Origin of the sequence: Paractinoplanes bogorensis (genome assembly GCF_018829635.1) — a bacterium.
Lineage (GTDB): Bacteria > Actinomycetota > Actinomycetes > Mycobacteriales > Micromonosporaceae > Actinoplanes > Actinoplanes bogorensis.
Map to the genome: position 1 here is coordinate 288,358 of NZ_JAHKKG010000011.1, position 114,219 is coordinate 402,576.

The 114,219-nt window shown below is 71.0% G+C and carries 98 protein-coding genes, 1 tRNA gene and 1 pseudogene (2 of these 100 cut by a window edge); 54 read left to right on the forward strand and 46 right to left on the reverse strand.

The genetic code is table 11. From position 1 onward, the window contains the following. The 3 genes in view from KOI35_RS33275 to KOI35_RS33285 are tightly spaced (at most 3 nt apart) and all read right to left on the reverse strand, a layout consistent with a single transcriptional unit that may run on beyond the window. Positions 1–162, reverse strand: the beginning of a protein-coding gene (locus KOI35_RS33275; RefSeq protein ID WP_215792657.1) for a carbohydrate ABC transporter permease. It extends 726 nt beyond the left edge of the window; only the first 162 of its 888 coding nucleotides appear in the window; it begins with the start codon at positions 160–162; its stop codon lies off the left edge, out of view. A gap of 3 nt (positions 163–165) precedes the next feature. Continuing rightward, on the reverse strand, positions 166–1,062 hold the full coding sequence (locus KOI35_RS33280) for a carbohydrate ABC transporter permease (RefSeq protein WP_215792658.1): 897 nt from the start codon (positions 1,060–1,062) through the stop codon (positions 166–168). Next, a complete protein-coding gene (locus KOI35_RS33285; protein WP_215792659.1) occupies positions 1,059–2,360 on the reverse strand; it encodes an ABC transporter substrate-binding protein in 1,302 nt (433 codons plus the stop codon). Before KOI35_RS33285 ends, KOI35_RS33280 begins: the two co-directional genes overlap by 4 nt. A 169-nt stretch (positions 2,361–2,529) precedes the next feature. Between KOI35_RS33285 and galT the strand changes: the two genes are divergently transcribed. Beyond that, complete coding sequence (gene galT, locus KOI35_RS49105; RefSeq protein ID WP_308121254.1) at positions 2,530–6,045, forward strand: galactose-1-phosphate uridylyltransferase; 3,516 nt, start codon at positions 2,530–2,532, stop codon at positions 6,043–6,045. Here galT and KOI35_RS49110 read toward each other — a convergent pair. The 3 genes from KOI35_RS49110 to KOI35_RS33305 form a co-directional block, all read right to left on the reverse strand. Further along, the gene (locus tag KOI35_RS49110; RefSeq protein ID WP_215792660.1) at positions 5,968–7,764 is read right to left on the reverse strand and encodes an NAD-binding protein; all 1,797 of its coding nucleotides are present in this window, start codon (positions 7,762–7,764) and stop codon (positions 5,968–5,970) included. The genes galT and KOI35_RS49110 overlap by 78 nt on opposite strands. Positions 7,765–7,880: 116 nt before the next feature. Continuing rightward, the gene (locus KOI35_RS33300) at positions 7,881–8,555 is read right to left on the reverse strand and encodes a GGDEF domain-containing protein (protein WP_215792661.1); all 675 of its coding nucleotides are present in this window, start codon (positions 8,553–8,555) and stop codon (positions 7,881–7,883) included. Next, the gene (locus KOI35_RS33305; protein WP_215792662.1) at positions 8,531–9,346 is read right to left on the reverse strand and encodes a hypothetical protein; all 816 of its coding nucleotides are present in this window, start codon (positions 9,344–9,346) and stop codon (positions 8,531–8,533) included. The genes KOI35_RS33300 and KOI35_RS33305 overlap by 25 nt, the downstream gene beginning before the upstream one ends. 49 nt (positions 9,347–9,395) lie before the next feature. Between KOI35_RS33305 and KOI35_RS33310 the strand changes: the two genes are divergently transcribed. Further along, on the forward strand, positions 9,396–9,845 hold the full coding sequence (locus tag KOI35_RS33310) for a nitroreductase/quinone reductase family protein (RefSeq protein WP_215792663.1): 450 nt from the start codon (positions 9,396–9,398) through the stop codon (positions 9,843–9,845). A 3-nt stretch (positions 9,846–9,848) separates the two neighbouring features. Here KOI35_RS33310 and KOI35_RS33315 read toward each other — a convergent pair whose 3' ends face one another. Further along, on the reverse strand, positions 9,849–11,192 hold the full coding sequence (locus tag KOI35_RS33315; RefSeq protein WP_215792664.1) for an FAD-dependent oxidoreductase: 1,344 nt from the start codon (positions 11,190–11,192) through the stop codon (positions 9,849–9,851). Between the two features lie 169 nt (positions 11,193–11,361). Further along, the gene (locus KOI35_RS33320; protein WP_215792665.1) at positions 11,362–11,961 is read right to left on the reverse strand and encodes an RNA polymerase sigma factor; all 600 of its coding nucleotides are present in this window, start codon (positions 11,959–11,961) and stop codon (positions 11,362–11,364) included. A 34-nt stretch (positions 11,962–11,995) separates the two neighbouring features. Between KOI35_RS33320 and KOI35_RS48560 the strand changes: the two genes are divergently transcribed. Together KOI35_RS48560 and KOI35_RS33330 are read left to right on the forward strand one after the other, a co-directional pair. Further along, a complete protein-coding gene (locus KOI35_RS48560) occupies positions 11,996–13,879 on the forward strand; it encodes a protein kinase domain-containing protein (RefSeq protein WP_215792666.1) in 1,884 nt (627 codons plus the stop codon). Between the two features lie 84 nt (positions 13,880–13,963). After that, complete coding sequence (locus KOI35_RS33330; RefSeq protein ID WP_215792667.1) at positions 13,964–14,371, forward strand: hypothetical protein; 408 nt, start codon at positions 13,964–13,966, stop codon at positions 14,369–14,371. A 45-nt stretch (positions 14,372–14,416) separates the two neighbouring features. Here KOI35_RS33330 and KOI35_RS33335 read toward each other — a convergent pair whose 3' ends face one another. The 4 genes from KOI35_RS33335 to KOI35_RS33350 form a co-directional block, all read right to left on the reverse strand. Then, positions 14,417–16,351, reverse strand: coding sequence for a Xaa-Pro dipeptidyl-peptidase (locus tag KOI35_RS33335; RefSeq protein ID WP_215792668.1), 1,935 nt, complete (start codon positions 16,349–16,351; stop codon positions 14,417–14,419). Between the two features lie 40 nt (positions 16,352–16,391). Next, positions 16,392–18,374, reverse strand: coding sequence for a HEAT repeat domain-containing protein (locus tag KOI35_RS33340; RefSeq protein WP_215792669.1), 1,983 nt, complete (start codon positions 18,372–18,374; stop codon positions 16,392–16,394). Further along, positions 18,371–19,837, reverse strand: a complete 1,467-nt coding sequence (locus KOI35_RS33345; RefSeq protein ID WP_215792670.1) for a hypothetical protein — start codon at positions 19,835–19,837, stop codon at positions 18,371–18,373. The genes KOI35_RS33340 and KOI35_RS33345 overlap by 4 nt, the downstream gene beginning before the upstream one ends. Before the next feature lie 75 nt (positions 19,838–19,912). Further along, the gene (locus tag KOI35_RS33350) at positions 19,913–20,131 is read right to left on the reverse strand and encodes a hypothetical protein (protein WP_215792671.1); all 219 of its coding nucleotides are present in this window, start codon (positions 20,129–20,131) and stop codon (positions 19,913–19,915) included. A gap of 60 nt (positions 20,132–20,191) precedes the next feature. On the opposite strand from KOI35_RS33350, the gene fdh reads away from it, so the two are divergent. The 3 genes from fdh to nrfD are packed head-to-tail and all read left to right on the forward strand — an operon-like array spanning position 20,192 to position 25,729. After that, entirely contained in the window at positions 20,192–23,467 is a 3,276-nt protein-coding gene (gene fdh, locus KOI35_RS33360; protein ID WP_308121255.1) for a formate dehydrogenase, read from the forward strand. Beyond that, positions 23,454–24,629, forward strand: a complete 1,176-nt coding sequence (locus tag KOI35_RS33365) for a 4Fe-4S dicluster domain-containing protein (protein ID WP_246614206.1) — start codon at positions 23,454–23,456, stop codon at positions 24,627–24,629. Before fdh ends, KOI35_RS33365 begins: the two co-directional genes overlap by 14 nt. Next, positions 24,626–25,729 (forward strand): NrfD/PsrC family molybdoenzyme membrane anchor subunit, encoded by a 1,104-nt coding sequence (nrfD, locus tag KOI35_RS33370; protein WP_438870642.1) that lies wholly within the window; start codon positions 24,626–24,628, stop codon positions 25,727–25,729. Before KOI35_RS33365 ends, nrfD begins: the two co-directional genes overlap by 4 nt. Here the strand turns inward: nrfD and KOI35_RS33375 are convergent. Together KOI35_RS33375 and selD are read right to left on the reverse strand one after the other, a co-directional pair. Then, the gene (locus KOI35_RS33375; protein ID WP_308121256.1) at positions 25,668–26,057 is read right to left on the reverse strand and encodes a MerR family transcriptional regulator; all 390 of its coding nucleotides are present in this window, start codon (positions 26,055–26,057) and stop codon (positions 25,668–25,670) included. The genes nrfD and KOI35_RS33375 overlap by 62 nt on opposite strands. Positions 26,058–26,090: 33 nt before the next feature. After that, entirely contained in the window at positions 26,091–27,116 is a 1,026-nt protein-coding gene (gene selD, locus KOI35_RS33380) for a selenide, water dikinase SelD (RefSeq protein WP_215792675.1), read from the reverse strand. 32 nt (positions 27,117–27,148) lie between these two features. On the opposite strand from selD, the gene KOI35_RS33385 reads away from it, so the two are divergent. Next, a tRNA-Sec gene (locus tag KOI35_RS33385) sits at positions 27,149–27,242 on the forward strand. Positions 27,243–27,252: 10 nt separating this feature from the next. Here KOI35_RS33385 and KOI35_RS33390 read toward each other — a convergent pair. Beyond that, complete coding sequence (locus KOI35_RS33390) at positions 27,253–28,155, reverse strand: LysR family transcriptional regulator (RefSeq protein ID WP_215792676.1); 903 nt, start codon at positions 28,153–28,155, stop codon at positions 27,253–27,255. A gap of 71 nt (positions 28,156–28,226) precedes the next feature. On the opposite strand from KOI35_RS33390, the gene KOI35_RS33395 reads away from it, so the two are divergent. Genes KOI35_RS33395 through KOI35_RS33405 form a run of 3 tightly spaced genes read left to right on the forward strand, consistent with a single transcriptional unit; the run spans position 28,227 to position 30,056 of the window. Continuing rightward, positions 28,227–28,625, forward strand: coding sequence for a RidA family protein (locus tag KOI35_RS33395; protein WP_246614156.1), 399 nt, complete (start codon positions 28,227–28,229; stop codon positions 28,623–28,625). Between the two features lie 30 nt (positions 28,626–28,655). Further along, positions 28,656–29,519, forward strand: coding sequence for an alpha/beta fold hydrolase (locus KOI35_RS33400; protein WP_215792678.1), 864 nt, complete (start codon positions 28,656–28,658; stop codon positions 29,517–29,519). Positions 29,520–29,534: 15 nt separating this feature from the next. Next, complete coding sequence (locus tag KOI35_RS33405; protein ID WP_215792679.1) at positions 29,535–30,056, forward strand: monooxygenase family protein; 522 nt, start codon at positions 29,535–29,537, stop codon at positions 30,054–30,056. Positions 30,057–30,059: 3 nt separating this feature from the next. On the opposite strand, the gene selB is transcribed toward KOI35_RS33405, so the two are convergent. Both selB and selA read right to left on the reverse strand, forming a co-directional pair. Further along, positions 30,060–31,796 (reverse strand): selenocysteine-specific translation elongation factor, encoded by a 1,737-nt coding sequence (gene selB, locus KOI35_RS33410; RefSeq protein ID WP_215792680.1) that lies wholly within the window; start codon positions 31,794–31,796, stop codon positions 30,060–30,062. A gap of 4 nt (positions 31,797–31,800) precedes the next feature. Then, positions 31,801–33,099 (reverse strand): L-seryl-tRNA(Sec) selenium transferase, encoded by a 1,299-nt coding sequence (selA, locus tag KOI35_RS33415; protein WP_215792681.1) that lies wholly within the window; start codon positions 33,097–33,099, stop codon positions 31,801–31,803. Between the two features lie 60 nt (positions 33,100–33,159). Here selA and KOI35_RS33420 point away from each other — a divergent pair, with 60 nt between their 5' ends. The 3 genes from KOI35_RS33420 to KOI35_RS33430 all read left to right on the forward strand — a co-directional run bounded on the left by KOI35_RS33420 (position 33,160) and on the right by KOI35_RS33430 (position 36,344). Further along, positions 33,160–34,356: an MFS transporter gene (locus KOI35_RS33420; protein ID WP_215792682.1), complete on the forward strand. Its 1,197-nt coding sequence runs from the start codon at positions 33,160–33,162 to the stop codon at positions 34,354–34,356. Positions 34,357–34,422: 66 nt separating this feature from the next. Continuing rightward, entirely contained in the window at positions 34,423–35,844 is a 1,422-nt protein-coding gene (locus KOI35_RS33425; RefSeq protein ID WP_215792683.1) for a 5'-methylthioadenosine/S-adenosylhomocysteine nucleosidase family protein, read from the forward strand. 38 nt (positions 35,845–35,882) lie between these two features. Next, positions 35,883–36,344, forward strand: coding sequence for a hypothetical protein (locus tag KOI35_RS33430; RefSeq protein WP_215792684.1), 462 nt, complete (start codon positions 35,883–35,885; stop codon positions 36,342–36,344). Here the strand turns inward: KOI35_RS33430 and KOI35_RS33435 are convergent. After that, complete coding sequence (locus KOI35_RS33435) at positions 36,341–37,474, reverse strand: D-alanyl-D-alanine carboxypeptidase family protein (protein ID WP_308121258.1); 1,134 nt, start codon at positions 37,472–37,474, stop codon at positions 36,341–36,343. The two genes, KOI35_RS33430 and KOI35_RS33435, sit on opposite strands and share 4 nt — an antisense overlap. A gap of 1,142 nt (positions 37,475–38,616) precedes the next feature. On the opposite strand from KOI35_RS33435, the gene KOI35_RS33440 reads away from it, so the two are divergent. Beyond that, positions 38,617–38,847, forward strand: a complete 231-nt coding sequence (locus KOI35_RS33440) for a hypothetical protein (protein ID WP_215792686.1) — start codon at positions 38,617–38,619, stop codon at positions 38,845–38,847. A gap of 1,474 nt (positions 38,848–40,321) precedes the next feature. After that, positions 40,322–41,665 carry a ferredoxin reductase family protein gene (locus KOI35_RS33445; protein ID WP_215792687.1) on the forward strand — a complete coding sequence of 448 codons (1,344 nt, stop codon included), beginning with the start codon at positions 40,322–40,324 and terminating at the stop codon, positions 41,663–41,665. 7 nt (positions 41,666–41,672) lie between these two features. Here the strand turns inward: KOI35_RS33445 and KOI35_RS33450 are convergent, their stop codons facing one another. Beyond that, a complete protein-coding gene (locus KOI35_RS33450; protein ID WP_215792688.1) occupies positions 41,673–42,515 on the reverse strand; it encodes an HAD family acid phosphatase in 843 nt (280 codons plus the stop codon). A 204-nt stretch (positions 42,516–42,719) separates the two neighbouring features. Here KOI35_RS33450 and KOI35_RS33455 point away from each other — a divergent pair, with 204 nt between their 5' ends. The 3 genes from KOI35_RS33455 to KOI35_RS33465 are packed head-to-tail and all read left to right on the forward strand — an operon-like array spanning position 42,720 to position 45,196. Continuing rightward, positions 42,720–44,174 (forward strand): glycosyltransferase family 39 protein, encoded by a 1,455-nt coding sequence (locus KOI35_RS33455; RefSeq protein ID WP_215792689.1) that lies wholly within the window; start codon positions 42,720–42,722, stop codon positions 44,172–44,174. Positions 44,175–44,192: 18 nt separating this feature from the next. Beyond that, on the forward strand, positions 44,193–44,597 hold the full coding sequence (locus KOI35_RS33460) for an SRPBCC family protein (protein WP_215792690.1): 405 nt from the start codon (positions 44,193–44,195) through the stop codon (positions 44,595–44,597). 26 nt (positions 44,598–44,623) lie between these two features. After that, positions 44,624–45,196, forward strand: a complete 573-nt coding sequence (locus KOI35_RS33465; RefSeq protein ID WP_215792691.1) for a hypothetical protein — start codon at positions 44,624–44,626, stop codon at positions 45,194–45,196. 144 nt (positions 45,197–45,340) lie between these two features. On the opposite strand, the gene KOI35_RS33470 is transcribed toward KOI35_RS33465, so the two are convergent. The 4 genes from KOI35_RS33470 to KOI35_RS48570 form a co-directional block, all read right to left on the reverse strand. Then, complete coding sequence (locus KOI35_RS33470; protein ID WP_215792692.1) at positions 45,341–46,081, reverse strand: alpha/beta fold hydrolase; 741 nt, start codon at positions 46,079–46,081, stop codon at positions 45,341–45,343. A 9-nt stretch (positions 46,082–46,090) separates the two neighbouring features. Continuing rightward, positions 46,091–46,273 carry a hypothetical protein gene (locus KOI35_RS33475; protein ID WP_215792693.1) on the reverse strand — a complete coding sequence of 61 codons (183 nt, stop codon included), beginning with the start codon at positions 46,271–46,273 and terminating at the stop codon, positions 46,091–46,093. Positions 46,274–46,486: 213 nt separating this feature from the next. Further along, complete coding sequence (locus KOI35_RS48565; protein ID WP_215792694.1) at positions 46,487–46,849, reverse strand: hypothetical protein; 363 nt, start codon at positions 46,847–46,849, stop codon at positions 46,487–46,489. Next, entirely contained in the window at positions 46,810–47,175 is a 366-nt protein-coding gene (locus KOI35_RS48570; RefSeq protein ID WP_215792695.1) for a hypothetical protein, read from the reverse strand. Before KOI35_RS48570 ends, KOI35_RS48565 begins: the two co-directional genes overlap by 40 nt. Positions 47,176–47,306: 131 nt before the next feature. On the opposite strand from KOI35_RS48570, the gene KOI35_RS33490 reads away from it, so the two are divergent. Beyond that, entirely contained in the window at positions 47,307–48,356 is a 1,050-nt protein-coding gene (locus KOI35_RS33490; RefSeq protein ID WP_215792696.1) for an aldo/keto reductase, read from the forward strand. Between the two features lie 44 nt (positions 48,357–48,400). On the opposite strand, the gene ald is transcribed toward KOI35_RS33490, so the two are convergent. Beyond that, on the reverse strand, positions 48,401–49,513 hold the full coding sequence (ald, locus tag KOI35_RS33495) for an alanine dehydrogenase (protein WP_215792697.1): 1,113 nt from the start codon (positions 49,511–49,513) through the stop codon (positions 48,401–48,403). 120 nt (positions 49,514–49,633) lie between these two features. On the opposite strand from ald, the gene KOI35_RS33500 reads away from it, so the two are divergent. The 4 genes from KOI35_RS33500 to KOI35_RS33515 all read left to right on the forward strand — a co-directional run bounded on the left by KOI35_RS33500 (position 49,634) and on the right by KOI35_RS33515 (position 53,116). Next, the gene (locus KOI35_RS33500) at positions 49,634–50,104 is read left to right on the forward strand and encodes an Lrp/AsnC family transcriptional regulator (RefSeq protein ID WP_215792698.1); all 471 of its coding nucleotides are present in this window, start codon (positions 49,634–49,636) and stop codon (positions 50,102–50,104) included. Between the two features lie 108 nt (positions 50,105–50,212). Continuing rightward, entirely contained in the window at positions 50,213–51,427 is a 1,215-nt protein-coding gene (locus tag KOI35_RS33505; protein ID WP_215792699.1) for a GAF domain-containing sensor histidine kinase, read from the forward strand. A gap of 19 nt (positions 51,428–51,446) precedes the next feature. Continuing rightward, complete coding sequence (locus KOI35_RS33510; protein WP_308121259.1) at positions 51,447–51,911, forward strand: MarR family transcriptional regulator; 465 nt, start codon at positions 51,447–51,449, stop codon at positions 51,909–51,911. After that, complete coding sequence (locus KOI35_RS33515; RefSeq protein WP_215792700.1) at positions 51,899–53,116, forward strand: MFS transporter; 1,218 nt, start codon at positions 51,899–51,901, stop codon at positions 53,114–53,116. The genes KOI35_RS33510 and KOI35_RS33515 overlap by 13 nt, the downstream gene beginning before the upstream one ends. Here the strand turns inward: KOI35_RS33515 and KOI35_RS33520 are convergent. Next, entirely contained in the window at positions 53,113–53,376 is a 264-nt protein-coding gene (locus KOI35_RS33520) for a hypothetical protein (protein WP_215792701.1), read from the reverse strand. The genes KOI35_RS33515 and KOI35_RS33520 overlap by 4 nt on opposite strands. A gap of 114 nt (positions 53,377–53,490) precedes the next feature. Here KOI35_RS33520 and KOI35_RS33525 point away from each other — a divergent pair, with 114 nt between their 5' ends. Further along, entirely contained in the window at positions 53,491–54,501 is a 1,011-nt protein-coding gene (locus KOI35_RS33525) for a LacI family DNA-binding transcriptional regulator (RefSeq protein WP_215792702.1), read from the forward strand. Positions 54,502–54,685: 184 nt separating this feature from the next. Here KOI35_RS33525 and KOI35_RS33530 read toward each other — a convergent pair whose 3' ends face one another. Both KOI35_RS33530 and KOI35_RS33535 read right to left on the reverse strand, forming a co-directional pair. Continuing rightward, positions 54,686–56,197 (reverse strand): serine/threonine-protein kinase, encoded by a 1,512-nt coding sequence (locus KOI35_RS33530; protein WP_215792703.1) that lies wholly within the window; start codon positions 56,195–56,197, stop codon positions 54,686–54,688. 52 nt (positions 56,198–56,249) lie between these two features. Next, positions 56,250–56,960 (reverse strand): laminin G domain-containing protein, encoded by a 711-nt coding sequence (locus tag KOI35_RS33535; protein WP_215792704.1) that lies wholly within the window; start codon positions 56,958–56,960, stop codon positions 56,250–56,252. Between the two features lie 130 nt (positions 56,961–57,090). Between KOI35_RS33535 and KOI35_RS33540 the strand changes: the two genes are divergently transcribed. Together KOI35_RS33540 and KOI35_RS33545 are read left to right on the forward strand one after the other, a co-directional pair. Beyond that, on the forward strand, positions 57,091–57,423 hold the full coding sequence (locus tag KOI35_RS33540; RefSeq protein ID WP_215792705.1) for an STAS domain-containing protein: 333 nt from the start codon (positions 57,091–57,093) through the stop codon (positions 57,421–57,423). 38 nt (positions 57,424–57,461) lie between these two features. After that, positions 57,462–57,851, forward strand: coding sequence for an ATP-binding protein (locus KOI35_RS33545; protein ID WP_215792706.1), 390 nt, complete (start codon positions 57,462–57,464; stop codon positions 57,849–57,851). On the opposite strand, the gene KOI35_RS33550 is transcribed toward KOI35_RS33545, so the two are convergent. Further along, positions 57,834–59,300: a PP2C family protein-serine/threonine phosphatase gene (locus KOI35_RS33550; protein ID WP_215792707.1), complete on the reverse strand. Its 1,467-nt coding sequence runs from the start codon at positions 59,298–59,300 to the stop codon at positions 57,834–57,836. The genes KOI35_RS33545 and KOI35_RS33550 overlap by 18 nt on opposite strands. A 128-nt stretch (positions 59,301–59,428) precedes the next feature. Here KOI35_RS33550 and KOI35_RS33555 point away from each other — a divergent pair, with 128 nt between their 5' ends. Together KOI35_RS33555 and KOI35_RS33560 are read left to right on the forward strand one after the other, a co-directional pair. Further along, complete coding sequence (locus KOI35_RS33555; protein ID WP_308121260.1) at positions 59,429–60,256, forward strand: hypothetical protein; 828 nt, start codon at positions 59,429–59,431, stop codon at positions 60,254–60,256. Between the two features lie 105 nt (positions 60,257–60,361). After that, the gene (locus KOI35_RS33560) at positions 60,362–61,594 is read left to right on the forward strand and encodes an ATP-binding protein (protein WP_215792708.1); all 1,233 of its coding nucleotides are present in this window, start codon (positions 60,362–60,364) and stop codon (positions 61,592–61,594) included. Here KOI35_RS33560 and KOI35_RS33565 read toward each other — a convergent pair. Further along, positions 61,585–63,516 (reverse strand): hybrid sensor histidine kinase/response regulator, encoded by a 1,932-nt coding sequence (locus KOI35_RS33565; protein ID WP_215792709.1) that lies wholly within the window; start codon positions 63,514–63,516, stop codon positions 61,585–61,587. The two genes, KOI35_RS33560 and KOI35_RS33565, sit on opposite strands and share 10 nt — an antisense overlap. A 60-nt stretch (positions 63,517–63,576) precedes the next feature. Between KOI35_RS33565 and KOI35_RS33570 the strand changes: the two genes are divergently transcribed. The 4 genes from KOI35_RS33570 (at position 63,577) to KOI35_RS33585 (ending at position 68,214) form a co-directional block, all read left to right on the forward strand. Further along, the gene (locus KOI35_RS33570; RefSeq protein WP_215792710.1) at positions 63,577–64,392 is read left to right on the forward strand and encodes an SAM-dependent methyltransferase; all 816 of its coding nucleotides are present in this window, start codon (positions 63,577–63,579) and stop codon (positions 64,390–64,392) included. Positions 64,393–64,465: 73 nt separating this feature from the next. Next, positions 64,466–64,888 (forward strand): response regulator, encoded by a 423-nt coding sequence (locus tag KOI35_RS33575; RefSeq protein ID WP_215792711.1) that lies wholly within the window; start codon positions 64,466–64,468, stop codon positions 64,886–64,888. A 91-nt stretch (positions 64,889–64,979) separates the two neighbouring features. Then, complete coding sequence (locus KOI35_RS33580; protein ID WP_215792712.1) at positions 64,980–66,980, forward strand: sensor histidine kinase; 2,001 nt, start codon at positions 64,980–64,982, stop codon at positions 66,978–66,980. A gap of 70 nt (positions 66,981–67,050) precedes the next feature. Then, positions 67,051–68,214 carry a response regulator gene (locus tag KOI35_RS33585; RefSeq protein WP_246614158.1) on the forward strand — a complete coding sequence of 388 codons (1,164 nt, stop codon included), beginning with the start codon at positions 67,051–67,053 and terminating at the stop codon, positions 68,212–68,214. Here the strand turns inward: KOI35_RS33585 and KOI35_RS33590 are convergent. Then, the gene (locus KOI35_RS33590; RefSeq protein ID WP_215792713.1) at positions 68,211–68,582 is read right to left on the reverse strand and encodes an Hpt domain-containing protein; all 372 of its coding nucleotides are present in this window, start codon (positions 68,580–68,582) and stop codon (positions 68,211–68,213) included. The two genes, KOI35_RS33585 and KOI35_RS33590, sit on opposite strands and share 4 nt — an antisense overlap. Before the next feature lie 129 nt (positions 68,583–68,711). Between KOI35_RS33590 and KOI35_RS33595 the strand changes: the two genes are divergently transcribed. From KOI35_RS33595 to KOI35_RS33610, 4 genes are read left to right on the forward strand one after another with little or no spacing between them, the layout of a single operon-like run. Beyond that, positions 68,712–70,994 (forward strand): putative bifunctional diguanylate cyclase/phosphodiesterase, encoded by a 2,283-nt coding sequence (locus KOI35_RS33595; protein WP_308121262.1) that lies wholly within the window; start codon positions 68,712–68,714, stop codon positions 70,992–70,994. A 9-nt stretch (positions 70,995–71,003) separates the two neighbouring features. Continuing rightward, positions 71,004–71,504, forward strand: coding sequence for a hypothetical protein (locus tag KOI35_RS33600; protein ID WP_215792715.1), 501 nt, complete (start codon positions 71,004–71,006; stop codon positions 71,502–71,504). A gap of 13 nt (positions 71,505–71,517) precedes the next feature. Continuing rightward, positions 71,518–72,378, forward strand: coding sequence for an SCO6745 family protein (locus KOI35_RS33605; RefSeq protein WP_215792716.1), 861 nt, complete (start codon positions 71,518–71,520; stop codon positions 72,376–72,378). Then, complete coding sequence (locus KOI35_RS33610) at positions 72,378–73,178, forward strand: hypothetical protein (protein ID WP_215792717.1); 801 nt, start codon at positions 72,378–72,380, stop codon at positions 73,176–73,178. Before KOI35_RS33605 ends, KOI35_RS33610 begins: the two co-directional genes overlap by 1 nt. Before the next feature lie 19 nt (positions 73,179–73,197). Here KOI35_RS33610 and KOI35_RS33615 read toward each other — a convergent pair whose 3' ends face one another. The 7 genes from KOI35_RS33615 to KOI35_RS33645 all read right to left on the reverse strand — a co-directional run bounded on the left by KOI35_RS33615 (position 73,198) and on the right by KOI35_RS33645 (position 80,163). Beyond that, positions 73,198–74,340, reverse strand: coding sequence for an ABC transporter substrate-binding protein (locus tag KOI35_RS33615; RefSeq protein ID WP_215792718.1), 1,143 nt, complete (start codon positions 74,338–74,340; stop codon positions 73,198–73,200). A 159-nt stretch (positions 74,341–74,499) separates the two neighbouring features. Next, positions 74,500–75,264, reverse strand: a complete 765-nt coding sequence (locus KOI35_RS33620) for an ABC transporter permease (RefSeq protein ID WP_308121264.1) — start codon at positions 75,262–75,264, stop codon at positions 74,500–74,502. Further along, positions 75,261–76,040, reverse strand: coding sequence for an ABC transporter ATP-binding protein (locus tag KOI35_RS33625; protein WP_215792719.1), 780 nt, complete (start codon positions 76,038–76,040; stop codon positions 75,261–75,263). Before KOI35_RS33625 ends, KOI35_RS33620 begins: the two co-directional genes overlap by 4 nt. Next, positions 76,037–76,879, reverse strand: coding sequence for an ABC transporter permease (locus tag KOI35_RS33630; protein WP_215792720.1), 843 nt, complete (start codon positions 76,877–76,879; stop codon positions 76,037–76,039). The genes KOI35_RS33625 and KOI35_RS33630 overlap by 4 nt, the downstream gene beginning before the upstream one ends. Continuing rightward, complete coding sequence (locus KOI35_RS33635; RefSeq protein WP_215792721.1) at positions 76,876–77,871, reverse strand: TIGR03842 family LLM class F420-dependent oxidoreductase; 996 nt, start codon at positions 77,869–77,871, stop codon at positions 76,876–76,878. Before KOI35_RS33635 ends, KOI35_RS33630 begins: the two co-directional genes overlap by 4 nt. Before the next feature lie 52 nt (positions 77,872–77,923). Then, positions 77,924–79,327 (reverse strand): dihydropyrimidinase, encoded by a 1,404-nt coding sequence (hydA, locus tag KOI35_RS33640; RefSeq protein ID WP_215792722.1) that lies wholly within the window; start codon positions 79,325–79,327, stop codon positions 77,924–77,926. Further along, complete coding sequence (locus tag KOI35_RS33645) at positions 79,324–80,163, reverse strand: nitrilase-related carbon-nitrogen hydrolase (RefSeq protein ID WP_215792723.1); 840 nt, start codon at positions 80,161–80,163, stop codon at positions 79,324–79,326. The genes hydA and KOI35_RS33645 overlap by 4 nt, the downstream gene beginning before the upstream one ends. 176 nt (positions 80,164–80,339) lie before the next feature. Between KOI35_RS33645 and KOI35_RS33650 the strand changes: the two genes are divergently transcribed. The 7 genes from KOI35_RS33650 (at position 80,340) to KOI35_RS33680 (ending at position 88,590) form a co-directional block, all read left to right on the forward strand. After that, a complete protein-coding gene (locus tag KOI35_RS33650; RefSeq protein WP_215792724.1) occupies positions 80,340–81,716 on the forward strand; it encodes an aminotransferase-like domain-containing protein in 1,377 nt (458 codons plus the stop codon). A 159-nt stretch (positions 81,717–81,875) separates the two neighbouring features. Then, on the forward strand, positions 81,876–83,174 hold the full coding sequence (locus tag KOI35_RS33655; protein WP_215792725.1) for an aspartate aminotransferase family protein: 1,299 nt from the start codon (positions 81,876–81,878) through the stop codon (positions 83,172–83,174). 339 nt (positions 83,175–83,513) lie between these two features. Next, complete coding sequence (locus tag KOI35_RS33660) at positions 83,514–84,422, forward strand: sugar phosphate isomerase/epimerase family protein (RefSeq protein WP_215792726.1); 909 nt, start codon at positions 83,514–83,516, stop codon at positions 84,420–84,422. Beyond that, complete coding sequence (locus KOI35_RS33665; RefSeq protein ID WP_246614159.1) at positions 84,422–86,506, forward strand: PQQ-dependent sugar dehydrogenase; 2,085 nt, start codon at positions 84,422–84,424, stop codon at positions 86,504–86,506. The genes KOI35_RS33660 and KOI35_RS33665 overlap by 1 nt, the downstream gene beginning before the upstream one ends. A 225-nt stretch (positions 86,507–86,731) precedes the next feature. Further along, positions 86,732–87,961 (forward strand): inorganic phosphate transporter, encoded by a 1,230-nt coding sequence (locus tag KOI35_RS33670; RefSeq protein ID WP_308121265.1) that lies wholly within the window; start codon positions 86,732–86,734, stop codon positions 87,959–87,961. Next, positions 87,958–88,257, forward strand: coding sequence for a hypothetical protein (locus tag KOI35_RS33675; RefSeq protein ID WP_215792728.1), 300 nt, complete (start codon positions 87,958–87,960; stop codon positions 88,255–88,257). The genes KOI35_RS33670 and KOI35_RS33675 overlap by 4 nt, the downstream gene beginning before the upstream one ends. Positions 88,258–88,272: 15 nt before the next feature. Then, positions 88,273–88,590, forward strand: a complete 318-nt coding sequence (locus KOI35_RS33680; protein WP_215792729.1) for a DUF3349 domain-containing protein — start codon at positions 88,273–88,275, stop codon at positions 88,588–88,590. A 9-nt stretch (positions 88,591–88,599) separates the two neighbouring features. On the opposite strand, the gene KOI35_RS33685 is transcribed toward KOI35_RS33680, so the two are convergent. After that, positions 88,600–89,454, reverse strand: coding sequence for an oxidoreductase (locus KOI35_RS33685; protein ID WP_246614160.1), 855 nt, complete (start codon positions 89,452–89,454; stop codon positions 88,600–88,602). Between the two features lie 61 nt (positions 89,455–89,515). On the opposite strand from KOI35_RS33685, the gene KOI35_RS33690 reads away from it, so the two are divergent. Beyond that, on the forward strand, positions 89,516–90,109 hold the full coding sequence (locus KOI35_RS33690) for a TetR family transcriptional regulator (protein ID WP_215792731.1): 594 nt from the start codon (positions 89,516–89,518) through the stop codon (positions 90,107–90,109). On the opposite strand, the gene KOI35_RS33695 is transcribed toward KOI35_RS33690, so the two are convergent. The 3 genes from KOI35_RS33695 to KOI35_RS33705 form a co-directional block, all read right to left on the reverse strand. Next, a complete protein-coding gene (locus KOI35_RS33695) occupies positions 90,083–93,466 on the reverse strand; it encodes a hypothetical protein (protein ID WP_215792732.1) in 3,384 nt (1,127 codons plus the stop codon). The genes KOI35_RS33690 and KOI35_RS33695 overlap by 27 nt on opposite strands. Before the next feature lie 260 nt (positions 93,467–93,726). Beyond that, complete coding sequence (locus KOI35_RS33700; protein ID WP_215792733.1) at positions 93,727–94,425, reverse strand: hypothetical protein; 699 nt, start codon at positions 94,423–94,425, stop codon at positions 93,727–93,729. A gap of 42 nt (positions 94,426–94,467) precedes the next feature. Next, positions 94,468–95,556: a glycerophosphodiester phosphodiesterase gene (locus KOI35_RS33705; RefSeq protein ID WP_215792734.1), complete on the reverse strand. Its 1,089-nt coding sequence runs from the start codon at positions 95,554–95,556 to the stop codon at positions 94,468–94,470. Between the two features lie 193 nt (positions 95,557–95,749). Here KOI35_RS33705 and KOI35_RS33710 point away from each other — a divergent pair, with 193 nt between their 5' ends. Further along, positions 95,750–96,178 (forward strand): DUF6392 family protein, encoded by a 429-nt coding sequence (locus KOI35_RS33710; protein WP_215792735.1) that lies wholly within the window; start codon positions 95,750–95,752, stop codon positions 96,176–96,178. A gap of 186 nt (positions 96,179–96,364) precedes the next feature. Continuing rightward, a pseudogene (locus tag KOI35_RS33715) lies at positions 96,365–96,820 on the forward strand (DUF2306 domain-containing protein); the annotation flags it as partial. Between the two features lie 32 nt (positions 96,821–96,852). Here the strand turns inward: KOI35_RS33715 and KOI35_RS33720 are convergent. After that, a complete protein-coding gene (locus tag KOI35_RS33720; RefSeq protein ID WP_215792736.1) occupies positions 96,853–99,792 on the reverse strand; it encodes a glycine--tRNA ligase in 2,940 nt (979 codons plus the stop codon). Between the two features lie 44 nt (positions 99,793–99,836). Between KOI35_RS33720 and KOI35_RS33725 the strand changes: the two genes are divergently transcribed. Together KOI35_RS33725 and KOI35_RS33730 are read left to right on the forward strand one after the other, a co-directional pair. Further along, complete coding sequence (locus KOI35_RS33725) at positions 99,837–100,979, forward strand: acyl-CoA dehydrogenase family protein (protein ID WP_215792737.1); 1,143 nt, start codon at positions 99,837–99,839, stop codon at positions 100,977–100,979. 11 nt (positions 100,980–100,990) lie between these two features. Next, positions 100,991–103,273, forward strand: coding sequence for an FUSC family protein (locus tag KOI35_RS33730; protein ID WP_215792738.1), 2,283 nt, complete (start codon positions 100,991–100,993; stop codon positions 103,271–103,273). Between the two features lie 48 nt (positions 103,274–103,321). Here the strand turns inward: KOI35_RS33730 and KOI35_RS33735 are convergent, their stop codons facing one another. Further along, on the reverse strand, positions 103,322–104,332 hold the full coding sequence (locus tag KOI35_RS33735) for a sugar phosphate isomerase/epimerase family protein (protein WP_215792739.1): 1,011 nt from the start codon (positions 104,330–104,332) through the stop codon (positions 103,322–103,324). 143 nt (positions 104,333–104,475) lie between these two features. Here KOI35_RS33735 and KOI35_RS33740 point away from each other — a divergent pair, with 143 nt between their 5' ends. Both KOI35_RS33740 and KOI35_RS33745 read left to right on the forward strand, forming a co-directional pair. After that, complete coding sequence (locus tag KOI35_RS33740; RefSeq protein WP_215792740.1) at positions 104,476–105,663, forward strand: ROK family transcriptional regulator; 1,188 nt, start codon at positions 104,476–104,478, stop codon at positions 105,661–105,663. A 38-nt stretch (positions 105,664–105,701) separates the two neighbouring features. Beyond that, positions 105,702–106,277, forward strand: coding sequence for a hypothetical protein (locus KOI35_RS33745; protein WP_215792741.1), 576 nt, complete (start codon positions 105,702–105,704; stop codon positions 106,275–106,277). On the opposite strand, the gene KOI35_RS33750 is transcribed toward KOI35_RS33745, so the two are convergent. Beyond that, the gene (locus KOI35_RS33750) at positions 106,272–107,759 is read right to left on the reverse strand and encodes a sensor domain-containing diguanylate cyclase (RefSeq protein WP_246614161.1); all 1,488 of its coding nucleotides are present in this window, start codon (positions 107,757–107,759) and stop codon (positions 106,272–106,274) included. The genes KOI35_RS33745 and KOI35_RS33750 overlap by 6 nt on opposite strands. Positions 107,760–107,951: 192 nt before the next feature. On the opposite strand from KOI35_RS33750, the gene KOI35_RS33755 reads away from it, so the two are divergent. Then, the gene (locus KOI35_RS33755; protein ID WP_215792742.1) at positions 107,952–110,393 is read left to right on the forward strand and encodes a LamG-like jellyroll fold domain-containing protein; all 2,442 of its coding nucleotides are present in this window, start codon (positions 107,952–107,954) and stop codon (positions 110,391–110,393) included. A 45-nt stretch (positions 110,394–110,438) separates the two neighbouring features. Here KOI35_RS33755 and KOI35_RS33760 read toward each other — a convergent pair whose 3' ends face one another. Then, entirely contained in the window at positions 110,439–111,071 is a 633-nt protein-coding gene (locus KOI35_RS33760; protein ID WP_246614162.1) for a hypothetical protein, read from the reverse strand. A gap of 184 nt (positions 111,072–111,255) precedes the next feature. Between KOI35_RS33760 and KOI35_RS33765 the strand changes: the two genes are divergently transcribed. Both KOI35_RS33765 and KOI35_RS33770 read left to right on the forward strand, forming a co-directional pair. Continuing rightward, the gene (locus tag KOI35_RS33765) at positions 111,256–113,016 is read left to right on the forward strand and encodes a glycoside hydrolase family 6 protein (RefSeq protein WP_215792743.1); all 1,761 of its coding nucleotides are present in this window, start codon (positions 111,256–111,258) and stop codon (positions 113,014–113,016) included. 74 nt (positions 113,017–113,090) lie between these two features. Next, a complete protein-coding gene (locus KOI35_RS33770) occupies positions 113,091–113,837 on the forward strand; it encodes a PP2C family protein-serine/threonine phosphatase (RefSeq protein ID WP_215792744.1) in 747 nt (248 codons plus the stop codon). A gap of 225 nt (positions 113,838–114,062) precedes the next feature. On the opposite strand, the gene KOI35_RS33775 is transcribed toward KOI35_RS33770, so the two are convergent. Beyond that, positions 114,063–114,219: the 3' portion of an RAD23 family protein gene (locus tag KOI35_RS33775; RefSeq protein WP_215792745.1), read on the reverse strand. The gene runs 611 nt beyond the window's last position; 157 of the gene's 768 nt are visible here — the last part of the coding sequence; the start codon falls outside the window, past its right edge — the gene reads right to left on this strand; it ends in the stop codon at positions 114,063–114,065.

The following is a 114,219-nucleotide window of genomic DNA, read 5'->3' on the forward strand; positions in this document are numbered from 1 at the left end:
GCTCGCACTCTTGGTCGACGCGATCACCACCCAGAGGACCGGGAGCAGGCAGTACGCGGCCCCGAGCAGCAGGAGCACGGTGGCGGTGGGGCTGGTGCGCCGCGGTGACCGGATGACAGCCGGCGCCGGTTTCACCGTGTCGGGAAGGACAGCAACAGCCATGACTCACCTCTCCTGACTGAACGCTCGCGAGCCGACGAGCTTGAGGAATCCGTACGAGATAAGGAATGTCGCCGCCGCGATGACCACCGATGTCGCCGCCGCGGAGTAGATGTCGTTGCGGACGAAAGCGTCGCGGTAGACTTTCATGAGCGGGGTCCACGTGGTCGAGATGGTGTTGCTGAGCGGCCGCAACGTCATCGGCTCGGCGAAGACCTGCAGGGTGGCGACGAGCGAGAACAGGAACGTCATCACCAGCGACGGCCCGATGATCGGGACCTTGATGCGCAGCGCGATCTGGATGTCCGAGGCGCCGTCGATGCGGGCCGCCTCGAACAGGTCGGTCGGGATGGCCCGCAGCGCCGTGTAGAGCACGATCATGTTGAAGCCGGTGCCGCCCCAGATCGCGATGTTGGCCACCGCGTAGAGCACCCAGCTCGAGCTGAGCGCGTCGGGAGCGGTGATCCCGACGGCGCCCAGCACGTCGACGATCGGGCTCACCCGGGGCAGGTAGAGGAAGCCCCACAGGAGTGAGGCGATCACGGCCGGGACGGCGTACGGGAGGAAGATCGAGGTCCGGGCGAAGGTGCCGACCCGGGTCCGTCCGGCGTCGAGCAGCAACGCCATGACCAGGGCCAGGCCGAGCATGACCGGGACCACGATCAGCCCGTACGCCCCCACGCGCACCACACTCGGCACGAACTCCGGATCGGTCAGCGAGCGGGCGTAGTTGCCGAGCCCGGCCCACACCTCGGTCCGGGCGCCCGCGCCGAGGCCGAGACCGCTGACCTTGACCCGGCGCAGGCTCAGGTAGCCGGCGTAGACGATGGGCGCGGCCAGGAACGCCGCGAACAACACCAATGCCGGGGCCAGGAAGGCGTATGGTGCGCGTCCGGTTCTCATCCGGCGACGGTGAATCCGGCGTTCTTCAGGTCACTGACGGTGGCCTGCTGGATGGTGTCGAGCGCGGCCCCGAAATCGGCCGCCTTCCTGCCCTCGGCGGCCTTGCCGAACGCGTCGTTGTACGAGCTGTACGCGACGTTGACGTTGGGCCCGTACGTGAACGGCTTGGTGATCTTCCCGGCCTCGGCGGCGATCGTGTAGAAGTCGGGCTGGTTGCTGAAGAACGCCGGCGGGGCGGTCAGCGCGACGCTGGTGGCGTCATTGGCGGCCGGGTAGACGTTGGCCGTACCGGCCAGGGCCTTGAGCGCGGCCGGGTCGGTGTTGAGCCACTTCACGAACTCGGCGGCCTGGGCCTTGTGCTTGGTCTGCGAGGTGACGCTGGTGGCCGAGCCACCCCAGTTGCCGTTGGCGGGCGCGTCCCAGTTGGGGAGCAGCGCGGCCTTCCACTTGCCCTTGGTCGAGGCGGCGTTTCCTTCGAGCACGCCCGGGCCCCACACCGCGCCGAGCCAGCCGACCTGGGTGCCGTCGTTGAGGGCGGCGTTCCACTCGGGCGTGTACATCGGCTTGTTGTCGATGACGCCCTCCTGGACGAGCCCGCCCCAGTAGCCGGCGACCTTCTTGGTGGTGGCGTCGTTGACGGCGACCGTCCACGACTCGCCCTGCACGCCCCACCAGCTGGCGCCCGCCTGCTGCGACAGGCCGGCGAACCAGCCGGGGTCGTTGGACGAGAACGTGCCGAGGTACTGCTTCGGGTTCTTCTGATGGATCGTGCGGGCCGCCGCCGCGTACTCGTCCCAGGTCTTCGGCACCTGCACGCCGGCCTTGTCGAAGATGTCGGAACGGTAGAAGAACATCATCGGGCCGGAGTCCTGCGGTACGCCGTAGAGGGCCTCGCCGCCGAGGGTGACCGCGTTCCAGGCCGATTCGGGGAACTTGGCTTTGAGGTCACCCGCCTCCTTGGCGATGTCGGCCACCGCGTCGGCCGCGACCAGGGTCGGGATCTTCTGGTACTCGGCCTGCATGACGTCGGGGGCGCCGCTGCCCGCCTTGATCGCGGTGAGCAGCTTGGCCACGGCCGGGTCTCCGCCGTCCTGCTTGTTGACGGTGACCTGGATGTTCGGGTGGGTGGCGTTCCAGCCCTCGACGACCTTGTCCATGTTCGGCGCCCAGCTCCAGTAGGTGAGCGCGACCTTCTCGTTCGGGTCGGCGGCCGGGCTGGTGTCGTTGTCGTCGCCGCTGCAGGCGGCGGTCGTCATCAGAAGCGCCGTGGCCAGCAACCCGGCGAATGTCTTTCTCATCGATACTCCTCGCTTGGCGGGAGAGACGTGCGTCACCCGATTGGGCCTGTGACCGGTTACAGTGGTGCGCGCTCCCACGATTGTCAAGGGCTTGCGTCCATCCCGTTAAGTCGTTGTATCGTGCGGGCTCACGAAGCTGTGACCGGTTACAGGTTTTCGAGGAGGCCCCGTGCTGTCAGTCGCGCATCGTCCGTGGTCCGAGCCGCCGCGCCGGCCCCGGATGAGCAACGACGAGGACGTACGACCGGGGGTGGCGCTGACCAGCCGCGCACTTGTTCGTCACGGCCGGCCGGTCATCCCGGTGTCGGGGGAGCTGCACTACAGCCGGGTGCCCCGGCACCGCTGGGCCGAGCGGCTGCGGCAGATGCGTGCGGGCGGCATCACGGTCGTCGCCAGCTATGTGTTCTGGCTGCACCACGTCGGCCGGCGTGGCGAGCCCCGCTTCGACGGCAACCTCGACCTGGCCGCGTTCCTCGACGAGGTGCGGGCGGCCGGGCTCGACATGGTGCTGCGCATCGGGCCCTGGTGCCACGGCGAGAGCCGGAACGGTGGCTTCCCCGACTGGGTGCAGGCGGCGCCGGTCGCGCATCGCACCGACGATCCGGCCTACCTCGAGCTGGTGTCGGAGTGGTTTGCTGTTCTGGCTTCTCGTATTCGGGGGGCTGAGCTGCTCGGGATCCAACTCGAGAACGAGCTCTACGACCAGCCGGGCCACCTGGTCACGCTGAAACGGCTGGCCCGGTCGGCCGGTCTCACCGCACCGCTGTGGACGGCGACCGCGTGGGGCGGCGCCGACCTGCCGGCCGGTGAGGTGCTGCCGCTGTACGGCGGGTACGGCGACGGGTTCTGGGTGGACGCGGGCGCGCCCTGGGACCCGACGTTCCGCGACCACTTCTTCTTCTCGCACGTCTGGGACGACCCGGGCATCGGTGCCGACCTGCGCCGGACGCCGGCGTCGGCGCATCCGGCCTCCCTCCCTCCTTTCTTCCCACCGGCCACCTGCGAACTCGGCGGCGGCATGGCGACCGCCTACCACCGTCGGCCCTGGCCGGCCGCGCTCGATGTGGCCACGATCGCCCACTGCAAGATCGGCAACGGGTCGGCCTGGCAGGGCTATTACATGTATGCCGGGGGCACCAACCCGCCGCACGCCCAGGAGTCCCACGCGACCGGCTATCCGAACGACATGCCGCCGCTGGGCTACGACTTCCACGCGCCGATCGGCGAGTCGGGCCTGCTCGCCGCCAGCCACGCCGAACTGCGGCGGCAGCACGCTTTTCTGGCCGCGTTCGGCGATCGTCTGGCCGAAATGCCGTCAACCCTTCCCGCCGTACGCCCCCACGGCGTCGACGACCGCACCACCATGCGCTACGCGCTCCGCAGCGACGGGGACAGCGGTTTCCTGTTCCTCGCCTGGCATCAGCCCCATTTCCCGCTGGCGACCTACCGAGGCGCCCAGTTCCAAGTGGTACTCGGTACCGACACGCCCGGCGACGCGTCGCCGGGTGCCGGTGCGGATGCAGGTGTCGGTGTCGGGTCGGGTGTCGGTGTTGGAGCGGTTGTCGGGGCGTCCGGCGAGGCGGTGCTGACCGTGCCGGCTGTGCCGGTGGACATTCCGGCGGGGACGATTGCTTGTTGGCCGCTGCGGCTGGCCGTGGGGAGTGGGCGGCTCGACTGGGCCACCGCCTCGGTGCTGACCGTGCTGCCGGGTGAGGTGCCGACGCTGGTGCTGGTCGCGGCCGAGGGCGTCGACGTGACTTACTCCGTCGGCGGTGTCGTTGCCGCCGCGACGCCTGGTCTCGTCCCGGTTCAGCTCGGAGCGTTCGACCTGCTGGTGCTTCCGGCGTCGGTGGCCGGTGCGATCTGGGTCGACGAGGACGGGCCGCGGCGGCGGTTGCTGCTCTCGGACGACGAACTGCGCTGGGGGGGCGACGGGCGGGTCAGCGTGCACTCGACCGGCGTGCCGGACGTGCGTGTCTATGAACCGGTGACCGGCGAATTCGTGGCACTGCGACTCGACGGCCGCGAGGTGGGCGGCGATGTTGGCGGCCTCGAAGTCGGTGGCACCGGGGGCAGTGGTTTCGAGGCGGCGGCCGACGTCGTTGCGGTGCGGGAGGCCGTGGGGACCGTGCCGGTTGCATACGGGAAATTCGATGGCCGGCAGTCCGCGCCCAGCCCGGAGACGTTCGACGAGCTGGCGGCGGTCTATCGGCTCACCGTGCCTGAGCGAGGGGGCGTCGACCTTGTTCTGCGCATCGACTGGGCCGGGGACGTCGGGCAGTTGCGGGTCGACGGGCGGGCGGTGACCGACCGCTTCTGGGACGGCTCGGCCTGGACGGTCAACCTGCGCGACGCGGGCTGGCTTCCGGGGGCCGAACTCACCCTGCATCTGCTGCCGCTGGCGGCTGGCTCGACCGTGTCGCTTCCGACCGGCGCTCGCGACCGGCTGCTGGCCGCCGATGGGCAGCAACTGCTCGCGCTCGATGCGGTGCGGGTGCTGGGAAGGGTGACGTGGCATGAGCTCGGGCACCGTGTGCGCAAGACGATGCGGTACATGGCCGACGGGCGCGAGATCATCTATTTCGACGACACCTCGCTGGAAGTGCCGCGGACGGCGATCGACCTCCGTGACCTGTCGCTGCCCGAGGCGCAGCCGGAGATGCGACTCGACCCACTCACGGGGGAGTGGATCGCGATCGCGGCCCATCGCAACGACCGGACCTATCAGCCCAGCGCCGATGCGGACCCGCTCGCGCCGACCGTTCCGGGCGGTGCGCCGACCGAGGTGGCCGAGGCCGCGTACGACGTCGTCGTGTTCGAGAACCGTTTCCCGGCCTTCTCGCCGCGGGCCGCGAACGCCGGCCGGGATGCGGCGCCGATGGGCGTGACTGGCGGTGGGGAGCTGGCGGCCTGGGCCACCGGGACGCTCGAGTTGATTGACGGGGACCCGATGTGGCCCGTGCGGCCGGCGTCGGGGCGTACGGAAGTGGTCTGTTTCTCGTCGGAGGCTGAGGGATCGTTCGGATCGTTGACGCCGTCGCGGGCGCGGACCGTCATCGACGCCTGGGCCGACCGCACGGCCGCGCTGGGACGGATGCCGGGCGTGGAGCACGTGTTCGTGTTCGAGAACCGGGGGCGCGAGATCGGGGTGACGCTGCCGCATCCGCACGGGCAGATCTACGCGTTCCCGTTCGTGCCGCCCAAGGTGCGGCGGATGCTGACTCGGGTCGCCTCGCATCCGAGGTTGTTCGCGGAGATTCTGGCGGCCGAGCGGCGGGCCGGAACCCGGATCGTGGCCTCGTCGGAGCATTGGACGGCGTATGTGCCGGCGGCGGCGCGCTGGCCGGTCGAGGTGCACATCGCGCCGCACCGCGACGTGGCCGATCTGCCGGGGCTCACCGACGACGAGCGCGACGACCTGGCCGTGCTCTATCTCGACGTGCTGGGACGGCTCGATCGCTACTACGAGGGGCCGGAACCTCTGCCGTACATCTCAGGCGTCTTTCAGGCTCCCGTACGGGAAGGAAGGGATCTTTTCCGGCTGCATCTGCAGGTGTTCTCGGTGCTTCGGGCGCCCGGCAAGCTCAAGTATCTGGCCGGGGTCGAGTCAGCCATGGGGTCGTGGATCAGCGACACGACGCCGGAGCGGGTGGCCGAGCGGCTGCGTGCGGTCGTCGCGGCGTAGGACCTGGAGGAGTTCCTCGTACGGGCCGATCAGGTAGGCCTTGTCGCCGGCGCTGAAGCGGGTGTTGCGGCGTGGCGGGTGCTCGAGTTCGCCCTCGGCACGGCTGATCGCGACCACCCGCGTACGGGCGGAAAGGTCTTGCATGGCCAAGCCGTCGAGGCCGCCGCCGGGGGCCACGGTGAGGCGGCCGACCAGCATGAGTTGCGAGCTGACGTAGAACGTGGCGATCACGTCGAGACCGAGCGCCGCGCCGACGAACCAGGGTGCGGCCAGGGCGGCCGTCGAGCGGGCCAGGCCGAGGTTGAAGTTGCGCTCGACCGTCGCCGCCAGTGTGCGGTCGAACAGGCGCAGCACCACCGGCACGTCGCTGGCCCGTTCGCCGAGCTGGTCGCGGATGGCCAGGCCGGTCTCCAGGTTGACCAGGTCGTCGCTGGTCAGCACGGCGACCGCCCGGGCCTCGGCCAGCTGCACCCGGTCGAGGGTGCGGGGCAGGGTGGCGTCCGCGAAGATCACCGGGATGCCCAGGTCGCGCACCTGGTCGGCGTACCGGCAGCTCTCGTCGTGCTCGATGACGACCACATCGAGGCCGGCGCCGTGCAGCCGCTCGACCACCCGGACACCGACCGAGCCGAGCCCGGCCACCACGACGTGCCCGGTCAGCTGGGTCAGCCGGCGGCGGCCCATCGCCTCCTGCAGACGGATGCTGACCAGGGTGTTGGTGAGCAGGGCGTAGAAGCTGGTGGCGAGCAGGACACCCAGGATCATCAGCGCGATCGCGAAGCCGCGCAGCCACGAGGGCTGGTCGCGGAAGTAGAAGTCGCCGAAGCCGACGGTGCCGATGGTCTCGACCGCGAAGTAGCCCGCGTCGAGCAGGGTCATCCGGGTGCCGTCGGGTTCGCGGTAGCCGAGGCGCAGCACCACCATGGCGGTGACGAGCAGGAAGAACAGGGCGCCGAGGGCGTACGCGAGACGGCGGTCGACGGCCGTCAGCACGGTCTGCGCCACGTGCAGTTTGCGGCGCAGCCAGTTCGGCCGGGCCGACGCCGCCACCGTGGTGTCGCTGTTCAGGCCCGCGTCCTCGAGCTCGGGCGCGGTGCCGAGCAGGGTGACCACGTCGCCCGGGCGTACGACGTGGTCGCGGCCGGGGCATACCTCGATCTCGAGGCCGTCCGCGCTGGTGACGGCGAGCGGGGCCAGCGCGCCGTAGCGGGAACGCAGCGGGCCGGTGAAGTCGGCGACGGTCTGGGCGGCGACGAACCGGGTGCCGTCCAGGTCGAGTTCGTGGGTGCCGGTGCGCAGGCAGGCCTCGACCAGCGACGGCGTGGACAGGCCGGCCACGTCGAGCACCGAGATCGACAGCGCCGACAGGGCCCGGCCGACCGCGGCGTTGCGCAGCTGCACGACGATCCGGATGTCGGGCCGGTTCTCGCGGGTGAGCAGGGCGGCCTCGATGGTGTGCAGGTCGTCGCCGAGCACGCAGATGACCGCCACCGCCCCGGGCAGACCGGCCTCGCCCAGCGTCTCGACCAGCCGGGGACTCCCGACCACGACCGGGACACCCCAGCCGCGGACGACCCGGACGAGCCGGGCGTCGGCGTCGTCCTCGACCACCACGATGCGGACGCCGGCCAGGTGCAGCTGCTCGACCGTCCGCAGGCCGACGTCGTCGAGCCCGCAGACGATGATGTGCCCCCGCCAGCCGGCGCAGCTGCCCTCCACCTTCGCAGGCTAGCGAGGTTTCGTTACGGCTAGCGGCGTGTTCGGGCAGCTGGGTGCCGACGGGAGCCCGCGCCGGCACCCAGCCCAGGCAATGTCCCACCGGATATGCATCAACGTCAATACGTTGAGTGTGCAGGTTTGTTGCAGCCGCAGGTCGGGCAGCCCTCGTCGGCCGCCCGGCCGTCCCGCTTGCGGGCGTACATGGCCAGGTCGGCCCGGTGCAGCAGCTCGTCGAGGTCGAGGGAGCCGGGCTCGCTGACCGCGACGCCGATGCTGGCCGACGCGCTCACCGGACGGTTGCCGATGACGAACGGGCCCGCGATCGCCTCGTCCAGCCGCTGCGCCACGGCGAGCGCGCCCGCCTCGTCCGAGACCGAGCGCACGATCACCGCGAACTCGTCGCCGCCGAGCCGGCCGACCAGGTCGTCGTGGCGCACGGTCCGGCGCATGGCGTGGGCCACGGCGATCAGCAGGTCGTCGCCCGCCTGGTGGCCCAGGGTGTCGTTGACCTGTTTGAAGCCGTTCAGGTCGAGCAGCAGCACGGCCAGGCTCTGCCCGCCGCGCGCGGCCCGGCGCAGCGAGCGGGCCAGTTCGTCGTGCAGGCGGGCCCGGTTGGCCAGCCCGGTCAGAGCGTCCGTCTCGGCCGCTTCGGTGATCTCGGTCTGGGCCAGCGCCTGGCGCAGCACGACCAGCGTGGTGATGCCGATGCCGCCGAGCACCAGGCCGTCCCACGGGAAGGCGTCCTTTTCCCGTACGGCCGCGATGGTCAGCAGGAGATAGCCGACGGCCACCCCGACGTACGGGAGTTTCCCCGCCGCCCCTCGTCGCAGCGTGTCGGTTCCCGGGGCGGGTGCGCGGCCTGGCGCCACAGTTCGATCGCCCCGCAGGCGAGCAGGAAGTGCGTGGTGAGCCAGCACAGGAACGCGAACGTCGAGCGCTGGACGACGGCGACGTGCGCCTGCTGGTAGCCGAGGTAGATGTCGCCGGTGAACAGGGCCAGCACCGAGGCGCCGAGCATGGCGAGCGTGCGGCGGCCGATCTGCCGGGTGCCGCGCAGCAGCACGCGGGCGAAGCCGAACAGCACGAGCAGGTCGACCACCGGATAGCAGGCGGCGGCCAGGATGAGCGGCCACGACCGGTGGTGACGCTCCAGCGCGGGCCCGATCACGAAGTACCAGAGCGCCATCGAGGCACCGGCGGCCACGATGCCCGCGTCGAGCAGGGTCTTGAGGCGCTCGCGGGTGGTGGCCGCCCGTACCGGCAGCAGCATCAGCGCCACGAACAGGACGATCGTGATGATCAGGTGCAGGGCGTCGCCGATCTGCGGGAACGCCCTGGTGCCGGTAGCGATGAAGGTCAGCGTGATGACGAGGGTCAGCACGAGCGCGGCGACCAGCACCCGGGCGAAGCGGCGGGTCGGCCCGTCGAGCCCGGGGTGCCGGCAGGCGCGGACGCCGAAGAAGACCATGACGAGGTCGAACCAGAGCATGGCCGGACCGGCGAAGGCCTCGGCGTTCCCGAAGGCGGCGATCGCCGCTACTGCCGCGGCGTAGATCGCGTACTGGGCGATCAGCACATCCATCCCATCGGCGGGCCGTGTGCGCTTGTGAGCGCTGGCTACCGTCGATGGCATGGCCGAGGTCAGGGTGCCGCCGCGCTGGGTCGTCCGCGCGGCGTGGTCGACTCATCGCGCGATCTACAAGATTTCCGGCGGTCGTCTGGGGCTCGGGCGGCCCCGGGCGGCGAAATACGGCACGCTTCGGCTGACCACGGTAGGGCGGCGCAGCGGGCAGCCCCGGTCGGTGCTCCTGGCCTACTACGAGGACGGGCCCGACCTGGTGCTGATGTCGATGAACGGCTGGGGCGAGGGGCACCCGGCGTGGTGGCTCAACCTGCGGGACCAACCCGACGCGACGGTCGAACTGGGCGGCGACCGCCGGCCGGTGCGGGCCCGGGCGGCCTCGGGCGAGGAACGGGCGAGGCTCTGGGACGGCTGGAAGACGTACGACAAGAAGCTTGACGCGTACGCCGCCCTGCGCACCACAGAAGCAGTGGTGGTCGTCCTGGAACCTCGCCCGTGACGCTTACGCGCGGCGGCTGATCTCGATCATCTCGTGGCGCGGGACCACCTTGACGCGCTTGCGGCCGTGCGGGGTGCCGAGCTCGATCTCGTGCGCGTCCAGCCGCTTCCAGCCGTCCCAGGTGGTGTAGCCGACGCCGCGCCGGTCGAGGTGGCCGAGCACGTCGTCCGACTCGGCCGGCCGCAGCTGGTCGACGTCGGCCAGCAGGCTGGCCACCGTCTCGGCGGCGTCCTTCTTGGTGTGCCCGATCAGGCCGACCGGACCCCGCTTGATCCAGCCGGTGGCGTACAGGCCGGGGACCCGCTCGCCGTCCAGGTCGAGCACGCGGCCCGCCTCGTGCGGGATCGTGCCGGTGGCCGGGTCGAACGGCAGGTCGGCGATCGGCTTGCTGAGGTAGCCGATCGCGCGGTAGACCGCCTGCACGTCCCAGTCGATGAACTCGCCGGTGCCGCGCACCCAGCCGTCGCCGGTCAGCTCCTGCGTCTCGGTGCGCAGGCCGGTCACGCCGGTCTCGACGTCGCCCTGGATCTCGACCGGGGCCTGCAGGAAGTGCAGGTGCAGGCGGCGCTGCTTGTCGCGGGGATCGCGGGCGCACCAGTTCTGCAGGATGTCGACGCACATCTTGACCGAGCGCTTGGACCGGATCAGCTCGAGGCTGCCCTCGTCGAACTCCATGCCCTCGGGGTGCACGATCACCTCGACGTTGGGCGACTCGTCGAGCTCGCGCAGCTCCATCGGCGTGATCTTGATCTGGCCCGGACCGCGCCGCGAGAACACGTGCACGTCGGTGACCGGGCTCTGCCGCAGGCCCTGGTAGACGTTGTCCGGGATCTCGGTCACGAGCAGCTCGTCGGCGGTCTTGGCGAGCACGCGGGCCACGTCGGCGGCGACGTTGCCGGCGCCCAGCACGGCCACCTTGGTCGCGGTCAGGGGCCACTCGCGCGGGACGTCGGGGTGGCCGTCGTACCAGGAGACGAAGTCGGCGCCACCGAAGCTGCCGGGCAGGTCGATGCCCGGGATGTCGAGCTCGCGGTCCTTGTCGGCGCCGGTCGCGATGATCGTGGCGTCGTAGAAGCGGTCGAGCTCCTCGGGCTTGACGTCGACGCCGTAGTCGACGTTGCCGATGAAGCGGATCCGCGGGCTCTCCAGCACGTGGTGCAGCGCCGTGATGATCTCTTTGATGCGGGGGTGGTCGGGCGCGACGCCGTACCGGATGAGACCGTAGGGAGTCGGGAGCCGATCGAGGATGTCAACGGTGGCGTTCGGGGCGGCCTTGGTGAGAATGTCGGCCGCGTAGATGCCGGCCGGGCCCGCGCCGATGACGGCGACCCGCAGGGGGCGATCCATGAAAGGGTGTCTCCTGCTCTCGGTGACAATTAGGCTTACCTAAGTTAGAACCTCAACCCCACTTCAAGTCAAATCAAGATCGCGCGATCTGGGTCACATGACGGCCGCGCGGCCGTCCTCGGCTCGGCCCGGGCGTTTTTGGTTTTGCGGGCGGAAACGCGCCGGATGATCAAATGCCCGGACCGGGAATGATGTTCAGATATACACCGAGCAGGCGGCGGGCGCGCGAGATCCGGGAACGGACCGTGCCGATCGGCAGATTCATCAATTCGGCTATTTCCTCGTACGAACGTTGGTCGAACTCGCGCAGTTTCAGCGCCTCGCGATATTCGTCGGGGAGGCGGCGCATCGCATTCTCGACATCGAGCCGGGTGGCCGCGACCGAGCTCATCCGCCGGAAGGTGCCGCCGGTCGGGACAGGCTCGGGCGGCTCGTCGGTCGGGGTGCCGCCCCGGGTCTTGCGGCGCAGCACCTCAAGGGCCGCGTTGCCCGCGATCCGGTACAGCCACGAGGTGAAACGCGCACGTCCCGCGAACGTGTGGATGCCCCGGGCGACGGCGATCAGCGTCTCCTGAGCCGCGTCCTCGACGTCGGCCGCGTCGGCCAGCACCCGCCGGGCGCCGCGGTGGGCCAGCCGCCGGGTGTGCACCTCGCGGAGCAGTTCCTGCAGATCGCGACGGGATCCGGCGGCCGCCCGCACCGCGATTTCCTGAAGATCGTCGTGCGATTCCGGTAATCGTCCGGGTGATCGCTCGAATTCCGGGGCCATGGGAAAATGCTATACACATCGTCTGAGGGGCCTTATGCCGGAGACCGAATTCATCGGCCGTTATCGCATGATCCGCCGGCTCGGGAGCGGCGCTTTCGCCGACGTGTTCCTGGCCGTCGACGAAGATCTCGAGTCGCCGGTGGCGATCAAGGTGCTGGCCGAGCGGTGGGCGCTCGACCCCGACGTGCGCGAGCGCTTCCTCAACGAGGCCCGCCTGCTGCGCCGGATCGGGGGCGAACGCCTGGTCAGCGTGCACGACATCGGCCAGACGCCGCACGGGCGACCCTACTTCGTGATGCCGTACGCGGACCGGGGCACGCTCGAGGACCGGCTCGCCGCGGCCGGGCGTCCGATTCCGCCGGAGGCGGCGTTCGCGGTGGCGCGGGCGGTCGCGCTGGCGCTGCGGCGGGTGCACGAGGCCGGGGTGGTGCACCGCGACGTCAAGCCGGGCAATGTGCTGATCTTCAGCGACCCCGGCGACGCCGCGGTGAATGACGCCGCGCCGCTGCTGGCCGCCGACGAGCGGCTGGTGCTGGGCGACCTGGGACTGGCCAAGGACCTGAGCCTGGGTGGCACCGCGCTGAGCCTGCCGGTGGGGACGCCGGGGTACATGGCGCCCGAGCAGTCCGACGCCGGGGCCGCGGTCGACGAACGAGCTGACGTGTACGCCTGCACCGCGCTGCTGACCCGCATCCTGACCGGGCGGCCGCCGTCGGTGGGGTCGCTCGCGGCGTCGCTCGACGCCCTGCTCGACGCCGAGCCGGTGACTGGTCGTGACGACGCCGAGCCGGTGACTGATCGTGACGACGCCGGGCTGGCGAGTGGTCGTCCTGACGCCGATGCCGGGCGAGTGGCTGGTCGTGCTGGCTCCGACGCCGCGCCGGTGACTGGTCATGACGACGCCGGGCCGGTGGCTGGTCGTGCTGATGCCGAGCCGGTGATCGGTCGCACCGATGTCGCGGGGAATGGGCGTGGCGCGAGCGCTGGAAGTAGCGGGGACGGCGTTCGGAATGGGAGCCCGGTAAAGAGCAGGGGCGAGCGCGCCGGCCAGGGTAGGTGGAGCAGTGCCAAGCGCGGGGCCAGCGCGTGGCGAGGCGGTCGCGACGGCAACTCCGGCGCTGGTCGGCGGGCGGGGCAGGTCGGGCCGGCTGTGCGGGGGCTGCTGCTGGCCGGGCTCGATCCGGTGCCGGCGCGCCGACCGGCGTCGGCCGGGCAGTGGCTCGCGGATCTGGACAGCGCGGTGGCTGCCGACCGGCAGGCCGGGCCGGTCCGTCGCCGGCGTCTTGTGCCCTTGGTCGCGGCCGGGTTGGTGGTTCTGGTCGGCTCGCTGGCGGCCGTGCTGGTGGCGTGGCCGCGCGCCGAGCGGCCCGCGGCGGCGCCGGCTGCCGCGCCGGCGAGCTCGTCGGCTCCCGTGATCCGCTATGAGGAAGTCTTCGACGACACCCGGGCGATCTCGATCCGGGTGCCCGCCGCGTGGAGTCAGCGGTGGGGCAACGGCTGGCATCCGGGGCAGAGCCCGTTCTACGGCAACGTCAACGTGGGGCCGGGACTGAACGCCTCGCCGAACGTATCCGACTGGTTCACCGCGGCGGCCGTGCCGGGCGTCTTCGCGGGCGTGTCGTCCAAGGTGGTGCGGCAGGGGAAGTTCAGTCCCGAGTTCATGCGGCAGTACTTCGGCCCCAACGGCTGCACCGCGGCCGGCAGCGGGGCGTTTCACCTGCCCCGGCTCGGACTGACCGGCGTACAGGGGGAATGGTCCTGTCCCGGGGGTATCCACTGGCGGTACGCCTACGGCTGGCCGGCGCATCACCGCTATCTGGTGGCGCTGGAGGCGAAACTGGTTTCGGCGCCGGACGAGCAGGCGTGGAAAGAGGTTCTGGACAGCGTCGCCGTGCATGCCGAACCCCCGAACGGGTGACCCGGGAACTTTCCGCCGGCCCGCTTGCTCCTACCTGCGACCCGCCGCCACGGTGACGGCGGGCGCGAAATCAGGGAGCCCGTCATGCGCCTCACCCGTCTTGCCGTCGCCACTGCCGCTGCTGTCGCCGCCGCGCTGATCGCCGTGCCGTCGGCCGCGCAGGCCGCCTCGACGCAGGTCTGGTTCCACCCGGGCGACCAGTTCATGCCGTCGATGATCTGGAAGTTCAACAGTGGTGGCTCCGGCTGGAAGACCAGTTACATCCCGAGCCTGACCGGGTGGCCGGTGCAGCGCCAGACGGGTTTCAGCTACGTGCAGTCCGGGGCCACCTTCAACCTGACGACTTACCCGTACCTGGGTTCGCAGCGGATCGTCGGCCTCCGGTACTCGTCTGCCACCGATGTGTGGGTGGTCAGCAACAACGGTTTCACCGAGACGTGGCTCGGCTGCCGGTCGGCCGGGCGCCCGGCCTACGCCCAGGTCGCCTGCTGACGCCCTGGGCCCCGGGGCGCTGGGTGCGCGCCCCGGGGTGACGGGTCAGGGGAGCAGGGGCTGGAACCGCTTCGGGGCCGGCGGGGACAAGGCGGCCGGTGCCGGGGCGGTCGGGACGGCCGGAGCGGTGGCGCCCGCGATCGGCAGGCGGCCGGCCAAGGGCAGCGACAGCGAACTGCCGCGCAGGTCGAGCCGGATCGTGGCGCCGGTCGACTGTGGGGTCGAGTACTCGTTGTCGCTTGCCTGCACGATCAGGCCGAGCACGTGGCCGGTGGCCAGGCGCTGGTCGGTGGCCTGCAGCGGAACGGTGATCGAATACCAGCGGCCCGGCTGCAGCGGCGTTACCCGGCGCAGCGACACGTGGTGGGCGGCGTCCTGCCAGCCGCGGGTCAGGATCGCGTGGTCGCTGGTCACCACGTTTTCGGCGGTGTCGCGGTAACAGGCGTCGTCGGCCGTGGTGGACTCGCCCCAGCACGACTCCGTGGCGAGCGTGGTGATGCCCTCGCCGCGGGCCAGGTAGTTGACGCGGGTCGCGCTGCCGTAGTCGACCAGCCGTGCGGTGAGCTCGGTGGTCGGCTTGTCGACCTGCACGCGCAGGGTGACCGTGGGAGTTCCGGAGATCCGTACGGGGGAAGTCAGCGGCGCCGAGAGGAACGCGACCCGGCCCGGGACCGCCGTATTGGGGTTCGCTACGGCGGTGGCTTCTTCGAGATCGGGGGCGTCTGACCACGTACGGGAACCGCCGTTGATCCTGCTGTTGATCGTGCCCGTCGTGCCGTCGCCGTTGCCGAGCGTGATTCGCGTCGAGCGCGCGGAAGCGGCAGGCCAGGCCGGCTCGTCGACCCAGGTGCCGGGTGCGGTCTCGATCGACGCCCGGGGCTCGCGCTCGATGCCGTTGCGCAGGCCCTGCAGCCAGCGGTCGAACCAGCGGTGCAACTCGTCGACCCAGGCCGCGCGGCGGATGTCGAACGGGTCGACGTGACCCTGCTGGGCCAGCCAGATCTTCTTGGGGACGTCGAGCCGGCTCCACCACTGCGCGAACTGGGTCGTCGTCACGTTGGTGTCGTTGATGCCGTGGGCGATGAACACGCTGGCCCGCACCTTGGACGCGTCGGGCCGGAAGTCGCGCTCGGCCCAGTAGGCGTTGTAGTTGCCGGTCGCGTCGTCGCTGCCCTCGTCGAGCTGCTTCACGACGGTGTCGCACACTCCGGCGGGCCGCCCGTTCACCACGCGGTGCAGGTATTCCGGGTAGTCGGTGCTGCGCAGGACGCCGTTGTAGCGCTGGTAGTCGTACCAGCTGGAGATGGCGGAGATGGGCACGATCGTCTCGAGCCCGCGCACCCCGGTCGCGGCGACACCGTTGGCCACCGAGCCGTCCCACGACTTCCCGATCATGCCGGTTTTGCCGTTGGTCCAGCCGGTGGCGACGGCCGGGCTTCCGTCCCCGTACGTGGCCACGGCGCGCCCGTTCAGCCAGTCGACGACGGCTTTGGCGCTGAGAACCTCTTCGCGGCCGCCGACATCCATGCACCCGGTCGAGCGGTTGGTGCCGGCCAGATCGGCGGAGACGAACGCGTACCCGCGGGGCACGAAGTAGTTGTCGTAGAAGAGCGGCTGCTTGGCGATCACGCCGTTGGCGTCGTACGTCTTGAGTTCGCTCTCGTTACCGCGCCCGCAGCACGAGTAGTAGGGCGAGGCCTCGAGGATGACCGGCACCTTGAGGCGGCGGTCGGCCGCTTCCCGGGGCCGCGTGATGTCGACGGCGACCTTGTCGGGGACGCCGTCCTGGTCGTTGTCGAGCGAGGTCTGGACGTAGACGCTCTCGCGGACGGCGTTCTCGTAGGAGTAGACCGGCACGGTCTGGCCGTCCCGGATGTGCGGAACCGCGGCGGCGTGGGCGGGCGCGGCGGCAACGCTCGTGGCGACCACGGCTCCCGCGGCGGCGGCCGTGATCAGCCTGCGCAATAGTGACCCTGACATTCACGGATCGTAGAACATCAATGTGTTCCAGCGGGGAACGTCAATGGCCGGTGACGGCGGCCAGCGCTCGGCGGCACTGGGCCAGGAAGGCTTCGTCGGTTTGGATGTCGGCGCTTCCGCGGCTGTTCGGCTCGTAGGTCGACCGCACCGGGTGGGCCAGTTCGGCGCGCAGCAACGGCTCGGCCTCGGCGGCCGCCGGGCCCATCTCGATCCAGGCGCCGGCGATCGCGGCGTTGCGGCTGCGTGTCTGCTGCCATTGCTTGAGGAAGGGCGGCAGGTAGGTCTCGGCGTCGCCGGTGATCTTCCACAGGGTGGTGAGGACCAACTCCGGCCATCTCGTGGTCTCGAGGTCGGCCCGGAGCTGGGGCACCAGGTGGGCCGCGGCCGGACCCAGCTCGCGCAGCGTCGCGTGGTCGTCCGCCGTGTAGGCGTGCACGACCTCGCCGGCCGGGACTCCGATGCGGCGGAGGCCGGTGGCCGCGCCCCGGCGGACGTCGGAATGCTCGTGTGTCAGGAGAGCGCGCAGCTCCGGCTCGGCCTCTTCGCCGACGACGGCGGCGAGCGTCTGGGCGGCGTTGCCGATGGTCGCGGGATCGCCGGTCCGGATCCGGTCGCGGAGCAGGGGTGCCGCCGGGCTCGCGGCCGGCCCCAGCGCCGTCAGCACCATCAACGACGGGCCCCACGAGCCGTCGTACGGCAGCAGGGCCAGCACCTCGGGCAACACCTCAGGGCCCGCCTCGCGCAGGTTCCACAGCAGACTGCGGCCCGCGTCGTGGTCGCCGGCGGCGATCGCCCGCTGGATCTGGCCGCGTAGCAGGGGCATCAGCGGCGCGATCCCGGCACCGAAGGCGGTCAGGGGTGGACGGCAGCCGACCGGCAGCAGGTCCTCCTCGAGCGCCCGCGTGATGATCGGCACCGCCCGGGGGTCGCCCAGCCGGGCCAGCGTGGTGGTGAGCGCCCAGATCGGGCCGCCCTCGAAGCTCCAGAAATCCTGCTCCTGCCCGGCATACGCGGGCCGGCCCCGGCCGAGCTCGTCGTCGATGTACGCGAACACCTCATCGGCCACCGGAGCGGCCAGCGGCCAGGTGTCCCCGGTGAGGATGCGCAGGCCGAGGCTGCGGGTGGGACGCGGCAGCAGTTCGGTGAACGCCAGCATCAGGTCGTGGTAGTCGCCGCGCCAATGATCCATCGCGCCGCCGGCCGCCCACATCGCATTGACCTGGCGGTCCTCCGAGCCCTCGCGGACGACCCGGGCCAGTAGGCGGTTGCGTACGGCGACCCGGTCGCCCAGGGCCTCCCGCAGGTCGCGCAGGTCGATCGCGTCGGTCTCGCCGAGCATCGCGTACAGCGTCGGTTCGAGGTCGTCGTCCGTGTCCCCGGTCAGCCGCAGCCGCTCGGTGAGCGCCGCCAGCCGTACGTCGGCGTGGGGCGAACGGGCGACCAGGTCGCGAAGCCAGTCGAGCAGGTCGGCGGGGTTGCCGGCCCGCCGTGCGATGGTGCCGGCGGCGGCGAGGATGGCGGTGCGTACGCCGGAATGCTTCTCGACGGCCAGACGCTCCCGCAGCGCCGCCACCGTCTCGGCCTCGCGGTCGCGGCAGACCAGCAACGCCTCGGTCGCCGCTCGCCGGACCTTCTTCCGGCGGTCGCCGAGCAGCTCCAGGAACATCGTGTGCCCCGCTGCCACCGCCGGCTGCGCGGCGCGCCAGAAACCGCCGGTCGTGGGCAGCCGGCCGAGGTCGTCGATCTCCGCGCTGCCGATGCTCGCGAGCAGACGCAGAACGCCGCCACGGCCCGGACGGCCGGGCGTCGCGGCCGCCTCGAGCAGGAACGGGACGGCCCGCAACGTGCACTCGTAGACATCACCCTGATGGTGGACACCGCTCCACATGCACTCCTGCGCCCAGGCCCGGACCCGCTTCTTCTCCGAGGTCAGCCCCCGGATCAGGTCGGGCATCCCGGTCGCCGGGCCGTAGGCGTGCCGCATCGAGGCCCAGTCGACCTCATCCAGCCCCGGAGTGGTCAACGGCGGCGGGTGGCGACGCGGGTGACCGCGCCGGCCAGCAACAGGGCCAGGCCGATCAGGGCGACCACGGCGGTGTTGGTGCCGGTGATCGGGAGGCCGCCCCCGGTGCCGCCGCCGGCTCCCGTCGCGTTGATGACGATGGCAGCGTCGTCGTCGGCCGGGTCGGGGTCGCCCTGCGGGAACTGCGACGGCGCGACCACGTGGGTGAAGATCTTGCCGCGGAGGGTGCCGGGCCTGGTCACGCGCAGCTTGAACTCCCAGGTCACCGTCTTGCCGGGGTCGAACTGGGAGATGTCGTCGTTGGGGTGGAAGCAGTAGTAGTTGCCGTCGTCGATGGCGGCGCCGGGCGGCCACGGCGGGGACAGCGGGCCGTCGACGTTGTAGGGCTCGCACAGGGCCGGCGCCTTGACCACGGTGGTGCCGGCGGGCGGGGTGACGCCGACAGTCAGGTATGAGCCCAGTGCGGCGCCGTAGCCCTCGAGGCGGGCCGGGCCGTTGTTGTGCACGCCGACTCGTACGGTGATCGTGTCGCCGACCTGGGCCGACGCCTCGGCGCCGCGCGCGGTGAAGTTGGAGCGGTTGCTGCCGGTGAGCGTCACGACCCAGAAGTCGGAGTTGTTGTTGTTCTGCGGATCGGTCTGCGGTACGGCCCGGGCGGCGACGACCGGCTCGAGGGTGAGTTCGGGGCCGCTGCCCGTCGGGATGGTGCGGTCGCCGTCGGCCCAGTCCTGGTCGGTGTACCAGTTGAACGAGCTCTGCCACCGGCTCGGCGCCCACGTCTCGTCGGTCGCGGTGATCTGCAGCGGGGTGCTCAGGCGGTACTCCTGGCCGGGCGCGAGCTCGGTATCGAAGTGGCAGGCGGTGGCGTACCCGGCCCGGGCGCAGTTGCTGTGCGCGGCGGTGTCGAGGCCCCGCACCGTGCCCAGCTCGAGCACGACTCCGGTGACGGGGCGGTCGCTTTCATTCCGTACGCCGGCACTCAGCCCGAACGTCGCACCAGTGGCCACCGTGATGTCGTCCTGCAGCTGCAGCGCGACCAGGTCGGTGCTCTCGGCAATGGTGACGGTGCCGGTAGCGCTGGCCAGCGTGGTGCCGTCGGCCACCGCCCGTACGGGAAGCTCGGCCCTTGCTCCGATCGCGGCGCCCGGCTTGGCGGTGATGTCGAGCGGCGACTCGTAGAAGGTGCCCCGGAGCGCCTTGCAGGTGATGGTCGTCGCGGTCGTCGTGCAGGGCCCGTACGGCTTGATCGTCACCAGCTCGGCCGCGGCGGTGATGTCGAAGACGACATCGAACGGCGGCGCCTGGTTGTCCGCGGGGGCGGTGAAGGTGGCCCGGATCAGCTTGGTCGGCCCGCCGGGGCTCACGCTGACGTTGTCCATCCGCAGCTTTTGACCCGGCGCCGCCTGAGCGGGCGCGGCGGGGATCAGAGCGGCGAGAACAGCGATCAGGGCGAGGCCGCGCATCTGGGCTTCCTTCTTCGTGCCGCGAGGTGAGCGCCTGCAGACTAGACCCCGGCCGACCGGTCGCGCAGCCTCTGTTCAGAACGCGTCGGCGGGCCGGTCGCCGCCGTCGCATTCGTCGGCCGGTTCGGGTCGGTTCTGCGCCAGAACGTCGAGCAGATCGGGGCCCTCGTGGCCGACGTCGACCGAGCGACCGACCAGGCCGAGCTGGGTGGCGCAGTCGCGGCCGAAGCCCTTGACCATGCGATCGGCGCGCGTGAGGTGGCCGCAGCGTGGACAGCGACGCATCTCAGCCATGCCCCCAGTATCGCCGCTCTGCCCGTGCGGCGCGGGGGACGGCGGACTACTGTCTTGATCGTGGGCGTGAAGACGTGGATCGAAGGCTGGCCGGTCTACCGGCAGCTGACGGGCACGGATCCGCTCGGGCGTGGGGCCGCCGCCCAGTCGAAGAAGTCCAAGGAACTCACCGCTCGCACCGAGACGGCCGATCGGGTCGCCAAGTCGGTGTGTCCCTACTGTGCGGTCGGGTGCGGGCAGCGGATCTTCGTGAAGGACGAGAAGGTCGTCCAGATCGAGGGCGACCCCGATTCGCCGGTGTCGCGGGGGCGGTTGTGTCCCAAGGGTTCGGCCAGTCTCAGCCTCGTGACCAGCGAGCGGCGGCAGCAGAAAGTGCTGTACCGGCGTCCGTACGGGAAAGACTGGGAAGAACTTGATCTCGACACCGCGATGGAGATGATCGCGGATCGGGTGCTGGCCGCGCGTGACGAGACGTGGCAGGCCGCGGATGAGCACGGGACGCCGCTCAACCGCACGCTGGGGATTTCGAGTCTCGGTGGGGCGACGCTCGACAACGAAGAGAACTACCTGATCAAGAAATTGTTCACCGCGATGGGCGCCATCCAGATCGAGAACCAGGCGCGTATTTGACACTCGGCCACGGTTCCCGGTCTGGGGACCTCCTTCGGCCGGGGCGGGGCCACCGGATTCCTCCAGGATCTGGCTAACGCCGACTGCATCGTCATCCAGGGCTCGAACATGGCCGAGGCGCACCCGGTGGGCTTCCAGTGGGTCGTCGAGGCCAAGAACCGCGGGGCGAAGATCATTCACGTCGACCCCCGATTCACCCGTACGAGCGCACTGGCTCACACCTATCTGCCGGTGCGCGCGGGTGCGGACATCGCGTTCCTCGGTGGCGTGGTCAACTACATCCTGAGCAACGAGAAGGACTTCCGCGAGTACGTGCTGGCGTACACGAACGCGTCCATGATCGTCAGCGACGACTTCCTCGACACCGAGGATCTCGACGGGCTGTTCAGCGGGTTCAACCCCGAGACCAACACGTACGACCAGTCGAGCTGGATGTACGCGGGCCTCGAGGGGGAGGCCGCCGAGCCGGATCCCGACACGGCGAGCGCGCAGCAGCACGAGTCCCATGGCCCGCCGCTGCCCGCCGACGTCCGCCGCGACCCGACGCTCCAAGACCCGCACTGCGTCTATCAGGTGCTCAAGCGGCACTACGCGCGCTACACGCCTGAGGTTGTCGAGCGGCTGTGCGGCGTACCGGAAAAGCAGTTCCTCGAAGTGTGTGAGGCGTGGACGGCGAACTCGGGCCGGGAACGGACGACCGCGCTCGTCTACTCGGTCGGGTGGACGCAGCACAGCGTGGGTGTGCAGTACATCCGCACCGGCGCGATCATCCAGCTGCTGCTGGGCAACATGGGCCGGCCCGGCGGCGGGGTGATGGCGCTGCGCGGGCACGCCAGCATCCAGGGGTCGACCGACATCCCGACGCTGTTCAACCTGCTGCCGGGCTACCTGCCGATGCCGCATTTCCAGAAGCACGAGACGTTCCAGAAGTGGGTCGACGACATCCGGCACCCGGGGCAGAAGGGCTTCTGGGCCAACGCCGAGTCGTACGCGGTGAGCCTGCTGAAGGCCTACTTCGGCGACGCGGCGACCGCCGGGAACGACTGGGGCTACGACTGGATGCCCCGCCTGACCGGCGACCACGGCACGTACCAGCAGGTCCTCGACATGATCGACGGGAAGATCAAGGGCTACTTCCTGCTCGGGCAGAACCCGGCTGTCGGCTCGGCCCACGGGCGCGCGCAGCGGCTCGGCCTGGCCAACCTCGACTGGCTGGTGGTCCGGGATCTGTTCATGATCGAGAGCGCGACGTTCTGGAAGAACGGGCCCGAGGTGGCCACCGGCGAGATGTCGCCCGAGGACTGCAAGACCGAGGTCTTCTTCATGCCGGCCGCGTCGCACGCCGAGAAGGAGGGCACCTTCACCCAGACCCAGCGCATGCTGCAGTGGCGGGAGAAAGCCGTCGACCCGCCAGGTGACGCGCGCAGTGAGCTGTGGTTCTTCTATCACCTCGGTCTTCTGCTGAAAGAGCGGCTGGCGGGCTCCACGCGTACGCGGGATCAGGCTCTTCTGAATTTGACCTGGGACTACGGGTCGTCCGAGGAGCCCGATGGTGAGGCCGTCCTGAAGGAGATCAACGGCTACGACCTGACGACCGGCAAGCTGCTCAGTTCGTTCGGCGAGATGAAGGCCGACGGTACGACGTCGGGTGGCTGCTGGATCTACACGGGCGTGTTCAAAGACGGCGTCAATCAGGCCAACCGCCGCAAACCGGGCGCCGCGCAGAACTATGTGGCGCCCGAATGGGGCTGGGCGTGGCCGGCCAATCGGCGCACGCTCTACAACCGTGCGTCGGCCGACCCTGATGGCAAGCCGTGGTCGGAACGCAAGAAGTACGTCTGGTGGGACGAAGCCGCGGGCGAATGGACGGGCGACGACGTTCCCGACTTCGAGAAGACCAAGCCGCCGTCCTACCGTCCGCCGGCCGGGGCTTCCGGCGTGGCGGCGATCGCCGGGGACGACCCGTTCATCATGCAGGGCGACGGGAAGGGCTGGCTCTACGTGCCGAGCGGTCTGATCGACGGCCCGATGCCGACCCACTACGAGCCGGCCGAGTCGGGCGTGCGCAACCCGCTCTACGGGCAGCAGGCCAACCCGACGCGCAAGACCTACGACCGCTCCGACAATCCGACCAACCCGAGTCCGCCCGAGCGGCATTCCGAGATTTTCCCGTACGTCTTCAGCACCTCGCGCCTGACCGAGCACCACACGGCCGGCGGGATGAGCCGTCAGCTGGCCTACCTGTCGGAGCTCCAGCCGGAGATGTTCGTCGAGGTGTCGCCGGAGCTCGCGGCCGAACGCGGCCTGGAACACACCGGCTGGGCCCACATCATCACGGCGCGCGCCGCGATCGAGGCCAAAGTGCTGGTCACCGATCGGCTGCGGCCCCTGCGGATCGAGGGCCGGGTGGTGCACCAGCTGTGGATGCCCTACCACTGGGGCAGCGAAGGGCTGGTCACCGGTGACTCGGCGAACGACCTGATCGGGATTACGCTCGACCCCAACGTGCTCATCCAGGAGAGCAAGGTCGGCACCTGCGACATCCGCCCGGGGCGTCGGCCGACCGGTCACGACCTGTTGCGATTCGTGCAGGGTTATCGTGATCGGGCCGGGCTGACCGCGGACCACCACACGCCGATCGTGACCGCTTCCCCTTCCTACTCGGCTTCTGATTCCGCTTCGGAGGAACCCGCTGATGGGGAGTAACAGCCTCTACGGGCCGATGGATCCGGCGCCCGACGCGGGATATACCGACGCTCCGCCGCGGATGGGGTTCTTCACCGACACGTCGGTGTGCATCGGGTGCAAGGCGTGCGAGGTGGCCTGCAAGACGTGGAACGACGTGCCGGACGACGGGTTCAACCTGCTCGGGCAGTCCTATGACAACACGGGCGGGCTGACGGCCAACTCGTGGCGGCATGTGGCGTTCATCGAGCAGCCGGCAGTGGCGTCGGGGCGGCCGGTCGCCGCTCCGGGTGCCAATGTGATCGCGGCTCGGACCGTGCCGGATACGGGCACCGCGCCGGGGATTGCGCCCGCTGTGGATGCGCTGGCGGCGGCTGCGACGGCGGGAACCGACTTCATGGACGGCCCGGCCGCGGGTGGCTCGGGTGCGGGCGGCTGTTCCGGCGGTTCTTCTTCGTGCGGCTGTTCGGGCGGCGCTTCCGCTTCTGCGTCCGGCCCGTCGGGCGGTGGCTCTGCGCCCGGGCTTGTGGGCGGCGCTCCCTCGGGTGGCGGCGGTCAGTTCCTCGGCATGCCGACGTCGGAGCTGCCGGGTACGGCGGCGCCCGCCGAGCGCAGCGATTTCCGCTGGCTGATGATGTCGAACGTCTGCAAGCACTGCACCCACGCCGGCTGCCTCGACGTGTGCCCGACCGGGGCGTTGTTCCGAACCGAGTTCGGGACGGTCGTCGTGCAGGACGACATCTGCAACGGGTGCGGCTACTGCATCTCCGGCTGCCCCTACGGCGTGATCGACCGCCGGGAAGGCGACGGCCGGGCCTGGAAGTGCACGCTCTGCTACGACCGCATCGGTGACGGGCTGACCCCGGCCTGCGCGAAGGCCTGCCCGACCGAGTCGATCCAGTTCGGGGAACTCGACGAGCTGCGCGAGCGGGCTCAGCGCCGCCTCGAGAAGCTGCACGCCGAGGGCGAGACGTCGGCCCAGCTCTACGGCGAGAGCGACGACGACGGCGTGGGCGGGGACGGGGCGTTCTTCCTGCTCCTCGACGAGCCCGAGGTCTACGGACTGCCGCCCGACCCGCACGTCCCGACCCGCGACCTGCCCCACATGTGGAGGCGGGCCGGGTGGGCCGCCCTGACCATGGTGGGTGCGGCGGTCGTCGCCTTTGCCGGGAGACGCCAGTGAGCCTCAACGACCCTGAACCCGGCGACGCCGCGCACGGCGATCGCGGCCGCAACGATGCCCGGCGCGTCGGCCGCAGCGTGCACGGCGCTGGTGGCGACCGACGTGGGGGCGACGGTCGACGCGGCGGCGGCCGGGGCGACCGGTCGATGGTTCCGCGGGCCGACTTCCAGTCGTACTACGGGCGCCCGATCGTGCGGCCGCCGGTGTGGACGCACGATATCGCGATCTATCTGTTCACCGGTGGGCTTGCGGCGGGCTCGGCCCTGCTCGCGGCCGGCGGCCAGGTCACCGGTGACATCGCGTTGCGCCGGGCCGGGCGGGCGGCGGCCATGGGCGCGCTCGGGGCCAGCACGTTCTTCCTGATCAAGGATCTCGGTCGTCCGGAACGCTTCCATCACATGCTGCGCGTCGCCAAGCCGACCTCGCCCATGTCGATGGGAACGTGGCTGCTGAGCGCATTCGGCGGGGCCGCGAGCGTGGCGGCGGCGGCCGAGTTCGCACCGCTGTTGCCGTCGCGCGGGGTCTTCCGGCTGCTGCCTCCGCTGGGCGCGGCCGCGGGGTACGGGGCGGCTGCGCTTGCTCCGGGGCTGGCGACGTACACGGCCGTGCTCTTCGCCGACACCGCCGTGCCCAGCTGGAACGCCGTCTATCCGGACCTGCCGTTCATGTTCGCCGGCAGCGCGCTGGCCAGCGGCGCGGGCGTCGGCCTGATCGCGGCGCCCGGCCGGCCCGCGCGCCGGATGGCGGTGGCGGGCGCGGCGATCGAGCTGGCCGCCGGGCACCGCGTCGAGACGAGGTACGGGCTGCTCAGCGAGCCGTACCATGCCGGACGACCGGGCAAGCTGCTGCGTGCGGCCCGGGCGTTGACGATCGCCGGGGCGGTCGGTGCGGTGGTCGGGCGCCGGAGCCGGACGATCTCCGCACTGGCCGGGTTGTCGCTGCTGGCGGGCTCGGCGCTGACCCGTTTCGGGGTGTTCGAGGCGGGTGTCGAGTCGGCCAAGGATCCGCGTTACACGGTCGTCCCGCAGCGCGAGCGGCTCAACGCGAGGCGAGGGGCTGCGCCTGGGCCTGCGCCATCTCCCCGTACACGGAAATCTTGAGGTCGAGCATCGCCAGATCCTGCTGCAGCTCGTCGATCCGGGCCAGCACCCGCTCGCGATGCTCGACGAAGAGCTGCAGCCGATCGCCGACGGTGTGGTCGCCGGCTCGCACCATTTCCGCATAACGGCACATTTCCCGTACGGGCATGCCGGTGGTCCGCAGCCGGATCAGCAAGCGCAGCCAGCCGATGTCGTCGTCGCAGTACCGGCGTCGCCCGGCCGAGTCGCGGTCGATCGGCGCGACCAGGCCCTCCTGCTCGTACCAGCGCAACGTGTGCGCGGTGAGCCCGACCATCTCGGCCGCCTCGCCCACGGTGTATGCGTTCACCCGGTCAGCCTCGCAGTTCGAGTGCACTCGAAGTCAAGCCCGGACCTCCACCGTCGTCCCGTCGGCCCGGCCCGGGATCAGCTCGCCGACGACCGGATAGCCCGGGACCTCGCCCGCCACCAGCAGCCCGCCCGAGGTCTGGGCGTCGGCCAGCAGCAGCAGTTCGTCCTCGCTCACGGCGGCGTCGAGCTGCGGCCGCACCCAGTCGAGGTTGCGGCGCGTGCCCCCACTGACGTAGCCCGCCGCGAGAGCCTGCCGCGCCCCGTCGATGTAGGGGACCTTCGACGCCTCGATCCGCGCCGTGACCCCGCTCGCCCGGGCCAGTTTGTGCAGGTGCCCGAGCAGCCCGAAGCCGGTCACGTCGGTCGCGCAGACCGCGCCCCCACCGAGGGCCCGGGACGACGCCGACAGGTTGAGCGTGGTCATCACGGCGATCGCCTCGTCGAACACCTCGCCGGTCGCCTTGTGCCGGCTGTTGAGCACCCCGATGCCGAGTGGCTTGGTCAGCGTGAGCGGCACCCCCGCGACGCCGGCGTCGTTGCGCAGCAGTCGCTCGGGGTCGGCGATGCCGGTGACCGCCATGCCGTACTTGGGTTCCGGATCGTCCACACTGTGCCCGCCGGCCACATGGCAGCCCGCCTCCCGCCCGATCGCGAGCCCGCCCGCCAGCACCTCGCCCGCCAGCTCCATCGGCAGCAGATCACGCGGCCAGGCCAGCAGGTTGACCGCCACCACCGGCGTGCCGCCCATGGCATAGACATCGGACAGCGCGTTGGCCGCGGCGATGCGCCCCCAGTCGTACGCGTCGTCGACCACCGGCGTGAAGAAGTCGGCCGTGGCCACCACCGCCGTGCCGTTGGCCAGGCTGACCACGGCTGCGTCGTCCCCGTCGTCCAACCCGACCAGCAGCTCACCCGGCCCCTTGGGCGCACCGACCCCGACCAGGCCGGCCACCACCGCTTCGAGTTCGCCGGGCGGAATCTTGCAGGCACAGCCGCCGCCGTGCGCGTATTCGGTGAGCCGCTTCGTCACGCCCCCACTCTGGCACGCCGCCGACATATCCGCCCATCCGCCCGGTTAGGGTTGCGGACGGAGGCGTTCAGGTGGCTGGTGCCCCTCGCAGTCTTCAAAACTGTCGTGGCCCGGCATCCGGGCCAGGCGGGTTCGATTCCCGTCCGCCTCCGCTTACCACCGGTCATCGGGTCCACGCCGGGTCGACGGCGGCGGTCAGCAGCGGCAGGAAGCGTTCCACCGCCGCCGGTCGGGTCCGGCCCCGGAGCGTCGCGGCACAGATGCGCCGCGTCGGCTCGTCGTCCCGGTGCAGGCGCAGCAGCGCGACGTCGGCCGGCTTGCCGCGCATGGCCAGGGCGGGCACCAGCGCGACCCCCAGCCCGGCGGCCACGCAGCCCAGTTTGCCGGTCCACTCGGCGGCCACGATGTCGATCCGCGGGCGGAAACCGGTCGGCAGACTCGCCCGCAACAGCGTCGCCTCGGCGTCGGCCGAACCGGCGATGAACGCGTCCCCGGTCAGCTCGGCCAGCCGCACCGTGCGCCGCCGGGCCAGCCGGTGATCGCGGCCGACGGCGACCAGCAGCCGTTCGTCGAGCAGGTGCCGCAGGTCGAAACGCGCGGTGTCGATCGGTCCGGCCGGCGATTCGCTCACCACGACAACGTCGGCCTCGCCCTGGGCGAGCCGTTCCAGCAGCGTCGGGGTCAGGCCTTCGACCAGACTCAGAGCGATTTCCCCGTACGCCTCCCGAAAGCTCGCCAAGGCCCGTGGCACGAGAGCGGCCACGGCCGTCGGAAACGCCCCGACCCGCAGCCGCCCCGCGCCCACGGTCCGGAGGTCGTCCACCGCGCGCCGCGCGTCGCCGAGCCGGGCCAGGATCGCGTCGGCGTGTGGGAGCAGCGCGCGCCCCTCCTCGGTCAGCGTGACTCCGCGTGGCCGCCGGTCGAACACGGCCGTGCCGAGTTCGCTCTCGAGCGTCGCGATCTGCCGGGACACCGCCGACTGCGTGTAGCGGAGCCGCCGCGCCGCCGCCGTGATCGACCCGGCGTGGGCGACCGTCCGGAACACTTCCAGCAACACGGTATCCATGACACGAGAGCATGGCAGGCATGCGCGACATTCGCTGGTGGCATGGCTTGGCCGGCCCTAGCGTCGTCGGCATGATTCTCGACAACCCGGCTTCGGTGGCGGCCCCGTTCGGCGACCGGTTCGCCCACGTGGCCCGCTTGGACTCGCTGATCCTGCTGGCCGGCCAGGTCGCGGTGGACGACGAGGGCGCGGTCGTGGCCCCCGGCGACGCCGCCGCCCAGGCCGAGCGCATCTTCGACATCGTCGGCGGCCTCCTCGCCGCGCACGGCGCGGGCCTGGCCGACGTCCTGTTCATCCGCACGTTCATGACGAGCCTGGACGACCTGCCCGCGTACGGGAAAATCCGCCATCGTCTGTTCCCCGCCCCCGGCAAGCTCCCGCCGGCCAGCACCACGGTCGAGGTGAGCCGCCTGTTCCTGCCCGGCGCCGTGCTCGAGATCGAGGTGACCGCCGCCGTCCCGCAGGCCTGACCATTTCCCGCCGGAGGTAACGTCCACGGGGTGGAAGCGTTCTTCCGGAACGGCCTGCGGTTCGAGGTGCTCGACCAGGGGCCGGTGGGGGCGGAGACAGTCGTCCTCCTGCATGGTTTCCCGCAGAGTGCGCGCTCGTGGGCCGCAGTCTCCCGGCCGCTGCTCGCGGCCGGTTACCGGGTCATCGCGCCCGACCAGCGCGGCTACACCCCAGGGGCCCGGCCCCGCTCGCGGCGGTCCTACCGGCTCGGCGAACTCGTGGCCGACGTCGTCGCCCTGATCGATGCGGCCGGCGCCGACCGGGTCCACCTGGTCGGCCACGACTGGGGTGACGGGGTCGCCTGGATGGTCGCCGCCACGAGACCGGACCGGCTGCACAGCCTCACCGCCGTCTCCGCGCCGCATCCGCGTGCGGTGGTGAACGCCATGCTGACCAGCCCGCAGCTCCTGCAGGCCTGGCACGTCGGATTCTTCCAGCTGCCGTGGCTTCCCGAGGCGGCCGTCCGCGCGCGGAGCGGGCGATACGCGGTGGCCCTGCTCCAGCGATCCGGCCTCAGCGAGCACGTGGCGAGGGAGTACATCGACCGGCTCCGCGCCGACCCGGGCGCCCTGGCCGGCGCGCTGAGCTGGTATCGCGCCATGCCCCTCGACGTCTCCGCCGGGCGCGCGGCCGGCGCGGTCACCGTCCCGACGACGTACGTCTGGAGCACCGGTGACACCGCCCTCGGTCGCCGGGCCGCGGAGCTGACCCGACGCTGGGTGACGGGTCCGTTCGACTTCAAGGTGCTCGACGGTGTCTCGCACTGGATTCCCGAACAGGCGCCGGAGGAACTGGCCGCGTCCATATCGGAGCGAGTCGACGGGGGCGCGGATTTACCATCGGAGGATCCCTGACCGGAAGGAGATCCGGTGAAGCCGAGCCGCGTCCATCGCGAGACCGTCGATCTGTCGTCCTATCCCGACCTGGTGGTGGTCTATCTGGGTATGCGGGTCAACCGGCTCTACGGGCTGCGCACCCTGATCGCCCGTGGCCCGCGGATCAAGCCGTCGGACGAGAAGGCGGACGGGCTGCTCGCGCACGAGACCTTCGTCTGGTCGTTGTTCCCCATGCACCTCGGCCTCCGGCAGTACTGGCGGGATCTGCCCGCGCTGCTGGCCTGGGCCCGCTCGGAGCCGCACCGCGTGTGGTGGCGCGACTTCCTGCGCGACAGCGGCGGCACCGGCTTCTGGCACGAGACCTATCTGCTGCGCGGCGGCATGGAGGCGGTCTACGACGACGTCCCGCAGCGCCGCGGCTTCGCCTCCTTCGCCCCGGTGCAGCCGGCCCGCGGCGCGATGTTCGGCTCGGCCGCGCGGGTCGGCCGCCCGGAGGACGACCTCGCCCCGGTCGTCACCGAAGACGACCTCTACACCCCCGGGGCCGGGAGCTGAGTTTCAGCGCAGGCGGCGGGTGTTGTCGGGCCGCCGTTCGGTGACCGCGCGGCTGTCCAGCAGTTCCAGCAGGGGCACGGCGACGCGACGCGTGGTGTCGAGGGCCCGGCGGGCCTCGCTCAGCGTGAAGGGCTGCGGCACGGTGGCCAGCGCCCGGGCGGCGGCCTCGACCGCTCCGGGGGCCAGGATGACCTGCGGCGCCAGCTGGATCACCAGGCCGGTGCGGGCGGCGGCGGCCAGCTGGCGGGGGCCCAGGCCCAGTGCGGCCAGGTCGTGGCCCTCCGGTGCGGCGAAGGGGGCCAGACCGTCGAACGCCTTGGCGATCAGGGCCACCAGCTCGTCGGGCGGACCGGATCGGGCCGTGGACACCCGGCCCGCCCGGATCACCAGTGGTGGGCGGACCAGAGCGGTGACCAGCGCGCGGTCGGGCAGGCCCAAGCGGTGGCGGAGGGCTTCGACGGGCATGCCGGGCTCGAGCGGGTGGTCCCGCTGAAAGGCGGCGACCTCGTCGGGCAGTCGGTCACCCAGGGCGGCCCAGTGACCCGGGTCGGCATACCAATCGCCGGCCACCGGGGCGAGAGACAGCGGGATTCCCATCGCCGCCAGGTCGGCGCCGCGGATCAGGCGGCGGCGGGTCAGCTCGCCGGCCAGGTCGGGCTGGCCGTCCAGGGTGGAGAGCACGCCGGCTCGGGCCGCCGCGGCGCCCCGTCGTTGCAGCGAGGGCGGGGCGACATCGAGAACCGTGACACCGCCGGCGATGTGGTGCCGGCCGGGATCGCGGAGCAGCAGGCGGTCACCGACCCGGAGCGGCAGCGGGCGGCTCAGACGCAGGCGCGCGGTGTCGGGGCCGAGCGGGCGCACGCGTACGGGAACAGCGGCCGAACCCGCATGCAACGTCATGGTCGACGGCAGGCCGGTCACCGGGTCGCCGTGCAGGCGGATGTCGATCAGGTCGGCGTGCCGGAACCGGCCCGGTGTCAGCAGGGCATCGCCGCGGCCCACGTCGTCGCGGGCGGCGCCGCGCAGGTTGACGGCGACACGCGCGACGGCGTGGACCGAGTCGACGGGCTTTCCGAGAGACTGCATTCCCCGTACGCGAACCAGGCCGTCACCCAACGCCAGGTCGTCGCCGGTGCGCAGCACCCCCGCGCCCAGTGTGCCGGTGACCACGGTGCCCGCCCCCTTGACCGTGAAGGCCCGGTCGATCCACAGGCGCACCGGCGCGTCCAGCTCCGGCGCGGGCAGCGAACCCACCAGGCGATCGAGCTCGGACCGCAAGGCCGGGAGCCCCTCGCCGGTGGTCCCGCTGACGGCCACGGCGGGCACCCGGCCGAGCGGGGTCGCGGCGATCCGCTCCAACGCCGACTCCCGAGCCGGCGCGGGGGAGGCCAGGTCGCTGCGGGTCACGACCAGCAGACCGTGCCGGACGTCGAGCGCGGCCAGCGCCGCCAGATGCTCGGCCGACTGGGGCATCCAGCCCTCGTCGGCCGCCACCACGATCATCGCGGCCGGGACCGGGCCGAGGCCGGCCAGCATGTTGGGCACGAAGCGCTCGTGGCCGGGCACGTCGACGAAGGCGACCGTCTCGCCCGAGCCGAGCGTGGTCCAGGCGAAGCCGAGGTCGATCGTCATGCCGCGGCGGCGTTCCTCGGCCCACCGGTCGGGTTCCATGCCGGTCAGGGCACGCACCAGAGTCGACTTCCCGTGATCGACATGCCCGGCCGTAGCCAGAACGTGCACGGAATCAGCCCGCCTGGACCGCGGCCATGATCACCATGTCGACCAGTTCGTCGTCCGACGACGGCGGGACACAGCGCAGATCGAGCAGCAACCGCCCCCGCTCCACCCGCCCGAGCACCGGCGTGGGGGCGGAGCGCAACAAGGCGGCGTACGGGGAAGGGAGTGAGAGTGACCACGACGGCAGCGTGACCTCGGGGGCCCCGCCGCCACCGACCACCGCCTCCGACGAGATCACCTCGGCCTCGACCCCGGCCGACGCCAGGCGATCGCGGGCCGAGGTCGTGCGGGCGTGCAGGGCGGAGGGTGCGATGCGCAGAGCGTCCCAGGTCGGCGTGGACGGACCGGTGAGGGTGGCCTGCAGCGCGGCCAGGGTCAGCTTGTCGACCCGCAACGCGCGGGCCAGGGGGTGCCGGCGAAGCCGTTCGACCAGGATGGACGTGCCCAGGATCAGGCCGGCCTGCGGACCGCCGAGCAGTTTGTCGCCGCTCGCGATGACCAGCGTCGCGCCCTCGCCCAGGGTGGTGTCGGCGTCGGGCTCGTCGGGGAGCAGCGGGTCGGGGGCGAGCAGCCCGGAGCCGATGTCGGCCACCACCGGCGGACCCAGCGCGGCCAGCGCGGGAATGCCGACGGCGCTGGTGAAGCCGCGGACCACGAAGTTGGACGGGTGGACCTTGAGGATGAAGCCGGTGTCGGGGCCGATCGCCCGGGAGTAGTCGGCCAGCGAGGTGCGGTTGGTCGTGCCCACCTCGCGCAGCCGCGCCCCGGTCGACTCGAGCAGGTCGGGCAGGCGGAAACCGTCGCCGATCTCCACCATCTCGCCCCGGCTGACGATGATCTCGCGCCCGGCGGCCAGGGCGGTGGCGGCCAGGACGAGCGCGGCGGCGCCGTTGTTGACCACGTGCACGTCGCTCGCCGACGGGACCGCCCGCTGCAGCGCGGCGAGCGCGGTGCGGCCGCGTTTGGCGCGACGGCCGGTGGCCAGGTCGAGCTCGACGTCGGTGTGCCCGGTCGCGGCCAGCACGGCCTCGCGGGCGGCGGGGGAGAGGGCGGCCCGGCCGAGGTTGGTGTGCAGGACGACCCCGGTCGCGTTGAGCACCGGCCGCAGCCCGGCGGGCAGGGACGCCAGGGCGGCGTCGACGACTTCTGCGGGCTTGAGTTCCCCATCCCGTACGCGTTGAAGGGTGGCCACGACCGCAGCTTTCACCGCGGCCCGGCCCGCGCGCCCGCTGGCCTCGGCGAGACGGGGATCGGCCAGCACCGTGTCCGTCCGCGGGACGTGCCGCCGAGGGTCGAGGTCCACCATGACGTCAAGCTACTCCGCCGTACTTGATCATGTCGTCAGGAGATGTGTACGATCGTACACATGACCACCGAGATCGCGGTGCCCACTCGCCGGGCCCGGGCCGCCGTCGCCGCGCTGTTCCTGCTCAACGGCGCGGTGCTGTTCAACGTCGTGCCGCGATATCCGCAGATCAAGGCCGACCTGGGGGTGAGCAACGCCCTCTTCGGCACGGCCCTGGCCGCGCTCCCGGTCGGCGCCCTGCTGGCCGGTCTGCTGGCCGGCGCGGCCATCCGGTGGCTCGGCTCGGCGCGGGTCGCGTCGTTCGGCATCGTCCTCACCACGGTCGCCACGCTGGCCATCGCGTTCTCTTCGCACTGGCTGGCCTTCGCGGGCGCGCTGTTCGTGATCGGAGCGCTCGACGCGGTCGTCGACGTCGCCCAGAACGCGCACGGCCTGCGGGTCCAGCGCCTCTACGGCCGCTCGATCCTGAACTCCCTGCACGGCGTCTGGAGCATCGGCGCCGTCCTGGGCGGTCTGATGGGCGCGGCCGCGGCCGGTCTGTCGCTGCCGCTGGCGGTGCACCTGAGCATCTCGGCCGTGCTGTTCAGCGTGGTCGCGCTGGTCGCCTACCGGTTCCTGCTGACCGGTCCGGAGGACGCGGAACGCGTTGCTGCCCCCGCCCCGAGTCCCGCCTCGAAAAGATCATTTTCCGGGCCGGCGATCCGCATGCTGGCCGCCCTGGGCCTGCTCGCCGCGGCGGGTGCCCTGGTCGAGGACGCGGGCTCGTCCTGGGGCGCGCTGTTCTTCACCGAAGACCTGCACACCGGCGCCGCCACCGCCGGTATGGCCGTCGTCGCCCTGCAGGTCGCCATGACCGTCGGCCGGCTGCTCGGCGACCGGGTGGTCGACCGTTTCGGCCAGCGCACGGTCGTCCGCGCCGGTGGAGCGATCGCCGCCGCCGGGATGGGGCTGGCCCTGGCCTTCCCGTCGGTGCCGACCGCGCTCGGCGGGTTCGCGCTGGCCGGCCTCGGGGTGGCCACCCTGGTGCCCGCGGCCATGCACACCGCCGACGAGCTGCCCGGCCTGCCGCCCGGCACCGGCCTGACCATCGTCAGCTGGCTGCTGCGCGGCGGGTTCCTGCTCTCGCCGCCGCTGGTCGGGTTCGTGGCCGACCAGTCCAGCCTGCGCGTCGGCCTGCTCTCGGTGGTGCTGGCCGGGGTGGTCACGCTGATCCTGGGCCGGGTCCTGGTCAACCGCCCCTCCGAAGCGGCCGCCTGATTCTCTTTCTCGCGTAGTACGATTCCGTCCCTCGCCTTCGGACCATCGAGTTTGGGCAGGTGGGGTGTGGACAGCGCTGCGCAGGTGGTCGTGCTGACGGCCAAACAGGTGGAATACGACGCCATCCGTTCGCATCTGCGTGATCTGCGCCGGCACAGTGATTCCGCGGGCACCCAATTCGAGGTAGGCACCCTTGAGGGGACGAGCGCGCGGGTCGCCATCGTCGAGGTCGGCCCCGGCAACGTCGGCGCCGCCCTGATGGCGAGCAGCGCCATCTCCACGTTCCAGCCCCGGGCGCTGCTCTTCGTGGGTGTCGCGGGAGCCCTGACCGATCTCGACGTGGGCGCCGTGGTCGTCGCGACCAAGGTCTACGCCTACGACGGCGGCCGGGAGCAGGACGACGGCTACGCGGCCCGTCCGCAGGCCTTCGACGCCGATCACGAGCTGCTGCAACGCGCCAGGTTCGTGGCTCGCACGTTCCACCTCCGTCCCGGCGCGCCCGTGGTCGAGTTCGGCGCGGTCGCCGCGGGTGACGTCGTGCTCGACTCGCGCACCACCCTGCTGGCGCAGAAGCTCCGGCGCCACTACAACGATGCCTCGGCGATCGAGATGGAGAGCGCCGGCATGGCCCGCGCCGCCGGCATGGGCCGGGTCGGGGTGCTCACCATCCGCGGCATCAGTGACCGGGCCGACGGCGGGAAGGCCGAGGCCGACGCAGCCGGGTCGCAGCAGGTCGCCGCCACGAACGCCGCCGCCTTCGCGGCCGCCCTGATCGCCGACTACCTGTCATCGCCGACGCCGACGCCAACATCGCCGCCGCCGGTGACGGCGATCAAGGCGCGCGCATCTCGGGGCGGTCTGCCCGTCCGGGTTCTCGTCGCGATCGCCGCGGCCACGTTGGTCGCCATCGCCGTGCTGGTGGTGATCCACTTCGCCGGTGACGACGGTAAGCCCCCGGCCGTGGCCGCCTGCGACTACAAGATGAACGACCCGGGCGTCGTCGAGGTGAAACCCGGCGCCGCCACCCCCGGCAGCATGACCCTGTGCCCCGCCCTGCTGAACAACGGCGTCCCGCTGACCAAGGCGTTCACCGTCGCCGGGCGGTTCGGCGGCCCGGCCGAGAACTACCGCGACCTGGTCGTCGTCGGCCGGGCCGACCCGAAGGTGTGCGACGTGTACGGCAACCGGCCTGTCCCCGGCTACTTCTATCAGGCCAGCCTCCGGGTCGACCCCGACGGCCACTGGTCGTTCCGCGACGGGGTGGGCTACGACGAGGCGGTCACCCTGGCCCGCGACTACCAGTTCGTGACCGGAACGGCCGACGTCCTCGCGGCGATCCGCAGCGATCGCTCCCGGTTCGCCGAGCAGAACAACGGCGACGACGGCTACACCGGGATGGCCGAGTTGCCGGCCGATGCCCGGGTCGTGGCCACCTTCCGCCAGCCGTCCGGCACCTACGAGGGCAAGGGACCGGCCCCCTGCAAGTAAGGGGTTTTCCCGGTCGCCCGGGCGGGCACGCCTGACCCATGCGAACCGGAATCCTGGCCGGAGCCGCCGCGGGCGCCGCCGGCACCGCTGCCCTCAACGCCGTCACCTACCTCGACATGGCCCTGCGCGGCCGGGCGAGCAGCAAAACACCTGAGCAGACGGTCGAGGCCATCGAGGAACACCTGCCGGTCTCGGTGCCCGGCGACGGCGAGACCCGCGAGCACCGGGTGGCCGGGCTGGGCAGCCTGACCGGCCTCGTCACCGGCGTCGGGATCGGCACCGCTTTCGGCCTGCTGCGGCGGGCCGGCGTGCGTCCGCCGGCCCCGTTCAACGCCCTGCTCATCGGGGCCACGACGATGGCCGCGACCGACCTGTCGATGGCCGCCCTCGACGTCACCGACCCGTGCACGTGGTCGGCCGCCGACTGGCTGTCCGACGTGCTCCCGCACCTGGCCTTCGGCGTGGTCACCGACGCCGTGCTGCGGTCACTGGATCGCTAAGGCATGCGGGTCAGTTTCCACCACAGGGACGGCTCGCCGATGGCTGCTTCTGCGAGGAGTTCCACCCGTACGCCGGAAGCCTCCACCGAACCCACCGCCTGACCCGCCGTGACCGTCGCACCCGGCGCGGTCGTGGTCACCTCGACCGGAACCGAGAGCCCGGGCCAGCCGACGACCTGCAACGGTTGTGCCGGGCGGACGATGCTGCTGTCGCCCCACGCGCTCTCGACCTGCCCGACCGGATCGGCCGGCAGCAGCGTGTACTGCTTCACGGTCTGCCGCACCGACTTGAGCAGCGCCCGGACCTCCCGGTTGACGTTCGCGAGCTGCTCCGGCGTGTGCAGGCCGGGCTGGTTGAACACCGCCCCGACCACGGTGAGCGTCCGCCCGCCGACCTTCAGCCGCGCCGAGAACAGCAGGTTGCCGCCCGCCTCGTCGGTCGAGCCGGTCTTGATGCCGAAGACCCCGTCCACCCCGAGCAGGTCGTTGTAGTTCCGGATCTTCCCGGCCACCGGAATCGTGGCACTGGGCAGCGCGACGATCTCGGCGAACACCTCCATCTGCAACGCCGCCCGCCCCAGCTTCACCTGGTCGGCCGCGGTGCTCACGGTGGTGGGCAGGAACCCGCTCGGATCCGAATACGTCGTGCCGGTCATCCCGAGCTCGTCGGCGGTGGCGTTCATCTTGTCGACGAAGGCCTTTTCCGACCCGGCATCCCACACCGCCAGCTGATGCGCGATGTTGTTGGCCGACGGCAGCATCAACGCCTCGATCGCGTCCCGCTCGGTCAGCTTCTCCCCGACCCGCACCGGCACCTGCGACTGGTTGGTCGAGATCCGCGACTTGTAGTCGGCCACATCGGCCGCGGTGACGGTGAGCGTAGGCCCTTCCTCGTCCCCGCTGAGCGGATGGTCCCGCAGGATGACATAGGCCGTCATGACTTTGGCGACACTCCCGATCGGCGCCGTCTTGTCACTGCCCGACCCGCCGAGCCGCCCCAGCCCTTCGATCATGAGCTCGGCCGACCCTTGATCGGGCCACGGCAGCGCGGGCGCCTTCCCCGGAATCCGCATCGTGTCGGCCACCGTCGTCGCCAGGGTGGCCTTCGGCAGTTCGCGGGAGAGCTGCACGCCCGCCCCACCGCCGAGCAGAACCAGAAGCAGAAGAGCGGTTCCCAGTACGGCGATGAGCCGCCCTCGCCGCTTCTTCCGGCCCCCGCCCGACGCTGTCCCGCCCGCACCGTAGGTCCCGGCGGACCGGGGCGGCGCTGCGTTACCACCCTGCGGGGGTGGTGCGCTGTAGCCACCGTGCGGTGGCGCGACGGCGTAGCTGCCCTGTTGGGGCGCAGCGGTGTAGCCGCCCTTCTGGGGTGCGGCTGTGTGCCCAGCTTGCGGGGGTGCGGCGGTGTAGCTGGCCTGCTGGGGTATAGCGGTGCGGCCGGCTTGTTGGGGTGTGGCGGTGTAGCTGCCCTGCTGGGGTGCAGCAGTGTGGCCGGCTTGCTGGGGTGCGGCGGCGTTGCCGTAGAGGCCTGCTGGTTGGGCCGGGGCGGCGCTGCCGTAGGTGCCGCCTTGCTTAGGTGGCGCGCCGCTCGGTGCCTCGGCACCGCCATACATCCCGGGCTGGGCGGGCGGTGTGCTGGTGGGCCTTCCGTAGGTTCCGGCTTGCTTCGGCTTCGCGTTGTCAGCGGGCGCGGCCCCGGGCTGGGCGGGCGGCGCACTGCTCGGAGGTGTAGCGCTGCTGTAGGTTCCGCTCGGCCGGGACTGCGCAGCGTCTGGTGGTGAGGCGCTCGCGGATGTCGCGGCCCGCCCGGCTTGCGCTGCGTTGGTGGCACTGCCGTAGGTCGCGCCCGGCCTGGACTGCGCCGAGTCACGGTTTGCGGAGGCCGGGGAGGTGCCGGTCTGCCTGGGTGCGGCCGGGCTGCCGTAGGTTCCGCCCTGCCTGGGCTGTGCGGTGCCTGGGCGCGCTTCGTTGCCGTGCGTTTCGGTCGGCTCGGATTGTGCCTGGTCAGGGCGCGCGGCCACCCCGTATGTTTCGGCCGGCTTCGGTGACGGGGTGTCCGGGGTTGCGGTGCTGCCGTAGGTGTTCGCCGGCCTGGGCTGCGCCGGATCAGGGCGCGCGGCACCAACTGACGGGTGCAGCGCGGTTTGTTCGTTTCCGGAGGCTTTGGACGGCGTCCGTGTGTCTCCGGGTGGTCGGGGCGTCGCTTGGCCCGAGCTGCCGTAGACCCCGGCCCTGGAGGATGGCGTACCGGTTGTCGGCTGCGTGGGCGTCGGTGAGGGCGTGCCGTTTCCAGGACTGGCGACCAGTTTCGACGGCCCGCCACCAGGTGGTGCGCCACCAGTCGGTGCGCCGCCGGCCGGCCCGCCACCAGCCGGCCCGCCACCAGTCGGCCCGCCACCAGCCGGCCCGCCACCAGTCGGCCCGCTGCCAGTTGGTCCGCTGCCAGTTGGAGCGCCGCCAGCTGACCCGCCGCCAGCTGGTGCGCCGTTGGCTGGCGCGGTAGTTGTGGCGCTCCCGTAAACCCCGGTCGGTGACGTCGGGGTGTTGCTGGTCGAGGCGGGCTGCGTCTCCGGCCGCGGTGATGGTGCGTCGGCCGGTTTGGTGGTCTGAGCGGTGGGCTTGGCGCTGCCGTAGACACCGGGCGGCGAGGTCGGCGCGCCTGGCGGTTGGGGTGGCTTGGTGGGTGTGGCGTTTCCGGCCGGTCTCGGTGCCGCGGAAGCATTGGGCGGTGTGCTGGCCGGCGACGATGCCGGAGGGGTGGGCTGCTGCGTCGGTGCCGGGTTCCCGGAGGTGGCGGCAGGCTTCGGCGGCGCGGCTGCTTGCGAGTTCGGGTTGGACGGATCGCCACCCCCAGCCGTATCGGACGGATCGCCTCCAACAGCCGTGTTGGACGGGTCGCCGCCGCCAGAAGTGGTTTTCGGCCGGGGCGACCCGGGTGAGTCGCTCTCCGGGGCGTTCGGCGATGCCGGGGTAGATTCCGGCCTGGAAGCCGGGACCGGCGGGTTCGCCCGACTGCTCAGGGTCGGCCCGGGGCGAGAGGCAGGTACCGCGACCGCTCCGCCGCGGCCGCCCGGGGCGTCGGGTCGTGCATCCTGGTCAGCGGCGGCCGGCCCGTGGTGGCCTTCCAGATTGCTGGGCCGCGGATCTGGGCTCGCGGCCGTCCCCGGAGTGTCCTGAACGGATGCGCCGTGGGTGGTCGGCCTGTTCGCTCCGGCGCCGGTGGGCCGTTTGCGAGCGGGGACCCCGGTCATCTGTGCCAGCGTCGCCGGACGGTTGAGCGGAACTCTGACCCGCTCGTCCGGAGAGGTCTGTGGTGTGCGGGTGTCCGGCGTGCGGTTCGGTGGTGAGATCGGGATCGGCGTGGTGGAGTCGGAGTCAGTCGGTGCCACCGCCGAGGGTGACTCATGCGGTGCCGGTCCGCGGTAGGCGTCCGGTCGCGGACCGGGTTTCTGTCCCGGTTCCGGCCGGCGGTCGGCCGAAGCCTGTGACAAGGGGATCACCGACGTCGCTTCCGGGTCCTGCTCTGTCACCCGGCCGCGGGACGCAGCCTGATCCGAGGCCGGGCGGACGGGGGCGTCTGCGCCCGAGGCCGTTCGGATGGGAGCGTCTGCGCCCGGGACCGCGCGGGCGGGCGCGTCCGCGGGGGAGACCGGCCGCAGTGGGGCTGTGCGGTCGGGGTCGGCTTGCGGAGGAGTGGGGGCAGCGGGCTCCTCGGCACCGACGGCCGCGGTCGGGTCGTCGGATGCCGGGAGGCGGATCGGCTGGGTCTCGTCGCCCGGTCGTGCTCGCTGCGTCACTACTCGCTCCTTCCCGCCCGGCTGCCCGGGCGCCGGGGCCAGTATCGCCGGGCCGCGCCACCCGGGCACGGCGGGTGACGTCATCCCGGCTGACTGAACCTCGGCCCGCTGTCTGTCGTGTGGGTGGTTGCGCGATCACCCGGTCGCCCGTAAAAGTGACTCACACCTCGGGAGGACCGGATGATCACCGAAACCCCAGCGCGCATCCGACGGACCGGTCAGGCCGGCGCGGCGTACGCGCTGATCTGGGCCTTTTTGCTGGTCAACCTGGCGATCGTCGAGCTGATGCTGGCGAATCCGGCGACGCCGGCGCACAACACTCTCACCTCGATCGGGCGGATTCTGGGCCTGCACCTCGCCTTCGTCATGGCGTTGCAGCTGCTGCTGATCGCCCGGCTGCCGTTCCTCGACCGCCGCCTGGGCATGGACAAGCTCACCACCTGGCACCGGTGGACCGGGTTCACCCTGTTCTGGCTGGTCGTGCTGCATCCGACATTCGTGATGCTCGGCTACTCACAGCTCGACAAGATCTCGTTCTTCGCCGAGATCCCCAACCTGGCCAAGCAGATGCCGGTGCTCCTCGGGATGATCGCGGCGGCGCTGGTGGGCGTGGTCGCGGTGACGTCCGTGCGGGCGGCGCGGAGGCGTTTCTCGTATGAGGCCTGGCACGCGACCCACCTCGTGGTCTACGTCGTGATCGTGCTCGGCGTGATCCACCAGGTGTACGAGGGGAGCGCCTTCAAGACCAACAACTTCACGCAGGCGTACTGGTGGGGGCTGTGGATCTTCGCCATCGGCGCGCTGCTGACCGGGCGGGTCGTGCTGCCGGTGCTGCGCAACCTGCGGCACCGGATGCGGGTGGCGGCGGTGGTGGCCGAGTCCGACGACGCCGTCTCGGTCCACGTGACCGGCCGTGACCTGCACAAGCTGCACGCGCGGGCCGGGCAGTTCTTCCTGTGGCGGTTCCCCGGGCACAACCGCTGGTGGCAGGTCAACCCGTGGTCGCTGTCGGCCGCGCCCGACGGCCACTCGCTGCGCCTGACCGCCAAGGCGATCGGCAGCACCAGCGCCGGCCTGCGCCATCTGCCGGTCGGCACCCGGGTGTTCGCTGAGGGCCCGTACGGCGCGTTGACCGCCGTCGCCCGCACCCGGCCGGACACGCTGCTGATCGCCGGGGGCATCGGTGTGACCCCGATCCGGGCCCTGTTCGAGGACGAGACGCTCTCGGGTGACCTCGTCGTCCTCTATCGGGTCCGCACCCCGGCCGACGCCGTGCTGCTGGGCGAGCTACGCAACCTGGCCCGCCTGCGGCACGCCCGCCTGCACCTGCTGACCGGCCGCACCAGCCGCGAGAACCAGCCGTTCAGCCCGGACAACCTGCGCGGCCTGGTTCCTGACATCACCGAGCGGGACGTGTACGTCTGCGGCCCCGCCCCGATGACCCACGAGGTGCTGCGCAGCCTCCGCACCCTGAAGGTCCCCGCCCGGCAACGTCACGTCGAACTGTTCCGCCTGGGCGCGTGATCAGCGGTCAGGGCAGGTAGTAGTTCGGGTTCGGCAGCTTGAAGGCGCGGTCGGCGTGGCCGCCCTTCAGGTCGCTGTACTGGTCGCCGAAGTTGGCGACGATGTCGTAGCCGAGCGACTCGATGTGGGCGCGGGTCGCCGACTTGTAGTGGATCGTCGTGCACTTGCCGTCCGGATCGGCCGCGCAGGCCGTCCTGAGATAGGCCGGGTAGCCGGCCACGTCGGGCTTGGTGAACAGGCCGTCCTCGCCACCGCGCAGCGTCGTCGGCTTGGGGTAGCCGGCGTCGATCCCGACGCCGTCGGCGGTCAGGTTGCCGAGCGTGGCCTGCTCCTGCGCGGCGCCCCGGCCGGTCAGGTAGAAGACCGCGTAGCCCTCACGCTCGGCCGTCGTGGCCAGGGCGACCATTCCCGGTACGGCCGGGAACTTCTGCCCGAGCACGAAGTCGGCGTTGGTGGCCGGGTTGTACGCCCAGTTGCTCGCGATCTCGTAGTTCCAGGTCGCGAGCGTGGTGTCGTCGACGTCCAGGACGATCGCCTTGGTGGCCTTCCCGTACGCCCGGTGGTGGCTGAGATAGCTCGTGCCGTCGGCGGCCACCCGGCGCGCTTCGCGGGCGTAGTAGCTGTCCGTCGCGAACTGTCCCGAGCCGAGCGGATCGCCGTAGTAGTTGCGCAGCTGCTGCCGCAGAACGTCGATGTTGGTCACGTCCCGCTCGGAGTGCGGGGTGCTCGTCCGGATGGCGGGCTCGGCGCTGCTCGTGGCCGCGGCCCAGCCGACGCCGGCGCCACCGAGAACCGCCGCCATGACAACCGCGGCCGCGATCCCGGCCCGGCGCGAGAAAGTGATGGTCATGCCCGGACCGTAGACCCGCGGCGGACCGCCTCGCGTGGCCATAAGGGATGAATACGCTTCGGTCTTTGTCGAAGCACCCGCGACGGGATCGTCGGCGGAGCAGTACCGGCTAAGCCGGACTTGTCGGAAAAGCAGGACAGCGGTAGGCGGGACAGCGCCACGGCACGCGATCCGGTAGTTACATGTCGTGAACCTGAGGGGGCGATGGTGGAGCTGAGCGCGACCGTCGAGCGGCGACGGAGCGAGTGGGCCTGGCGACCGGTCCTGGCGGTCGCCGGGGGCATCACGCTGCTGCTCATCGCGCTGTCCGGCCGCTACGACTATCACCGCGACGAGCTGTACTTCCGGCTGCTCGGGCAGCATCCGCAGTGGGGATACGTCGACCAGCCCCCGTTCACGCCGCTGCTGGCGCGGCTCAGCATCGAGATCTTCGGCGACCATCTGTGGGCCATCCGGATCGTGCCGGCCGTGCTCGCCGGGGTCGCGGCCGTGCTGGTGGCGGCGATCGCGCGCGAGTTCGGCGGCCGGGCTGTGGCGCAGACGCTGGCCGCGATCGGGGCGGCCGGCACGCTGCCGCTGGCCGGGGCGCACGTGGGGTCCACCGCCAACACCGACACGGTGGTCTGGCTGGGCATCCTGCTCTGCGCGGTCCGGGCCGTCGTGCACGGGCAGCAACGGGCCTGGCTGGTCGCGGGCGTGATCACCGGGCTCGGGCTCTACAACAAACTGCTCGTGGTGCTGCTGCTCATCTGCCTGGCGGGTGGCCTGCTGATCGCCGGGCCGCGGCGGGAACTCGCGAGCAAGTGGCTGTGGGCGGGCGCCGCGCTGGCTCTGGTGATCGGGCTGCCCAACCTGATCTACCAGGTCACCCACGACTTCCCGCAGTCGCACATGGCGGCCGCGATCGCTGAGGACAAGGGCACCGAGTCCCGCATCATGCTGCTCCCGATCCAGTTGGTGATCATCGGCGTTCCGCTGCTGCCGGTGCTGGTGGCGGGGATCATCGGGGCCTATCGGCGGTTCCGGGCGCTCGTGGTGGCGTACGGGCTGATGCTGATCTTGACCTTTGCCACCGGTGGCCAGCCCTATTACACGACCGGGCTGGTGCTGACGCTGTTCGCGATCGGGGCGGTGTCGGCCGAGACGTGGCGATGGCGTCGGACCCTGGGCGTGGTGGTCGCGGTCAACCTGGTCTTCGCGGTCGTGTTCGCGCTGCCGGTGCTGCCCGCCGACAAGCTCGGCCCGATCACCGACATCAACATCGTGATGGCCGACCAGATCGGCTGGCCCGAATACGTGAGCCAGGTCGAACAGGCCCTGGCCACGCTGACCCCCGACGAGCGGGCCCGGGCGGTCGTCTTCACCGGCAACTACGGGGAGGCCGGGGCGCTCGACCGCTACGGCGTCCGCGACGTCTACAGCGGCCACAACGAGCTGGGCTATTTCCCGCCGCCGCCCGACAGCAAGACGATCGCGGTGGTGCTGTCGCAGGCGCCGCCCGATCGGGTGAACGCCACGTTCGGGGGCTGTGACCAGGTCGGACAGCTTTCCAACAGCGCCGGCGTCGGCAATGAGGAGACCGAGGCTTTCCTGTACGTCTGTAAGCAGCTCCCCGCCCCGTGGAGTCAGATGTGGCCGGAGCTGCGGCATTTCGGGTGAAGCGCGATGATCGGAGGCATGACGACTGACACGGCCCACCTGGCGGAGCGCATCGATCGTCCCGCCAACGACGTTTACGCGTACGTCTCCGACCCCGCCAACCTGATCGCCTGGGCCCCCGGTCTGGGCAGTTCGGTGGACCGGATCGACGGCGCCTGGTTCGTCCGGTCCGACCTGCTCGGACGGGTGCGGGTCGAGTTCGCGCCGAAGAACGGGTTCGGCGTGCTCGACCACGTCGTGACGCTGGAATCGGGGGAGCAGTTCCTCAATCCGGTGCGGGTGGTGCCCTACGGGGAAGGCTCGGAGATCGTCTTCTCGGTGCGGCGGATGCCCGGCACATCGGACGAGGACTTCGCGGCCGACACCGGCCGGGTCAGCGCCGACCTGGCCCGGCTCAAGGAAATCCTGGAAGAGGGGAACTGAACCGCGGGCGGCGGTGTCATCCCGGCATGAGGATCATCGCGGCGCTGCTGTGCGTCTCGCTGCTGACCGGCTGCTCGGCGAAGACGCCAGACCAAGCGCCGGCAACGCCAGGAGGCGCGACGGCGACGGCGGGCGGCGCGGCGGCGACGGCGGGCGGCGCGGCGGCGACTCCGGGCGGCTCGACGGGGACGGCGGGGAAAACGGGGCCCGGGAGCGTTGGCGTGGTGGACTGCGGGGACGATATCGGCGGCGTCGCGCCCGACCGGACGTACGGGAAATCGCTTGATGCTGTTGCCCTGCCGGTGATCATGCTGGAGCCTCAGGACGATGGGGCGGGGCGCCTTTTCGCGAAGACCGGCCTTCTGGTGCGCGCCGGCACCGCGGTCGAGCTGACCACTACCACGCCGGGCGTCACGATCGGCTGGGGCAGTCCCGGTCCTGAGGGCACGACCATCCGCGTCCCCGCCTGCCCGAGCGCCCACGAGTGGCTGGCTTTCGCCGGCGGCTTCCACGTCACCACGCCCACCTGCGTGCCTCTGACGATCCGCGCGAACGGCCGCGAGGCCCGGGCCACAGTCCGTGTCGGCGCCCCCTGCTGAGAGGTGTCAGCCAAGGCCTGTTTCATAACTCACCCGGGGCTGCGGAGGGGCCCGCCCGCTCCCGCTGACCCTCCCGCGCGGCGAGTCCTGCGCTCGATGGTGCCGCCAGATCCCGCCTCACTCCGACCCCAGTTATTAACAGGCCTAAGCGAGGAACTCGGCGACGGTCGACGCGAAGAGCTCGGGCGCGGTGTGCGTCGCGAAATGCGACTGGCCCGCCAGCACGGCCCGCTGCCACCCGGGTGCGGCCAGGGCGTCCATCGTGGCCGGCAGCGGATCCCACGAGTCGCTGCCCTGCATCAGGAGGACATTTTCCCGTACGCCGGACCAGCGCGACAAATCCGGAGAGTCCGCCGCCATCGCCTCGAGATCGTGCAGGCAGCCCACGGCCTCCGCGAGCGGCATCGCCGTGATGCCGGCCAGCATCTCCGCCGGCACCCGGGCCACCTCGCCCGCGAAGAGCCGCGCCGCCCCGGTGAGGTCACCCGCCTCGACCAGCTTCCGATAGGAGTCGAGCGGCATCGCCGGCCCGGCCGCGAACAGTGCCGGCTCGAACAACACGATGCGCCCGTCGATCGGGGCCGCGTGCAGCGCGACCGTCGCGCCGTAGGACACGCCAACCACGTGGGCCGGCCGCCCCACCGCGTCGAGCACGGCCCGCAGGTCGGCCACGTCGTCGGCGTAGGTCTTGGGCCGGTCGGGCACGTCGCTCGGCGCATAGCCCCGCCGCGCGTACGTCCACAACTCGAACCGATCCGCCAGCAGCGGCACGATCGGGTCGAACGAGCCGAGCCCGCCCGCCGACCCGTGCACCAGCACGACCGGCGTGCCTGCACCCGTGCGGCGAGCCGAAAGCCGCGTCCCATCCGAAGCCGTCACGATCATTCAGCGAACCTACCGGTCGGCCACCACGGTCGGCTGCTCGATTATCCGGCGCTCGCCGAGGTTGCGGGCCAGCCGCCGGTATTGGGCGTGGGCCCAGGTCAGCGGGGTCGCCGACAGAGTCGGGGTGCCCGGTCCGGCCTGGTCCCACACCTGCTCGGGGATCATTCCGCCCGGCCCGGCGGCCCGGGTCATCGCGTCCAGGTCGCGCCGCGCGGGCCGATCTCGTATTCGCCCGCTCCCCACTCAGCAGCGGCCACGCCCGGCCGCGGGTCAGTAGCGAGCCGCCGGGCAGGCCGTACTCCCACGGAGTGCCGCGCAGCTTCTCGCCGACCCCGTCGAACGGCGCCAGTAGTAGCCCGTTCCGGGTCGGCACGCCGAGCTGCTCGTCCACGACTGACAGGGTGTTCACCACCTACGGGTCGGACGCCGGAAGGATGCCCAGCCGGACCAGGTCGAGGAAGCTCGGATCCACCACCCGACGCTGGTCGACGGCGAGCGGTCCGCCGCCGCGAGCACCAGCGCCGATGTCGTCCACACCTTTCGATCCGCCCCGATCGGCGGCTTTCCAACCCCGAGAGATAACCCTTTCCATCCGTACGCGTAATCGCGCGCGACCCGCCCGAAACCGGCCCGCAGCGACGCCTTCGCCGCGGCCAGCGCCCCGGCCTCCGAGGCAGCGAACGACAGGGCCGGCGTGGAGTGCCCGCCCCGGATCTCGGCCGTCTGCATCAGGCTGCCCGGTCCGGCCGACCGGTAGTGCCAGTCCATCCGCCCGTCCCGCAGGTCGGCCGGCCCGTCGCTGACCCACTCGACGCGGCCCGGAAGTCTCCGGCCAGCGCACCGTCGGACGCCACGAGCCCGCCGGTGACGGTGCGCCCCGAGTCGCCGTTCCGCGAGTTCCCCAGCGACGGGTCGAAGACCGCGTACAGCCCATGCCCACGTCCGGCCCGGAAGTCCAGGTCGACCGGCACCGACGACCGGGCCGGGTCGGTCACGTAGTCGGCCCGCAGCCGCCGACCGGACCCGTCGAAGGTCTGGCGGAAGCGCAGGCCGTCCGGCTGCTCCGTCCGTACGCGGGAAGCCTCTGACGTCACTAGAAAGGAGAGCGCCCGCGGACCGGGGCTGCTCCGATGCGTTCTTGATCGCACCTGTTCCGGTGGACAGCCGCGCGACGGCGGGTAAGGGTGGGAACAGTGCTCGACGATGGTCAGAAAGAGGGAATGACATGCAGTACCGGCAGCTCGGCCGTACCGGCCTGAGGGTCTCCACGTTCACTCTGGGCACGATGGGCTTCGGCGGCACCGGGTGGGCGTCACCGGTCGGCAAGATCGATGTGACCGGGGCGCGGGAGCAGATCGCCATCGCCAAGGATGCGGGCGTCAACCTGATCGACACGGCCGACGTGTACTCGGCCGGGCTCAGTGAGGAGATTCTCGGCGAGGCCCTCGGTGATCAGCGGGACGACGTGCTGATCGCGACCAAGGTGCGGATGCCGATGGGTGAGGGGCAGAACGACGCGGGGCTCTCGCGGCACCACATCATCCGCGGGGCTGAGGCCAGCCTGCGCCGGCTCGGCACCGACTACATCGACCTCTACCAGGTGCACGAGTGGGACGGGCAGACGCCGCTCGAAGAGACGCTGACCGCGCTCGACGACCTGGTGCGCAGTGGCAAGGTCCGCTACGTCGGGTGTTCCAACTATGCGGCCTGGCAGATGGTCAAGGCGCTCGGCATCTCGGACGCCCGGCAGATCGAGCGTTTCGCCAGCACCCAGGTGTTCTACTCGCTGGTCAGCCGCGACATCGAGGCCGAGATCGTGCCCGCCGCGGTCGACCAGGGCGTCGGCATCCTGGTCTGGAGCCCGCTGGCCGGTGGCCTGATGTCGGGCAAGTACCGGCGTGGCGTACAGGCGCCCGAGGGCAGTCGGCACCTCACCGACTGGAGCGAACCGCCGATCCAGGACGAGGACAAGCTGTACGACACCATCGAGCTCGCCGTGAAGATCGGTGAGTCGCACGGGGTGTCGGCGGCGCAGGTGTCGCTGGCCTACATCGCGCAGAAGCCGGGCGTGACGTCGCTGATCGTGGGCGCGCGGACCACCGACCAGCTGCGCGACAACCTGGCCGCGGCCGATCTCGAGCTGACCGCGGACGAGATCAAGGCGCTCGACGACGTGAGCGGGGAGCCGCTGCGCTACCCGTTCTGGCACCAGCGCAACACCAGCTCCGACCGGCTGTCGGACGCCGATCTGACCCAGATCGAGCGGCACCTGTAAAGCACAAATGGGCCGCCCCAGCCGGGGCGGCCCATTTCACGAACTCAGAGGACCGACGCGATCTCCACCGACGGGAGGCCCAGCGCGGTGCCGACCGACGCGTTGGTCAGCTGGCCGTCGTGCGTGCTCAGGCCGGCGGCGAGGGCCGGGTCCGCGCGCAGCGCGTCCTTCCAGCCCAGATCGGCCAGCTTGAGCGCGTACGGGAGGGTGGCGTTCGTGAGGGCGTACGTCGAGGTGTTGGGCACGGCGCCCGGCATGTTGGCCACGCAGTAGAAGACCGACTCGTGCACCTTGTAGACCGGGTTCTCGTGCGTGGTCGGACGCGAGTCCTCGAAGCAGCCGCCCTGGTCGATCGCGATGTCGACCAGCACCGAACCGGGCTTCATCCGCTTGACCAGTTCGTTCGAGACCAGCGTGGGAGCCTTGGCCCCGGGCACGAGGACGGCGCCGATCACCATGTCGGCCTCGATCGCCGACTGCTCGATCGCGTACGAGGAGGAAACCAGCGTCTTGACCCGCCCGCCGAACTGGGCGTCGATCTGCCGCAGCCGGTTGATGTTCAGGTCGAGCACGGTGACGTCGGCACCCAGCCCGAGCGCGATGGTCGCGGCGTTGACGCCCGACACGCCGCCGCCGATGACGGTGACCTTGGCCGGGCTGACCCCGGGAACGCCACCGGGGAGCACGCCGCGTCCGCCGGAGTTGCGCATCAGGCTGTACGCCCCCACCTGCGGGGCGAGGCGCCCGGCGACCTCGCTCATCGGGGCCAGCAGCGGCAGCGACCCGTCGGCGAGCTGCACCGTCTCGTACGCGATGGCGGTGGTGCCGCTGGCCAGCAGGGCCTTGGTGCCGTCGGCGTCGGCCGCGAGGTGCAGATAGGTGAAGAGGACCTGGCCGGCGCGCAGCCGGTGGTACTCGGCGGCGATCGGCTCCTTGACCTTGAGCAGCAGGTCGGCGGCGGCCCAGACGGTGTCGGCGTCGGGGGCGATCTCGGCGCCCGCGGCCACGTAGTCCTGGTCGGTGATGGCCGAGCCGGTGCCCGCGCCCGCCTCGATGAGCACGTCGTGCCCGCGCCGGACGAACTCGGCGACCCCCGCCGGGGTGATCGCGACTCGATATTCGTGGTTCTTGATCTCCGCCGGCACGCCGATCCGCATGGCCCTCTTCCCTTCGTCTTTGCATCAGCGTGGAACGATGTGCTGTTTAGGCGCAACAGAACCGCATAAGATTCTGTCTGCAATACGCATGGAGAAGATGATGCGGAGGGTGCGGACAAAATGACCGACGTACCGAAGGATCTTCGAGGTCTGGATCACATCGACCGGGAGCTGCTGGCGCTGCTCGAGGTCGATGGGCGCATGCCCAACAACGCCCTCGCCGATCGCGTCGGCATCGCGCCGAGCACCTGCCTCACCCGCATCCGGAGGCTGCGCGAGATCGGCGCCATCCGCGGCTTCCACGCCGACGTCGACCCGTCCTGGATCGGCCGGCCGATCGAGGCGATGATCGCGGTGAAGATCCGCTCGGAGTCACGCGACGCGATCGGCAAGTTCGCCGAGTCGCTGGCCGGCATTCCCGCCGTTCGCGACGTGTATTTCGTCTCCGGATCGTACGATTTCCTTCTGCACGTGGCGACGGCCGACGTCGAGGACCTGCGCGAGGTGATCACCGAGCGCCTGAGCGGCACCCGCCTGATCGCGGGCACCGAGACCTACCTGATCTTCGAGCACAGGCGAGGCAATTCCTAAGAGCCACCGCCCTGCACCCCGCCGAATCCTTCAGTCCCCGCGGCGCCCGACCGACCGTTCCCCGGTGACAGGACGAAGGCCCACTCACTGGCGAAGGACTCGGGACATATGTCGGACACACTGGTCGCGGAGCGCGCCGCCGAGGAGCGGCGTCTGGCCGCCCTGCGCAGCTACCGCGTGCTCGACACCGCGCCCGAGCCCGAGTTCGACGACATCGCCACGCTGGCCGCCCAGCTGTGTCGCACCCCGATCGCCGCCGTGTCGCTGATCGACTCCGACCGCCAGTGGCTCAAGGCCCGCGTCGGCGTCGACGTCTGCGAGGTCGACCGCGAGCACTCGTTCTGCGCCCACGCCATGTACGCCGACGAGGTCATGCAGGTGCCGGACGCGCGCCTCGACCCCCGATTCCAGGACAACCCGCTGGTCACCGGCGAGCCGGGCGTCGTCTTCTACGCGGGCGCGCCGCTGATCAGCTCGACCGGCGAGCCGCTGGGCAGCCTGTGCGTCATCGACACCGAGCCCCGCCTGCTCACCCCGGCGGAGTGTCAGGGTCTGCGCACGCTGGCCCGGCACGTCATGGCCCAGTTGGAGCTGCGCCAGTACGCCCGTGGCCTGGACGCGGCCAACGAGCGGCTGCGCGACGCCGACCGGATCAAGGACGAGTTCATCTCGCGGGTCACGCACGAGCTCCGTACGCCGCTGACCTCGATCAACGGCTACCTCGAGATGCTGGCCGAGGAGGACGTCGAGCCCAGCACCGGCATCGAGTTCCTCACCCGCATCCGGCGTAACTCCGACCGCCTGATGGCCCTGGTCGACGACATGCTGCTGGCCGCGCAGGCCGAACTGCGCCTGACCAAGCGTGTGGTCGACCTGTCCGAGCTGTCCCGGGCCGCGGTGGTACGCAACAGCGTGCTGGCCCGCGGCCGGGGTCTCGACCTCAGCGTGCAGGCCGGCGGGCCGGTGCTGGTCGAGGCGGACGAGGCCCGGCTCATCCAGGTGCTGGAACGGCTGGTGCTCAACGCGGTCAAGTTCACGCCCCGCGGCGGCATCACGGTCAGCGCGTACGCCGAGGGGGACGACGCCGTCCTGGTCGTGCGCGACACCGGCATCGGGATGAGCGCCGCCGACCGGGAACAGGTGATGGCCCCGTTCCGCCGCGCGGCCGAGGCCGAACGGGCCGAGGTGCAGGGCGCCGGCCTGGGCCTGAGCATCGTCAAGGCGATCGTCGACAGCCACGGCGGATCGATCCGGATCGACAGCGAACCCGGGCAGGGGTCGGCCGTGGTGGTGACGATGCCTCGGTTCGTACGGAATATATAAGCGCTGTTACATTGCTCGGGTGGACCTTCTCGACAGCAACCACTGGAGCGATCTGCACGCGCTGCTGGCCGAACTCGACCAGGACATCGCCGCGCTCTACACCGACGCCGGCATCGAGGGCATGCGGACCCGGTTCGTCGGGCCGCTGATCGCCCTGCACCGGTTCGGGCCGATGACCATCCGCCAGCTCGCCGAGCGTCGCGGGGTGTCGCACTCGGCCATGAGCCAGACCGCGGCGGCGATGACGAAGGCCGGGTTCGTCGAGAGCGTTGTCGGGGTCGATGCCCGTACGCGTCCGCTCCGGCTCACCGCCCGCAGCGAGCAGCACATGCCGTTCCTGGTCGCGGAATGGCGGGCGACCGAGACCGCGGTGCGGCAGCTCGACGCCGAACTGCCCTACTCGCTGACCCAGGTCACGGCCGACCTGCGCGCATTGCTGGAGGAGCGGCCCTTCGCCGGACGCCTGCGCGCATGCCTGTCCTGACCGACCTGCGGCCGCTGCGTGAGAATCGCACGTTCCGGCGGCTCTGGCTGGGCACGACCGCGTCCGGGTTCGGCGGCCAGTTCGGCACTTTCGCCGTCCTCTTCTACGTCTGGGACAGCACGCACAGCAAGGCCGCCCTCGGTCTCGTCGGGCTCGCCGCCGGCGTGCCGCTGATCGTGCTCGCGCTGGTCGGCAGCGCGTTCACCGACCACGTCGACCGGCGCCGGCTCGCCCTGCGATGCACGGCGGCCCAGATCGTGGTGGCCGCCGCGATGACGGTCGTCGCCTTCACCGACCTCGGCGGCGTGCCGGCCATGCTGCTGCTCGTCGCCGCCCAGTCGGCGCTGTCGGCGCTGGTCGGCCCGGCCCGTCAGACGTTCGTGCCCGCGCTGCTCACCGGTGACCGGCTGGCCGCCGGGCTGGCCCTCAACCACCTGTCGTTCCAGGTGGCGATGCTGCTCGGCCCGGCCGCGGCGGGCGCGCTGACCGCGGTCGCCGGCGTCGGCTGGTGCCTGGCCTTCGACACGCTGACCTTCACGGCCGCGCTGGCCGGCCTGGCCGGCCTGCCGTCCGGGGTGGCGGAGGCCGAGGGGACACCGGGTCTGCGGGCGGTGGCGGCCGGTCTGTCCTATGCGATCAAGACCCCTCCCGTACGCGGTGCCCTGCTGGCCGACCTCGCGGCCACCTTGCTGGCCATGCCGATCGCGGTGTTCCCGGTGCTCAACACCGAGAAGTTCGGCGGGCGCCCCGAGGTGCTGGGCCTGTTCGCGACGTCGCTGGCGGTCGGCGGGGTGCTGGCCTCGGTGCTGTCCGGGCTGGCCACCCGCCGTACGCGTCCGGGCCGGCTCCTGCTGGCCTGCGGCGCCGTGTGGGCGGTGGCGCTCGGGCTGGCCGGTATCGGCGACCACCTGCTCGTCGTGCTCGCGCTGCTGGCCGTGGCCGGATGGGCCGACACCTGGGCGGTGGTCGCCCGGGGCACGGTGATCCAGACGGTCACGCCACCCGGCTACCGCGGCCGCATCTCGGCCCTGGAACACATCGCCGGAGCGGCCGGCCCGCAACTCGGCACCTTCCGGGCCGGGATGGTCGCCTCGGTGTCGTCGGGCGGAACGACCCTCATCCTGGGCGGCGTGACCGCGCTCGTCGCCACCGGCGTGATCGCCCTGACGACACCCGCCCTGACCCGTTTCCGCCGCCCCCGCTAACGCCGCGGCCGGTAGGACCCGATCGCCAGCAGCGCAGCGCCCAGGGTGCCCAGCCCGAACCCGGTCCACAGCACGCGGTCGAGCGTCGCGCCCCAGGCCGCCTGCTGCTCCTCGACGTCGTCCCAGGGCTTCGACGGCTCCAGCACGGCGGGCACCACCAGGAGAACCGCACACGACAACAGCACCAGAACAATGCCCGCGACCAGCGCCGCCCACCGGGCCCGCGACCTCATCACGGCGCTCACCATACCGATGGTCATCGATATATGGAGCGGCTGAACTCGCTCATCCCCGGGCGATCATGTTCCTGGAAGCGCTGGGCAGGTACCTTGTGTCGGGCGCGACCTCCTTTCGCGCGCGGGAGGTGGCATGCGATGACTGCAGAGCGGAACCGGGCGAGCGGCCGGCCGACCCTCGAAGAGGTCGCGGTGCGCGCCGGCGTCGGCCGGGGCACCGTGTCCCGGGTGGTGAACGGGTCGGCCCAGGTCAGCCCGCGCGCCAAGCAGGCCGTCGAGGATGCCATCCAGGAGCTGGGCTACGTGCCCAACCGGGCCGCGCGCACGCTGGTGACCCAGCGGACCGACTCGATCGCGCTGGTGATCTTCGAGTCGGGAGAGAGGTTCTTCGCCGAGCCGTTCTTCGGGCGCATAGTGCAGTCGATCTCGTCCGTGCTCGTCGCCCGCAACCTGCAGATGGTCCTGATGATCGCGCAGGCGCCCGAGGAACGGCGCCGGCTCGAGGGCTATCTGACCCGCCAGCACGTCGACGGCGCGCTGCTGCTCTCGCTGCACGGCGACGACCCGCTGCCGGCCGTGCTCGAGGAACGGGGCGTGGCCACCGTACGGGCCGGCCGTCCGACATACGCGGAACGCGGCACCTACGTCGACGCCGACAACCGGGCCGGCGCGCGTGAGGCCGTCTCCTACCTGTGGTCGCAGGGCCGCCGCCGGATCGCCGCGATCACCGGGCCCCTCGACATGGCGGCCGGCATCGCGCGGCTCGAGGGCTACCGCGACGTGGTCGGTGACGGGCCGGTCGCGTTCGGCGACTTCAGCGAGGAGAGCGGCGCCGCGGCCATGTGGCGGCTGCTCGAGACACACCCCGACCTCGACGCGGTGTTCGCCGCGTCGGACATGATGGCGGCCGGCGCGATGCAGGTGCTGCGCCAGCACGGCCGGCGAGTGCCCGACGACGTAGCCGTGATCGGCTTCGACGACTCGGTGATCGCCCGGCACACCGAGCCGCCGCTGACCAGCGTCGACCAGCCGATCGCCGAGATGGGCCGCGAGATGGTCCGGCTGCTGCTGGCCAAGATCGACGGCGACGAGCCCGGCGACAGCGAGATCGTGCTCCCGACCAGCCTGGTCATCCGCGGCTCGGCCTGACGAAAGCCTGCTCAGCCCCGGTCCGCGTGGTCCACAGTTCGAGTTTGTCCACAGGGCGGCGCCGCTGTACCCGGAGATCGCCGCCAGATCCGATAAAATCCGGCGTGGCGGTGGCCCCCCCCAGTGGTGCGGTGGGCTCTGTTCCGCGGGTTCTGTTCGGCGGGTTCTGTTCGGCGGGCGGGAGCTACATGCCGGCGGCTGATTCCAGGTCGGCCAGGCGGGAGCGCAGCAGCGACGCCTGAGCCGAGGACAGAGCGCCCTCACGAGCCCGGTCGTTGATTTTGCGGCGCAGCGCGTCGATCCGGCCGTCGACGTTGCTGTCCTCGGCGCTCTCCACGTTGCGGACGAAGTTGAGCAGGTCGGTCGCCACGTCCTCGCGGATGTCGCCGCCCTCGACCGTGCTGCGGAAACGGCTGACCGCGTCGTCGAAGTCGAGCGTGGGGGTCGGCTTCGGCGTGGGCGAGAACGACGGCGTGGTCGGCGCGAGGCTGGCCGGGGTGCGCAGGGGTGCCGCCGACGTCGAGGTGGCCACCACCGGTGGCTCGGGTGAAGGAGCGGCAGTCTCGTTGGAGTCGCGGGGCCAGTTGATCGCCACGACCGCCCCGCCGGCGGCGGCCAGCAATGCCACCGCCGTCGCGCCCACGACCCAGCGCCGCGTGGGCGGCTTGTCCAACGCGACCGTAGCGGGGGCGGCCCGGCCCGGTCGATAAGGCCGGTCACCGCCGCGAGCAGGCAGTTCGGGAGTGGTCGCGCGGGTCGCGGATGCGGAGACCGGGCGCTGGTTCGGCGTACGGGAAAAGCCTGGTGGTCGTGAATCCGACGGCCCGTGAGCGCCGCCGGTGCCGTTCAGCGGATGTGCCCCGCTCGGCCGGTTGACCACATGCGGGTCCGGCTTGAGCCACAGCGCGGTCAGATCGAAGCGCACCTCGTCGGCCCCGGGCCGCTCGTCGGGCGAGTCGGACAGGCAGCGGCCCACGATGTCGCGGAACGCGGCCGGCAACTCCTCCGGCAGCACGTGCGGACCGTCGGCCCGGGCCTCGGCCAGCTCCTCCCAGGTGTCGACCGGATAGGGCGGATCCCCGGTCACCATCTCGAACAGCAGCACGCCCAGCCCGTACACGTCGGTCGCGGGCTCGGCCGGCATGCCGTCGAGGCGTTCGGGGGCGACGTAGGCCGGCGTGCCGAAGGTCGAGCCGGTGTCGTCGTCGTCCGGCTCGCCCGCGGTCGCGCTGATGCCGAAGTCGAGGATCTTGATGCCGGTCGGGGTGAGCATCACGTTGCCCGGTTTGATGTCGCGGTGCACCACCCCGTTGGCGTGGGCCGCGGCCAGCGCGTCGGCCACCGCCGCCCCGATCCGCGCCGCCTCGGGCAGTTCGATCGACTCGCGTTCCAGGCGGGCGGCCACGCTCTCGCCGGCCAGCAGCTCCATCACCACGAAGGGCGCCACCGTCCCGTCCGGACGGACCGCCTCGCGATAGTCGTGCACGGCCGCGATGTTGGGGTGCTGCAGCTTGGCGCCCATCCGGGCCTCACGCCAGACCACCTGGGCGCCGAGCGGCAGCTTGACCGCGACCGGCCGGCCGAGCAGTTCGTCGTCGGCGCGCCAGATGGTCGACATGCCGCCTGTCTCGAGGAGCGTGACCAGGCGGTAACGCGCCGCCAGCAGGGTTCCCGCATCCGGCCACTCTTCGCTCACCCGCAGAACATTCGCCCGGATCGCGACAGGTGTCAACACCAGTTACCTGGTGTTACCAGTCGGGTTCGTCAACGTCCACAGCGACGTAGTCGATGTCGCCGGCGAAGTAGTCGCAGCCCACCTTCACCTGGTCGCAGTTGGTCTTCCCGCCGATCGAGAGGGGCCACGAGTTGGCGATGTCGCCGGTCCAGCCGGACTTGGAGGCGACCACCTGACGGTCGATCAGCAGGGTCACACCGTCGCGGGTTCGTTCACACCGTACGGTGTGCCACTCCCCGTCGTTGATGGGCTTGGGCGCCGTCACGAGCAGCGAGGTGTGCGAGCCGCGGAACCAGCACTGGATCCGTCCGCTCGGGATCTGAATCTTGAAGCTTCCGCCCGGTACGGTGGCCTGTCCCTTCTGGACGATGTTGCCGAACCAGTCGCGGGTCCGCAGCCGCATGCCGATCGCGTAGTCACGGGTGCCGGGGTCGAGCCGGTCGTCGTCGGGGACGGTCACCACGTGGCCGGGGCGGGTGGGCGGCGTGTCCGGTTCGAGGCGCTCGAAGCCGTAGGCGATCTTGTCGCCGGATCGGAGGCCGACCGCCACGTCGCGGCCGATCTGTCCGTCGAAACCGTGCCCGGTGGCGTCGCGCATGACGCGGGAGCCGGGGGGCTCGTTCATCGGCCAGTAGGCCAGTTCGTAGTCGGCCGAGGCGTGGGCCACGCCGCCGCCCAGCAGGAGAAGGCCGACCGGGACAACCAGCAACCGTCGCAGCTTCATGGTCCATCCCAAGCGTCGTAAAAAGGGGTATTTGACGGTTTGATCCTACGCAGACCGATTCGTGAGCTGTATAGATACCGGCCGGATGACGGTGGGGACTCACCGGCCAAAAGGTGCGATCATGTGCCCGATGGGGCGCTTCGAGGCGAGAACCGACGAAGAGGCCGGGCAGGTGCGCGTGACCCTGGCCGGCGAGTGTGACCTGGCGGTCCGCGACCAGCTGCACACCGTCCTCGACGCCGCCGTCCGCACGTCCCCGCTCGTCGTCGTCGATCTCGGCGCGGTCGAGTTCCTCGACTCCAGCGGCGTGCACGGGCTGATCGTGGCCCACCACGAGGCACGTGCCCGCGGCGGCCGGGTCACGGTGGTCAACCCGACCGGGGCCGTCGCCTCCGTCCTCGACATCACCGGCGTCTCCGAGCTGCTGGGCCCGCCCGCACCCCGCCGGGCGGCGGGCGAATGAGCGGCTCATCCGCCCGCACTCCGCCGGGCGGCGGGCGAATGAGCGGCGAGCCCGACGAGACCTCGTACGCGGAACCGGGTGACCTGGCCAAGGTGCGCGAGTTCGTCCGTGACCGGGCGGCCGGTCTGGGTCTGCCCGAGGAGCGGGCCGAGCTGCTCATCCTGGCCGTGAGCGAGCTGGCCACGAACACGTTGCAGCACACCGACGGCGGCGGCCGGGTGCGGGTGTGGTCGTCCGGCGGCCGGGTCATCTGCGACGTGACCGACGGCGGCGCCCTCCGGCCGCTCGGGCGCGACATGCCCGCGGCCGACGCGCTGCGCGGGCGCGGCCTGGCCATCGTCGAGCGGATCTGCGACGAGGTGGCGGTCGAGACGGCCGGTGACAGCACCAGGGTGCGGCTGGAGCTCGATCTAGAGCACAGTCGCTAGCAGCGTGCAGGTGTCGTCGTCCGGGCTGGGCGTGGTCAGTGGATCGTCCCCGCCGGCCAGACGGGCCAGCACGCCGGGCAGCAGCGACGGTCCGCCCCGCCGTTCGACGAGCCCGTCGGTGAAGAACAGCACCCGGTCGCCCGGTTCCAGCGTTTCCGACATTTCCTCGTACGACGCCGAGTCGTCCGCGCCGAGCAGCAGTCCCCGGCCCAGGGGCAACGACTCCGCCGTCCCGTTCCGGGCCAGCAGCGGCGCCGCATGCCCGGCCCGCCCCCACTCCAGCCGACGGGGCGCCGGGTCGTAGACGCCCAGAACTGCCGTGCCGCTGATCCGCAGCCGCCCGCAGAGCCGGTTGAGGTGACCGAGCAGCGTGGCCGGGTCGTACACGCCGATCGACAGCCAGGCGATCAGCGCGAACCGCAGGTGGGCCATGCCGTTGGCCGCACCCAGCCCGTGCCCGGCCACGTCGCCCACCGCCAGCACCACCCGCCCGTCGGGCAGGGTCTCCGCGTGGTACCAGTCGCCGCCGACCTGGATCGAGTTGCCGGCCGGCAGATAGTTGACCAGCACCCGCAGCCCGGGCAGCGGCAGCGGCTCGCGCGGCACCGGCTGGATCATGTGCTGCAGCTGGGTGGCCAGCCGGTGCTCGGCCAGGGCGGTCATCTCCCGGGTGCGCAGCTGGTCGCGGAGGCGGTCGATCGCCGTCCGGGAGTCCTCCCGGGCGGTCACGTCCTGCACCACGGCGTTGATCTTCAGCGGCTTGCCGCCGGAGTCGCAGACCAGGTCGGACAGGATGCGCAGGTATTTCACGCCCGCGCCGACCTGGAACCGCACGGTGACGTCGGAGGCCGCGCCGCTGTCCAGGGTCTGCCAGGCCGTCTCACTGATCCCGCGGTCTTCGGCCGGGATGGTGGCCGCCAGCTGGGCGCGCGAGAGCGGACCGAGATCCGGGTCGTGCTCGAAGATCCGGTACATGCCCGGCGACCAGGTCGACTCGCCGGTGCCCAGGTCGTACTCGGACCAGCCGAGGCTGCCCAGCAGCTCGGTGTTCGCGAGCCGGCGGCGGTCCTCGTCGAGGCGTTGCCACCACACCAGCAGGCCGCCGAGCACCCGGTGGACGGTCACGTCGAAGAGTGAATGTGCGACGACACCGGCCTGCGTCTCGTCGTAGCGGAACTCTTCCATCCGCCGGGGCTCGCCGGTGCGCAGCACATCGTGATAGATGTGCCACAGTTCGCCGCCGACCACGCTCGGATAGAACTGGCTGACCAGACCGTCGACCCGCTTGACGCCGCGCTGGTAGATGTCGCGGGTGGTGCCGCCGGCGGCGGCGATCCGGAAGTCCGTGACGGTGCCGTCGTCGTTGGTCACCGGAAGCAACCAGGAGCAGCCCGCGGGAATCACGGACAACATCTCGCGTACGACCCGGGCCACCTCGTCGTCGGCCATGTGTCCAGGGTAGTGGGGTCCGTCGGCCCTCTCGCTAATCCGCTGCTCAGGTTGATAGCATCCCGCGGATCACGCCAGCCCCGTGCGAGTGGGCGTATGACCGGGCTCGCAACAACGGAGGTCTATCAGTGTCCGACAACCGCATGAAGGATCGTGTCAAAGTGCTGCTCAATGGGACATCAGCGGACAGCCAGACCTCAGAGCACGCCCTCGTCGCCCCGCAGCCGGGTCAGCAGCCCCAGCAACAGCAGCAGCAGGCGGCCGCGCCGCAGGCCGCCGCCGCGCCGGGTGGCGCTCAGCCGGGCAACCAGGCCCTCCAGGTGCTGACCCTGGCCCAGCGCACGGCCGAGGAGCACGTCGCCCGGGCCCACCACCAGGCCGACAAGATCCGGACGGACGCGCTGGCCGCCGCCGAGCAGGTCGCCCGCGACGCGCAGGTGCACGCGCACAACGTGCGCCGCGAGGCCGAGAAGATCCTCACCGACGCGCGCGCCGCCGCCGAGCAGATCGCCCGCGACTCGCACGCCCGCACCGAGGACGCGCGCCGCACCGCCGAGAAGATCGTCAACGACGCCCGCTCGCAGGCCGAGACGGTGGCCGACGACGCCCAGGCGACCGCCGACCACCTCAACCTCCAGGCCCGCCAGCGCTACGACGACGTCGTCGGCAGCCTCGGCACCAAGCGTGAGGCCCTGCAGCAGCAGATCGAGGCGCTCGAGCAGTTCGACCGTGAGTACCGGTCGCGCCTGACCAACTTCATGCAGGGTCAACTGCGCGCCCTCTGGGTCGACCAGCCCCAGGTGAACGGTGAGCTTCCCGGTGGCGAGCCGGCCAAGGCGGCCGAGGCGGGCGGCCCGCGGCACGGTGCCGACGAGGTCGACGACGCCGTTCCGGCGCAGCGGCACAGCGAAGAGGACGCTGTGGAATCCGAGGATGAGGAGCGCGCCGAGCGCTGATTCCGCGTGAGCGAGGCACGCCAGGTTATGGACTCGCGTGCATCGGGGTCTTACCGTCGGTAATGCGCGACCCGCCGGGGTCGCGCTACGACGGGAGGCCGTCGCATGGCCGAGTTCGTGGGACGCCGCGCCGAGCTGCGGGAGCTGCTCGGCGCCGCCTGCCCTCCGGGGCTCCTGGTGCACGGTGTCGCGGTGCGCGGGGTCGTGGTGCACGGCGTCGAGGGCATCGGCAAGACCCGCCTGGCGGCCGAGCTGCTGCGCCGGCTCGACGATCGGGAGACCGTCCGCGTCCCCGGCGCGGCCACCGTGGAAGAGCTGGTGACCGCGCTCGGCGAGCCGCGAGCCGTCACCCTCGTGATCGACGACCTGGCCACCGTGCCCCGCGGCGGCGGCCGGGCCGAGCCGGTCGACCCGGCCGTGGCCGGTTTCCTGGCCGCATGGGTCCGCGAGCCGGGCCCGCGCCGGTTGGTGATCACCAGCCGCTATCCGGTGACCCTGCCCGGCCGGACCCACGAACACCTGGCCGAGTTGCGCCTCGGACCACTCACCCCGGGCGACGCCGTCCGGCTCATGCGGTCGCTGCCGGGCCTGGCCCCGCTGAGCACCGAGCAGCAGACCCGGGCGTGGGCGCTGTGCGGCGGTCGTCCCCGGGCCCTGGAAGACCTGGACACGCTGCTCTGCCACGGTGCGGTGGGCTTCGCCGAGGTGGCCGAGCGGCTCGAGACCGTGCTGGCCGCGAACGGGATCGGCGACCCGGCCGGGTGGGCGTCGAGCTGGCCCCAGGGCGGACCGCTGGCCGAGGCGGTCACCAGCACCGTGGACGACGTGCTGACCCAGGGCCTGCTCGAGGTGCGGCACCACGCCAGCCGGGCCGGCGACACGGCGTCCCGGCTGGGCGACGCCGAAGAGGCGTCCGGGCATCGCAGCCGTGCGCTGGCCATCGACGAGCGGCTGGGCGAGCGGGCCGGCCCGGCTGGATGGGATCAGCTGGGCCTGGCCGGCGACGACCCGGTCACGGCCGAGCGGCAGTTGCGGCGGGCCCTGGCCGTGGACGCCGAACGGGGCAACCGGGCCGGGATGGCGTCCGGACTGCACCGGCTCGGCCTGCTGTGCACCCTCACCGGGCGGCTGCCGGCCGCCGTCGCGCTGCACTGCCGGGCGTTCGTGGTCGAGTTCACGATCGACGCGCCGCTCGAACTGGCCGAACTCAGCCGGTTGCGGGCCGCGCTGGGCGACGCCGCGTTCCGGCGGGCGGCGGGTCAGGTGCTGCCCGCGCGGTCGATGAACGGGCTGGCCCGCATGCTCGACGATTTCAACACCGAACACGCCTACAACTGAGCGTCGAGCACCTGCTGGATCGCAGTGAGCAGCTGGTTCTTGCTGAACGGCTTCTCGACCAGGGTGACGCCGGGCGCGAGCGTGCCCTGCGACGCGAGCACCGGCCGCGCGTAGCCGGACATGAAGAGCACCTTGGCCGCCGGCCGCACCTCGGCGAACCGTTCGGCCAGGTCGCGGCCCAGCATGTGCGGCATCACGACGTCGGTCAGCAGAAGATCAATTCTTCCCTCGTACGCCTCGGCCAGCGCGAGGGCACTCGGCCCGTCCGCCGCGATCAGCACCTCGTGACCGGCCCCGCGCAGGATCCGGTCGAGCACCCCACGCAGCGCCGCCTCGTCCTCGACGGCCAGGATCGTGACCCGCCGGTCGTTGCCGGGCGCGGCCTCGGGCTCGGCCGGCACGGCCACGGCCGGCTGGGCGTCGGTGGTCGGCAGCAGGATCGTGAACGTGGTGCCCATGCCCTGCTCGGAATAGATGTTCAGGTCGCCGCCGGCCGCGGTCACGATCCCGTACACGGTGGCCAGGCCCAGCCCGGTGCCCTGCCCGGCCGGCTTGGTCGTGTAGAACGGCTCGAACGCCCGCTCGATCACCTCGGGCGGCATCCCGGTGCCGGTGTCGCTGACCCGCAGCCGCACATAGGAGCCGGGACGCAGGTTGGGCCGGCCCGAGGCGTAGTCGCTGTCGACCTCGAGCGACTCGGTCTCGATGGTCAGGTCGCCGCCCCGCGGCATCGCGTCGCGCGCGTTGACCGCCAGGTTGACCAGCACCTGGTCGATCTGCCCGGGGTCGGCGGTCACCGCGGGCAGATCGGTCTGCAGCCGGACGGCCAGGGTGATGTGCTCGCCGATCGAGCGGCGCAGCATCTGCTCGATGTCGGTGACCACGTCGTTGAGGTCGAGCGGCCGCGGGCGCACCACCTCGCGCCGGGCGAACGCGAGCAGCTGGTGGGTGAGGTCGGCGCCGCGCTGGGCCGCCTTGGTGATCTGGGCCGCGTCGCCGGCGATCTCGTCCAGCCCGGCCTCCTGGGCCGACTCGGCGATGAAGGTGGCGTAGTTGGCGATCACCGCGATCAGGTTGTTGAAGTCGTGGGCCACCCCGCCCGCCAGCTGGCCCAGGCCCTCGAGCCGCTGGGTGCGTTGCAGCTGGGCGTCCACCCGGGCGCGGTCGGCCTCGGCCCGCAACTGCCGCAGACCTTCCTGCGCCCGTACGCGTTCGGTGATGTCCCGGATGACCGCGCAGCGCACCCGTCCCTCGTCGGTCGGCAGCAGACTCACCGACACCTCGACCGGGACCGTGGTGCCGTCCAGCCGGCGCGCCAGCGTCGGGGCCGCCTCGGGATCGGGCACGGCCGCGGGCTCGTCGGTCAGCGGCGGCACGAGCAGGTCGGCGACCGGCCGCCCGATCAGCCCGTCGCGGGCCTGGCCGAACAGCTGCTCGGCCTGGGTGTTGGAGAGCACGATCCGCCCGTCGTCGCCCACCCCGACGAACGCGTCCGGGGCCGCCTCGAGCAGCGCCTGCAGGCTCGACTCGAGACGCTCGCGATGACCGACGGCCCGGGCGATGACGGCGAAGCCGATCAGCTCGTCGTCCTCGACCACCGGCGACATCGTCAGCGTGACCAGCACCCAGTGGCCGTCGTGGTGACGGCGCTGACTGCGGAACCGTTCGAGCCGGGCCCCGGCGGCGAGCAGGGTGAGCATCTCGCGCTGGTCACCGCGCCGGTCGGGCGGCACGATCAGGTCGGCACTGCGTCCGACGATCTCGGCCGCGGGCCAGCCGAGCAGGGCCTCGGCGGCCGGATTCCACGAGCTGATGGTGAAGTCGGGGGCGACCGTCCAGATCGCGTCGTGGGCCGAACGCACGACGGCGTCGAGCAGGTGCACCCGGCCGTCCGGTCGCGTCGATCCGTGCGTCACGCCCATATCCGGACCAGCTTATCGATTTCGGCGGGCTTCCCGGACGGCTTTGCCTAGGCTGGCCCCGTGAGCGTGCTGGGGGAGCAGGCGAAGGTGCTGCCGGAGGTCGATCCGCAGCGTCCGAGCGTCGCCCGCATCTACAACTTCCTGCTCGGCGGCCGGCACAACTTCGCCGCCGACCGGCAGGCGGCGGCGGCCGCGCAGGCCGTGATGCCCGAACTGCCGGCGATCCTCCGGCTCAATCGGCAGATCCTGCGCGAGGTCGTCCGGATGGCCGACGAGGCGGGCATCGACCAGTACCTCGACCTGGGCTGCGGTATCCCGTCACCCGGGGACGGCTTCGCGGCGGCGCGCGCGATCCGGCCCGGCAGCCGGGTGGTCGGGGTGGACGTCGAGCCGGTGGCTTTCGTGCACGGCCGGTTGCGGCTCGGCGACGATCCGGCCGCCGGGGTTCTCTACGCCGACCTGCTGGACTCGGCCGAGGTGCTGCGCTCGGCGCCCGTACGGGAAACGCTTGATCTTGATCGTCCGGTGTGTCTGTTGCTGGTGGCCGTGGCGCACTTCATCCCGGACACCGAACGGCTGACCGCGGCTCTGGCCGATTATCGGGCCGCGATGGCGCCGGGCAGTCTGCTGGCGGTGACCCACGCCTGCCGCAAGGGGGCCTCGCCGCAGGTCGAGCAGGTGCGGCGGATCTACAACAACACCACGGCGCCGATGGTGACCCGCGACGCCGGCGAGACCTCGGTTCTCTTCGGCGACTGGCCGCTGCTGGAGCCGGGGCTGCGGACCTTCGGCGAGTGGTGCTCGATGCCCGGGCGGCAGTGCGAGAGCGGCGTCGCCGAGACCGCCTTCCTCGTCGGAGTGGCCCGCAAGCCATAACGATAAAAACGGCACATCTAGGACTTTCGGCGCGCATGCTGAGCAGAAGTGCCCCCGGACCTGCGGAGCGAAGATGCCGGTAGTACTGATCGCCGAGGACGATGAAGACATCGCCCTGATCCTGACCCGCCTGCTCAAGCGGGCCGGCTACACGGTGCTGCACGCGCCCGACGGGCAGCGCGCGTTCGAGCTCGCGGTGGCGAACCGGCCCGACGTGGTGCTGACCGATCTCGGGATGCCGCGGATGGACGGGCTCGAGCTGACCACGGCGATCCGCGAACATCCGGACCTGCGGGACACCCCGATCGTCATGCTGAGCGGTCACCTGCACCCGGGTGACGGCGCCCCGACCGCAGCCGGGGTCTGCGTGGTGCTGCTCAAGCCCTGCCCGAACGACAAGCTCCGTGAAGTCATCAACGAGATGGCCGAGCTCGGCCCGCACGGTCATCAGGGGGCGGACAGCGCCTGCCCGGCGCGATGGCCGGTGTCGGCTTGATTGTCATGATGCATGCAAATGCGGACCTAGGGTATAAATAGCGCAAGCTCGCGTTCGCGGGCGGTCGGCCGAGCGCAAGAGCGGGCAACGCATGGTCATCGTCGACGAGGCCGTCCTGGCCGACCCGGACCGTCTCGGCGCGGTCCGTACGGCGAAGCACGCTCTCCCGGCCCTTCCGCTCGCTCCCGGTGCCCTGGCCGACCTGGCCGCCCGCCTGCTCGAGGCGCCCGAGGCCCAGCTCACCCTGGTCGACCGCGAGGGCGTGCTGCTGGCCGGCGGCCGCGGCCCGCTCGACGCCGACCTCGCCCGCTGGGCCGTCTCGGCCGGGGCCCCGGTGCAACGCGAGGAGGCGCCGTCCTTCCTCGCCGTGCCGGTGCTCGGCGACACCGGGCTCCCGGTCGGCGCGCTGGCCGTGCTCGATCCGGGCCCGCGCCGATGGACCGCCGGGAACGCCCGCATCCTGACCGAGCTCACCGCGCTGGCCCGGCCCGGCGCCGGCGCCTCGTATCTGTCGGCGCTGATCGACAACCTCCCGGTCGGCGTCATCGCCTGCGACACCGACGGTGACATCGCCGTGGTCAACCGCTCGGTCCGCGAGCTCATCGGCCTGCCGCCCGACGCCGCCCCGAGGCTCTACCCGACCCGGGCCACCGGGGCCCTGTTCGACCTCGACGGCCAGGCCGTGCCGTGGCGCGAGTCGCCCATCCAGCGGGCCGCGCGCGGCGAACGGGTCGACACCGATCTGCTGGTCCGGGTGCAGGGGCGCCGCGAGCGGATCATCACGGCGACCGCCCAGCCGATCATCTCCGACGACGGCCACCACCTCGGCGCGGTGGCGGTCGCCCGCGAGGTCACCGCGCTGCGCCGGGCCGAGCGGTTCCGGGACTGCCACCGGGCGGTCGAGGAGGCGCTGCGCGGGGCCGAGTCGGCCGCGGCGGCGGCACCCGGCGTGCTGGCCGCGCTCGGCGCCACGCTGGGCTGGCCCGCGGCCGAGCTGTGGCTGGCCGACGAGGACACGGGCGAGCTGAGCATCGGCGGACGCTGGTGCGCGCCCGGCAGCGGCCTGGACGACGTGCTGACCTTCGCGCCGGTCAAGGGCATCGGGATCACCGGGCGGGTCTGGGCCACCGGCAAACCGCTCTGGGTGCCCGACATCGCCGACTCGGCCACCCTGCGCAGCCCGTTCGAGCGCGAGCGGGCGGCCGCCTGCCTGCGGGCCGGGCTGCGGACCGTGCTGGCCGTCCCGGTGCGCGACGCCGACACCGTGCTCGGGGTGCTGACCTGCTACGCGTCCGCCCCGGAGCCGCACGAGGACCTGCTCGCCCTGCTGCTCGACGGGGTGGGCGCGCGGATCGGGGTCTACGTCGCGCTGCGCCGGGCCGAGGCGCTGGCCCGGCAGCTGGCCCGGGCCAAGGACGACTTCATCGCGCTGGTCAGCCACGAGATGCGCACGCCGCTGACCTCGATCGTGGCCAGCGCGTCGATGCTGGGCGACGAGCAGTCCGGGCTCGACGAGGAGAGCCGGGCCATGGTCGAGACCGTGCATCGCAACGCCACCAGCCTGCGCTCCGTGGTCGAGACCCTGCTCGACCTGGCCGGTCTCGACTCCGGCCACGTGGCGCTGCACACCGAGCCGGTCGACCTGGCCGAGATCGTCGCCGCGGCCCTGGCCGCGGCCCGCCCGCACGCGGTCTCCAACGGCGTCCGGCTGTTGTGCGAGCGGGAGGAGCCGTTGCCGATGCAGGGCGACCCGCGGCGGCTGCGCCAGGTGGTCGACGATCTGCTGGCCAACGCCGTCAAGTACAGCCCGCGCGGCGGGGACGTCGAGGTCGAGCTGGTCGAGCGGGCCGCCGTGGCCGAACTGATCGTGGCCGACCACGGCATCGGCACCCCGGCCGAGGAGCGCGACCGCGTGTTCGACCGCTTCTACCGCGCCAGCAACGTGCGTCACCAGGGCATCGCCGGCAAAGGGCTGGGGCTCAGCCTGGCCCGGACGATCGTCCAGTTGCACGGTGGCACCATCCGTCTCAGTGGTCACCCGCCGCACGGCACGACGGTGCTGATCCGGTTGCCGATCGTGCACAACGCTTAGCCGACTTCCTCAATCGTCCGATTAACCCCATGTAGGGGGACGACTCAGTGACGGTTGGCGGGGGAGACGTATGACGAACGTGCTGGCGCCGGAGAACGGCGTGGCGACGCGGCCGACGGTGCTGCTCGTGGACGACGAGACCGCCATCCTCGAGACCCTCTCGCTCCAGCTGCGGCGTGACCACAAGGTGCTGGTGGCCGAGAGCGGCGCCGAGGCGCTGCGCCTGCTGGCCGAGTCGGGGCCGGTCGCCGCCGTCATCAGCGACCTGCGCATGCCCGAGATGGACGGGGTGGAGCTGCTGCGGCGGGTCCAGCTCGAATATCCGGACACGACGCGGGTGCTGCACACCGCGCAGAGCGACCTGAACTCGGCCATCGCGGCCATCAACGACGGCGGCGTCTACCGCTACCTGTCCAAGCCGGTCTCGACCGACGCGCTGCGTGGCACCGTCCGCGACGCGGTCGAGCTGTACGGCCGCTCGACGGCCGACCGCCAACTGCTCGACAAGACGCTCAAGGCCAGCCTGCAGGCGCTGTTCGGCTGTCTCCAGCTGGCCAGCCCGCCCGCCTTCGCCCGGGCCGGCCGCATCCGTACGCTCGTCTCCGAGCTCTGCCACGAGATGCAGCTCGACTCGCTGTGGGAGATCGAGGTCGCCGCCATGGCCTCCCAGCTGGGCGCGGTCACCCTGCCGCCGAGCGTGCTGGCCAAGCTCGACAAGGGCCTGCCCTGCACCGACGAGGAGCAGGCGATGGTCAACGCCATGCCGGGCGTCGGCGTGCAGCTGCTCAAGGGCATCCCGATGCTCGACGACGTCATCGAGATCGTCCGCGGGCTCGGCCTGAACCCGCCGCCGCACCCGAGCCCGCTGGTCGAGGCCGCGGTCGACGTGATCCGCACGGCGATCGACTTCGAGACCCTGGAGAGCCGCGGCCTCGAGGTGGAGAGCGCGATCACGGTGCTCGAGTGCCGCGACCACAGCGCCCTGCTCGTGCTGGCCGCGCTGCGCCGGGTCAAGGGCGTCGTGCAGGTCAAGGAGAAGGTCCGCGGGCTGCGCGTGGTCGACCTCGAGGTCGGCATGCGGGTCGCCGAGGACATCGTGGCCACCAACGGCCTGGTGCTGATCGGCCGGGGCATGGTCGTGACCGAGCTGCTGCTCGACCGGCTCAACAACTTCGCCCGGATGATCGAGATCATCGAGCCCGTGCTCGCCGTGCCGGGAGCGAGGCGGTTCTAGTCGCCCTCCGTCGCGATCCGTTCCAGCACCGGGTAGACCATGGCCTGCTCGGTGGCGATCCGGCCCAGCGTGACGTCGGGATCGGGCACGTGCCCGTCGCGGGCGGCGTGCTCGATCTCGGCGAACACCCGCGCCAGACTGTCCGCCCCGATGTTGGTGGCGGAACCCTTCAACGCGTGGGCGTGCTCGCGCACCTGCCCGGTGTCGCCGCCGCGCAGCAGCTGTGCGAGCTGGTCGACGCCGCCGGGATTCTTGCCCAGGAACGACCGGATCAGCCGGCCCAGCAGAGCCTGCTCGGCCGGCGACGGATCGTCGCCGGCGATATCGGCCAGCCGATCACGAACCTCGTCCTCCCGGCTACGCTCCATGCGCTCCATCCTGCGTCGCCGTTCCGGCGGCCGGGGTGCGAACACCCGAACGGAGACTCCTGATGAACCGTGGTCCGGCTCTCGGTGAATAGTCCTACTTCGGCGCCCGGCGCTGCCGATTCAGCCAAGGTGACCAACGACCAGCGCGCGCCGATCCGGTACGTCCTGGCCGCCAGCGTCGTCACCCTGGTCGGCGCGCTCTGGTATCTGACCCGCATCGGGCCGGACGCCATCGCCTACGTGTTCATGCCGGCCGGCGGTGCGGCCGGCGTCTGGTCGGTCGCCGCCCTGCTGCGTGGCCCCGGCCTGGAGCCCGGCGCCCGCCGGTTCTGGCGGCTCATCCTGATCGGCCTGGCCCTGCTGACCGTCGGGTACGGCGCCATGGCGGTCGAGGCCTTCCTGGTCATGCCCGCGCTGCCGACCATGCCGCCGGCCACCGCGGTGCTGGCCGGGACCGGTCTGCTCGTCTCCACGTACGCCGTCGTCCGGGTGCCCCTGGGCATCGCCGACGCCCAGAACCGCCGCAAGCAGCTGGTCGACCGGGCCATCGCGTTCGTCGGCGGCGGCGCCCTGATGTGGACGTACGGCCTGGCCCCGATGTTCACCGCCACCGACCCGTGGAGCCACCAGGCGCTCGCGCTGACCGGGCTCACCTTCCTGCTCGGCCTGGGCGCGATCGTCAAGGTCTCGTACATCGTCGGCGGGCCGGTCGACCGGGTGGCGCTGCGGCTCATCGCGGGCGCCGCCGTGGTCGCGACCGCCGTGGCCGTCCTCGCCCTCTACGGCGACGAGGGCGCGCTGGTGGCCCAGTCGGTCGCCATGCCGATCTCCTTCATCTTCGCCTCGGGCGCCGTGCACCAGCAGTGGCGCTCGGCCGGCGCCCGCCGCCGTCGTGTCAACGTGTGGCTGCCCTACGTCTCGGTGCTGGCCATCGACGCCGCCCTGCTCGGCGTGCTGCGGCACGGACTGGAATGGTCGGACCGGGTCGTCATCCTGGCCGTCGTGCTGCTCACCGCGCTGATCGCGGTGCGCCAGCTCGCCGCCACCCGGGAAAATCGCCTCCTCATGCGCGAGAAGCACGCCACCGAGGACCGCCTGCGCCACGAGGTCACCCACGACGGCCTGACCGGGCTGGCCAACCGCGGCCTGTTCCGCGAGCGCACCGGGGCCGCGATGGCCGACGGCGACGCCACCGTGCTGCTGGTCGACCTCGACGACTTCAAGACCGTGAACGACTCGCTCGGCCACGAGGCCGGCGACGACCTGCTGCTGGCCGTGGCCGGCGCGATCCGGGCCGCGACCGGCGCGGACGGCATGGCCGCGCGGCTCGGCGGCGACGAGTTCGCCGTGCTGCTGACCAGTCCCGGCGTGGTCGGCGAGACGATCGCCGACCGGGTGCTCGGGGCGCTGGCCGTCCCGGTCGGTGCCCACCGGCTGCTGGTGCACGCCAGCATCGGCATCGCCTCCGCGGATTCGGCGGCCGGCGTGGACGAGTTGCTGCGGCACGCCGACATCGCGATGTACGCGGCCAAGCAGCGCGGCAAGAACAACCGGGTCCGCTACCACGACGGCATGGAACAGCCGGTGCTGGCCCACGCCCGGATCGGCGGCGAGCTGCGCCGGGCCCTCGACGAGGGCGAGTTCCGCCTGCACTACCAGCCGATCTGCCTGCTCCGGACCGGCCAGGTGGTCGGCATCGAGTCGCTGGTCCGCTGGGAGCACCCGACCCGCGGGCTGATCCCGCCGAGCGAGTTCATCCCGGCCGCCGAGGCCACCGGGCTGATCGTGCCGCTCGGCCGGTTCGTGCTGCGCGAGGCGTGCCGGCAGGCGGCGGCGTGGCTGGCCGAGTTCGGGCCGGAGTCGATGCAGAAGATCGGGCCCAACGTGTCGGCCCGGCAGCTGCACGATCCCGACTTCGTCAGCGACGTGCGGGCCATCCTGGCCGAGACCGGTCTGCCGGCCGACCGCCTGGTGCTCGAGCTGACCGAGTCGGCCGTGCTGCGGGGCAAGCAGGTCCTGCGCACCCTGAACGAGCTGCACGACATGGGCGTAAGGCTGGCGCTGGACGACTTCGGCACCGGCGAGTCCTCGCTGAGCCTTCTCCGCGCGTTCCCGGCCTCGATCATCAAGCTCGACAAGTCCTTCGTGGACGGCATCGAGCTGGACGAGCCCGGCACCCCGGAGGCCGACGCCCGGCAGGCCGTGGCGCACGCCGTCGCCCAGCTGGCCGGGGCCCTCGGGCTCGACACGGTGGCCGAGGGCATCGAGTGCCAGGAGCAGGCCGACCGGCTGCTCCGGCTCGGCTACACCCTGGGTCAGGGCTACCACCTGGCCCGCCCGATGCCCGCCGAGCGAATGACCGAGATGTTCGCCGGTCAGCGGCAACTGATCGCGGCCGGGCGGGGTCGATAGTGTTTGGCGATGGAGACAGCGGACGACGGCACCGACACGGCCCGGTCCCTCGGGGAGTGGCTGGAGTCGGTCCACTTCGCCGAGCTGAGCAACGACCAGGCGACCGCGCGGATCATCGAGGCGATCACCGGCTGGGGCGAGAGCCGGGGCTGGCGGGTCTATCGCCGGGCGCCCAGCGTCTTCCCGCTGCCGCCGCCCCTGCGCGGCCACTCGGTGCTCGACGTGGCCTGTGCGCGCCCGGACGGCCAGCCGATCGCGATCGAGGTGGACCGGCTCGACCGGCCCCGCACGGTCGACAAGCTGCTGGCCGAGGCGGCCGCCGGCCGGATCGCGATCTGGGTGCGCTGGGGCGCCGGGCCGTTCACGGCACCGCCGCTGCCGGTGCACATGGTCACCCGGCCCGCCGCCCGGACGAGCGGCTCATGGCACACCGTCGCCGACCGGCCGCCGCCCCCGCACTCGGCCGCCCCGATCGTGGCCGACGCGCCGGACGAACTGCCCTGGACCTGAGGAGAGGATCTCGATGAGCGAGTCGCCGCAGCGACGGGCGTGGCGCGTGACCGAGCCGCTCCACGCCATGATCTATTTCGTCCCCGAGGCGCCCGCGCGCTACGCCGAGCTCGGCGTCGGCCCGATGGAGGGCTACTTCGCCTCCCGCGGCGCCGTGTTCGGCGAGTGCGGGCCCGGCGTCGTGGCCGCCACCTTCTACAACTTCAACCCCGAGATGATCGCCCGGGCGCTGCCCGCGGCCTGGGACAGCACCACCCCCGACGCGATGCTCGAGGCGCGGCTCTCCGCCGCCGACGCGGCACTCACCCGTGGGCTCGGCGCCGACGTGCTGGCCTCGCCCGAGGTGGCCGAGGCAGCCGGGCTGGCCCGCCGGGCGGCCGAGGCGGCGACGGCCTGGCCGCAGGGCCGGCCGCTGTTCGCCGCGCACGCCGAGCTGCCCTGGCCCGAGCCGCCGCACCTGGTGCTCTGGCACGCGCAGACGCTGTTGCGCGAGTTCCGCGGCGACGGGCACGTGGCGGCGCTGCTGGCGGCCGGAATCGGCGGCACCGAGGCGCTCGTGCTGCACGTGGCGTCGGGTGACATGGACGAGCGCTTCCTGCGGGTCAGCCGGGGCTGGCGGCGCGAGGCGTGGGCCACGGCCGCCGAGGGTCTGCGCGAGCGCGGGCTGCTCGACGCCGAGGGCGGGCTCACCGACGCCGGCCGGGCGTTGCGGGCCGAGGTCGAGGCGGCCACCGACCGGATGGCCGACCCGGCCTACGACGCCATCGGCACCGACGCCTGTGTGCGCCTGGCCGAGCTCACCCGGCCGCTGAGCCGCACCGTGGTCAAGGCGGGCATGCTGAATCCGAACTCGTCGATGGGGCGTGCGCAGTGATGAACACCCGGGTGATCAGCGTGCCCCGCCAGACCGGGCGGGGCCGTCCGGCATCCTGGTGGGCGCAGCTGATCGAGGCCACCGACCGCTTCGACGCCGCCTCGGTCACCGAGGGCCTGGCCGACGCGATCATTCCGAAGATCACGTCCCGGCTGCTGCGCCGCGAGGCCGAGCTGGCGGCCGACGTGGTGGTGCGGCATCTCAACAAGCCGGCCAACGACGAGCTGTCCGAGCGGGCCGGCAAGGCGGTCGACCGGCTGGTGGCGACGGTCGAGCGGCTGGACCGCAGCGAGACCGCCGAGGGTGGCATCGACGAGGCGTACGCCCTCTGCGACGCCCTGCAGGGCCGGTACGCCGACGCGGCGGCCGCGGCCGAGCAGTTCATCGGCACCGCGCCCCTGCTCGAGGCGTTCGTGGCCGCGCTGCGCCTGGAACGGTTCGACATGGCGCTGGCCATGCGCCTGATGCGGGCCGGGCAGAACCCGGGGGCGGCCGTGCAGTCCGGCCTGGCCGTCGGGAAGTACGCCTGGTGGCCGACCTGGCTGCTCGAGATCGTCACCGAGCGGGCCCTGGCCGGCCGGCTCGACGCGGCCACGATCGCCGCGCTCGACCAGTGCGCCTACGCCGAGCTGAGCGCCACCCAGGCCCGGGTCGCCCGCCGCATGCTGAACGGCGACGCTCCGCTGATCGAGGCGACCGCGCAGCGGCTGGAGAGCATGAACGCCCGGACGGCGGCGCAGAAGCTGCGCGGCGGCGACCTGATGGCGGTCGCCCTGGCCGCCCGGATGGTCCCGCTGTAGAGACCATCCGGGCTGGTTGTCAGGCGCCGCCCTCGGTCAGGGTCACCTCGGCCGGCGCGAACGACGTGCCGTTCACGTCGACCCCGGCCGCCTTGGCCGCGGTGATCGCCTGGTTGATGTAGTCGTTGGTGAAGGCCATGCCCTCGGGGGCCTTGGTCAGCACCGAGTCGCCGGTCTGGTTCTTGGTGGTCATCGAGATGTCCACGGTCTGCTTCCAGGCCGCGTCGTCGATCACGCCGACCCCGCCCGCGGCGGGCCAGATCAGTTTGTTGACCTCGTTCATCTGCCACAGCTGGTGGCTCTTGCCGAGCTTCGAGCCCTTGGCCACCACCAGGTCACGGCACTTCTCGGCGTTGTCGCGGCAGAACGCCCAGCCCTGGATGGTGGCGGTCAGGAACTTCACCGTCTGCTGCTGGTAGGCCGGGTCGCTGAGCTTCTCGGTGTTGGCCCACACCGCGTCCTGGAGCATCGAGGAACCCTCGGTCTTCCAGTCGATGATCGAGAAGTCGTCGGCCGTGTAGAGCTTGCCGGTGGCCGGGTTCTTGGCCTCGAGCAGCTGGGCGTACTCGTTGTAGCTCATCGCCTGGGCGGCGTCGATCTCCTTCTTGAGCAGCGCCTGCATGTCGAACTGCTGCTGCACGAGGGTGACGTCCTTGCCCGGGTCGAGGCCGGCCTTGGTCATGCCGGCGAACAGCTCGAACTCGTTGCCGAAGCCCCAGTTGCCGACCTTCTTGCCCTTGAGGTCGGCCGCCTTGGTGATGCCGCTGTCCTTCCAGGCCACCTGGTAGGTGCCGGAGCGTCCGAAGATCTGCCCGACGTCGGTGATGCCCGCGCCCTGCTCACGCGAGGCGAGCGCCTTGGGTACCCAGGCCACCGCGTAGTCGGCCTTGCCCTGGGCCAGCACGGTCTGCGGGACGATGTCGACGCCGCCCTCGAGCAGCTGCACGTCGAGGCCCTGGGCCTTGTAGAACCCCTGGTCGACGGCGGCGATGTAGCCGGCGAACTGGGCCTGGAAGAACCACTGCAGCTGCAGCTTGACCGGCGTGAGGGTGCCGCCGCTGCCGCCCGGGGCGGGCGTGCTGGTGTCCTGGTCGGCGGTGCCGCAGCCGGCCAGCACGAGGGTGGCGGCGGCGATGGCGCTGACTATCCGGATTCGTCGCATGGCGGTCTCCGTTTTCGAGAAGGGCGTTGTCCACAATCGGCGGTTGTCCACAGGGCTCCCGCACGATCGCGCGAAATTTGACAGGGTGGCTGTGTGGGATGGGGGCTTCCCCCTGGGAGGGCGGGCTCCGCCTCGGGGGCTGCCTCGGGGGCTGAAAAATCAGGCGATCAACCGGCTGCGCCAGGGCATGGCGAGCCGTTCGAGCAGAAGCGTGGTGAGGTAGAAGACGAGTCCGAGCAGGCAGGCGCCGACCACGAAGGCCCAGGCACGGGGATAAGCGGTGAACGCGGCGGCCGACGTGATCCGTGAGCCGAGCCCGTTCTGCAGGCCACCGAAATACTCGGCGACCACCGCGGCGATGACGGCCAGCGACGACGCCTGCCGCAGGCCGGTGAAGACGTGGGGGAGCGACCCGGGCAGGCGCACCTTCACGGCGAAGGTCCAGCCACTGGCCGCGTACGTGTGCATGAGTTCCTGATGCAGCGGGCTGACCTCGCGCAGGCCGCGCAGCGTGTTGATGAAGACCGGGAAGAACACGATGATCGCGGCGACCAGGCGGCGCGGGATGCTGCTGGTCGACTCGAACATGTTGTTGAGGATCGGGGCCAGCGCGATGATCGGCAGCGCGTTGAGCACCGCCGCGAACGGGATCGACACCTCGGACAGCGGCCGGAACCGGCTGGACACCATGGCCGCCAGCACCGCCACCACCGAACCGCCGATCAGCCCGATCAGCGCGTTGGTGCCGCTGGCCAGGGCCGCTTCCCAGATGTTCTGGCGCTGCTCGACGAACTGGGCCCAGATCGCCGACGGCGCGGGCAGAATGAACGGCGCGATCCGGCCCGCCGTCACCGTGACCTCCCAGAGCACGATGGCCAGGATGCCCACGACCACGGGCGGGAGGACGGCGCGCGCCCACTTCACGAGGCGCTCTTCAAGGGAGAACCCCGCAGCGCCTGCCGCACGGACGTGACGCACTCGAAATAGTGCGGAGACTGCCGCCCGGCCTCGTCCCGGCTGTCGAGGGAGATGTCGATGGACGCGGTGATCCGCCCGGGCCGCGCCGACATCACCACGACCCGGTTGGAGAGGAACACCGCTTCCGAGATCGAGTGCGTGACGAAGACCGTGCTGGTGCCGGTCTTGGCGCAGATCGCGAGCAGCTCGGACTGCAGCCGCTCGCGGGTCATCTCGTCGAGCGCCCCGAACGGCTCGTCCATCAGCAGCAGCGGCGGCTGTACGGCCAGGGCCCGCGCGATGGCGACGCGCTGCTGCATGCCGCCGGACAGCTGGGCCGGGTAGTGCCCGGCGAACTCCTCGAGCCCGACCAGCGCGAGCATCTCGGACGCCTTGGCCTTGCGCTCGGCCCGCGACAGCCCGCGCAGTTCGAGGGGCAGCTCGACGTTCTTGAGCACGGTCCGCCATTCGAACAGGCCGGCCTGCTGGAAGGCGATGCCGTACGCCTGTTCCTTGCGCGCCGCCCCGGCCGTCTTGCCGGCCACCGTGATCGTGCCGGTGCTGGGCGCGATCAGGTCGGCGATCAGGCGCAACAGGGTGCTCTTGCCGCACCCGGACGGGCCGATCAGCGACACGAACTCGCCTGTTTTTATTTCAAGATCAATATCGGACAGGGCGACGACCTCGTCCGTACGCCCCTGGTTGAAGATCTTGCTGACCGAGGAGACCGAAACGGCAGTCACAGTGTCACCACCTCCACGTGGCGGCGGTGCCGCATCAGCGGCAGTTCCAGCAGGCTGACAAGACCGGCGACGACCAGGCCGAGCAGGGCGGCGCCGAGCATCGCGGTGTAGACCTTGGCGGGGTCCGAGGTGGCCTCACGCGAGTACTCGATGATCAGGCGGCCGATGCCGCCCCGGGTGCCGGTGGAGATCTCGCCGACCACCGCGCCGACCACCGCGGCCGCCCCGGCCAGGCGCAGCGCCGGGAACAGGTAGGGCAGCGAGGCCGGGAACCGCAGCTTGACCAGCGTGCGCCACCACCCGGCGGCATAGCTGCGCATCAGCTCGACACCGGCCGAGCCGGGCGACTGCAGGCCGCGCAGCATGCCCACCGCGACCGGGAAGAAGGCGAGATAGGCGGCGATCACCGAGACCGTCATCCAGGCCGGCATGATCGTGCCGCCCCACCCGGCCACCAGCGGGGCGAGCGCCACCAGGGGCACCGTCTGCGAGAGGATCACGTACGGCAGAAGGCCCCGCTCGACAATCCGGAAGCGCTGCATCGCGACCGCCAGCAGCAGTCCCACGAGCGCCCCGATGACGAACCCGGCGGCCGTGATGCCCAGCGTGAACAGGCACGCGCTGATCACCACGATCCAGACCGGCCGGCCGCCCGTCATCTCGGGGCGGCTCAGCCGTTCGATCACCGTCCACAGGTGGGGCATGGAGAGGTCGTCCGCCCGCGGCAGGATCCGGACGCCGAGAACGACCGTCCCCTCCGGGTTGCCGACGAGCTTGTAGCCCTCCCAGAGCACGACGAAGACCGCCAGCCCGATGAGGACATACGCGACCTTCTTCACGACACCACCGGGATGATGCTTTTCCCGTACGCCTGCAGGGTCTCCTCTTTGGCGTCGTGCTGCAGATAGACCGCGAACTGGTCGACGCCCAGGGCCTTCAGCTCCTCGAGCCGTTCGATGTGCTTCTCGACCGGCCCGAGGATGCAGAAGCGGTCGACCACCTCGTCCGGCACGAAGGTCGTGTGGGTGTTGCCCGCCCGCCCGTGCTCGGCGTAGTCGTAGCCCTCGCGGCCCTTGATGTAGTCGGTCAGCACCTGCGGGACCGTGCCGTCGCCGCCGTAGCGGGCCACGATGTCGGCCACGTGATTGCCGACCATGCCGCCGAACCAGCGGGTCTGCTCCCGCTGGTGGGCCAGGTCGTCGCCCACGTAGGCCGGTGCGGCGACACAGAACTTGATGCTCATCGGGTCGCGGCCGGCCCGCTCGGCCGCCTGGCGCACGGCCCCGATCATCCAGGCCGCGATGTCCGGGTCGGCCAGCTGCAGGATGTAGCCGTCGCCGACCTCACCGGTCAGGGCCAGCGCCTTCGGCCCGTACGCGGCCACCCACACCTCGAGACGGCTGTCCGGGGCCCACGCGAACTGCTGCTCGGTGCCGCGCAGTTGCACCTTCTCGCCGTTGGCCAGCCCGCGGATCACCCCGATCGACTCGCGCAGCTGGGCCAGGCTCTGCGGCGGCGCGCCGAGCACCCGCAGCGCCGAGTCGCCCCGGCCGATGCCGCAGATCGTGCGGTTGCCGTACATCTCGTTGAGCGTGGCGAACAGCGAGGCGATGACCGTCCAGTCCCGGGTGCCCGGGTTGGTGACCATCGGCCCGACGATCACCCGTTCGGTCTCGTCCAGGATCTTGGAGTAGATGACGAACGGCTCCTGCCAGAGCACGTGCGAGTCGAAGGTCCAGACGTGGCTGAACCCCTTTTGTTCCGCCATCTTGGCCAGCTCGACCACTTCGAGGGCGGGCGGGTTGTTCTGCAGCACGACACCGATATCCATTGTGCCTTTTTTATTCTGGGGTTTTCCGCCGCGGTCAGACACAGTGCTCCCGTCAGACCAGGTAGTCGGAGAGGCCGCGCGGCACGTACTTGCCGCGGCCGGCGCGACCGGTGTATTCGCCGCCGGACGCGATGACCTCGCCCCGGGACAGGACCGTGTCGACCTTGCCGTCGATCTCCCAGCCCTCCCAGGCCGAGTAGTCCATGTTCATGTGGTGCGTCTCGACGCTGATCCGGGTGCGCCCGTTCGGGTCGTAGAGCACGATGTCGGCGTCCGAGCCGGGCGCGATGATGCCCTTGCGCGGGTACATGCCGAACATCCGGGCCGGGGTGGTCGCGATCGTCTCGACCCAGCGCGCGAGCGACAGCTTGCCGTCGACCACGCCCTGGTAGAGCAGGTCGACGCGGTGCTCGACGCTGCCGATGCCGTTCGGGATCTTGGAGAAGTCGCCGATCCCCATCTCCTTCTGGTCCTTCATGCAGAAGGGACAGTGGTCGGTCGAGACCACGGAGAGGTCGTTGGTGCGCAGGCCCTGCCACAGGTCGGCCCGGTGGTTCTCGTGCTTGCTGCGCAGGGGAGTGGAGCAGACCCACTTGGCGCCGTCGAAGCCGGGCGCGCCGAGCTGGTCCTCCAGCGTCAGGTAGAGGTATTGCGGGCAGGTCTCGGCGAACACGTTGCGGCCCAGGTCGCGGGCGGCCTTGACCTGTTCCAGGGCCTTGGAGGCGCTCAGGTGCACGATGTAGAGCGGGCAGTCGGCGGCCACACTGGCGAGCCAGATGGCCCGGCTGGTGGCCTCGGCCTCGAGCTCCTGCGGCCGGGTGATGCCGTGGAAGATCGGGTCGGTCTCGCCGCGCTCGAGGGCCTGCTTGACCAGCACGTCGATGGCCGGGCCGTTCTCCGCGTGCATCATGATCAGGGCGCCGTTGTCGCGGGCCTTCTGCATCGCGCGCAGGATCTGGCCGTCGTCCGAGTAGAAGACGCCCGGGTACGCCATGAACAGTTTGAAGCTGGTGATGCCCTCACTGGCCACGAGCTGGTCCATGGCCTTGAGCGAATCGTCGTCCACGCCCCCGACGATCATATGGAAGCCGTAGTCGATGTGGCACTGGCCGGCCGTCTTGGCGTGCCACGCGGCCAGACCGTCCTGCACCACCTCGCCGTACCGCTGGATGGCGAAGTCGATGATCGTGGTGGTGCCGCCGATCGCCGCCGCCCGGGTGCCGGTGTCGAAGGTGTCGCTGGCCTCGGTGCCGCCGAACGGCATCTGCATGTGGGTGTGGGCGTCGATCGCGCCCGGGATCACGTACTTGCCGGTCGCGTCGATGACGTCGGGTCCCTCGGCCGGGCCACGACCGGGGGCGAAGATGGCCGCGATCGTCTCGCCGTCGACGAGCACGTCCGCCGCGTACGGGCCCGTCGGGCCGATGACCGTCCCGCCCTTGATCAGGGTGCTCACAGCTCCACCGTCCGGGTGTAGGCCTCCGGGCGGCGGTCGCGGTAGAACTGCCACCGTTCCCTCACGGTTTTGATCAGGCCGAGGTCGAGGTCTCGTACGATCAGCTCGGGGTTGTGGGTGTCACCGACCTCGCCGACGAACTTGCCCTCGGGGTCGACGAAGTAGCTCTGCCCGTAGAAGTCGTCGTCGCCCAGCGGCTCGATGCCGACCCGGTTGATCGCGCCGATGAAGTACTCGTTGGCGACCGCGCTGGCCGGCTGCTCCAGCTGCCACAGATAGCTGGACAGGCCGCGGCTGGTGGCCGACGGGTTGAAGACGATCTGCGCGCCGCCCAGGCCCAGCTCGCGCCAGCCCTCGGGGAAGTGCCGGTCGTAGCAGATGTAGACGCCGACCTTGCCGACCGCGGTGTCGAAGACCGGGAAGCCGAGGTTGCCGGGGCGGAAGTAGAACTTCTCCCAGAAGCCGTTGACCTGCGGGATGTGGTGCTTGCGGTATTTGCCGAGATATTTGCCGTCGGCGTCGACCACGGCGGCGGTGTTGTAGAGGACGCCCTCCTGCTCCTTCTCGTACATGGGCAGGACCATCACCATGCCCAGTTCGGCGGCCAGCGCCTGGAAGCGCTCGGTGGTCGGACCGGGGATCGACTCGGCGTATTCGTAGTAGGCCGCGTCCTGCACCTGGCAGAAGTACGGGCCGTAGAACAGCTCCTGGAAGCAGATCACCTTCGCCCCCTGGGCGGCGGCGTCGCGGGCGTAGTCCTCGTGCGCCTTGATCATCGATTCTTTATCGCCCGTCCACGTTGTCTGGACGAGGGCGGCGCGAACGATGTCGCTCATGACTGCCCCTTTCGGTATTGCGGCGGCGCGGTGGAGCGCCCGTGATCGTGTGTCTACTCCCGGTCATAGCCCCAGCGCTAGGGGTTGAATGTCGGCTTCAGATGCCGTAGGACACTAACGACACAGATTCAGGCGTTCAATTGCCTGAACGTAACGGAATGTTTCGGAGAGGTAATTTGCTCGCGCTGATCACCGGGGCGGTCGACGACCGCAGCGCCCGGGGCATCGCGGCGGCCGTGAGCCGTCTGGTGACCGCGGGGCAGCTGCCCGCCGGCACCCGGTTGCCGACCGTCCGCGACGTCGCGCGCGAGCTCGGGGTCAGCCCGACGACGGTCAGCGAGGCGTGGCGCAGCCTGACCCGGGCCGGGGCGATCCAGACACGCGGGCGGTCGGGCACGTTCGTCGCGGTGCCCGTGCTGCCCCGGCAGCGGTGGCGTTACTCGCAACTGGGCGATCCGGTGGCCGCGGTGTCACAAGATCTGTCGACCGGCGTACCGGACCATGACCTGTTGCCCGATCTGACCGACGCGCTCAAGCGGATCGGCGACGGGCGCCTGACCACGAGCTACCTGGACGCGCCGGTGCTGCCGGGGCTCGAGACGGTGCTGCGCGAGCGCTGGCCGTTCCCGCCCGAGCGGATGACCGTGGTCGACGGCGCTCTGGACGCGCACGACCGCGTCATCGGCGAGGTGGTGCGCTTCGGCGACCACGTGGTCGTCGAGAACCCGGCCTTCCCGCCGCTGCTCGACCTGCTGCAGACCGTCGGGGCGACCGTGGTCGGGGTGCCGATGGACGCGTACGGGATGCGCCCCGATCGGCTGCACGGGGTGCTGGCCGACTATCCCGCCGTCGCCGTCTTCCTGCAGCCCCGCGCCCACAACCCGACCGGCGTCAGCATGACCGGCACGCGGGCGGCCGAGCTCGCTTCGGTGCTGCGCGGCTTCCCCGACTTGCTGGTGGTCGAGGACGACCACGCCGGTGACATCGCCACCGCCCCGCCGGTTTCGCTGGGCGCGTTTCTTCCGTCCCGGACGGTGCACGTGGCCAGCTTCTCCAAGAGCCATGGGCCCGACCTGCGGCTGGCGGCGGTCGGCGGTCCGGCTCGCGTGATCGCCGCGGTGGCCGATCGGCGCCTGCTCGGTCCCGGCTGGTCCAGCCGCCTGCTCCAGGGCGTGCTGCTCGACCTGCTCACCGACCCGGTTGCCGTCGCTGGAATCAACAAGGCCCGTTCCCTGTACGCGTCTCGGCGCGCATCCTTGCTCACCGCGTTGCACGATCGGGGGGTGACGGCGACCGCGGCCGACGGCATCAACCTGTGGATGGCCGTCGACGACCAGCAGATCGCCATGGTCGCGCTCGCCGCCCACGGCATCGCCGTGTCTCCGGGCGCCCCGTTCTGTGTGACCCCGCTCGACAGCGATCACGTGCGGGTCACGGCCGGGCTGGTCGCGTCGGATGTCGAGGGCCTGGCCGACGTGCTGGCCTCCGCCGCATTGCTGGAAACCCGCGGAAGCGGCCCCCGGACGCGCCCGCACCCGCGAGGCTGGCGATGACCTTGGGCGTAACCACTCACTCACGTCGCCCGGGTGGCTTTCGCGTTCTGGACGCGCCAGCGGCCAGCGGAATCCGCCCGGGTCCCCGCGGGAGCGGCGGTCCGTACCCACCACCCCGCCGGGACATCAAGATCTTGATCTTCTACTAGGGAGGCTTTCATGACCGACCTGCTGGCTCGCCACCGCGCCGTCATGCCGGGTTGGATGCCGGTCTACTACGGCGACGACGCTCTCGAGATCGTCTCGGGGTCGGGACGCCGGGTCACCGGGGCCGACGGCCGCACCTATCTGGACTTCTTCGGCGGCGTGCTGACCAACATGATCGGCTACGACATCGCCGAGATCAACGAGGCCGTGCAGCGCCAGCTGTCCACCGGCGTCGTGCACACGTCGACGCTCTATCTGATCCGGCAGCAGGTCGAGCTGGCCGAGAAGGTCGCCCGCGTCTCCGGCATCCCCGACGCGCGCGTGTTCTTCACCAACTCGGGCAGCGAGGCCAACGAGACCGCGCTGCTGATGGCGGCCAACCAGCGCCGCTCCAACCAGATCCTGGCGATCAAGAACAGCTACCACGGCCGCACCTTCGCCACCATGGCCGTGACCGGGCACCGCAGCTGGTCGTCGAGCTCGCTGAGTCCGCTGAACGTCTCGTGGCTGGCCTCGGGGGACCGGCTGCGCGGGCGGATGGCCGGGATGGCGCCGGGCGACATCCTCGACGCCGCGGTCGACGACCTGCGCGAGGTGCTGGCCACGGTGACCGCGGGCGACGTGGCGGCGCTGATCGCCGAGCCGATCCAGGGGGTGGGCGGCTTCGTGGCCGGGCCGGACGGGCTGCTCGGGGCCTATCAGAAGGTGCTCGGCGAGCACGGGATCCTGCTGATCGCCGACGAGGTGCAGACCGGCTGGGGGCGTACCGGCGAGCATTTCTGGGGCTATCAGGCGCACGGCGTCACGCCCGATCTGATCACTTTTGCCAAGGGCATCGGCAACGGCTTCGCGCTGGGCGGGGTGATCGGGCGGGCCGACGTGATGAACGCCGTGCCCGCGATCAGCTTCTCGACGTTCGGCGGCAATCCACTGTCGATGTCGGCCGGCGCCGCGGTGCTCGACTACGTGCTCGATCACGACCTTCAGGCCAATGCTTCCCGTACGGGGGCGATCCTGCTGGACGGCCTGCGCGCGCTCGACCTTCCGGTGGTCGGCGAGGTGCGCGGCAAGGGTCTGATGATCGGGATCGAGATCGTGCGGCCGGGCACCACCGAGCCGGACGCGGCCGCGACGACGCGGGTCTTCGACGAGTGCCGGGCCGGCGGTCTACTCGTCGGCAAGGGCGGCCTTTACGGAAACGTGCTCCGGATGGGCCCGCCGCTGACCCTGACCGAGGACGAGGCGCGCGAGGGTTTGTCGATTTTGACCGATGCGCTCCGCCAGGTCGACGCCGAGGTCAGCATCGTTTGATCTCAATATGCGAGACGATCGATCGTCTCGCGGGACCGCCGGTCTCCCCTCGGGGGCGAAGAGAGACCGGCGGTAGTCACCCACGGTGATGCCCGACTCCCGTGGTCATGTTGCTACGTCCTGATCGGTCAATGCGCTCGTCGTGTAGGACGCGGCTCGGTGCCGTTTGTGTTGCATGCATTGACACATTTCAAAGCATGATGCATTCCGCTCACGCGCAGTGACGGCGGAGTTTCGTCTGACTGTTGAAAACTTTTGCTGGATCTGGAGAAACTTAGGTTCCCTTCGAGCGAAACACCTGCGTAATGTATCGAACGATGTCGCTCGAAGGAGACCGCAATGCCGCAGTCACTGAACCGCCGTCAACTACTCGGTGCCGCCGCCGCTGCCGGTGCCGCAGCCACCCTCGCCGTCCCGGGGGCCGCCCACGCCGGCGGCTCGAAGTCGTCTAACCGGCGGGTGCCCCGGGACCAGATCAGCGTGCAGCTCTACACGCTGCGCAACCAGCTGCAGATCGACCTCGAGGCGAGCCTCAAGGAACTGGCCGACATCGGCTACAAGCGGGTCGAGCACGCCGGCTTCGTCGGCCGCACCGCCGCTCAGTTCCGGGCCGCCCTCAACAACGCCGGTCTGCGGGCCACCTCCGGCCACGTCGGGATCCCGCAGCCGTTCGACGCCACCACCTGGGAGAAGGCACTCCAGGACGCGAACGTCGTCGGCAACAAGTTCATCGTCCACCCGTTCTTCGGGCAGGGCGCGAACGGGCCGATCCGCGACGCCGCCGTCTACCGCGCCTTCGCGAAGGACCTCAACAAGGCCGGCAAACTGGCCGAGCGGGCCGGTCTGTCGTTCGGCTACCACAACCACCACGCCGAGTTCTTCCGGCAGAACGGCACCAAGCTCACCGGCATGGACATCCTGTTCAACGAGACCGACAACCGGTACGTGCACTTCGAGGTGGACCTGTTCTGGGCCTACCGCGGCGCGCACGACCCGGTCACGCTGATCGAGGAGAACCGGGGCCGGATCAAGCAGGTCCACGTCAAGGACCTGGACATCAACGCCAGCTTCGCCGACGCGGGGGACGGCCTGATCGACTTCGGCCGGATCTTCTCGCACGCGAAGGAGGCCGGTCTCGTCGAGTACATCGTGGAACGTGACGACGCCGGATCGCCCCCGCGCACCCCGGCCGACGCGCTGACCACGGCCGAACGGGCCTTCGACTACCTCGACGGGCTGCGCTTCTGATGCGGCGCCTTCCCGTTCTCGCCGCCGCCGGCGTCGCGCTGCTCGTGACGCCCTCTGTGGCCGTGGCCGCTCCCTCGGCTCCCGTGCAGCCGAGCGCCGCCCTGCCGCCGTCCTCCGCCTTCCAGAAGGTGACCCTCAACGACTTCCCGGGCGAGCCGATCGCCCTGGCCGTCCTGCCCGACAACCGCGTGCTGCACACGGCCCGCGGTGGTGCGGTCCGCATCCACGAGCCCTCCACCGGGCGCAACGTGCTCGCGGCGACCATCCCGGTCTACCTGCACGACGAAGAGGGCGTGCAGGGCATCGCCATCGACCCCGACTTCGAGCAGAACAAGTGGGTCTACGTCTACTACTCGCCGCCGCTCGACACGCCCGCCGATGACCCGAACACCCCCCAGGTCAACGAGGGCGACGCGCCGACCGAGGGCACCGCGGCCGACTTCGCCAAGTTCAAGGGCCACATGCAGCTGTCCCGGTACAAGCTCCAGGGCAACACTCTGAAGCTGAACACCGAGCAGAAGATCATGCAGGTGCCCACCGACCGGGGCCAGTGCTGCCACGTCGGCGGCAAGATCGACTTCGACAGCAAGGGCAACCTCTACCTGTCGACCGGTGACGACAGCAACCCGTTCTCCTCCGACGGCTACGCGCCGATCGACGAGCGTGCGAACCGCAACCCGGTCTTCGACGCTCAGCGCACCGCGGCCAACACCAACGACCTGCGCGGCAAGGTCCTGCGCATCAAGGTCGACAAGCGCGGCAGTTACACGATCCCGGCCGGCAACCTGTTCAAGGTCGGCACGGCCAAGACCCGTCCCGAGATCTACGCGATGGGCCTGCGCAACCCGTTCCGGTTCACCGTCGACCCGAAGACGGACGTGGTCTACGTCGGCGACTACTCGCCCGACGCCAACGCCGCCAACCCGGCCCGCGGGCCGGCCGGACAGGGCCGCTGGCTGGCCATCGACAAGCCGGCCAACTACGGCTGGCCCTACTGCGTGGCGCCCGACCAGCCGTACGTCGACTACGACTTCGCCACCGGCACCTCCGGCGCGCCGTTCAACTGCGCCAAGCCGGTCAACGAGTCGCCCAACAACACCGGCCTCAAGAACCTGCCGGCGGTCGAGAAGCCCGAGATCATTTACGGGTACGGCGCCAGCGCGCAGTTCCCCGAGCTGGGCACGGGCGGCATCGGTCCGATGGGCGGCCCGGCGTACGAGTTCGACAAGAGCAACAAGTCGCAGGTCAAGTGGCCCGCGTCGTTCGACGGGAAGCCGCTGTTCGCTGAGTGGACCCGCGACTACATCAAGGCGTTCACGCTCAACCGCCAGAACCAGGTCACCAAGATCGAGTCGGTCGTCCCCGACATCGTCGTCGACAACCCGATGGACCTGGAGTTCGGCCCCGACGGAGCGCTCTACGTGCTCGAGTACGGCGACGGCTACTTCGCGGAGAACCCCGACGCGCAGCTCGCCCGGATCGACTTCGTACGCGGCAACCGGACCCCGATCCCGAAGGTGTCGGCCACCCCGACCTCGGGTCAGGCTCCGCTGACGGTCAAGTTCTCCAGTGCCGGCACCACGGACCCCGACGGCGACACGTTGCGCTACGCCTGGGACTTCAACGGTGACGGCCGGGTCGACTCGACCGCGCTCAACCCGACCTACACGTTCACCAAGAACGGCAACTACCGCCCGACGCTCAAGGTGACCGACCCGACCGGCCGGTCCGCCTCGGCCGAGGTCATCCTGCCGGTCGGCACGGCGGCCCCGGTCGTCGAGTTCATCACCCCGCAGGAGGGTCAGCCGTTCGCCTTCGGTGACACGGTCAACTTCGAGATCAAGGTGACCGACGACGCGCCGGTCGACTGCTCGAAGGTCACCGTGACCTACATCCTCGGGCACGACCAGCACGGGCACCCGCTGTCCACGGCGTCCGGCTGCACCGGCTCGATCACCACGTTCCTGGACGCCGGTCACGCCGGCGCCAGCAACCTGACCGGCGTGTTCGTCGCGTCCTACACGGACTCCGGCGACCCCGCCCAGACGGGCACCGCCACCGTGGTTTTGCAACCGTCTAATTAAGCTGGCAGTTCCCTGTGAAGGCCGGGCCGGATGGCCCGGCCTTCACGCATGTTCGGGTACGGTTTGCGCACTCGACTCTTACCCATGGCCCGGCGGTCGGCGAAACGTGTCGCCGGTTGGCCTTCCGGTGAACCCGGCGTATTTCTTTGCCCAACGGGCAACGAACATCAAGTACGTGGTCTCAGCCCCTTTTCAGCAAGCCGTGGCCGGGGCGAGGCTGACGGGGTGACAGAGACAACGGTCATCCTGGTCCTGGTGGTGATCACGGCCCTCGGGTTCGACTTCACCAACGGGTTCCACGACACGGCGAACGCGATGGCCACGTCCATCGCCACAGGAGCGTTGCGGCCAAAGGTGGCCGTGGCCCTCTCCGGCATCCTCAACCTGATCGGCGCGTTCCTCTCCGTCGAGGTCGCCCTGACCGTCAGCAACGCGGTCGTCCGCATCCAGAACTCGGACGGCACCCCCAAGGAGTCACTGACCTCCGACGGTGGCTCGGCGTTGCTCCTCATCGTCCTGGCCGGCCTGATCGGCGGCATCGTCTGGAACCTCCTGACGTGGCTGCTCGGCCTGCCCTCCAGTTCGTCCCACGCGCTGTTCGGCGGTCTGATCGGCGCCACCATCGCCGGCCTGGGCTGGGCCGGCGTCAACTGGAACGGCAACGGATCCAAGCTCGACGGCGTGGTCGGCAAGGTGATCCTCCCGGCCCTGATGTCCCCGGTGATCGCGGGCATCGTGGCCGCGCTCGGCACCTGGATCATCTACAAGATCACGGTCGGCGTGGCCCAGCGCTTCACCGACAACGGGTTCCGCTGGGGCCAGATCGGCAGCGCCTCACTCGTCTCGCTCGCGCACGGCACCAACGACGCGCAGAAGACGATGGGCGTCATCACCCTCGCGCTGATCGCCACCGGCGACTGGACCGACACCAAGAACATCCCGTTCTGGGTGAAGGCGGCCTGTGCGCTGGCCATCGCGCTGGGCACCTACCTGGGCGGGTGGCGGATCATCCGTACGCTCGGCAAGGGCCTGGTCGAGATCGCGCCCCCGCAGGGCATGGCCGCCGAGTCGGCCTCGGCCGCGGTCATCCTCGCCTCCAGCCACCTCGGCTTCGCGCTGTCGACCACGCACGTGGCGACCGGCTCGATCCTCGGCTCCGGCGTCGGCAAGCCCGGTGCCCAGGTGCGCTGGCGGGTGGCCGGCCGCATGGTGGCGGCCTGGCTGATCACGCTGCCGTCGGCCGCGGTGGTCGGCGCGATCATGTGGTACATCGGGCATCTGCTCGGCGGCGGCCTGGCCGGCGCGCTGGTCGTCTTCGCGCTGCTGCTCGCGGCGGCCGGCTACATGTACTGGCACTCGCGTAAGACGCCGATCGACCACAACAACGTCAACGACGAGTGGGACTCGGCCGAAGCTCCCGCCGAGCCCGTGCCTGCCGGAAAGGTGTCCTCGTGAACAGCAACCTCGGATTCGCCCTCGAGGGGGCCTGGAAGGTTCTCGCGGCCAGCCTGATCCTCGGTGCCGGTCTGCCCGCCCTGTTCGCGCTCGGCATCCGCTCGCTCGCCTGGGGCGCCGGCGGCGACGCCGAGGTGGACCACGCCCGGCCCAACCCGGCCGGCACGGTCCTCGGCTACGTGCTCTTCGCCGTCGTCATCCTCGGCGTGCTGCTGGGCATCACGTTCATCGTGGCCAGCGGCTTCGGCAAGGCGCTGAGCTTCGAGCACATCTACCCGACGATCATCGACAAGTGAGCGGGGGCTGACGACATGGCGGAAGACCGCTCCAACTTCCTCAGCCGTACGGTCGGCTGGTTGCGGGCCGGATATCCGGCCGGTGTGCCGCGGCAGGACTACGTGGCGCTGCTCGGCCTGCTGCGCCGTAAGCTGACCGAGGAGGAGATCCGCAAGATCGCGGCCGACCTCGCCCAGCAGTCGCAGCAGTTCGACGACCCGATCTCGGCCCAGGACATCGAGGCGATGATCAGCGACTCGATGCTGCAGGAGGCCACGCCCGAAGACGTGGTCCGCGTCTCGGCCCACCTCGCGGCCGGCGGCTGGCCCCTGGCCGACCCGCCGACCGACTGACCGGCATTCCTATCGTGCGGCCGGGTCCCCGAGACCCGGCCGCACGCCGGTCATCTCCTCCGACACGGCCCACAGCCGCCGCCCGTTCTCCGGGTCGCTCGCGGCCGGCGCCGGTGTGATCACTCCCGGCGCGCCGCGCATCTCGCCCAGCCCGCTCGGCCCGATGAACTGCCCGCCTTGTACGCCCGGCTCGGTCGCGGCGAACACGGTCGGGCGGGCGCCCTGCTCGGCCGGGACGGCCAGGATCGGGTTGCCCAGCCGCAGCAGAAGCGTGCGGTAGAGGCCTTCTTGCACGCCCGCCTGCAGATTGGTGACGGCGTAGCCCGGATGGGCGAGCACGCTCCTGATTTTCTGGCCGGAGGCCCGGAGCCGCCGGTCCAGCTCGATTCCGAAGACGGCATTGGCCAGCTTCGACTGGTTGTACGCCTGGTTGCCCCGCGCGGCGTTCAGGTCGTCGAACCGGAGGCGGCCCTTCCTGTGCAGCACCGAACTGACCGTCACGACCCGGTCGGTGATGCGGTCGAGCAGCAGCCCGGTCAGCGCGAAGTGGGCCAGGTGGTTGACCGCGAACTGCACCTCGAACCCCTGAGCGCTGAGCGTCGGCGGCGGCGCCATCACGCCCGCGTTGTTGACCAGCACGTCGACCCGCTCGATCCCGGCCGCGAACGCGCGCACGCTCTCCAGGTCGGCCAGATCCACGACCCGGACCTCGCTGCTGCCCTTTTCGAGGCGAGCTTGCGCCGCTCGCCCTTTCTTCTCATCCCGTACGCCCATGACCACGTGCCCGCCGCGGTCGGTGAGCGCTTTGGTGGTGGCGAAACCGAGCCCGCTGTTGGCCCCCGTGACCACATAGGTAAGTGCCATGTGCCTCATGCTGCCGCGCGTGACACACTGTGTCAACCGCGTCATGCCGTACCATCGCGGCATGCCCGACTCCCTCGCTGAACGCAAACGCCGACTGGTCAGCGAAGAGCTGCGCGAGGTGGCGTTGCAGTTGCTGGCGGCCAAGGGCTACGACGAGACCACGGTCGACGAGATCGCCGCCGCGGCCGGCATGTCCCGGCGCACGTTCCACCGCTACTACGCCTCCAAGGAGGACGTGGTCATCCAGCTGCTGGCCGACGTGGGCGACCAGGTGGTAGCCGAGCTGGCCGCACGCCCGCCGTCCGAGCCGCCCGCGGTGGCCCTGCGCCAGGCGGTCGGCGTGGCGATCGACGTCTGCGCCGGCCACCACGACCGGGTCAAGCTGCTGGCGGTGATCCAGTTGATCCTGCGCACGCCGACGCTGCACGCCCGCTTCCTGGAACGGCAGTCCACCTCGGCCCCCGACATGACCACGGTCCTGGCCACCCGCCTAGGTCTGGACCCTGCGGACCTGTTCCCTGACATGGCTGTGCGGATGGCTTTCGCCGCATTCAACGCGGTGCTGCAGCGCTGGGTCGCCAGCAACGGCGACTTGGACCCGCAGCAGCTGACCGACCAGGCGTTCGAGCTACTGGCCCCCGCCCTCGGCCGGTAGATCCCACGGGTTGTCGGGGCTCTCGCCGGCCGCTCGTCTGCGCTCGTACTCCGTGCGACAGGTCGCGAGGACGGCGGCCGCTTCCGGTTCCCAATCCTCGGGCGGCGTTCGACGCGGGTCGTAGGGCGCCAGCCTCGGGACCTGTTCGCCGAGCTCACGGATAAGAAGCGCGGCCTCGTCGAGTTGAGTCCGATGCACATAGGGCTCCCCGTCGCCCCACGCGACTACATATGCGGAGCGAGCGTGGGCCACCGCTCGCGCCCTCTCGCCGAGAGCCCTCCACAGGTGAGCGAGCGGCAGATCGGGCGGGCAAACCTGAGCGGACAGGCGCAGGGCTGATTCGTGAGCGGCGTCTTGCGATCCCTGCCCCGATCGTAGAAGCGCCAGCGCTAGCAAAGCCTCTCCATGGAGATCTTGAACCCCAACCTCATTGGCCATTCGTAAGGCTTCCTGCAACGCCGCGACACTTTCGGCCGGCTCGCCTCGGTGAAGGCGCCACTCGCCCCGATACATGATCGCGCTTCGCAGCGCGGAACGGTTCCGATCAGATCGAGCGAGATCTTCGATCACCGAGAAGTCGGCGGAGGTTGCTCGACCGGCAGGAAACTTGACTCGGGCCAGATAGCTCAGTTCGGCGTTGCCCAATCTGTACTGATCGAGACGGGTTCTGAGGTCCATCGACTCGATGGTGATCCATATCTTTTCCGCCTCCGACCACTGGCCGAGGTGGGCAAAGTACCCCATCCTCAATACTCTGGCGATCAGAAGCGCTTCTCGATCGCCTGTCATCTCGGCCAGCGCCAGGCTCATGGCACAACAGCGTTCCCCGAGCGCCAGATGATGCAGATCCGACATGTCGATCGCTAGGTTGTGAAGCGCGTTTCTGAGCCCAACCGGATCCTTTTGCGACAAGGCGTCCCGAAGGGCCAGGCGGGAGAGCTGTGCAGCTTCGGAATGGAGGCCGAGGCCCGACAAGGCGATGGATGAATCCACACACAGCCCGAAGGCCTGTTGAACGCCTTCGATGGGTGCGGACCAGTCTGGTTTGAATAAGGGGCGCACGACCGCGCAGTATTCGGGATAGGCCTCCAGGTTGTACAGAAGAATGGTGGTTATATCGGTCGAGAGCGCTTCGCACGCATCGTTCAGCCGATCGAGCTGAATCAGCGTACTGACAACCGTCAGTGCCGTTCGTAGATCTTCGAGAGACTCCGCGTCGGCTAACGAGTCCGGTATCCGTTGTGAGAAATGATCAATGATCTGCTGGCCGAGCCGGCCGCGATCACCGCCGGCGAGCCGAGAATTTCCGATCGCCCGTACGACAGGGTGCAGATCCCAGCGGCCGATCTGGCGGTCGTACTGCAACAAGCCTCGGCGTTCGAGGCCACTGACCGTTTGTGCCAGGTTCGCTGACGCCGACCTCGATTCGGCTGACGACTCCCACTCGGCGTAGAGCTGTTCGTATCGCTGCCATCGGGCACGGGCGTTCAGGTAGATAGTTTGATAAGCCCGTGCGATCGCGGAGTTCTCCTCCTCCGAGGGCGTCTTTTCGGGCTTGATCGGCTCCGCAATTCGTGCGGGTGGTGGTGAACGATGAGGATTGAGCGCTTCGAGGGTGGCGTGATCAGCTGCCCCGGGAAGTAGCGCGATCGCGGCCAGTAGCTGCCAGCTCTCGGAAGGCAACTCCCGGATCGCCGCTTCGAGGATGTGGTTCCGTTTCTGGACCAGATCCAGGTCGCCTACGTCCAGGCGACCGCCGTGTTCCGGGTCGGCGGCCCACCGGTCGAAGTTGCCGCGATCGGGCAGGTACTCGGCGATCAGGCCGGCCACGACGCCGGTTACCAGAGGGTGGCAGTCGCAGTGGCGTTGCAGGAATGTCTGCATCTGCGAGGAATCGCCGCGGACTCCGCAGGAGCGCAAGAGTTCCTCGGCGTCCTGGGGACGGAAGCCGGACAGGCGCTCGACCAGCACGCCCGGGATGGGCTGGCTGGCCGAGTTCAGCATGATCCGTGGGGTCAGGCGCGACGTGATCAGCACCTTGGACGGTGAGGCTGCGGCCAGCTGGCGTAACAGTTCGTCGTCCAGCGGGCGGATTGCGCTGCACGGGTCTCGGCTGCCCATTTCGTCGGTGCGGCCGGCCATCTCGTCGGGCATCTGGCTGGCGTCGAAGCGGTGGTAGGAGACGAGCACGCGTTCGAGACCGTCCAGGACGAGCAACCACGGCCGGGAGTGCAGCTGGTGGAGCAACTGCTCGGTCAGTTTCGTCTGGGGCAGGTCAGCGAAGCCGGCCGGTGGCCGGCCGGTCATATAGGCCAGGGCGCGGCGGCAGAAGTCGCCCATCAGGGCGCCCTTCTCATAGAACGAGTACCAGAAGCGGCCGGCCCATCGGTCGCTGGTGTTTTGGGTGAGCCACTGCCAGGTCAGCATGCTCTTGCCGGTGCCGCCGATCGCCTCGAACAGCAGGATCGGGTGGGGCTGGGCCGGAGTGGCCCAGTCGTCCAGGGTCTCCAGCTGGGCCTGGCGGCCGACGAACTCGTGGGAGCCGATGTAGTGCGGCTCGGCGTACAACCTCGGCGGGCGGGGAATGCCCTCATCGCCGCCGGACAGGACCACCGGCACGCGGGGGCGGGGGACGTACTGCCGATTGTTCAGCCACGGAACCTGGCCGGCCCAGGCGATGTCGTTGTGCACCGGCTGGTGGCCGGCGGGCAGGCGGGCACCGGCCTCGCGGGTGACGTCAGCCGGCGTGAGGCGCTCGTCGCCGTCGACCGAGCCACGCATTGCCTCGAGCAGGGCGGCGGTGAACGAAGTCGTCTCGCCGTCCGCCGGGGCCTCGCTTCCGGCGTCGGCGGCACCGGCGAAGTACCAGCCCGCCGCCTCGTCGACCTTGACCGAGACGCCGGGCAGGGCGGAGGCGGCGCGGTCCGAGTGGCAGCAGTCGAGCACGAGCATGCGCTTGTCGGCCCGGGAACCGCCGGCCGCGGCGACGAGGTCCGTCACGCTCACGCCGGTCGCCCGGGGATTGGCGCGTTCGGTGTCGCGGGTCGCCAGACAGAGTTCCGTCCCGACCGGCTCGGCGTAACCGACGAAGTAGACCAGAAGAGCGCCCTGGCGGCCGACCAGCTTGGCGACGTCGGCGACCGCACGCAGCACGGTTGCCCGGTCGGGGTCGAACAGCTGATAGAGCCGGGTCGGTGCGGCCACGCCCCACAGGTCTTCGGCGCCGAGTTCGGCGGCCATGCGCCGGACGTTCTCGTGGGCGGCGCCGACCCGCGGGTAGTCCGAGCGGAGGCAGTCGGCCACCCCGATGAGCAGGGCGACCGACTGGCCCGGGTCGAGTCGTGCGGCCTTGTCCACGGTGGCTTCTCAGTCGGTCAGCGCGTCGCGGACGATCCGCGCCGCCGCCTCGGCCAGTTCCCCGTCGACGTCGTCGACCCATTCCCACTCGACCCGCATGCGGTCCCTCTCGTGGCAGTTGTCTCCCGGCAACCTGGCACACCGCGGCGCCCGGCGGGAGAGCCCTGAGGAGTGATGCGGAAACCGACCGGACGACGCGTTCCGCCTCCCGGTCTTGTTCGACGAAAGCGTGAGCAAGCCCAACCACGGCGGGTTGTGGGTCAGGCCGGGTTCGCGACGAGCAGCTCGTCGAGTTGCCTGGCGACGCTGGTGCGGTTGTGGGCGTCGACGACTCGTACGAGAGGGGAAGCTGCCAGGGCGGCCAAGCGGTTGTCGCGGCACGAGGCCGGATGGGTTGAGGCGGCCGCGATCCGGTCCGCGTAGCGGCCGGTGCCGGAAAGAACCAGCACGGGGCGGTGGTGGGCGAGACTGTGCTCGGTGTCGGTGAGCGCGATGTCGCCGCCGTTGACCAGCACGGTTGCGCTCGGGTGGGGACCGGCCAGAGTGGTCGCCACGGCGGCCAGGTAAGGGGCCTCGTCACCCCACGTGTCGCCGGGCGTCAGCACGAAGTGTGAATGGTGGCGGTCGAGGGGAGCCGCGTCGGGATTGCCGTTGGCGTGACCGGGGAAGGTGACCGTGCCCCGGGCGGCCACGCCGACCAGCGGGAACGGGGGACCGGCGGCGCGGGCCCGGCCCAGCAGGCGCATCACGCCCGCGTCGGTGCCGCCGTCGACCGCGATCGCGCCGTGGCGGTTGACGGCGGGCGCGATCAGAGTGGTGAACAGGGTGGCCAGGTCGTCGTCGAGGCCCGCGGCGCCGCCGACCACGACCAGCACCGGGCGCGGCGCCAGGCCGAGCGAGGCGACCGCGGCCGGCACGTCCCCGAGCCCGGTGACCACGGCGCGCACCACGTCGGACATGTCCACGGACCCTACCCGGCCCGTGGACATGTCCTCAGCGCGTCAGTGGGCGAGCTTGCGGGCCAGGACGCCGATGTCGGGCTGGTCGGTGAACAGGCCGTCGATGCCGGTGCGGAGGAAGGTGATCTGCTCGTCGATCGCCTTGCCGTAGTCGTTCGGGTTGGTGCCGACCCGCAGCTCGGCCGGCAGGAACTGGTTCTCGGCCCGGAACGTGTACGGGATGACCTTGACGCCGGCCGCGTGCGCGTCCTTGACCAGCGACGTCGGCGTGCCCAGGGTGGCGTCGGCGTTGCGCGGGATGATCTGGTTCTTCTCCGGGCCGATGCCGTCCACGTACTGCGAGAGCTCCTTGAGCCCGGCCGGGGTCAGATATTGCGCGTACGTCTTCGTGTCGTTGAACGGGCTGCCCGCCGCGCTCGTCAGGAACACCAGGTTGACCTGCACCCGGTACTGCTGGTGGAGCACCTTGAGGTTGGCCGCCTCGAACGACTGGATCCACACCTTGGCGCCCCGCTTGTCCAGGCGGTTGCGGCGCAGGGTCTGCACGAGCGGGGTCTCGAGCTCGAGCCCGAGGTTGCGGAAGTACGTGGGGTGCTTGGTCTCGGGGATGACACCGAGGTCGCGGCCCAGTTCCTTGGACAGCTTGGCCCGCAGGTCGAGCATCTCCTGGAAGGTCGGCACCTCGAACAGGCCGTCGTAGAGCGTGTTCTCCTGCCGTACGGCGGGGAGCCGCTCGATCGCGCGCAGGGTCTTCAGTTCGGCCAGCGTGAAGTCCTCGGTGAACCAGCCGGTGACGCTGATCCCGTCGAGCGAGACCGTCTTCCGGCGGTCGGCGAACTCGGGCCGGGTGGCCACGTCGGTGGTGCCGCCGATCTCCGGCTCGTGCCGGCACACCAGCACGTGGTCCTTGGTGCTGACCAGGTCGGGCTCCATGTAGTCGGCACCCATCCGGGCGGCCAGCTCGTACGAGGCGAGCGTGTGCTCGGGCCGGTAACCGGAGGCGCCGCGGTGGCCGAACACCTCGGAGTCCTTCCGGCGGGTGGCTTCGGCCGGGGCGGCAATCGTTCCGGCCAGCGCCGGGGCGGCCGCGGCGACCGCTCCCATGCGCAGCACCTGACGTCGGTCGGCCACGAGATCCTCCACGGGACTCGTCGCCGGCGTCCCTCGCCGGTGGTCCCGGTGAGAAGTCGATGCGACTCGATAGACCGCGAGGCGACCTTGACGTGGCGGCCGGGGAAACGACGCGAAAAGCGTCGGCGGGTTCACACAGCGTTAACCCTGCTGGCTTAGTGTCACCGGCGGTAGCGCTCTGAAGGGGTGCAAGATGCAGCCGAACGTCGTCCCGCGAAGCGACCTGACCCAGCTGCTCGGGCAGAATCTGCTCGAAGGCCAAGCCCTCGCCGTCAGCCGTGAATATGGCCTGATGGCGACCCAGGGTGCACGCACCTACGAGTCCCGGGAGTTCGGCGTCGAGGTCGCCGTCGACGAGTACGACCGGGTCACCTGGGTGGTGCTGCACTTCCACGGCGACGCGGGGTTCCAGCCCTACCGCGGCGCGATCCCCGGCCGCGGCGGCACCATCGCCCGGCGTAACAGCCTGTGGGCGGCCCTGGGCCGGCCGACGCAGAGCACCGACCCCAACCGCATGGGCCACGGCGGCGCGGCCGACGAGTGGGTGTTCCCCTGGTTCGTGATGCAGGCCCAGTACGACAACGAGGGCGACCACCTGCTCCGGATGTATCTGGCCCGCTAGTACTTTGGTACGGCTCGTCCGCGGCCTCGATGCCGATGATCGGACCCGGCTCCGGCGGCGACGATTCCGGGCATGTCGAAGCTCGTACCGGCCGGGCTGATCGCCCTGTCCCTGGTTCCTTCTCTGGCGGGCGCCGTCCGCCTCGGTTCTCTGGCGTCCGGCGATGCGCCGGCCCGTTTCGCCGACATGCCCGCGCCGGTGGTGGTGCACATCATCGGGGCGCTGATCTACAGCCTGGTCGGCGCTTTCCAGTTCTCCGCCGAGTTTCGGCGCCGGCACCGCGCCTGGCATCGCCGGGCCGGCCGGGTCATCGTGGTGGCCGGCCTGGCCGTGGCCCTGAGCGGCGCCTGGATGACCCTCTTCTCCGACCTGCCGGACAATGACGGCATCGTGGTCAACGTCGCGCGAATCGTCGTTTCGACCCTGATGGCGTACGGGCTGGTGGTCGCCGTCATCGCCATCCGCCGACGCGACATCCGGCGGCACCGGGCCTGGATGATCCGCGCGTATGCCCTGGCCCTGGGGGCCGGGACGCAGGTGTTCACGCTCGGTCCGCTGACCGCTGTCGAAGGCGCGCAGCCGAGCGTGACCGTCCGCGCGATCGGCATGCTGCTCGGCTGGGCCATCAACGCCGCGGTCGCGGAATGGATCATCCGGCGTCCGCGGAACAGCGGCTACAGGCGCAGCTCCGGCCAGTCCAGCAGGCCCTCGCCCAGATCGCGCACCGTCGCCAGCAAACCCAAGCGGGCCGCGCGCAGCGACTCGTCCTCGGCCATCACGAACACCTCGTCGAAGAAGCGGGTCAGGGGCTCGACCAGCGGTTCCACGGCGGCCGTGAAGGCGGCCAGGTCGGTGCCGAAGCCGAGCTTCACGTTGCCCACCGCCTCGTGCAGGGCGATCTCGGCCGGCTCGACCAACGCCGAAGGCTCGTAACCGGCCAGGGTGCCGGCCGGGACGATGCGGCGGGCCCGCTGAATGGCGGCGGCCACGGCCACGAAGTCCGGATTGCCGACCAGGGTCGCCAGCTGCGCCAGCTGGGCGTCGACGACTGACGGGCGGGCGTAGTGGATGATGGCGGCCCGGACGCGGTCGACCGGCTTGCCCTCCTCGGTCAGCACCTGTTCCAGGCGGCGCGCCAGGAAGTCGCCCGCGGCCTCCAGGACGTCCGGCGAGACCGGGACGGGCTGCTGAGCCGCGGCCGCGCGCAAGGCGTCGGTCAGGGACAAGGCCGACAGGGCGGGGTGGGCGCGGTGCACCGACAGCAGGCCCAGCACGGCCCGGCGTACGGCGAAAGGATCGCTGCTGCCCGTGGGCAGGCCGACCGTGGCGGCCAGGCCGGCCACCAGGTCGAGGCGGTCGGCCAGCGAGAGCAGCGCGCCGGGGATCGAGAACGGTACGGCGTCGCCGGTGCTGCGGGGGAGCTCGGTCTCGTAGACGGCCTGGGCGACGTCGCGCGGCTCGCCCGCGTGCAGGGCGTAGTCGCCGGCCATCACGCCGGCCAGGCTGGTCATCTCGGTGACCAGTTGCGAGCCGAGGTCGAACTTGACCAGACGGGCGGCGCGGCCCAGCGTGGCCGAGGACAGGCCGAGCGAGTCGGCCAGGGCCAGCGCCAGCGCGCCGATCCGGTCGGCCCGGTCGGCCATCGAGCCCAGCTTGTCGGTGAACGTCAGGCGGGACAGGCGTTCCCTCATGTCGGACGGAGCCGTGGCGCGGTCGGCGCGGTAGAAGAACGCCGCGTCCTCGTACCGGGCACGCAGCACGGCCTCGTTGCCGGCCTGCACCAGTTCGACGTCGACCGGGCCGTTGGCCACCGTGACGAACATGGGAAGCAGGTCGCCGTCGGCATCGCGTACGGGAAGATATCTCTGGTGTTTGCGCATCACCGTGGTCAGCACGGCCTCGGGCAGGGACAGGTAGCTCTCGTCGAACGTGCCGAGCAGCGGCGTCGGCGCCTCGACCAGGTAGCTGATCTGCTCGATCAGGGCGGCCTCGCCGGCCACGTCGATGCGGCCGTCCGGATAGACCTCATCCTGGGCGCCGGTCACGATCAGGTCGTGCCGGTCCTCGGCGTCGGCCACGATGCCGGCCAGGGCCAGCGTCTCCATGAAGACCTCGGCCGACGCGATCTCCACCACCGGTTCGGGCGAGGTGCGCAGCAGCCGAGTCTCGCGGCCGGCCGCCAGCACACCGACCGCGACCGGCACCACGTCGTCGCCCCACAGCGCGGTCAGCCAGCGGATCGGGCGGCTGTAGGAGAGCTGCGGGTCGTTCCAGCGCATGTTCTTGGCCGCGCGCAGACCGGTCACGACCTTCGCCAGTACGGGGGCGAGCACCTCGGCCGCCGCGCCACCGGTCTCGGGCTTCTCGACCACATGATGCTCGGCGTTCCCATAAATCGCGGTGCCCAAGTTGTCCGGAGAGACGCCCTGGCTCCTGGCAAATCCGGCAACGGCCTGCTCGGGGGCGCCGACCTTGGGCCCCTTGACCTGCCGGACGTGGTCGGCTTCGGCGGCAGCAACCGACGACACCAGCGCGATCAGCCGCCGCGGAGTGGCGAACACCCGCACCTCGTCATGGTCGAGGCGGGTGCTGCCCAGGCCCTCGGTCAACGCCCGCTGCACGTATTCACGAGCAGCCCGAGCCTCGGACGGCGGCAACTCCTCGGTGCCGATCTCGAAGATCAAGGCCCGGTTTCCCGTACGCGGACCAGGCGCCGCAACCGCAGAGGCGGGAGCGAGCGGCGACACGAGTCCGAGCGGGTGCCCCAGTTCGTCCCGGCGGGCGACCCACAGCTTGGCCACCTCCCCGGCCAGGCGCCGCATCCGGCCGAACTCGGCCGCCCGGTCGGCGGTCGACACCGCGCCACGTGAGTCGAGCACGTTGAACGCCTGCGAACACTTCAGCACGTACGTGTGCGCGGGCACCGGCAGCCCGGCGTCGATCAGCCGCTGCGCCTCGCCCGCATAGATCTCGAGCAGCTGCCGGTTGGCCGCGACGTCGGCGTCGTCCAGGTAGTAGCGGGACATCTCGTACTCGCTCTGGCCGAAGACCTCCCCGTACGAGACCCCCTTGGCGTACTCGATGTCCTTGAAGTGGGTCTTTTCCTGCAGCGCCATCAGGATGCGCTCGATGCCGTAGGTGATCTCGACCGACACCGGCTCCAGGTTGAGCCCGCCGGCCTGCTGGAAGTAGGTGAACTGGGTGATCTCGAGGCCGTCGAGCCACACCTCCCAGCCCAGTCCCCAGGCGCCGAGGGCCGGGGAGGCCCAGTTGTCCTCGACGAAACGCACGTCGTGGGCGTTGACGTCGATGCCCAGCGCGGACAGGCTGCCCAGGTAGAGCTCCTGCGCGTTGCCCGGGTCGGGCTTGAGGATCACCTGCACCTGGGTGTGGGTCTGCAGGCGGTTCGGGTTCTCGCCGTAGCGGGAGTCGTCGGGTCGCACCGAGGGCTCGACGTAGACGACCCGCCAGGGCTCGGGACCCAGCACGCGCAGGAAGGTCGCCGGGTTGAGCGTCCCCGCGCCGACCTCGGTGTTCATCGGCTGGACGGTCAGGCACCCCTGCGCCGTCCAGTACGCGGTCAACCGGGCCAGTGCGTCCTGCATCGTGAGCATGACCGAGAAGTCTAGGGCGGCCCCTGCGCGGGTAGGTACCGAACATGCTCGCCGGAGATCTTTACGCCTTTCAGGACCTGCTTTCGGCGGACGAGGCCGCCGTTGTGCGCCGTGTCCGTGACTTCCTCGACGCCGAGGTCGTGCCGATCGCGAACGACCACTGGCAGCGGGCCGAGTTCCCGCACCACCTGATCAAGCGGTACGCCGACCTCGACATCGCCGGCCGTTCCTCGTCGTCGCTGTTGAACGGCTGGCTCGCGCTCGAGATGGCCCGGGCCGACGCGTCGATGGCCACCTTCTACGGCGTGCACGCCGGCCTCGCCATGGGCAGCATCCGGATGTGCGGCTCGGCCGATCAGCAGGCGCGCTGGCTGCCCGAGATGGCGGCGTTCGACAAGGTCGGTGCGTTCGCGCTGACCGAGCCCACCGGCGGTTCCGACGTGGCGGCCGGCCTGCGCACGACCGCCCGCCGCGAGGGCGACGAGTGGGTGCTCGACGGGTCCAAGCGCTGGATCGGCAACGCGACGTTCGCCGATCTTGTCGTGGTGTGGGCTCGCGATGTGGCCGACGACCAGGTCAAAGGTTTTGTCGTACGCGGTGACGCGCCGGGCTTCGCCGCGACGAAGATCGAGAACAAGATCGCCCTGCGTACCGTGCAGAACGCCGACATCACGCTGACCGGGGTGCGGGTGCCCGAGGCCGACCGCCTGCAGAACGCGAACTCGTTCAAGGACACGGCCAAGGTGCTGCGCCAGACCCGCAGCGGGGTGGCCTGGGAGGCCGTGGGGGTCATGCTCGCGGCGTACGAGATCGCCCTCAACTACGCCAAGGAGCGCGAGCAGTTCGGGCGCCCGATCGCGAAGTTCCAGCTGGTCCAGGATCTGCTCGTCCGCATGCTGGGCAACGTCACCGGCTCGCTCGGCCTGTGCGTGCGGCTGGCCCAGCTGCAGGACGAAGGTAAGTACCGGGATGAGCACTCGGCCCTGGCCAAGGCCTACTGCACCACCCGGATGCGCGAGGTCGCGGGCTGGGCGCGGGAACTGCTGGCCGGCAACGGCATCGTCCTCGACTATGACATCGGCCGGTTCGTGGCCGACGCCGAGGCGCTCTACTCCTACGAGGGCACCCGCGAGATCAACACGCTGATCGTGGGCCGGGCGGTGACCGGGGAGAGCGCGTTCGTGTAAGACTGCGCCCCATGTGGCGGTGGGTGCGCAAGCGTGACCCGCAACTGGTCGTCGTCCGGCGGGCGGTCCGGATCACGCTGGTCGCCTGCCTGGGCTTCTACTTCTGCCGCTACGTGCTGGGCAGCGCCGCCATGGCCCCGTACGCGCTGTTCGGGGTGGTCGCCCTGGGCGCGCTCTCGCAGATCCCGGGCTCACCCCGGCAACGCGCCCGCACGCTGATCGCGGTCCTGCCGGTCGGCTGGGTGCTGGTCACCCTGGGCACGCTGCTCTCGGTCGACACGTGGGCGGCGGCGGCCGGCATGTTCGTGCTCGGCTTCGCGGTCAGCTTCGTCGGCGTGGGCGGGCCGCGGCTGGTCGGGCTCGCGGCGGGCATGCAGTTGCTTTACATCCTTCCCTGCTTTCCCCCGTACGATCCCGGCTCGCTCCCGGAGCGGTTGGCCGGCCTGACCCTGGCCGTCGTCCTGCTGGCCGTGGCCGAACTGGTGATCTGGCCCGATCCGACACCGCCGCTCTACCGGCACCGGCTCGCCGATGCGGTCTCGGCCCTGGCCGCCTGCCTCGACGCCCTGGCCGACCACTGGTCCGGTGCCGTGCCGAGCGGGCCGCCCGCCGCGCCGACGCCGGACGGGCTCGCCGCACCGACGCCGGGCGGGCTCGCCGCGCCGACGCCGAGCGGGCCGGCCGGCGAGCCGACGCCGGATGGGCCGGCCGCGCCGGCGCCCGGTCCCGAGCGACTGGCCGAGCTGTTCACGACCGCCACCGAGGCGGCCGACGCGCTGCGGCCCTCGCGGCTGCCGCCCACCGAACGGCCGGCTTCCGCGGGGCAGCGTGACCGGGCGCTGGCGTCGGCTGCGGGCACCGCGCGCCTGATGCTCGGCCGGGCGCTCGACCTCGCCTTCACCGATCATCGCGAGGCCGTCACCGGGCCGGCCGCGGCGAAGCTGCTGCGGACGGTCGCGGGCTGTGTCGACGCGACCGGCGCCTGGCTGCGCGCCGAGGGCCCGCTGCCCGACACCACGCTGGTGGCGGCGGCGATCACCGACTTCCGCGTGGCCCGCATGAACACCGACCCCAACGGCTTGCCGCCCGACCGGCTGCGCCTCGGCGCGCTCGCCCTGTCGCTGGGGGAGTGGACCAAGTCGCTCGTCTTCGCGGTGCGCCTCGCGGCCGGCGAACCGCCCGGACACCCCGATCCCACGCCGCCGTCGGCCCAGCCGGGTCTCTTCTGGTACGCCTACCGCCGGACACCCGCTCTCTGGTGGCACCGCCTGCGCGAAAACCTCACCCCGCGCTCGGTCGCCTTCCAGGGCGCGCTGCGTCTGGCCGCCGCGCTGGCCGTCGCCCGTCTGATCGCCGGCGTGCTGGACCTGTCGCACGGCTTCTGGGTGCTGCTGACGATCCTCACCGTGCTGCGTGCGTCGGCCGCCGAGACCCGCTCGACGTTGCGCCCCGCACTGATCGGCACGGTCGCCGGGTCGATCGTGGCCGCGCTGCTCCTGCTGCTCGGGCTCGACCCGATCGTCTACGTGATCGCCCTGCCGGTGGTGATGATCGCCGGGTTCGCGGCCGGCCCGCTGCTCGGGCTGGGCTGGTCGCAGGCCCTGTTCACGCTGGTCATCACGCTGGTGTTCGCCCAGTTCACACCGGTCGACTGGACGCTGGCCGAGCAGCGGGTGGCCGACGTGCTGCTCGGTGCGGCCATCGGCGTGCTGATCGGGCTGTTCGCGTGGCCGCGGGGTGGAGCCGGGGAGTTGCGCCGGGCCGCCGGGACGTTCCTGGCCGCGTCGGCCGCCGTCGTGCGCGAGACGGTGGCGGTGATGGCCGACGGGCACGAACCGGGCGACGCCATGCCCAAGGCGCGGCGGGCCGGGCAGTTGGCCGAGGCGTCGTATGCGCTGTATCAGAGCGAGCGGCACCCGTCGGCCACACTTGACTGGCAGGCGACGCTGATCGCGGGCCACCACGCCGTACGGGGATCGGAAGCTCTGATCAAGTCGTGCCCGGCCGGTGGTTTGCTGCCGTGCGTGACCCAGCTGACCACCCTGGCCGCGTCGGTCGCCACCTGTTACGACCGCTCGGCCGGGGCCCTCATGCGGGGCGAGACGCCGCCGCGGCCGCCGGTGCCGCCCGCGACGGAGTGGCCCGACGACCTCGGCCAGGACCTCTACATCGTGGCCGACCTGCGCGTCTGGCTCGACGGCCTGCGTGAGGACCTGACCAACATCACCGGCCGCCCCGAACCCGCCGACGACCTGCGCACCCGGGTGGCACAGGTCGCCGACGGGGCGACCTGACTGGACCGGCGGCCGCCCCCGCCAGGGGTCACGGCCGCCGGAAGCGCGTTACTTGCGGCGGGTCTTGATGCTCTCCAGGGCCGAGCAGCCGCGCCAGACGGTGTTGGCCGAGCCGGGCGGGTTGAGCGCCAGGTTGCCGGCGTCGTCGTGCTCGAGGAAGAACCGGTAGTCGCGCAGGTCGTTGAGCGCGGACAGCGTGCGGGTCCAGTCGACGTCACCCTTGCCGACGTCGACGAAACGGAACTTCTTGCCGCCGGCCCGGGTGCCCGCGGCGGCGGTGCGGTTGCCGTTCGGGTCCCACTTGATGTCCTTGATGTGGAACGCGATGAACCGCTTGCCGTGTTTCTTGATCCACCAGTACGGGTCCTCGCCGGCCACCGAGACCCAGCCCAGGTCGACCTCGAACTTCACGTACCGCGGGTCGGTCCGCTCGAGCAGGATGTTGAAGATCGGCGAGCCGTTCTCCAGCTTGAACTCGCTGTCGTGGTTGTGGAAGAAGAAGCCGCCGAAGCCCTGCTTGACGGCGTGCTCGCCGCACTTGTTGAATTGGTCGGCCAGCACCTTCATGTTCTCGCCGGTGAACGGGCCGAACCCGCCGCCGTCGAAACCGAAGGCGCTGCCGGTGCCGACGTACGGGAAACGCCCGAGTTTCTGCGCGTCTTCGAAGATCTGCATCCGGCCGTCATGCGTGGCCCACGGGTTGGGCAGGCCGGCGCCGCGGGGTCCGAAGTGGTTGCTCACGATCCGCAGCCCGTACGACTGGACGAGTGCCTTGAGCTGGGTCGTGGTCTTCTCGTAGTAGGTGCCGGCGAGTTCGAGCTCGCGGACACCGGCGTCGTGGACCGCTTCCAGGGCGATCTCGAGGTTCTTGAAGTCGGTGCCGATCAGCTCGCGGACGGTGAAGATCTGCAGGCCGATCCGGTCGGCCGGGATCGTGCTCGAACCGCCGCCGTGCTTCGGCGAGGCCATGGCCGCGCCGCCGGTGGTGGCGAGCGCCCCGGTGGCGAGAACTCCGGCGCCGGCACCGAGCAGGGTGCGACGACTGACGTTGTTGTCCACGGCTTCCCTTCCGTCGATCCAATGTCAGGCGACCATATGGGTCCTAACAAACTTTTAACAAGACGGTGGCAGAAGTAGATTGCTTGACGTGCATAAGTTGTCTGGTTCGCGGCGGATTGGTAGTCGTGTGCTTGACTTCCACCATGTCTGCGATTCCGACCCGTGAGACGGGGCTCGGCCCGGGGGAGCTCCTGCAGCTGCTTCGCGACGGGCAGCCGCGGACCCGTGCCGAGCTCGCCCGGATCACCGGGATGGCCCGGTCCACGGTCAGCCTCCGGGTGGACGCCCTGCTCGCCTCCGGACTGCTGGCGCCGTCGGGCGAGGCGGCCTCGACCGGGGGCCGGCCGCCGGCCCGGTTCGCGTTCAACCCGCAGGCCCGGGTCGTCGTCGGGGCCGACATCGGCGCCACCCACGCCAACGTGGCCCTGACCGACCTGCGCGGACGAGTCCTCTCCGAGGCGGCCGAGCGCCTCGACGTCACCGACGGGCCGGTCCCGGTGCTCGACCGCGTGATCGCGACGATCGGCCGGCTGCTCGGCGCGGCCGGCCGCGGCGTCCGGGATCTGGCCGGCATCGGGATCGGCCTGCCCGGCCCGGTCGAGCACTCCAGCGGCCGCCCGCGCCGCCCGCCGATCATGCCGGGGTGGGACGGCTTCGACGTGCCCGGGCACGTGCGCCGCCACTGGGACGTGCCCGTGCTGGTCGACAACGACGTCAACATCATGGCCCTGGGCGAGCACGTCACCGCCCACGCCGACCTCGACCACGTGCTGTTCGTCAAGGTCGCCACCGGCATCGGGGCGGGCATCATCAGCGGCCGTCAGCTGCTGCGGGGCGCGGTCGGGGCGGCCGGCGACCTCGGGCACGTGGCCGCCCCGAACGCGGCCGGGGTCCGCTGCGCCTGTGGCAACACCGGCTGTCTCGAGGCGGTGGCCAGCGGCCGGGCGATCATCCGGCAGCTCAGCGCGGCCGGGGTGCCCGTGGCCACCAACAGTGACGTCGTCGCGCTCGTCAACGGGGGCAACATCGAGGCCGCCCACGCCGTACGCCAGGCCGGTCGGACGATCGGCGAGGTGCTCGCGATGTGCGTGAGCATGCTCAACCCGGAGCTGGTGGTGATCGGGGGCTCGCTGGCCGGCGCGGGGGAGAGCCTGATCGCCGGGGTGCGCGAGGTGGTCTACGGGCGGTCGCTGCCGCTGGCCACCGGGCATCTGCAGATCGTCCCGGCCACGACCGGGTTCCAGGCCGGGGTGATCGGGGCGGCGACGATGGTCGTGCAGGACGTGCTGGCCGCCGAACGGGTCGAGCGGGGGCTCCTAAGTTCCGGATAAATCGGATCTCCACGACGAAATGCGGGACGCTTCGTCGGGTGGGACTGAGCCGGGCCGAGGTCACCGAGGGCGTCGACGTGCGCCTGGAGACGACTCTGCACGCGTACGAGGGAATGGTCTTGATCCCGATCCCGCCCGCGCTGCTCAAGGCGCCGCCCACCCACGCCGGGGTCCGGATCCTGCGCGGCGGGCGGGTGACCGGCCTCGGTGACGCGTACGAGGCGACCCGGCACGTGTGGGAGGGCTGCCGCATCGAGGGCGCCGGCCGAACCCTGGTCGTGCACGACCCGTACGGATACGTGATCACGCTGACCCAGCAGCCCGGCGACGACCCGATCCTGACCGTGGCCTCGCCGCCGATACCGGCCCGGCTGATCGACCCGCCGCTGCTGGCCGGCCTGCTCAGCGGGCTCGCGCTCGGCTGCATCGGGCCGTGCTTCGCGATGGGCCCGATGCGGCTGTTCCCGTCGGCGGCGTTCTTCTGGGCCTGGGTGCCGCTCTATCTGCTGATCGGCGGCGGTGCGGTGTGGCGGCCCGAGACGCGCCGCTTCGGCCTGGGGTTCCTGGCCAGCGGCGCCCTGGTCGGCATCACCGTGGCCTGGTTCTTCTCATAGCGTGTATCGCCGGAATCCGCCTCCGCTGCGCTTGGTGGCCCGCTTGGCCTCGTACATCGCCTCGTCCGCGCCCTTCATCAGAGCCTCGTAGTCGCCCGCGTCGTCCGGATAGAGCGCGATGCCCACGCTGCCGCCGACCGTGAGGTTCCGGTCGTCGATGCGGAACGGGAGCCGGAGCCGCTCGCAGATCCGCATCGCCACCTCGCTGGCCACGTTCTCGTCCGGGTCGCGGGTGAGCAGGATGGCGAACTCGTCGCCGCCCAGCCGGGCCACCACGTCGTGCTCGCGCACGGCGCCCAGCAGCCGCTTGGCCACCTGCTCGAGCAACTCGTCGCCCGCCTGGTGGCCCGCGGTGTCGTTGACCTGTTTGAACCCGTTGAGGTCGAGCATCATCAGCGCCACCCGGTTCCGCGACGCACCGGCCTCACGGACCGCCCGCTCAGCCTGCTCGATCAGGTGGGTGCGGTTGGGCAGGCCGGTCAGCGAGTCGTGGAACGCCTGGTGGCTGAGTTGCGCGACGTGGGCCTGAGCCGTCTGGCGCATCCCGGCGCTGTCCACGATCAGGGCGCCCTCGACCGACAGTTGATCGGCCAGCAGGCGGTCCTGGCTGGTCCAGGAACGGGTCGCGGACGAGTCGCCGGCCATGATCATGCCGATCGGGCCCTGGGCCGACATCAGGGGCAGCGCCACGTACGCCTGCAGGTTCATCAACCGCACCAGGCCGCCGGGGCGGACCCGCGCCGTGGCCGCGTCGCCGATCAGCGAGGCCTGCCCGCCCTGGATCGTCCGCCACACGGGCGAGTCGGCAGCGGCCCGGCCGACCAGGTCGCGGAGCTGCTCGTCGCCGTCGGGCAGGTTGACCGAGTGCACGAAGCGGATCGTGCCGGCGGCGTCGATCAGATAGACGGCGGCGTGCTCGGCCCGGAAGCCCTCGGCGGCCGAGGCGGCCAGGATGCGCCCGGCGTCCTCGACGGTGGCCGCGGCCATGCCCTGCTCGAAGAGCCGGCGCACCGTGGCCGACGAATGGGTGAGGAACTGGCGCTGACGCTCGGCGGCCAGGCCCTGCAGCGTGGTCGCGAAGTGCAGGGCGAGCGAGTCGAGCAGTTCCGGGCGCAGCACCTCGAGCGCGCCGCCGGTGAGCAGCAGCACGCCGACGGTCTGGCCGCCGATGCGCAGCCGTACGGTCATCTGCTCGCCGGTCACCTGGGGCCGCGCGCCGGCCGCCAGGCGCAGCACCTTGCCCGCCACGAACAGGTCGCGGTTGCCCGCCGGGCCGACCTGGGCGGTCACCTTCATGCCGATCTCGGAGTCGAGCTCGAAGACGGTGGCCGCGGTGAGGGCGGCGGCCGCCCGCAGGTGCGGTTCGGCCAGCTCGAGCACGTGCTGGACCGAGGGCGTGTCCTTGGTCATGAACGACACCAGGTCGGCCACCAGGGCGTCCTGGGGGTCGGCCCCGATCAGTCCCGGGCTGCTCACGCTCATGCCCCACAAGGTCGGCACCGGTCCGGCGGGCTTGACGGGCCGCCGGTCGCGGTTGGGGTGCGATCCGTTTCCTTTCCCGCCACCGGATATCGATCCTCATCAACCCTTGACGCGGCTTTCCCCGCGTTGTTCAAATGTGTTTGTTCTTGAGTGAGTTCGAGCGCAACCTTTCCACCGAAGGGAACTTCGCGCGTGAAGAAACATCTCGCCGCCCTCTCCGCCGCCGTCCTGCTGGTCGCGGGTGCGGCCGCCCCCGCCAGTGCCGCCCCCACCTGGCACCCCGGCATCCCACCCCTGGCGACCAAGTGGACCGACCAGGTCGGGCCGTCCAACGCCCTGCCCGAATACCCCCGTCCCCAGCTGACCCGCGACAAGTGGCAGAACCTCAACGGCGTCTGGGAGTTCGCCAAGGCTGACGCGGGACAGGCCGTACCGACCGGCCAGAGTCTCGGCGAGCGCGTCCTGGTGCCGTACCCGATCGAAAGCGCCCTGTCCGGCATCCAGCGGCACGAGGACCGCATGTGGTACCGCCGCACCTTCACCGTGCCGGCGGGTTGGAAGATCGGGCCGGCCAACCGCCTGCGCCTCCACTTCGGGGCGGTCGACTACGACGCCAAGGTGTTCGTGAACGGCACCCAGGTCGCCACCCACCGCGGCGGGTACGACGGGTTCGACGTCGACGTCACCGACGCGTTGAAGGGCACCGGGCCGCAGGAGCTGATCGTCTGGGCCGAGGATCTCACCGACTCGACCGGGCAGCCGATCGGCAAGCAGCGGCGCACGAGTGACCGCGGCATCTTCTACCTGGGCAGTTCCGGCATCTGGCGGACGGTCTGGATGGAGCCGGTCCCCGCTGCAGCCATCTCTTCTTTGAAGCTGACGCCGTCACTGACCTCGCTGGCTTTGACTGTCGAAGCCCCGGCCGGCCTCACGGTCAAAGCCGTGGCCCGCGACGGCGGCCGTAATGTCGGTTCGGTCACCGGCGCCACCGGCGCACCGTTGACGCTGCCGATCAGCAAGCCCAAGCTGTGGTCACCCGACAATCCTTTCCTGTACGACCTCGACGTCTCCCTGATCAGCGGGGGCAAGACGGTCGACACGGTCGGGTCGTACTTCGGCCTGCGCACGATCGGCTCGGCCCAGGGCGCCGACGGCAAGCTCCGGATCACGCTCAACGGCAAGATCCTGTTCAACATGATGAACCTCGACCAGGGGTTCTGGCCCGACGGCCTGTACACCGCCCCGACCGACGCCGCGCTGAAGTGGGATCTGCAGCAGGACAAGGCGATGGGCTTCAACGCGGTCCGCAAGCACATCAAGGTCGAGCCCGACCGCTGGTACTACTGGGCCGACAAGCTGGGCCTGATGATCTGGCAGGACATGCCGAGCAGCAACACCGGCCCGATCCCGGCCGAGTGGCGTGACCAGTTCGAGGCCGAGCTGCACGAGATGGTCCGCGAGCACCAGTCGTGGACGTCGGTCGTGGCCTGGGTGCCGTTCAACGAGGGCTGGGGCGAGTGGGACCGCACCGCCACCGGCCGGATTGCCGACTCGGTCAAGGCGCAGGACCCGTCCCGTCTGGTCAACGCCCACAGCGGCGTGAACTGCTGCAACTCCAAGGGCGACTCCGGCCGCGGCGACGTGATCGACTTCCACCAGTACCTGGGCCCGGCCTCGCCTTCCCCGTCCGGGACCCGCGTCGCGATCGACGGCGAGCACGGCGGCTACGGCCTCAAGACGTCCAACCACATGTGGTTCGGCGACGGGCAGGCGTACGAGATGGTGCCCGACAAGGCCACCCTGACCTCCCGCTACGTGAAGAACCAGGAGGACGTGCTCACCGCCGCCCAGAGCTGCGGCATCAGCGCGGCGATCTACACCCAGATCACCGACGTCGAGGCCGAGCTCAACGGCTTCTTCACGTACGACCGTCAGGTCACCAAGATGGACCTGCGCCAGGTGAAGGCGATCAACCAGAAGATCGTCCGGGAGGCTGACGGCTCGGGCTCGTCCCTGCCCCAGCCGCCACCCGGCACGCCCGGCCTCGAGGGCATCGCGTTCTGGCCGCTCGACGGCACCTACGGTTCGCTGACCCCGGTCGGCGACCCCGCCTTCGCCGACGGCCACACCGGCCAGGGCGTCGCCGTGAACGGCTCGACCCAGTTCCTGGATGCCGGCAAGCCGGTGCTGAACACGGCCTCGGACTATTCGGCCGCCGCGTGGGTCAAGCTCGACAAGGCGGACGGCGCCTTCCAGACCGTGGTCTCGCAGGACGGCGCTTCCAACAGCGACTTCTTCCTGCAGTACTCCGGTGCCGACCAGCGTTTCGCGATGAGCTTCGCCGGCGTGCGGGCCCTGGGTCCGGCCAAGCCCGAGCCCGGCAAGTGGTACCACCTGGTCGGCGTCCGGGACACGGTCAAGGGCGAACTGCGCCTGTACGTGGACGGTGAGCTCGCCGGAACCGCCAGTGCCTGCCTGCCCCAGGCCGCCCCCACCGGCAACACGGTGATCGGCCGGGGCAAGTACGGCGGCAACCCGGTCGACTACCTGGACGGCACGGTCGACCAGGTTCACCTGTACGACCGGGCCCTGTCTCCCGCGGAGATCAAGGAGCTGTACACCTCGAACCAGTAGCCGATTCTCAGCCGGAAGCGCCGTGCCCTCCGGGGTGCGGCGCTTTCAGCTCTGCGCCGGCTGCCCGGTCCGGGACTGGCGGCGGGCCTCGGCCACGTCGGTCATCAGATCGTCCCAGTCGGGGTCGGCCTTCAGGGGTGTCGCCCCGACCGGGCCGCCGATCCGGGCGTGGGCGTATTCCCACCAGGCGGCCACCCGCACCGGCCACAGGCCGACCCGCACCGCGCCGGCCAGGAAGCACCGGTGCGCCAGCAGCGTGGCGGCCAGGGTTTCCGGGTCGAGGTCGAGGGCCGGATCGTCGATCGACTTGCCGAAGGCCCGCACGTCGCGGTGCATCTCGGAGTAGGAGATCAGGTTGGGCAGGGCGGGCAGGCGGCGGTGGGCGCCCGGCTCGACCAGGTCGTCGGCGTAGACCGGGGTGAACACCATGTCGTCGACGGTGACGATGAGGGGGAGGATCTCGCGGCCCAGTTTGAGGTCGAGCTGCACCGCCGGGGCCCGGGTCGGGACGAAGACCGACTCGGCCGCCGTGACCACCTCGGGGTTCAGCTGCGCGGTGTCGCCCAGAGCGGGGATGTGCACGCGGACGAGCCCCCGCTTGACGCTGACCTCCGCACCCGGAACTTCGCTCAGCGCCTCGGTGATCTCGAAAACCTGCACATGCCCGTTATACGCCATGGGCACCACCGGTAGCCCGGCGAGCCGGTGTTAACGCATGATTTCTGATCTATGGCTCAACGATTGCGGTGGGAGCGCTCCCATGTCATGCTTCTCGAACAGCCGAGGAAGCGATGCCCCTCGATGCTTCTCCGGCTGATCCCCCGGCGCACGGGCGCCGCCGCATGTCTCGAGGAGCCACCACATGAGACCTGTCCTCATCCGCGGTCTGACCGCGGCCGCCGCCGCATCGCTCATCACTGGGGCGGGCATCTTCGCCGCCACCAGTGCGAGCGCCGCGGCCGGCTGTCGTGTCGACTATTCCGCCAACAGCTGGAGCACCGGCTTCACCGGCACGGTCAACGTGACCAACCTCGGTGACCCGATCTCCGGCGGCTGGCGGGTGACCTGGGCCTTCCCGGGCAACCAGCAGATCACCCAGGGCTGGAGCGCGACGATCACGCAGTCCGGCGCGAACGTCACGGCGACCAACCCGTCGTGGTCGGCCTCGCTCCCGACCAACGGCAGCGCGAACTTCGGCTTCAACGCGAACTACTCGGGCACCAACACCAACCCGGCCACGTTCTCGCTGAACGGCGTCGCCTGCACCGGCTCGACCGGCCCGACGACGCCGCCCACGACGCCGCCGACCACGCCTCCGACGACGCCGCCGACCACCCCGCCCACGACGCCGCCGACGAACCCGCCGGGCAGCAAGGTCGACAACCCGTACGCGGGCGCCAAGGGCTACGTCAACCCGGAGTGGAAGGCCAAGGCCGACGCCGAGCCCGGCGGCAGCCGTGTCTCGAACAACCCGACCGCCGTCTGGCTGGACCGGATCGCCGCCATCAACGGCACGTCCGACAGCAGCTCGAACGGGGCGATGGGTCTGCGGGACCACCTGGACGCGGCCGTCGCGCAGGGTGCCGGCTACATCCAGCTCGTCATCTACAACCTGCCCGGCCGCGACTGTGCCGCGCTGGCCTCGAACGGTGAGCTGGGTCCGAACGACCTGCCCAAGTACAAGACCGACTACATCGACCCGATCGCCGCGATCCAGGCCGACGCCAAGTACCGCAGCCTGCGCATCATCAACGTGATCGAGATCGACTCGCTGCCGAACCTGATCACCAACACCTCGGGTCAGGCCGGCGGCACGGCGACCTGCGACACGATGAAGGCCAACGGCGGGTACGTGCAGGGTGTCGGTTACGCCCTGAACAAGCTCGGCGCGCTCGCCAACACGTACAACTACGTGGACGCCGCGCACCACGGCTGGATCGGCTGGGACTCGAACTTCAACCCCACCGCCGACATCATGCTCGCCGCCGCGCAGGCCTCGGGCAGCGTCAACAACGTCACCGGCTTCATCACCAACACGGCCAACTACTCGGCCCTGCGGGAGCCCTTCGTGCAGCCGACCACCCAGGTCGGTGGCCAGAGCGTGCGGCAGTCGAAGTGGGTGGACTGGAACCAGTACACCGACGAGCTGACCTTCGCCCAGGCGTTCCGCACGAAGCTGGTCTCGATCGGCTTCAACTCCAACATCGGCATGCTGATCGACACCAGCCGTAACGGCTGGGGTGGCTCGGCCCGCCCGACCGCGGCCAGCACCTCGACCGTGATCGACACCTTCGTCAACGAGTCGCGCATCGACCGCCGGATCCACGCCGGCAACTGGTGCAACCAGTCCGGTGCCGGTCTGGGCGAGCGCCCGACCGCGGCCCCGGCCGCCGGCATCGACGCGTACGTCTGGGTCAAGCCCCCGGGCGAGTCTGACGGTTCCTCCTCGCTCATCCCGAACGACGAGGGCAAGGGCTTCGACCGGATGTGCGACCCGACCTACACCGGTAACGCCCGCAACGGCAACAGCCTGAGCGGTGCCCTGCCGAACGCGCCGATCTCCGGTGCCTGGTTCTCGGCTCAGTTCCGCCAGCTGATGGCCAACGCTTACCCGGCGCTGTAGCGAACGGGTAGTCAGGACCGCCGGCCCCCGCTCTAACCCACGAGGAGCGGGGGCCGGTGTACTAAAAAGAACTCATGGACATCAGCAAGGTCGCCTGGACCACCGCCGGCCGTCGCCTCACCGCGGCGGCCGGCAGTGTCGTGGGGGAGCGCTACGACGACAACTACGACGTGCTTCATCTCGACCCGGGCGGCCCGTTCGCGGTGGTGGCCGACGGGATGGGCGACGGTCCGGGCAGCACTATCGCCGGGAACACCTCGGTCGAGGTCTTCGTGCGCGAGGCCGCGGTGGGTGACACGCCGGCCACGCTCCGGGCGGCAACGGCAAAAGCCCAGGTTTCCGTACGGACGGCAGGCCGCGCTGTGGCCGAGTTGTGCGGTTGCACGCTGACCGCCTTCGTCGGGGCGGGCGACGACGCGGCGTGGATCGTGCAACTCGGCGACTCCCGGGCCTACCGGCTGCGCGACGGCCTGCTCGAGCTGCTCACCGTCGACCACACGATCGCCTGGCTGGGCGTCCTGCACGGCTGGTTCGCGGCGGACTCGGACGAGGCCCACGCGGCCCGATACCGGCTGACCCGCTATGTGGGGCATCCCGACGAGCCCGAGCCCGACCTGCTGCACGTCACGCTGCGGCCGGGCGACGTCTATCTGCTCTGCACCGACGGCGTGGCCGACCAGCTCTCCTACGAGAGCCTGACCCGCGTGCTGGCCGCCGATGACCCCGCGGCCGCCGCCCACACGCTGCTCGACGACACGCTGGCCGCGGGCGGCCGGGACAACGCCACCGCGATCGTGATCCGGGTCGAGCACACGGTCTGAAACACGGACGGCGGCCGGCCCGCGCCCCACGCGCAGGACCGGCCGCCCATCCGCACCTTCTCGGCCGGGGTGCCCGCCCCGGCCGGCCCGGAGTCACACCCGCCGGGGAAAGGGCGGGGCAGTGAGCCACCGAACGTCATGGCTCGCGGGCTTTCTGTGGAAAACGCTAGCGGTCCGGGGGTCGTGGGGACCTTAAAGGGACCAGAACGCATCTACAGAAGTCTCTTAAGTCCGCCGCCTGGAGGGCATGTCGTAGAAGCCGGTCGGCAGCTGCACCTCGGCCGGTTGACGCCGGTTGCGGATGCGCAGCCGCAGCAGCATGCCGACGCCGAGGAAGACCATCAGCGCGCCGACGATCAGCCCGATGCCGAGCACGTTGGAG

What these genes read in the sequence shown, in the direction of transcription:
- KOI35_RS33710 (WP_215792735.1), top strand. Translation starts at nt 95,750, where the DNA reads ATGCAGCCGAACGTCGTCCCGCGAAGCGACCTGACCCAGCTGCTCGGG.
- selA (WP_215792681.1), bottom strand. Translation starts at nt 33,099, where the DNA reads ATGGTGGACCTCGACCCTCGGCGGCACGTCCCGCGGACGGACACGGTG.
- KOI35_RS33450 (WP_215792688.1), bottom strand. Translation starts at nt 42,515, where the DNA reads ATGACCATCACTTTCTCGCGCCGGGCCGGGATCGCGGCCGCGGTTGTC.
- KOI35_RS33305 (WP_215792662.1), bottom strand. Translation starts at nt 9,346, where the DNA reads ATGGATGTGCTGATCGCCCAGTACGCGATCTACGCCGCGGCAGTAGCG.
- KOI35_RS33525 (WP_215792702.1), top strand. Translation starts at nt 53,491, where the DNA reads ATGACTGCAGAGCGGAACCGGGCGAGCGGCCGGCCGACCCTCGAAGAG.
- KOI35_RS33540 (WP_215792705.1), top strand. Translation starts at nt 57,091, where the DNA reads ATGGGGCGCTTCGAGGCGAGAACCGACGAAGAGGCCGGGCAGGTGCGC.
- KOI35_RS33545 (WP_215792706.1), top strand. Translation starts at nt 57,462, where the DNA reads ATGAGCGGCGAGCCCGACGAGACCTCGTACGCGGAACCGGGTGACCTG.
- KOI35_RS33765 (WP_215792743.1), top strand. Translation starts at nt 111,256, where the DNA reads ATGAGACCTGTCCTCATCCGCGGTCTGACCGCGGCCGCCGCCGCATCG.
- KOI35_RS33315 (WP_215792664.1), bottom strand. Translation starts at nt 11,192, where the DNA reads ATGGATCGCCCCCTGCGGGTCGCCGTCATCGGCGCGGGCCCGGCCGGC.
- KOI35_RS33455 (WP_215792689.1), top strand. Translation starts at nt 42,720, where the DNA reads ATGGTGGAGCTGAGCGCGACCGTCGAGCGGCGACGGAGCGAGTGGGCC.
- KOI35_RS33720 (WP_215792736.1), bottom strand. Translation starts at nt 99,792, where the DNA reads ATGCTCACGATGCAGGACGCACTGGCCCGGTTGACCGCGTACTGGACG.
- KOI35_RS48560 (WP_215792666.1), top strand. Translation starts at nt 11,996, where the DNA reads ATGCCGGAGACCGAATTCATCGGCCGTTATCGCATGATCCGCCGGCTC.
- ald (WP_215792697.1), bottom strand. Translation starts at nt 49,513, where the DNA reads ATGCGGATCGGCGTGCCGGCGGAGATCAAGAACCACGAATATCGAGTC.
- KOI35_RS33345 (WP_215792670.1), bottom strand. Translation starts at nt 19,837, where the DNA reads ATGCGCGGCCTCGCCCTGATCGCTGTTCTCGCCGCTCTGATCCCCGCC.
- KOI35_RS33740 (WP_215792740.1), top strand. Translation starts at nt 104,476, where the DNA reads ATGTCTGCGATTCCGACCCGTGAGACGGGGCTCGGCCCGGGGGAGCTC.
- KOI35_RS33350 (WP_215792671.1), bottom strand. Translation starts at nt 20,131, where the DNA reads ATGGCTGAGATGCGTCGCTGTCCACGCTGCGGCCACCTCACGCGCGCC.
- KOI35_RS33560 (WP_215792708.1), top strand. Translation starts at nt 60,362, where the DNA reads ATGGCCGAGTTCGTGGGACGCCGCGCCGAGCTGCGGGAGCTGCTCGGC.
- KOI35_RS33575 (WP_215792711.1), top strand. Translation starts at nt 64,466, where the DNA reads ATGCCGGTAGTACTGATCGCCGAGGACGATGAAGACATCGCCCTGATC.
- KOI35_RS33600 (WP_215792715.1), top strand. Translation starts at nt 71,004, where the DNA reads ATGGAGACAGCGGACGACGGCACCGACACGGCCCGGTCCCTCGGGGAG.
- KOI35_RS33430 (WP_215792684.1), top strand. Translation starts at nt 35,883, where the DNA reads ATGCGAACCGGAATCCTGGCCGGAGCCGCCGCGGGCGCCGCCGGCACC.
- KOI35_RS33770 (WP_215792744.1), top strand. Translation starts at nt 113,091, where the DNA reads ATGGACATCAGCAAGGTCGCCTGGACCACCGCCGGCCGTCGCCTCACC.
- KOI35_RS33445 (WP_215792687.1), top strand. Translation starts at nt 40,322, where the DNA reads ATGATCACCGAAACCCCAGCGCGCATCCGACGGACCGGTCAGGCCGGC.
- KOI35_RS33645 (WP_215792723.1), bottom strand. Translation starts at nt 80,163, where the DNA reads ATGAGCGACATCGTTCGCGCCGCCCTCGTCCAGACAACGTGGACGGGC.
- KOI35_RS33685 (WP_246614160.1), bottom strand. Translation starts at nt 89,454, where the DNA reads ATGGCACTTACCTATGTGGTCACGGGGGCCAACAGCGGGCTCGGTTTC.
- KOI35_RS33580 (WP_215792712.1), top strand. Translation starts at nt 64,980, where the DNA reads ATGGTCATCGTCGACGAGGCCGTCCTGGCCGACCCGGACCGTCTCGGC.
- KOI35_RS48565 (WP_215792694.1), bottom strand. Translation starts at nt 46,849, where the DNA reads ATGGACTGGCACTACCGGTCGGCCGGACCGGGCAGCCTGATGCAGACG.
- KOI35_RS33335 (WP_215792668.1), bottom strand. Translation starts at nt 16,351, where the DNA reads ATGTCAGGGTCACTATTGCGCAGGCTGATCACGGCCGCCGCCGCGGGA.
- KOI35_RS33590 (WP_215792713.1), bottom strand. Translation starts at nt 68,582, where the DNA reads ATGGAGCGTAGCCGGGAGGACGAGGTTCGTGATCGGCTGGCCGATATC.
- KOI35_RS33500 (WP_215792698.1), top strand. Translation starts at nt 49,634, where the DNA reads ATGACCGACGTACCGAAGGATCTTCGAGGTCTGGATCACATCGACCGG.
- KOI35_RS33475 (WP_215792693.1), bottom strand. Translation starts at nt 46,273, where the DNA reads ATGACCCGGGCCGCCGGGCCGGGCGGAATGATCCCCGAGCAGGTGTGG.
- KOI35_RS33660 (WP_215792726.1), top strand. Translation starts at nt 83,514, where the DNA reads ATGCCGCAGTCACTGAACCGCCGTCAACTACTCGGTGCCGCCGCCGCT.
- KOI35_RS33730 (WP_215792738.1), top strand. Translation starts at nt 100,991, where the DNA reads ATGTGGCGGTGGGTGCGCAAGCGTGACCCGCAACTGGTCGTCGTCCGG.
- KOI35_RS33665 (WP_246614159.1), top strand. Translation starts at nt 84,422, where the DNA reads ATGCGGCGCCTTCCCGTTCTCGCCGCCGCCGGCGTCGCGCTGCTCGTG.
- KOI35_RS33280 (WP_215792658.1), bottom strand. Translation starts at nt 1,062, where the DNA reads ATGAGAACCGGACGCGCACCATACGCCTTCCTGGCCCCGGCATTGGTG.
- KOI35_RS33690 (WP_215792731.1), top strand. Translation starts at nt 89,516, where the DNA reads ATGCCCGACTCCCTCGCTGAACGCAAACGCCGACTGGTCAGCGAAGAG.
- KOI35_RS33470 (WP_215792692.1), bottom strand. Translation starts at nt 46,081, where the DNA reads ATGATCGTGACGGCTTCGGATGGGACGCGGCTTTCGGCTCGCCGCACG.
- KOI35_RS33655 (WP_215792725.1), top strand. Translation starts at nt 81,876, where the DNA reads ATGACCGACCTGCTGGCTCGCCACCGCGCCGTCATGCCGGGTTGGATG.
- KOI35_RS33615 (WP_215792718.1), bottom strand. Translation starts at nt 74,340, where the DNA reads ATGCGACGAATCCGGATAGTCAGCGCCATCGCCGCCGCCACCCTCGTG.
- KOI35_RS33515 (WP_215792700.1), top strand. Translation starts at nt 51,899, where the DNA reads ATGCCTGTCCTGACCGACCTGCGGCCGCTGCGTGAGAATCGCACGTTC.
- KOI35_RS33605 (WP_215792716.1), top strand. Translation starts at nt 71,518, where the DNA reads ATGAGCGAGTCGCCGCAGCGACGGGCGTGGCGCGTGACCGAGCCGCTC.
- KOI35_RS33465 (WP_215792691.1), top strand. Translation starts at nt 44,624, where the DNA reads ATGAGGATCATCGCGGCGCTGCTGTGCGTCTCGCTGCTGACCGGCTGC.
- KOI35_RS33700 (WP_215792733.1), bottom strand. Translation starts at nt 94,425, where the DNA reads ATGTCCGACGTGGTGCGCGCCGTGGTCACCGGGCTCGGGGACGTGCCG.
- KOI35_RS33395 (WP_246614156.1), top strand. Translation starts at nt 28,227, where the DNA reads ATGATTCTCGACAACCCGGCTTCGGTGGCGGCCCCGTTCGGCGACCGG.
- KOI35_RS33505 (WP_215792699.1), top strand. Translation starts at nt 50,213, where the DNA reads ATGTCGGACACACTGGTCGCGGAGCGCGCCGCCGAGGAGCGGCGTCTG.
- KOI35_RS33565 (WP_215792709.1), bottom strand. Translation starts at nt 63,516, where the DNA reads ATGGGCGTGACGCACGGATCGACGCGACCGGACGGCCGGGTGCACCTG.
- KOI35_RS33490 (WP_215792696.1), top strand. Translation starts at nt 47,307, where the DNA reads ATGCAGTACCGGCAGCTCGGCCGTACCGGCCTGAGGGTCTCCACGTTC.
- KOI35_RS33520 (WP_215792701.1), bottom strand. Translation starts at nt 53,376, where the DNA reads ATGACCATCGGTATGGTGAGCGCCGTGATGAGGTCGCGGGCCCGGTGG.
- KOI35_RS33585 (WP_246614158.1), top strand. Translation starts at nt 67,051, where the DNA reads ATGACGAACGTGCTGGCGCCGGAGAACGGCGTGGCGACGCGGCCGACG.
- KOI35_RS33310 (WP_215792663.1), top strand. Translation starts at nt 9,396, where the DNA reads ATGGCCGAGGTCAGGGTGCCGCCGCGCTGGGTCGTCCGCGCGGCGTGG.
- KOI35_RS33535 (WP_215792704.1), bottom strand. Translation starts at nt 56,960, where the DNA reads ATGAAGCTGCGACGGTTGCTGGTTGTCCCGGTCGGCCTTCTCCTGCTG.
- KOI35_RS33550 (WP_215792707.1), bottom strand. Translation starts at nt 59,300, where the DNA reads ATGGCCGACGACGAGGTGGCCCGGGTCGTACGCGAGATGTTGTCCGTG.
- KOI35_RS33460 (WP_215792690.1), top strand. Translation starts at nt 44,193, where the DNA reads ATGACGACTGACACGGCCCACCTGGCGGAGCGCATCGATCGTCCCGCC.
- KOI35_RS33680 (WP_215792729.1), top strand. Translation starts at nt 88,273, where the DNA reads ATGGCGGAAGACCGCTCCAACTTCCTCAGCCGTACGGTCGGCTGGTTG.
- KOI35_RS33390 (WP_215792676.1), bottom strand. Translation starts at nt 28,155, where the DNA reads ATGGATACCGTGTTGCTGGAAGTGTTCCGGACGGTCGCCCACGCCGGG.
- KOI35_RS33610 (WP_215792717.1), top strand. Translation starts at nt 72,378, where the DNA reads ATGAACACCCGGGTGATCAGCGTGCCCCGCCAGACCGGGCGGGGCCGT.
- KOI35_RS33635 (WP_215792721.1), bottom strand. Translation starts at nt 77,871, where the DNA reads ATGGATATCGGTGTCGTGCTGCAGAACAACCCGCCCGCCCTCGAAGTG.
- KOI35_RS33285 (WP_215792659.1), bottom strand. Translation starts at nt 2,360, where the DNA reads ATGAGAAAGACATTCGCCGGGTTGCTGGCCACGGCGCTTCTGATGACG.
- KOI35_RS33725 (WP_215792737.1), top strand. Translation starts at nt 99,837, where the DNA reads ATGCTCGCCGGAGATCTTTACGCCTTTCAGGACCTGCTTTCGGCGGAC.
- KOI35_RS33330 (WP_215792667.1), top strand. Translation starts at nt 13,964, where the DNA reads ATGCGCCTCACCCGTCTTGCCGTCGCCACTGCCGCTGCTGTCGCCGCC.
- KOI35_RS33420 (WP_215792682.1), top strand. Translation starts at nt 33,160, where the DNA reads ATGACCACCGAGATCGCGGTGCCCACTCGCCGGGCCCGGGCCGCCGTC.
- KOI35_RS33760 (WP_246614162.1), bottom strand. Translation starts at nt 111,071, where the DNA reads ATGGCGTATAACGGGCATGTGCAGGTTTTCGAGATCACCGAGGCGCTG.
- KOI35_RS33320 (WP_215792665.1), bottom strand. Translation starts at nt 11,961, where the DNA reads ATGGCCCCGGAATTCGAGCGATCACCCGGACGATTACCGGAATCGCAC.
- KOI35_RS33750 (WP_246614161.1), bottom strand. Translation starts at nt 107,759, where the DNA reads ATGAGCGTGAGCAGCCCGGGACTGATCGGGGCCGACCCCCAGGACGCC.
- selD (WP_215792675.1), bottom strand. Translation starts at nt 27,116, where the DNA reads ATGTCGGCGGCGTGCCAGAGTGGGGGCGTGACGAAGCGGCTCACCGAA.